The organism is Streptomyces sp. SAI-127 (genome assembly GCF_029894425.1).
Lineage (GTDB): Bacteria > Actinomycetota > Actinomycetes > Streptomycetales > Streptomycetaceae > Streptomyces.
The window spans coordinates 3255881-3371223 of record NZ_JARXYJ010000001.1 but is presented as its reverse complement, the minus strand read 5'-3'; the positions used below and the strand labels follow the sequence as shown (position 1 = coordinate 3371223).

Sequence of the window (115343 nt, the reverse complement as noted above, 5' to 3'; positions counted from 1 at the left end):
GTGCGCAGCATGTCCGTGTCGTGCCGCGCGAGCGACTTCACGCCCAGGTGGTGCACGGACAGGAAGGCCGCGAGCCGTTCCGGATCCCCGGCGGCGAGGCCCGTCAGCCAGGACCGGATCCTTTCCCCGAGCGCCTCCCGTACGGCGGCCAGCGTCTCGTCCTCGTACAGCGACTCGCGCGAGGCCGTAGGGCGCAGACTGTCGGTGTCCAGGACGCAGCGCACGAAGAACGCCCAGTCCGGCAGCAGCTGTTCGGCCCGCTCGGTCAGCAACATGCCCTTGAGATGGACGCGGTGAGTCGCCCGCTGGGCGGGGCTGACCGCCGACGGAAGGACGTAGGCCACGCCCCGGATCCCGGCGAGCGGCACGTTCAGCTCGATCGAGTCCAGTGGGGTGAAGCCGAACAGCTCGTGACAGTGCCGGGCCAGCGCCACCCTGCGGGTGGCGGGGGAGGGGTAGGGCCGGTCCCAGGGGGCGGGCAGGTCGGTGACCGCCTCGTCGCCGACCCGGACGTCGTACGGCAGCAGGGAACCGAAGTCCCGCGCGAGCCGGAGGACCCGCTCCGGCGTGAGCCACTCGCCGGCGCCCGCCCGCGCGACCAGGTGCACGGTGGTCCCCGGCTCCGGACGCGCGTCGGACGGCAGCGTCCGCACCCGGTACGAACCGTCGTCGCTCGCCGTCCACTCCACGGGCGGGGCGTCCGGCGTACGGGCGCTGCGGCTGACCACCCGGATCCGCTCGGCGACGACGAAACAGGCGAGCAGACCGATGCCGAACTGGCCGAGGAAGTCGGAGCGGACCTCCTGAAGTCCCTCGGCCCGCTTGGAACTGCGCCCGATCGTGGCCAGCAGGCTGTGCACGTCCGCCTCGGTGAGCCCGACCCCGGAGTCCTCGACCCTCAGGGCGCCGTTCTCGGCGTACAACCGCACTCGGGCCGGGGCGTCCGGCTGTTCGGCCCGCCGGGCCGTGATCGCGTCCACCGCGTTCTGGAGCAGTTCGCGGAGATAGACCTTGGGGCTGGAGTAGAGGTGATGGGAGAGGAGGTCCACCAGACCGCGCAGGTCGACCTGGAACGTATGAGGTTGCTGAGGTACCTGGGGTGTCTGTGAGGTCTGGGAATCCATCGTCGCGGCGCCGGTGGGAGGAACGTTCGCGCGGCGCGGGGTCGGGCGGTCCCGGGTGGGGCGGGGATCCGCGGGGATGGCCGGAGCGCGCCATCCTAAGTCCCCAACCAGCCGTCTGACCAGGGGTTTCCCAGTATGTATACGGCAATGTCAGTGGTGTGGTGTGCAATGGATCTCGTGCCCGCACTGGAAGAACCGTTGAAGAAGGTGCTCGGCCCCGCCACCGCGAAGGTGATGGCCGAGCATCTCGGCCTGCACTCCGTCGGCGACCTCCTGCACCACTACCCGCGCAGATACGAGGAGCGGGGGCAGCTGACCCACCTCGCCGACCTGCCGATGGACGAGCATGTCACCGTCGTCGCCCAGGTCGCCGACGCCCGCCTGCACACCTTCGCCTCCGCCAAGGCGCCGCGCGGCAAGGGACAGCGCCTGGAAGTCACCATCACGGACGGCAGCGGCCGCCTCCAACTGGTCTTCTTCGGCCACGGCGTTCACAAACCCCACAAGGAGCTCCTGCCGGGCACCCGCGCGATGTTCGCCGGCAAGGTCTCCCTCTTCAACCGCCGCCTCCAACTGGCACATCCGGCCTACGAGTTGCTGCGCGGGGCCGACGACGATGCAGTGGAGGCGGTGGAGACCTGGGCGGGCGCCCTGATCCCCATCTATCCCGCCACCGCCAAACTGGAGTCCTGGAAGATCGGCAAGGCGATCCAGACGGTGCTGCCGAGCGCCCAGGAGGCGGTCGACCCCCTTCCGGAGTCCCTCCGCGAGGGTCGCGGCCTGGTCCCCCTCCCCGAGGCACTCCTCAAGATCCACCGCCCGCACACCAAGGCCGACATCGCCGACGCCCACGCCCGCCTCAAGTGGGACGAGGCCTTCGTCCTCCAGGTGGCCCTGGCCCGCCGCCGCCACGCGGACGCCCAACTCCCTGCGGTACCGCGGAAACCCGCTCCGGACGGCCTCCTCTCGGCCTTTGACGACCGACTGCCCTTCACCCTCACGGACGGGCAGCAGAAGGTCTCCAAGGAGATCTTCGACGACTTGGCGACGGACCATCCGATGCACCGGCTGCTGCAGGGCGAGGTCGGATCGGGAAAGACGATGGTGGCCCTGCGCGCCATGCTCGCCGTGGTCGACGCCGGCGGGCAGGCGGCCATGCTGGCCCCCACCGAGGTGCTGGCCCAGCAGCACCACCGGTCGATCGTGGAGATGATGGGAGAGCTGGCCGAGGGCGGCATGCTGGGCGGGTCCGAGCACGGCACCAAGGTCGTGCTGCTCACGGGTTCGATGGGGACGGCCGCGCGCAGGCAGGCGATGCTCGATCTGGTCACCGGTGAAGCCGGGATCGTGATCGGGACCCATGCGCTGATCGAGGACAAGGTGCAGTTCCACGACCTGGGCCTGGTCGTGGTCGACGAACAGCACCGGTTCGGGGTCGAGCAGCGGGACGCCCTGCGCGGCAAGGGCAAGCAGCCGCCCCACCTCCTCGTCATGACGGCCACGCCCATCCCGCGCACGGTCGCGATGACGGTCTTCGGTGACCTGGAGACCTCCGTCCTGGACCAGCTCCCGGCCGGCCGCTCACCCATCGCCAGCCATGTCGTCCCCGCCGCCGACAAGCCGCACTTCCTCACCCGGGCCTGGGAGCGGGTCCGCGAGGAGGTGGAGAACGGCCACCAGGCCTACGTCGTCTGCCCCCGCATCGGCGACGAGGAGGAGGACCCGAAGAAGGCCAGGAAGTCCGCGGAGGACGAGGCCGAGAAGCGCCCGCCGCTCGCCGTCCTGGACATCGCCGACCAGCTGGCCAAGGGCCCCCTGAGCGGCCTGAGGGTCGAGGTGCTGCACGGCCGTATGCACCCCGACGACAAGGACGCGGTCATGCGCCGCTTCGCCGCGGGCGAGACGCACGTCCTGGTCGCCACCACGGTCATCGAGGTCGGCGTCAACGTCCCGAACGCCACGGCGATGGTCATCATGGACGCCGACCGCTTCGGCGTCTCCCAGCTCCACCAGCTGCGAGGCCGAGTGGGCCGGGGTTCGGCGGCGGGTCTCTGTCTCCTGGTCTCGGAGATGCCGGAGGCGAGCCCGGCCCGCCAGCGCCTGACCGCGGTGGCGTCGACTCTGGACGGCTTCGAGCTGTCCCGCATCGACCTGGAGCAGCGCAGGGAGGGCGACGTGCTGGGCCAGGCCCAGTCCGGTGCCCGGACCTCCTTGCGGGTCCTCGCCGTGATCGAGGACGAGGAGATCATCGCGGAGGCGAGGCAGGAGGCGACGGCGGTGGTGGAGGCAGATCCCGAGCTGAAGGGGCTTCCCGGCCTGCGCACAGCCTTGGACGCGCTCCTGGACGAGGAGAGGGAGCAGTACCTGGAAAAGGGCTGAGAAACTGGATCCGTAACCATTCCCCGAACAAGGACCGAAGATGACTCGCGTGATCGCGGGCAGAGCCGGCGGACGCCGCCTGGCCGTCCCGCCGGGCAACGGCACCCGTCCCACCTCGGACCGCGCGCGCGAAGGTCTCTTCTCCACCTGGCAGTCCCTCCTGGGCGGCCCCCTGGACGGCGAACGGGTCCTCGACCTGTACGCGGGCTCAGGGGCGGTAGGCCTGGAAGCCCTCTCCCGCGGCGCGAGCCACACCCTCCTGGTCGAGGCCGACGCGAGAGCCGCCCGCACGATCCGCGAGAACGTCAAGAACCTCGGCCTCCCCGGCGCCGAGGTACGGGCAGGCAAAGCGGAACAGATCATTCAACAACCGGCGCCGACAGAGCCGTACGACATCGTCTTCCTCGACCCGCCCTACCGAGTCACAGATCACGATCTTCGCGAGATTCTCCTCACACTCCGCACGGAACACTGGCTAGCGCCGCAGGCCCTGGTCACCGTGGAGCGCAGCACCAGAGGCGGAGAATTCCAGTGGCCGCCCGGTTTCGACGCGGTCAAGGCCCGTCGCTACGGCGAGGGAACGTTTTGGTACGGTCGCGCCGCCTCTACGTGCGAAGACGCACGATGACCGGACCGGAGAGCGAGGGATCTCAAGTGCGCCGCGCCGTCTGTCCCGGGTCGTTCGACCCGATCACCAACGGACATCTCGACATCATCTCCCGCGCCTCCAGACTGTACGACGAGGTCTACGTCGCGGTGATGATCAACAAGTCCAAGAAGGGCCTCTTCGAGATCGACGAGCGGATCGACCTGATCCGAGAGGTCACCGCCGAGTACGGCAACGTGATCGTGGAGGCCTTCCACGGCCTCCTCGTCGACTACTGCAAGGAGCGCGACATCCCGGCCATCGTCAAGGGCCTGCGCGCGGTCAGCGACTTCGACTACGAGCTCCAGATGGCCCAGATGAACAACGGCCTCTCGGGCGTCGAGACCCTCTTCGTCCCGACCAACCCCACCTACAGCTTCCTGTCCTCCTCGCTCGTCAAGGAGGTCGCGACCTGGGGCGGAGACGTCTCCCACCTGGTCCCGCCGCTGGTCCTGGAGGCACTCAACAAGCGCCTGCGCAAGGACTGATGGGACTACAGTCGTCCCGTCCGTCTCCAACACAGCTGTAGAGAGTGGCGAGCACAGGTGGACGTGCAGAAGAAGCTCGACGAGATCGTCTCCACGGTCTCCGGTGCCCGGTCGATGCCCATGTCGGCCTCGGTGATGGTCAACCGCGCCGAACTGCTCGCGATGCTCGAAGAGCTGCGCCAGGCCCTGCCCGGTTCCCTCGCGCAGGCCCAGGAACTGATCGGCGACCGCGAGCAGCTGGTCGAGCAGGCCCGCCAGGAGGCGGAGCGGATCATCGGGCAGGCGCACGCCGAGCGCGGCTCCCTGATCTCCGACACCGAGGTCGCCCGCCGCTCCCAGGCCGAGGCCGACCGGATCCTGAACGAGGCCCGGCAGGAGGCCGAGGAGGTCCGCGCGGAGGCCGACGACTACGTCGACTCCAAGCTCGCCAACTTCGAGGTCGTCCTCACCAAGACGCTCGGCTCGGTCGGCCGCGGCCGCGAGAAGCTGCTCGGCACCGGCCCGGGCCTCGACGAGAACGGCTACGAGGACGAGGACGCCCCCGAGCGCAGCCACGACCCCGAGACCCTGCGCAAGGACGCCGACTCCTACGTCGACGTCAAGCTCGGCGCCTTCGAGGCGGTCCTCGCCAAGACCCTGGAGGCCGTCGGCCGTGGCCGCCAGAAGCTGCACGGCCGTATCGCCACGGACGACCTCGGCGCCCTCGCCGACGACACGTCCACCGTCCAGCACTCCAGCGACGCCGACTACCTGGCCGACCTCACCGCCCTCGCGGAGCAGGACGCCCGGACCCAGGCCCGCGGCCACTCCGAGCAGCAGGCCCAGCAGCCCGACTACGCCCAGCAGCCGGCGTACGGCTACCAGCAGCAGAGCGACGCCTACGCGGCCTATCAGCAGCAGCCAGATTCCTACGCCCAGCAGGACCCGTACGGCTACCAGCAGGCCGACCCCTATGCCTACCAGGGCTACGACCAGCAGCAGTACGACGCGAACCAGGCCCAGCAGGCCCAGCAGCCCCACCAGTCGCAGCAGAGCTACGCCCTGGACGAGACCAGCCTCTTCGACACCGGCATGATCACGCCGGAGCAGTTGAGGGCGTACGAACAGGGTCGCGGCCAGTAAGGGACCACCGGATTGGGCCGTGAGCGAAAGGTCCAGTATCCTGGCTCTTCGGTCGCGCGTACGTCCGCGATCAACGCTGCCCGGGAGCACCGAAGGGCGGCGACCCTCTGAGCTCGAAGATCGAAAGCAGGAATGGCCCTGAACGCCCGCCTCGACCACCGCAACCCTCTCGTGTTCGACACACACGAGCTGGGGCGGCGTCCTGGCGCGCTGCAGCGCCTGACCCGTGAGATCGACGCTCCCAAGGACCTCGGTATCCAGGGAGTGATCGGAGTGCCGGAAGGCGCCCCGGTCGTGCTCGAGCTCCGCCTCGAGTCGGTCATGGAAGGGGTGCTTGTCACAGGCACCGCCCGTGCACAGGCCGAGGGGGAGTGCGTAAGGTGTCTGGAGCCGCTTGAGCTGGTGCTCGAAGCGGATTTCCAGGAGATGTTCTCGTACCCTGACGCCGACGACCGTGGCCGCGTGAAAGCGGAACCGGCCGACGACGCCGAGGAAGACGAGGACAGGCTCTTCATCGAGGACGGCCTGTTCGACCTCGAACCCGTGCTGCGCGATGCGGTGGTGCTCGCACTGCCGATGCAGCCGGTGTGCCAGGACGACTGTCTGGGCCTGTGCTCCGAGTGCGGGGCGCGGCTCACGGACGACCCGGACCACCACCACGACGCCGTCGACATCCGTTGGGCGGCACTGCAGGGACTCGCCGGTTCACTCGAAGACGGCGAGAAGGACGAGATGAGCGGCGCCGAACCTGGCGTCGACGAGAAGCAGGAGAAGTAGCCGTGGCTGTTCCGAAGCGGAAGATGTCGCGCAGCAACACGCGCCACCGCCGGTCGCAGTGGAAGGCTGCGGTCCCCACCCTGGTTGCGTGCGAGCGCTGCCACGAGCCCAAGCTGCAGCACATCGCGTGCCCTGCTTGTGGCACCTACAACAAGCGCCAGGTCCTCGAGGTCTGAGCGGCTGGTGAGAGGCACTGTGTCCACGCCGAAGAAGAACTCGGGCGACAACCAGGCCTCGTCCCACACGCTGTTGGAAGGGCGGCTCGGGTACAAACTCGAGTCCGCCCTTCTGGTGCGTGCGCTGACCCACCGTTCGTACGCGTACGAGAACGGCGGTCTGCCGACCAACGAGCGGCTGGAGTTCCTCGGGGACTCCGTGCTCGGCCTCGTGGTCACGGACACGCTGTACACCACCCACCCCGACCTGCCCGAAGGCCAACTGGCCAAGTTGCGGGCCGCGGTGGTCAACTCACGCGCACTGGCGGAGGTCAGCCGCGGGCTCGACCTGGGCTCCTTCATCCGGCTCGGCCGTGGTGAAGAGGGCACAGGCGGCCGGGACAAGGCGTCCATCCTCGCCGACACCCTGGAAGCGGTGATCGGCGCGGTCTATCTCGACCAGGGTCTCGAAGCGGCCTCCGAACTGGTGCACCGCCTGTTCGACCCCCTGATCGAGAAGTCCTCCAACCTCGGTGCCGGCCTGGACTGGAAGACCAGTCTCCAGGAGCTCACCGCGACCGAAGGGCTCGGCGTGCCCGAGTACCTGGTCACGGAGACCGGCCCCGATCACGAGAAGACCTTCACTGCTGCCGCCCGCGTCGGAGGCGTCTCGTACGGCACCGGCACCGGCCGCAGCAAGAAGGAGGCGGAGCAGCAGGCCGCGGAGTCCGCCTGGAGGTCCATCCGGGCCGCCGCGGACGAGCGCGCCAAGGCGGTGGCCGAGAAGGCCGTCGAGGCCGTCGAGGTCGTCGAAGCCGCCAAGGACGACGACGAAGGTCCGTCGTCCGTCTCCGCCTGACGCCTGGAAGCCCCAGCGCGTCTGGACGAACAGCGCAGCCGAGCGCCTGCCCCCGAACTCCGGGGCGGGCGCTCGGTCATACACCGGTCCGTGACGGGGGAGCCCCATGCCCGAGTTGCCCGAGGTCGAGGTCGTACGGCGGGGCCTCGCGCGGTGGGTCGCCCACCGTACGGTCGCCGAGGCCGAGGTGCTGCATCCGCGTGCGGTCCGCCGTCACCTCGCCGGTGCCGACGACTTCGCGCACCGTCTCAAGGGCCGCCGCGTCGGCACCCCGAGCCGCCGCGGGAAGTACCTCTGGCTGCCCCTGGAGGACACGGACCAGTCGATCCTGGCGCACCTCGGCATGAGCGGCCAGCTGCTAGTCCAGCCGCATGCCGCCCCCGACGAGAAGCACCTCAGGATCCGGGTGAGGTTCGCGGACGAGGTGGACACCGAGCTGCGCTTCGTCGACCAACGGACCTTCGGCGGGCTGTCGTTGCACGACAACACCCCCGACGGTCTGCCCGACGTGATCGCGCACATCGCGCGCGACCCTCTCGACCCGCTCTTCGACGACGAGGCCTTCCACCAGGCCCTGCGCCGCAAGCGCAGCACCATCAAACGGGCTCTGCTCGACCAGTCGTTGATCAGCGGAGTCGGCAACATCTACGCGGACGAGGCCCTTTGGCGCTCCCGCATCCACTACGAGCGCCCCACCGCGAACTTCACGCGCCCGCGCACGGCCGAACTCCTGGGCCACGTCCGGGACGTGATGAACGAGGCCCTCGCGGTCGGCGGCACCAGCTTCGACAGCCTGTACGTCAACGTCAACGGCGAGTCCGGTTACTTCGACCGGTCCCTCGACGCGTACGGCCGGGAGGGGCTGCCGTGCAAGCGGTGCGGTACGCCGATGCGCCGGCGGCCGTGGATGAACCGGTCCAGCTACTTCTGCCCGAGGTGTCAGCGGGCGCCGCGCGTCACGTCGTAACGCTCGCGGGCGGCCAGGACGTCGTCCATGCGGCCCTCGACGAAGTGGATGAGGCCCAGCAGCCGCTCGGCGACCTCGCGGCCCAGCGGGGTCAGTTCGTAGTCGACCCGGGGCGGGTTGGTGGGCTGGGCCTCGCGGTGCACCAGGCCGTCGCGCTCCAGCGCCTGGAGCGTCTGCGAGAGCATCTTCTCGCTCACGCCGTCGACCCGGCGGCGCAGCTCGTTGAAGCGCAGCGAGCCCTCGTACAGGGCGCCGAGCGTGAGTCCGCCCCAGCGGCCCGTCACATGCTCCAGCGTGCCGCGCGAGGGGCAGGCCTTGGCGAACACGTCGTACGGGAGGTCCCGTGCCTCCAGGGGCTGCTGCGTGGTGTCCATATCACGAGCGTACTGGAAAGCAGCACTAACCAACAGGTGGCACTAACTACAAGTTAGTGCGACGCGTCTCGGTGTCCTCTAGTAGCCGAAGTCCTGCGTCCACCAGGGGCCGCCCGAACCGAAGACCACACCCACGCCCAGCGTCTTGAAGTCACAGTTCAGTATGTTGGCCTTGTGGCCGGGGCTGTTCATCCAGGCCTCCATGACCGCCGCCGGGTCGGACTGGCCCCGGGCTATGTTCTCGCCGCCGAGGCTGGTTATCCCGGCCTGCGCGGCCCGGTCCCACGGCGTGGCGCCGCTCGGGTCGGTGTGGTCGAAGAAGCCCTGGTCGGCCATGGCCTTGCTGAAGGCCTCGGCGAGATCGGCCAGCGCGCTGTTGGCGGCGACGGGGCTGCAGCCCACGTTCGCCCGCTCGGCATTGACGAGCCTGAGTACCTCGGCCGCCGCGGCGGCCTCGGTCGAGACCTCCACGGGCGCGGCGGTCTCCTTCTTCGCCGGCTCCTTCTCCTTCTGGGGAGGCGTCGCCTTCGGCTTCTTGCTCGGCGGGGCCGCAGGCTTCTTCGTCGGCTTCTCGGTCGGAGTGGCCGTCGAGGCCGACGGGGACGGCGAGGACGAGGGCGAGGAGGCGCGGTCGCCATTCCGGCTCGTCGAGCTGCCGTCCTCACGGCTGTCGGCGCTGCCGGAGGTGCCGCCCTGCTCGGCCGGGGTGTTGGTGGGCGAGCCCGCCGCCTGCACATCGCCGCCGGTGGTGCTGCCGCCGCCGAGCTTGTAGTTGTCCAGGCCGGGCACCACACCGGTGGCGACCGCGACCGTGCCGATCGCGACGGCCGCCGAGACCCCGAGCAGACCGCTCTTGACCGGCGTCACGAGGTTCCGCTTGCGCCGGCGGTGCGACCCGCTGCGCCGGGAACCGTCGGCGGGCGTGTAGCCCTCGCCCCGGTAGAGCGCGTACTCCTCCTCCGACGCGAACAGGTAGGCGTCACTGCGCGCGTAGGGGTCGGGGTCCTCCTGGCCGGGGTAGGTCGCGGCGCCCGCCGAGGCGAAGTTGTACGAGTCCTGTGGGTCGTAACCGCTCCCGTAGGAGCCGTGTGTCGCTGTTACCCCCGTGGCGCGGCCCGTGGCGGCGCGGCCGGCGGCGGAGCGTCGGTGGCGTCCCATGTGCTTGCCTTCCTAGTCCTCGTTCGTGAGGTCGACGCGTCCCCCCGGTCAACCAAAGTCACAAAACCCACACGATCGAGTGAGTTTCGTATGAGATTCATTGGCAGCGGACAGTACCGCATGGCGCCTGGGGAGGGAGTGCCCAGAGAGACATTGGCCGGTTAGGTTGCACCCATGAGCGAGGATGTACGACTGGTCGCCTGGGTGCGCGGACGCGTCCAAGGTGTGGGTTTCCGCTGGTTCACGCGGGCCAAGGCCCTGGAGATCGGCGGCCTGAGTGGTTTTGCTCTCAATCTGGACGACGGACGCGTGCAAGTGGTCGCCGAGGGACCGCGAAAGGGATGCCAGGGACTTCTCGACTGGCTTCTGGGTGACGACACGCCCGGCCGCGTAGACGGCGTCACCGAGATCTGGGACACACCTCGTGGGGGTTACGACGGCTTCGCCATCCGATGAGCCGTTTCTGTAAAACGGCCCAGGCGGAAGCGGAGGGACATGCCACTGGCACCTGCCCGAAGCAGAAAGTCGCTGGTGGTTGCCAAGAAGGCCGTGCCGTGGCAAGCTCCGCGCCTAAGAGTGATCGTCACGTCCCGAGGGCCCCGAGGGAGCCGCAGCGCCGCCGTCTCAGGTCGCGCCGGACCGGGTTGTCCGCCAATACGGGGCGTGATCGTGTTGACCGTCAAACTTTTTGGTGAGACGCTGAAAGCACCCCGCGCACCTTAGCTGTTTGGCATGGATGAACAGCAGCATGAACTCAAGAGTGTCAAGCACCGCGGGTGCGAATCCCTCACGACCCACACCGCTTCGGTCGGTCACTCAGTGTGGAGGACCATCCATCATGGCAAAGGCGCTTCTCGGTTACGTCGGCGGCTCCGACCCTCGACTCCTCGCCGAGATGCGACGGCTCCAGCAGCGCGTACAGGATCTGGAATCCGAGCTCGTACGGATTCAGGCCGAGAACGACGCGCTCGCGGCTGCCGCTTCTCACGAAAGTCTCATGGAGAGCATCGACGCACACCAGGCGGAGCCTGCGCTCACCTGATCACTGCATCGCTCCACGACAGCTCACGCAGTGGTTGGGCGGCCTGTATCAACCGCTAAGTTGTCAGAGTTTGCAAGGGACGCTTCGGCGTCCCTTCTTTCTTGCCCCCGTGCACCCTTTCACTCTCTTAACGTTTGGTGTGCCCTGCACGTTCAACGGTGAAACCGCGGGCAACACCGCGTTCATGGAGTGAGACACCCCCGGAAGGTAGAGTCCAGCGGCGTGCACCTCAAGGCGCTGACCCTCCGAGGGTTCAAGTCGTTCGCCTCGGCGACCACGCTCCGGTTCGAGCCGGGGATCACCTGTGTCGTGGGGCCGAACGGCTCAGGCAAGTCCAACGTCGTGGACGCGCTCAGCTGGGTCATGGGCGAGCAGGGTGCCAAGTCGTTGCGCGGCGGCAAGATGGAGGACGTCATCTTCGCCGGCACCACCGGCCGCCCGCCGCTGGGCCGCGCCGAGGTGTCACTGACCATCGACAACTCCGACGGCGCCCTGCCCATCGAGTACGCCGAGGTCACCATCACGCGGATCATGTTCCGCAACGGCGGCAGCGAGTACCAGATCAACGGCGACACCTGCCGCCTCCTCGACATCCAGGATCTGCTCTCCGACTCCGGCATCGGCCGCGAGATGCACGTCATCGTCGGCCAGGGGCAGCTCGACTCCGTGCTGCACGCCGATCCGACGGGCCGCCGGGCCTTCATCGAGGAGGCCGCCGGAGTCCTCAAGCACCGCAAGCGCAAGGAGAAGGCCCTCCGCAAGCTGGACGCGATGCAGGCCAACCTCGCGCGCGTGCAGGACCTGACCGACGAACTCCGGCGCCAGCTCAAGCCGCTCGGCCGGCAGGCCGCGGTCGCCCGCCGGGCCGCCGTCATCCAGGCCGACCTGAGAGACGCCCGCCTCCGGCTGCTCGCCGACGATCTCGTACGACTGCGGCAGGCGCTGCAGACCGAGGTCGCGGACGAGGCCGCGCTGAAGGGACGCAAGGAAGCCGCCGAGCAGGAGCTGAAGAAGGCCCTCCAGCGCGAGGCTCTTCTGGAGGACGAGGTCCGGCAGCTCACACCCCGGCTCCAGCGGGCCCAGCAGACCTGGTACGAGCTGTCCCAGCTCGCCGAGCGGGTGCGCGGCACGGTCTCGCTGGCCGACGCACGCGTGAAGAGCGCGACCTCGGCGCCGCCCGAGGAACGGCGGGGGCGTGACCCCGAGGACATGGAGCGCGAGGCCGCCCGCATCCGCGAGCAGGAGGCCGAGCTGGAGGCGGCCCTGGAGGCGGCCGAGCACGCCCTGGAGGACACGGTCGCGCACCGCGCCGAACTGGAGCGGGACCTCACCCAGGAGGAACGGCGACTGAAGGACGTCGCCCGCGCCATCGCCGACCGCCGCGAGGGCCTCGCCCGGCTGGGTGGCCAGGTCAACGCGGCCCGTTCCCGCGCCGCCTCCGCCCAGGCCGAGATCGACCGCCTCGCCGCCGCCCGGGACGAGTCCCAGGAGCGCGCGGTCGCCGCGCAGGAGGAGTACGAGGCGCTGAAAGCCGAGGTGGACGGCCTGGACGCGGGCGACGCGGAACTGGCGGAGCGGCACGACGCGGCGAAGCGCCGGCTTGCCGAGGCGGAGGCAGCCCTGACGGTGGCCCGAGAGGCGGTCACGGCGGCGGAACGCAAACGCGCGGCGACGCAGGCCCGGCATGAGGCGCTGGCGATGGGACTGCGGAGGAAGGACGGGACGGGAGCGCTGCTGGGCGCGAAGGATCGTCTCACCGGACTGCTGGGTCCGGCGGCGGAGTTGCTGACGGTGAGACCGGGGCACGAGGTGGCACTGGCGGCGGCGTTCGGCGCGGCGGCGGACGCCCTGGCGGTGACCTCGCCTTCGGCGGCGGCCGACGCGATCAGGCTGCTGCGGAAGCAGGACGCAGGCCGAGCATCACTCCTCTTGGCAGGGGCCCCAGAAGACGCGCCCTTTGGGGGCGCGGCCGGCCACGACGCACCCGCGGACGCCGCACGGCACCACGCGGCAGATCTCGTCCGCGGCCCGTCCGACCTCATGCCGGCCGTCCGCCGCCTGCTCCACGGCATCGTCGTCGTCGGCACCCTCGAAGATGCCGAAGACCTCGTCTACGCCAACCCCCACCTCACCGCCGTCACCGCCGAAGGCGACCTGCTCGGCGCCCACTTCGCGCACGGCGGCTCCGCGGGCGCCCCCAGCCTCCTCGAAGTACAGGCATCCGTCGACCAGGCCGCCGCCGAACTCGAAGAGCTGGCCGTGCAGTGCGAGGAACTCGGCGAGGCCCAGCACGCGGCGGTGGCACACCGCAAGGAGTGCACGGCCCGAGTGGAGGAGCTCGGAGAGCGCCGCCGCGCCGCGGACCGGGAGAAGTCGGCCGTCGCCCAGCAGCTCGGCCGCCTCGCCGGCCAGGCGAAAGGTGCCGCCGGCGAGGCGGAGCGGTCCGCCGCGGCTGCCGCGCGAGCACAGGACGCCCTGGAGAAGGCGCTCGAAGAGGTCGAGGAACTCGCCGAACGGCTCGCCGTCGCCGAGGAGATGCCGGTGGAGGAGGAGCCCGACACCTCGGTACGGGACCGTCTCGCCGCCGACGGCGCCAACGCCCGCCAGACCGAGATGGAGGCCCGCCTCCAGGTCCGTACACATGAGGAGCGGGTCAAGGGGCTGGCCGGACGGGCCGACTCCCTCGACCGTGCCGCCCGTGCGGAGCGGGACGCACGCGCGCGTGCCGAACAGCGGCGGGCCCGGTTGCGGCACGAGGCCGCCGTGGCCGAGGCTGTCGCCTCCGGTGCGCGGCAGCTGCTCGCGCACGTCGAGGTGTCCCTCGCGCGCGCGGACGAGGAGCGGACCGCCGCCGACGCCGCCAAGGCGCTCAGGGAACGGGAGTTGACCGCCGCGCGGAACACCGGGCGCGATCTCAAGTCCGAGCTCGACAAGCTGACCGACTCCGTCCACCGCGGCGAGGTGCTCGGCGCAGAGAAGCGGATGCGGATCGAGCAGCTGGAGACCAAGGCGCTGGAGGAACTGGGTGTCGAACCGGCGGGGCTCATCGACGAGTACGGCCCCCACCAGCCGGTACCGCCCTCCCCGCCCGCCGAGGGCGAGGAACTGCCCGACGATCCGGAGCATCCGCGCAACCAGCCGAAGCAGTTCCACCGGGCCGAGCAGGAGAAGCGGCTCAAGGCGGCCGAGCGGGCGTATCAGCAGCTCGGCAAGGTCAATCCGCTCGCCCTGGAGGAGTTCGCGGCGCTGGAGGAGCGGCACAAGTTCCTCAGTGAGCAGCTGGAGGACCTGAAGAAGACCCGCACCGACCTGCTTCAGGTGGTGAAGGAGGTCGATGAACGCGTCGAACAGGTCTTCACCGAGGCCTACCGGGACACGGCCCGGGAATTCGAGGGTGTCTTCAGCCGGCTCTTCCCGGGCGGTGAGGGGCGGCTCATCCTGACCGACCCCGACAACATGCTCACCACCGGAGTGGACGTCGAGGCACGTCCGCCCGGCAAGAAGGTCAAGCGGCTGTCGTTGCTCTCCGGTGGCGAGCGCTCGCTCACCGCCGTGGCGCTGCTGGTGTCGATCTTCAAGGCCCGGCCCAGCCCCTTCTACGTCATGGACGAGGTCGAGGCCGCCCTCGACGACACCAACCTGCAGCGGCTGATCCGCATCATGCAGGAGCTGCAGGAGGCCTCGCAGCTCATCGTGATCACGCACCAGAAGCGGACCATGGAGGTCGCCGACGCGCTGTACGGCGTCTCCATGCAGGGCGACGGTGTGTCGAAGGTGATTTCACAGCGGCTTCGCTAGCCCTCCTTCAATGCTTCAAGACTTGAACGCGCATCGGTCACGCATGCCTCCTATCTCACACCGGTTGCCCTCTTGACTTCGAAACTTGAAGGCATAGTCTCGGCAATGTTGTTTTTACCTTCAGGTACCACCTATCTGGAAGGGTCGCCCCCAGCCGGCAGCGTTGCCGGTGGCCCGAGGAGTACACGTGACCAGCACAGAGCAGGCGTCCAAGTCAGGAGCCCAGGCGGCTCACCCCGATCATCTCGGGCACGTCATCTTCATCGCGGCGGCGGCCGCGATGGGCGGTTTCCTCTTCGGCTACGACAGCTCCGTGATCAACGGCGCCGTCGAGGCCATCCGGGGCCGCTACGACATCGGATCCGCGGCCCTGGCGCAGGTCATCGCCATCGCCCTGATCGGCTGTGCGATCGGCGCGGCGACCGCGGGACGTATCGCGGACCGCATCGGCCGTATCCGGTGCATGCAGATCTCGGCCGTTCTCTTCACGGTCAGCGCCGTCGGCTCGGCGCTGCCCTTCGCCCTGTACGACCTGGCGTTCTGGCGGATCGTCGGCGGCTTCGCCATCGGTATGGCCTCGGTCATCGGCCCCGCCTACATCGCCGAGGTCGCCCCACCGGCCTACCGCGGTCGTCTCGGGTCCTTCCAGCAGGCCGCGATCGTCATCGGCATCGCCATCTCGCAGCTGGTCAACTGGGGCCTGCTGAACGCGGCCGGCGGTGACCAGCGCGGCAAGCTGATGGGCCTCGAGGCCTGGCAGGTCATGCTCGGCGTCATGGTGATCCCGGCCGTCCTCTACGGCCTGCTCTCCTTCGCCATCCCCGAGTCCCCGCGCTTTCTGATCTCCGTCGGCAAGCACGAGCGTGCCCGGGAGATCCTCAAGGAGGTCGAGGGCGACAGGATCGACCTCGACACGCGCGTGGCCGAGATCGAGAACGCCATGAAGAGCGAGCACAAGTCGACCTTCAAGGACCTGCTCGGCGGGAGCTTCTTCTTCAAGCCGATCGTCTGGGTCGGTATCGGCCTCTCGGTCTTCCAGCAGTTCGTCGGCATCAACGTCGCGTTCTACTACTCCTCGACGCTGTGGCAGTCGGTCGGCGTCGACCCGACGGACTCGTTCTTCTACTCCTTCACGACGTCGATCATCAACATCGTCGGCACCGTGATCGCGATGATCTTCGTGGACCGCGTCGGCCGCCGGCCGCTCGCCCTGATCGGTTCGGTCGGCATGGTGATCGGTCTGGCGCTGGAGGCCTGGGCGTTCTCCTTCGACCTGGTCGGCGGCAAGCTGCCGGCCGCGCAGGGCTGGACCGCGCTGATCGCCGCGCACGTCTTCGTCCTCTTCTTCGCCCTGTCCTGGGGTGTGGTCGTCTGGGTCTTCCTCGGCGAGATGTTCCCGAACCGGATCCGCGCCGCCGCGCTCGGCGTGGCCGCGTCCGCGCAGTGGATCGCCAACTGGGCCATCACCGCGAGCTTCCCGTCGCTGGCCGACTGGAACCTCTCCGTGACCTACGTGATCTACACGGTCTTCGCCGCGCTCTCCATCCCGTTCGTCCTCAAGTACGTCAAGGAGACGAAGGGCAAGGCGCTGGAGGAGATGGGCTGACGGCCCCGCGAGCCCGGGGAGAAGGGCCAACACCCCGCTGCCCTTCTCCCCGTACCCTCCGCCGCCCCCGGTCCGGCAACCGCCTGGACCGGGGGCGGCGGTGTTGTGCGTGTGGGTCACCAGATGAGGACGCCTCCGCCGATCTCCAGGGCCTTGCGGGAGCTCTCCTCGATGATCCGCAGCCGGATCTCGATGTCGTCGCGGTGTTCCTCGACCGTCCGTGGCCGCTGCGTGCCGTGAGCGACCTCGTCGAGACGGGAGTGCAGCAGGGCGATCTCTCGCCGGAACTCCGGCACGTCCTCGGCCTCGACATAGAGGTCCTGGTCGGCCAGTACGGGCAGGAAGCGCGCACCGAGCGAGCGCACGAACTCCGAACCCCACACCGTCGTACGCCAGGACTCGAAGCCGCCGGACCGGTACACGCCGTCCGGCACGTCAAGTATCCGCCGCTTGCCGTCCGGCTCCCGGACGAACACGTCCACCAACAGACTCATGGGCTCAGTGGAGCATCGCCGAGTCCTCGTCGACCACCGGATATCGCCCGGCTCAGCCGTTCAGTGCCGGAAGCACCCGTTCCGCGAACAACCGCAGACTCCGCCACCCCTCCTCCACCGGCATCCCGCCCGCCAGCGGATGCAGGACGAGGTTGTCGAGGCCCTGCTCCACGCACTCGTCCGGCGTCAGGATCCGGTACACGCCCTCCGCGCGCAGCTCCTCCACGCTCGCCGCCGCCGACCGGACCGCCGAGCGGATGTCGCCGGACTGCCAGGAGGCGTAGGTCCGGGCCTCGTGGAGGAAGTGTTCTCCGTGACGCGCCCACGCCTCGTCCGGGTTCTCGGCGATGTGCAGCAACGGTGTCTCGGCCGTCGGCATCATGGTCCAGCCCTCGGTGCCGTACTCGACGAGCCGCTCCTTGTAGTACGCCTCCAGTTCCGGGAGGTGGGCGCTGGGGAAGAACGGCAGGCCCAGACGGGCGGCCCGGCGGGCGGCGGCCCGGGAGGAGCCGCCGACCAGGAGGAGGGGGTGCGGGTCGGTGAAGGGGCGCGGGGTGATCCGTACCGTACGACCCCGGTACTCGAACTCCTCGCCGGTCCAGGCCTTCAGCAGGGTCTCCAGCAGCTCGTCCTGCAGCCGGCCCCGCCGCTTCCACTCCACGTCGAACAGGGCGTACTCCTCGGGTCGGTACCCGATCCCGGCGACCGTCACCAGTCGTCCGCCGCTCAGCAGATCCAGTACGGCGATCTCCTCGGCCAGGCGGAGAGGGTCGTGCAGCGGGCCGATCACGGCGGAGACGGTGACCGCGATCCTCCGCGTGGCGCCGAACACCGCGCCGGCGAAGGCGAACGGCGACGGCAGCCAGTTGTTGTCGACACCGTGGTGCTCCTCGGTCTGCACGGTGGTGATCCCGTGCTCGTCGGCGTACGCGGCCATGTCCAGGGCGGCCCGGTAGCGGGCGCTGAGAGAGGCGGGCGTCGCGCCGGGCTCGACGAGGTTGAAACGGACGACCGTGACGGGCATGGGGGTCTCCCTTCACCGGGCGGGTGGTGCGGGGACGGTAGCTGACGAGGCGTCAGATTGCCATGGCGGCGGCACGCGCGGGCCGTAGGGCGGATCCCGGGCCGCCGATGTCACGGGCATCAAGGGGAACACGCGGCGCCGGCAGGCCCTGCTGTGGTGCGGCGCACTGGTCCGTCCCCAGTCGGGGCGGGCTGTCCTCCACGGCACGCGTGATCCACAGCCGGGAGGCGCCACCCGAACCCGTCGCAGAAGGCCGAGGACCGATGCGGTCGGGTGCGCTCCGGGGCCCGCGCCGCCCGGCACGAGAGCGGGCGCCGAGTCGCGGATCAGGTTGCGGCGTCGACTCGTTCAGTCGTCCGCCCGGCCGGTTCGACGACCGCCGGCTTCGGCATGACCGTGTACAGCAGCCCCGAGATCACGATCGTCGCCGCCCAGCCGAGGCCGTACTCGCCCATCGGGTTGTTCGAGGCGAGCGGGCCGGTGAACCAGTCGGAGGTGGTGAACAGCAGCCCGGCGCCGAGCCCGGCCGCCCACGCGGTGAGGGCCGCCGGGCTGAAGCCGCCCCGGTACCAGTAGGCGCTCGTCCGTGTCGTGTCGAGCAGCGCCTCGCCGTCGTACGACGTACGGCGCAGCAGGTCCGCGCCGAAGACCCCGGCCCAGGCCGAGAAGGCCACCGCGAGAAGGGAGAGGAAGGCCACGAACGTGCCCATGAAGCTTTCGCGGCCAGCATGAGGATGCCGCCGAGGACCAGCGAGATCACCGCGTTGGCCGAGACCGCCCAGTGCCGCGGGACACGGAAGCCGAGGGTCTGCGCGGTGAAGCCCGCGGAGTACATGGACATCGAGTTGATCAGCAGCGTGCCGGCCAGGGCGATCAGGGGGTAGGGGACGGCGAGCCAGAGCGGAAGGATCTCGCCCAGAAAGGAGACCGGGTCGGGGGCGGAGGCCAGGTCCGGGGTCGCGGACGCCATGACCATGCCCATGAGGAGCAGCGGCAGGACGACGACGCCGGCGCCGCCCACCGTGTTGCGTACGATCGCGGCCGAGGAGGCCGTACCCGGCAGATGGCGCGTGAAGTCGGGGGAGGAGGGCACCCAGCTGATCCCGCCCGCGGCGACCAGACCGACGGCCGTGATCATCGCCGACGCCGGTCCCGCGCCCCGCCCGAAGACCTCACCCCAGTCCGTGTCGACGACCAGACGGGCGAGCACGAGGACGGAGAAGGCGCCGAACAGCCAGGATGCCCACGTGGCGCACCTCTGCACGGCCTTGATAGAGCAGCAGCGTCACGACGATCAGCGCGTAGGCACCGGTCACCGCGTTGATCGTCTCCCAGCCCCAGCGGGCGACCCAGATCAGCGCCCCGGGCAGCAGATTGCCCCGCTGTCCGAACACCGCCCGGGACAGCGCCATGCCGGGCGCGCCGCCGCGCTTGCCGGCGATTGAGATCAGCCCGACCAGGCCGTACGACACGATCGGCGCGGTGACGCCGACGACCAGGGTCTGCCAGAAGTCGAGGGCGGCGACCCAGGTGGGGAAGAGCTCACGTGTCTTCGCGGTGCGCTCGGCCTCGGGGATCTGTTCGAGGCCGTGGGTTTCGAGACCGCTCATGGGCAGTCATCGCACATTAGTCCTACTAAAAGCCATTTTGTGGCTATTTTGCCCGTGTGAAAACACGAGCTGGGTTCGGCCGTGACCCATGGCTGATACTGGGTGCGTTATGGAAACCGTCATCCTTGCTGTAGTCATCGCCGTGGTCGTGCTCGGTGTGCTCGGCGGGCTCGTCGTCGGCAGTCGGCGCAAGAAGCCGCTGCCCCCGCCGCCTCCCGCCGCGCCCGACATCACCGCCCCTCCGGCCGAGCCGCACGTCGGCGACGAGGCCGAGACGCCGCGCGACGAACCGCGCCGGACCATAGAGGAGGTCGACCTTCCGGACGGCTCGGCGCCGCCCGTCGTAGAAGAGCTCCCCCCGACCGAGATCGAAGTCCCGGAGCCCACCGCCGGCCGCCTGGTCCGTCTGCGCTCCCGGCTCTCCCGCTCGCAGAACGCGCTCGGCAAGGGGCTGCTCACGCTCCTGTCGCGCGAGCACCTCGACGACGACACCTGGGAGGAGATCGAGGACACCCTCCTCACCGCCGACGTCGGAGTGGCCCCCACCCAGGAGCTGGTCGACGGGCTGCGCGAGCGGGTGAAGGTGCTCGGCACGCGCACCCCGGACGAACTGCGCGGGCTGCTGCGCGAGGAACTGCTCAAGCTGGTCGGCACCCAGGTCGACCGCACGGTGAAGACCGAGCCAGCGGAGCGCAAGCCGGGCATCGTGATGGTCGTCGGCGTCAACGGCACCGGCAAGACCACCACCACCGGCAAGCTCGCGCGCGTGCTCGTGGCCGACGGACGGAGCGTGGTCCTGGGTGCCGCGGACACCTTCCGTGCCGCGGCCGCCGACCAGCTCCAGACCTGGGGCGAGCGGGTGGGCGCCCACACCGTGCGCGGACCCGAGGGCGGCGACCCCGCCTCCGTCGCCTTCGACGCGGTGAAGGAGGGCAAGGAGATGGGGGTCGACGTGGTCCTCATCGACACCGCGGGGCGGCTGCACACCAAGACCGGTCTCATGGATGAGCTCGGCAAGGTCAAGCGGGTCGTCGAGAAGCACGCCCCGCTCGACGAGGTGCTGCTGGTCCTGGACGCCACCACCGGCCAGAACGGCCTGGTGCAGGCCCGCGTCTTCGCCGAGGTCGTCGACATCACCGGCATCGTCCTGACCAAGCTGGACGGCACGGCCAAGGGCGGCATCGTGGTCGCGGTCCAGCGTGAACTGGGCGTGCCGGTCAAGCTGATCGGCCTCGGAGAGGGCGCCGACGACCTGGCGCCGTTCGAGCCGGAGGCGTTCGTGGATGCGCTGATCGGCGACTGAGGCGCCATACGGCCGGCGCGTGAGACGCCGTACACGCGGCGAGTGAGAAGCGGTGGAACGCGAAGAAGCGCCCGCCCCCGGATGCAGTGGGGAGCGGGCGCTTCGCCGAGTTCGTCTATGCCCGTGACCGGTGTGCCACGTAGGCCAGCGTCCCCAGCAGCAGACGGGCCGCCGGCGGCTTGGTCGCCGTGTCCAGGGAAGGCGGGCGCAGCCACTGGACCGGACCCAGGCCGCCGCGGTCCGAGGGCGGAGCCGTGATGTGGCTGCCGGAGCCCAGGCCGCGCAGGTCGAGGGAGGCGGCGTCGTCCCAGCCCATGCGGTAGAGGAGCTCGCTCAGGTCGGACGCGGCGCCGGGGGCGACGAAGAACTGGGCGCGGCCCTCGGGGGTCGCGGTCACCGGGCCGAGGGGGAGGCCCATGCGCTCCAGGCGGACCAGGGCGCGGCGCCCGGCCGGCTCGGCGACCTCGATGACGTCGAAGGCACGGCCGACGGGCAGCATCACCGAGGCGCCGGGGAACTCGGACCACGCCTTGGTCACGTCGTCGAGGGTGGCCCCGGCCGGGACCGGGGGTGCGAAGTCGAGGGGGTGGGCGCCGGGGTAAAGGCAGTCCGCGCGGCCGCAGGAGCAGGCGCCGGCAGAAGCGCGCGCGCCCGGGACGACGTCCCAGCCCCAGAGTCCGGTGAACTCGGCCACGGTGGTGCACTCCGAGGAGCGGCCGCGCCTGCGGGTACCGGAACGGATCTCCCGAATGCCGCCGATCGTGAAGCCCATGCCCCCTCCAACGGGTCCAGCGCGCCGGTGGTTACGCGACGGACGCGGCCAGTCACTCTCCGTTGCTTCTTCCGGGCGATGTCGGCGCTCGGAGGTGCCCCGGGTGGTGCGCTGGGTCATGTGCGCCCCTGAGTGCACCGCTCCGCCTACCCCTGCTCGGTCTATGTCAAGTGAATCGTGTGGAGGCGACCGTAGGTTCATTCGAAGGGGTGGCGAATGGTGGCGTTTCCGGGATCGCCATGGCTGGACGCGTGATCGTAGGATTACTTTGAGTGCACGAGTCCTGGGGGCACATGCACTTGTGGGTATGCCGGTGGCAAGTCGGCTCCTCGTTCGAAGGCTGACAACTGCCGGACGAACGGCCGTATTTACCGGCATTCTGATAAGGCTTGGCGCACTCGGCGACAAGTGGTCTCAGGGATGGGGGCGTTCCAGTGGGCGGCAACAGCGGAAGCGGGACGGGCGCCGGGAGCGCCGCGCAAAGCTCCTCCCAGGCCGACAAACGCCCCAACGAGTTGCTCACCTCCTGGTTCGAGCGCAGCGGCTGGTCGAAGGGCGAGCTCGCCCGCCAGGTCAACCGCAGGGCCCGCCAGTTGGGGGCCAACCACATCTCCACCGACACCTCGCGGGTGCGCCGCTGGCTGGACGGCGAGAACCCCCGCGAACCCATCCCCAGGATCCTGTCCGAGCTGTTCTCCGAGCGGTTCGGATGCGTCGTCTCCGTCGAGGACCTCGGACTGCGCGCCGCCCGCCAGTCACCGTCCGCGACCGGGGTCGACCTGCCCTGGACGGGCCCGCAGACCGTGGCCCTGCTCAGCGAGTTCTCGCGCAGCGACCTCATGCTGGCGCGGCGCGGCTTCCTCGGGACCTCGCTGGTCCTGTCCGCGGGCCCGTCCCTCATCGAGCCCATGCAGCGCTGGCTCGTCCCCGGGCCCGCCGCCACCCCGCACCGGGAACCCGACCCCGCCGCGTCCCGGCGCGTCGGCCGTCTCTCCCGGCCCGAGCTCGACCTCCTCGAGTCGACGACCGAGATGTTCCGCCAGTGGGACGCCCAGTGCGGCGGCGGCCTGCGCCGCAAGGCGGTCGTCGGTCAGTTGCACGAGGTGACGGACCTCCTCCAGGAGCCCCAGCCCGAGACCACCACCCGCAGGCTGTTCAAGGTCGCCGCCGAACTGGCGGAACTCGCGGGCTGGATGTCGTACGACGTGGGACTGCAGCCCACCGCGCAGAAGTACTTCGTCCTCGCCCTGCACGCGGCCAAGGAGGCAGGCGACAAGCCGCTCGGCTCCTATGTCCTGTCCAGCATGAGCCGTCAGATGATCCACCTCGGGCGGCCCGAGGACGCCCTGGAGCTGATCCACCTCGCGCAGTACGGCAGCCGGGACTGTGCGAGCCCCCGCACCCAGTCGATGCTGTATGCGATGGAGGCACGCGCCTACGCCAACATGGGGCAGCCCGGCAAGTGCAAGAGGGCGGTCCGGATGGCCGAGGACGTTTTCGCCGACGCCGACGAGTGGGACGAGCCGGACCCCGACTGGATCCGGTTCTTCTCGGAGGCCGAGCTGTACGGCGAGAACTCCCACTCCTACCGGGACCTGGCCTACGTGGCCGGGCGCAGCCCCACCTACGCCTCCCTGGCCGAGCCCCTCATGCAGCGGGCGGTGGAGCTCTTCTCCAAGGACGGCGAGCACCAGCGGTCGTACGCACTCAATCTCGTCGGCATGGCCACGGTGCACCTGCTCCGGCGCGAGCCCGAGCAGAGCACCGTACTGGTGGAACAGGCCATGCACATCGCCAAGAAGGTCCGCTCCGAGCGCGTCAACACTCGTATTCGAAAGACGGTCGACACGGCTGTACGCGATTTCGGTGATCTCGCCGAGGTCGTGGATCTCACCGACAAGCTCGCCGTGGAACTCCCGGAGACCGCGGAAGCCGTCTGAATCCCCAGAACCCCGGCCGCGGCCGGCCCTCCCGAACTGCCCGACTCGGCTCCCCCATGCCAGGTCATCGGAAGGCCGACCGCGGCCGGTTTGACTCCTTGGGCGAAGGTTGCGCCACGATAACGATCGACGCGGCCCATATCTGCCAGTTCATCGACGCGTAACACACAAGGCGTCTTCGTCACGGCGGTGAAACAACGAGGGGCTTCCACCGAAACGGCGCTGCGCCAATCTCATGGCGCATAACCGGCCCACCCCTCATTCCGCTCTGGCTTCGCCCGCACGGGGCCGTACCTACGACGAGGAGACGCCGATGGCACCAACCGCCATCACGCTCGCCGCAGACAAACTGTCTGTGGCCAACACAGGCTTCATGTTGATCTGTTCCGCTCTGGTGCTGATCATGACGCCGGGTCTCGCCTTCTTCTACGGAGGCATGGTCCGCGTCAAGAGCACCCTCAACATGCTGATGATGAGCTTCATCAGCATGGGTATCGTCACGATCCTGTGGGTGCTGTACGGCTTCTCCATGGCGTTCGGAACGGACCACGGTTCGCTCATCGGCTGGGAATCCGACTTCTTCGGATGGACCGGCATTGACAAGGGCGACATCTGGTCCGGGTACACGATCCCGGTCCTCGCCTTCGCCGTCTTCCAGATGATGTTCGCCATCATCACGCCCGCCCTGATAAGCGGCGCGATCGCCGACCGCGTGAAGTTCTCCGCCTGGGCGCTCTTCGTGGCGCTGTGGGCGACGGTCGTGTACTTCCCGGTCGCGCACTGGGTCTGGGGCACCGGCGGCTGGGCCTTCGAGCTCGGTGTGATCGACTTCGCCGGTGGTACCGCGGTCCACATCAACGCGGGTGCCGCGGCACTCGGTGTGATCCTGGTCATCGGCAAGCGCGTCGGCTTCAAGCGTGACCCGATGCGCCCGCACAGCCTCCCGCTGGTCATGCTCGGCGCCGGCCTGCTGTGGTTCGGCTGGTTCGGCTTCAACGCCGGCTCGTGGCTCGGCAACGACGACGGCGTCGGCTCGCTGATGTTCGTCAACACGCAGATCGCCACCGCGGCCGCCATGCTCGCCTGGCTCGTCTACGAGAAGATCCGCCACGGCGCGTTCACCACGCTGGGCGCCGCCTCCGGCGCGGTCGCCGGTCTGGTCGCCATCACCCCGTCCGGTGGTGCGATCACCCCGATCGGCGCGATCTGCATCGGCGCCATCGCCGGTGTCGCCTGCGCCGCGGCCGTCGGCCTGAAGTACCGGTTCAACTACGACGACTCCCTGGACGTCGTCGGTGTCCACATGGTCGGCGGTGTCATCGGCTCCCTGCTGATCGGCTTCTTCGCCAGCGGCAAGGGCCAGTCCGACGTCAAGGGCCTCTTCTACGGCGGCAACGCGGACCAGCTCTGGAAGCAGTGTGCCGGTGTCTTCGCGGTCCTCGCCTACTCCCTGATCGCCTCCGCGATCCTGGCCTTCCTGCTCGACAAGACGATCGGCATGCGGGTCAGTGAGGACGAGGAGGTCTCGGGCATCGACCAGGCCGAGCACGCCGAGACCGCATACGACTTCAGCGGTGCCGGTGGCGGCGCCGCCCGGACCTCCGTCACGGCCCCGGCCGACGACGCGGGCAAGAAGGTGGACGCATGAAGCTCATCACCGCCGTCGTCAAGCCCCACCGGCTCGACGAGATCAAGGAAGCCCTCCAGGCCTTCGGGGTCCACGGCCTGACGGTCACCGAGGCGAGCGGCTACGGTCGTCAGCGGGGCCACACCGAGGTCTACCGCGGTGCCGAGTACACCGTCGACCTGGTCCCGAAGATCCGCATCGAGGTCCTCGCCGAGGACGACGACGCCGAGCAGCTGATCGACGTCATCGTCAAGGCGGCCCGCACTGGCAAGATCGGTGACGGCAAGGTCTGGTCCCTGCCGGTCGAGACCGCCGTACGGGTCCGGACGGGCGAGCGCGGCCCGGACGCGCTCTGACGGAAGAACAGAACAGGAGCTGCTGGGTGACGAGCACGGACGTGCACAAGGACGTAGAGGACTCGGGACCCAGCGGCTACGCGGCGGCCCGGCTGCGCCTCCTCCAAGAGGGGGCGCGGTCCGGGCCGCCGCGCCGTTCGGCCCTCGCCGACCTGACGGACGACTGGCTCTCCGGGCTGTTCACCGCGGGCGCCGAGGCACTGCGCGGGGTCTCCCTGATCGCCGTCGGCGGCTACGGCCGCGGCGAGCTGTCCCCGCGCAGCGACCTGGACCTGGTCCTGCTGCACGACGGCAGCGACTCCGGCGCGGTCGCCGCGCTGGCCGACCGCATCTGGTACCCCGTGTGGGACCTCGGTCTCGCCCTCGACCACTCCGTGCGCACACCCGCGGAGGCCCGCAAGACGGCCGCGGAGGATCTGAAAGTCCAGCTCGGCCTCCTGGACGCCCGCCACATCGCCGGCGATCTGGGGCTGACGGCGGGCCTGCGGACGGCGGTCCTCGCCGACTGGCGCAACCAGGCCCCCAAGCGCCTTCCCGAGCTCCAGGAACTGTGCGCCGAGCGTGCCGAGCGCCAGGGCGAACTGCAGTACCTGCTCGAACCCGATCTCAAAGAGGCCCGTGGCGGCCTGAGGGACGCCACCGCCCTGCGTGCCGTCGCCGCCTCATGGCTGGCCGACGCCCCGCGGGAGGGCCTCGACGACGCCCGGCGCCGACTGCTCGACGTCCGGGACGCCCTGCATCTGACGACGGGCCGCGCGACCGACCGGCTCGCGCTCCAGGAACAGGACCAGGTCGCCGCCGAGCTCGGCCTGCTCGACGCCGACACCCTGCTGCGCCAGGTCTACGAAGCCGCGCGGGTCATCTCGTACGCCAGTGACGTCACCTGGCGCGAGGTGGGACGCGTCCTCAGGTCGCGTGCCGTGCGGCCGCGGCTGCGCGCCATGCTCGGGGGCGGCAAGCCGGTGGCCGAGAGGTCACCGCTCGCGGAGGGGGTCGTCGAGCAGGACGGCGAGGTGGTGCTCGCCCGCGCCGCGCGCCCCGATCGCGACCCCGTGCTCCCGCTGCGTGCCGCGGCCGCCGCCGCACAGGCCGGACTCCCGCTCTCCCTGCACGCCGTACGGCGCATGGCGGTCGGCGTGCGCCCGCTGCCCACGCCCTGGCCGGCCGAGGCGCGCGAGCAGCTCGTGACTCTGCTCGGCTCGGGCCAGCCCACCATCGACGTCTGGGAGGCACTGGAGGCCGAGGGGCTGATCACCCGGATGCTGCCCGACTGGGAGCGGGTGCGGTGCCGTCCCCAGCGCAACGCCGTGCACATCTGGACCGTCGACCGGCACCTGATCGAGACGGCCGTCCGCGCCTCGGAGTTCACCCGGCGCGTCCACCGTCCCGACCTGCTGCTCGTCGCCGCACTGCTGCACGACATCGGCAAGGGCTGGCCCGGCGACCACTCGGTGGCCGGCGAGATCATCGCGAAGGACGTCGCCGCGCGCATCGGATTCGACCGCGACGACGTCGCCGTACTCGCGACGCTCGTACGGCATCACCTGCTGCTCGTGGACACCGCCACCCGGCGTGACCTGGAGGACCCGGCCACCGTGCGTTCGGTCGCCGAGGCGGTCGGATCGCAGGGCACGCTGGAGCTGCTGCACGCGCTGACCGAGGCGGACGCCCTGGCCACCGGGCCGGCCGCCTGGTCGTCCTGGCGGGGCTCGCTCGTCGCCGACCTGGTCAAGAGGGTGGCCGCCGTGCTCGCCGGGGACGACCTCGACGAGCCGGAGGCCGCCGCGCCCACCGCCGAGCAGGAACGGCTCGCCATCGAGGCGGTGGCGACCGGCAGCCCGGTGCTGTCCCTGCGCGCGCAGACCGAGTCGCCGGCTGTCGCGGAGGGCCAGCCCGCCGGGGACCCCGAGCCGCTCGGCGTGGAGCTCCTCATCGCCGTACCGGACCAGCCGCGCGTACTGCCCGCCGTCGCCGGAGTGCTGGCCGTGCACCGGCTGACCGTCCGCACGGCGGAGCTGCGGGCCCTGGACCTGCCCGACGGTGTCGAGGGCTCCGTGCTCCTGCTGAACTGGCGGGTCGCCGCCCAGTACGGCTCGCTGCCCCAGGCCGCCCGGCTGCGCGCCGATCTCGTACGGGCCCTGGACGGCTCGCTGGACGTCGCCGGGCGCCTGGCCGAGCGCGACGCCGCGTATCCGAGGCGCCGGGGCGTCATCGCGCCCGCCGCCCGCGTGACGGTCGCTCCGGCGGCCTCCCGGCACGCGACGGTGATCGAGGTGCGGGCCCAGGACGCCCCGGGACTGCTGTTCCGCATCGGACGCGCGCTGGAGGACGCCGGGGTGCGGATGCGCAGCGCGCACGTGTCGACGCTGGGCGCCAACGCGGTGGACGCCTTCTACGTCACCGACGCCAAGGGCGCCCCGCTCGGGGCCGGCGAAGCGGCTTCCGTGGCCCGGAAGCTGGAGGAGACCTTGCGGGGCTGACCGGGGGATCCCGGCTACGTGTGTCGCCGGGATACCCTGGAGGGCGATTCCCAGCTGCCACCGACCCCGAGGACCGCGAGCGCCGTGTTCGATACTCTTTCCGATCGCCTCTCAGCGACTTTCAAGAACCTGCGCGGCAAGGGACGGCTCTCCGAGGCGGACATCGACGCCACCGCGCGCGAGATCCGGATCGCCCTCCTGGAAGCGGACGTGGCCCTCCCGGTCGTCCGGACGTTCATCAAGAACGTCAAGGAGCGTGCCCTCGGTGCCGATGTCTCGCGGGCGCTGAACCCCGCGCAGCAGGTCCTGAAGATCGTGAACGAGGAGCTCGTCACGATCCTCGGCGGCGAGACCCGGCGGCTGCGGTTCGCCAAGAACCCGCCCACCGTGATCATGCTGGCGGGTCTCCAGGGTGCCGGTAAGACCACCCTCGCGGGCAAGCTCGGCCACTGGCTGAAGGAGCAGGGCCACTCGCCGCTGCTCGTCGCCGCCGACCTCCAGCGTCCCAACGCCGTCAACCAGCTCAGCGTCGTCGCCGAGCGCGCCGGTGTCGCGGTCTACGCGCCCGAGCCGGGCAACGGCGTCGGTGACCCGGTCAAGGTCGCCAAGGACTCCATCGAGTTCGCGAAGTCCAAGGTCCACGACATCGTGATCGTGGACACCGCCGGCCGCTTGGGTATCGACCAGGAACTGATGCAGCAGGCCGCGGACATCCGCGACGCCGTCTCGCCCGACGAGATCCTCTTCGTCGTCGACGCGATGATCGGCCAGGACGCGGTCAACACCGCCGAGTCCTTCCGCGACGGCGTCGGCTTCGACGGCGTGGTGCTCTCCAAGCTCGACGGTGACGCCCGCGGTGGTGCGGCCCTGTCGATCCGGCAGATCACCGGCAAGCCGATCATGTTCGCGTCGAACGGCGAGAAGCTCGAGGACTTCGACGCCTTCCACCCTGACCGGATGGCCTCCCGCATCCTCGACATGGGTGACCTGCTCACCCTGATCGAGCAGGCGGAGAAGACGTTCAGTCAGGAAGAGGCCGAGAAGATGGCCTCCAAGCTGGCGTCCAAGAAGGGCCAGGACTTCACCCTGGACGACTTCCTGGCCCAGATGGAGCAGGTCCGGAAGATGGGCAGCATCTCCAAGCTGCTCGGCATGCTCCCGGGCATGGGCCAGATCAAGGACCAGATCAACAACCTCGACGAGCGGGACGTCGACCGCACGGCCGCCATCATCAAGTCGATGACCCCGGCCGAGCGCGCCGACGCCACGATCATCAACGGCTCGCGCCGCGCCCGTATCGCCAAGGGTTCCGGCGTCGAGGTCAGCGCGGTCAAGAACCTCGTCGAGCGGTTCTTCGAGGCCCGCAAGATGATGTCGCGCATGGCCCAGGGCGGCGGGATGCCGGGCATGCCGGGTGTCCCGGGCATGGGCGGCGGCCCCGGCCGCGCCAAGAAGCAGCCGAAGAAGGCCAAGGGCAAGCAGCGCTCCGGCAACCCGATGAAGCGCAAGCAGCAGGAGCAGGAGGAGGCCGAGCGCAGGGCCGCCCAGGCGGGCAGCGCCTTCGGCGTGCCCGGCCAGCAGGCCCCGCAGGACTTCGAGCTGCCGGACGAGTTCAAGAAGTTCATGGGCTGAGTTCCGTACGACTTCGAGGGCGTCCTCCCTGCCGGAGGGCGCCCTCAGCGCGTGCCGAGGTCCGAGGTCTGCCGTAACGTCCAGATATGAGCAATGCCGCTCCGGCGCGCAAAGCCCCCGACCAGCCCTGGCGCACCGAGGGCACACCGGACGACGGACCACGGCCCCCCGGGGGCAGGCGGCCGCGCGGCCGCTGGTGGGGACTGGCCGTCACCGCCGTGATCGTCTTCCTGCTGGTGTACGTCGGGCTGAACTACCTCGGCGGGGGCGACGAGCCGACGATCTCCTACACGGAGTTCAGCAGACAGGTCGACGCGGGCAACGTCGACAAGATCTACTCCAAGGGCGACGCGATCCAGGGCCAGCTCAAGCAGTCCCGGGACGACCCCGACGGCGGCGGCGACTACACCAAGTTCAGGACCCAGCGCCCGGCCTTCGCCGACGACGCCCTCTGGAAGAACCTGAGCAGCCACGACGTCACGGTGACCGCGCGACCGGTCGTGCAGCAGCGCGGTCTGCTGGCCAACCTGCTGCTCTCGCTGGTGCCGATCGTGATCCTGGTCGCCGTGTGGATCTTCTTCGCCCGGCGGCTCGGCGGCGGCGGGGTGGGTGGTGCGGGCGGCATGCTCGGGCGCAAGGCGCCGCCCAAGCCGGTGGGCCTGCGGCCCGGCACCCAGCGCACCACCTTCGCCGACGTGGCCGGCATCGACGAGGTCAAGGGCGAGCTGGACGACGTCGTCGACTTCCTGGAGCACCCCGACGTCTACCGCAGGATGGGCGCGAAGATGCCCCGCGGTGTGCTGCTCGCCGGTTCGCCCGGCACCGGCAAGACCCTGCTGGCGCGCGCCGTGGCGGGCGAGGCGGGCGTGCCGTTCTTCTCCGCCTCCGCCTCCGAGTTCATCGAGATGATCGTCGGTGTCGGCGCGTCCCGGGTCCGTGAGCTGTTCGCCGAGGCCCGCAAGGTGGCGCCGTCGATCATCTTCATCGACGAGATCGACACCATCGGGCGGGTCCGCAGCGGCGGCGCCTCGGTGGGCGGTCACGACGAGCGGGAGCAGACGCTGAACCAGATCCTCACCGAGATGGACGGCTTCTCGGGGTCCGAGGGCGTCGTCGTCATCGCGGCGACCAACCGCGCCGACATCCTGGACCCGGCCCTGACCAGGCCCGGCCGCTTCGACCGGGTGGTCAACGTCTCCCCGCCGGACCGCGCCGGACGCGAGGCGATCCTCGCCATCCACACCCGCGAGATCCCGCTCGCGCCCGAGGTGGACCTGGCCCGGGTGGCCCGCACGACCCCGGGCATGACAGGAGCGGATCTGGCCAATCTCGCCAACGAGGCCGCGCTGCTCGCCGTCAAGCGCAAGCAGGAGCAGGTGACGCAGTCCGACCTGTCGGAGGCCCTGGAGAAGGTGCAGCTCGGGGCCGAGCGCACGCTGGTGATGCCGGAGGAGGACCGGCGCCGTACCGCGTACCACGAGAGCGGGCACGCCCTCCTCGGCATGCTGCAGCCCGGCGCCGACCCGGTCCGCAAGGTGACGATCGTGCCGCGCGGCCGGGCGCTCGGGGTGACCATGTCGACACCCGAGGTGGAGCGGTACGCCCTCTCCGAGGAGTACCTGCGCGGACGGATCATCGGCGCGCTCGGCGGCATGGCCGCGGAACAGGTCGTCTACGGCGTCGTCACGACCGGTGCCGAGAACGACCTCGAACAGGTCACGAACATCGCGCGCGGGATGGTCGCGCGGTGGGGGATGAGCGAGCGGGTGGGACGCCTGTCCGCCCTCCCCAGCGACGCCCAGCAGGCGTACGGCCTCGCCGCCGCGCCCCAGACCCTCGATGTGATCGACAGCGAGATGCGGCGGATCGTCGACGACTGCTACGCGGAGGCCCTCCGCAAGCTCACCGAGCACCGGGGGCAACTGGACGCGCTGGCCGAGGCCCTGCTGGCGAGCGAGACGCTGGAGGAGACCGACGCGTACCGGATCGCCGGGATCACGAGACTGAAGAAGGACGCGGAGGCCTAGGGAACCCTCGCGATCAGGTACCGGAAGACGTTCGGCATCCACACCGTGCCGTCCCGGCGCTGATACGGATGCAGGGCTTCCGTCACCTCCTTGTCCACCTGCGCCTGGTCGGTCGCCTCGATGGCCGCGTCGAAGATGCCGGTCGACAGCAGTCCCCTGAGCGCGCTGTCGAGGTCGGCGTACCCGAAGGGGCAGGCCACCCGCCCCGAGCCGTCGGGCCTCAGGCCCGCCCGCTGGGCGACCTCCTCCAGGTCGTCGCGCAGGGCCGGGCGCCAACTGCCCGTGCTGCGCAGCGGATCCGCCAGCTTGGTGGCCACGCGCAGCACGGACGACGTGGCGCACCGCTCCGGCGGACCCCAGCCGGCGAGCGCCACGGGCGCTCCCCGCTCGGCGAGCGGTGTCGCCGAGGCGAGAAGTTCACCGAGCCCCTCCGAGTCGCCCGCGAGACACCCGATCGGCTCGAAGGCGGTCACGAGGGTGTACGGGGGAGTGCCGGCGTCGGCGGTGTCCCCGGGGGCTCCCTCGACGAGCCGGGTGCCGGCACGCGCGCGCGTGCCCCACGTCTCCGCCAGCAGCCGCTGCCGCGCGAGCGCCAGCCGTTCCGGGCAGGAGGGCTCGACACCGGCGACCGCCGCGCCTCTGGAGGCCGCCATCAGCAGGGCCAGCCCGCTGCCGCAGCCGAGACCCAACACCCGCGTCGCGGGGCCCACTTCCAGTCGCTCGTAGACGGCCTCGTACAGCGGAACCAGCATCCGCTCCTGGATTTCGGACCAGTCACGCGCGCGTGCACCGAGGTCCGCACGGGATCGCTCTCCCGTATGAGACAGGTGCTGCCGCACGAGCGTAGGTGTCATGGATAAGCGCCCCAATCCGCCGAGAGTTGCCCTCTGTGCCCGATTCCGTAGCCCCCGTGACGTGCGCTCGCACTTCCCCCGTATGCCAGGTAACTCCGCACTCGACCGCTCGTCCAGAGGCAGAAGGGCCCTGCTTGCGGGTTGGCATGTGCCGGTGAAAAGAATTCACATCCCGGCAATGTGCGCCCGTAACATCGCGCCATGGCAAAGGCACCTGTTCTCACACCCCGGGCGGACGACTTCCCGCGCTGGTACCAGGATCTGATCACCAAGGCCGAACTGGCCGACAACGGTCCGGTGCGCGGCACCATGGTCATCCGACCGTACGGGTACGGACTGTGGGAGCGGATGCAGGCCGAGATGGACGCCCGCATCAAGGAGACGGGAACCCAGAACGCGTACTTCCCGCTGCTGATCCCGCAGTCGTACCTCACCCGGGAGGCCGACCATGTCGAGGGGTTCGCGCCCGAGCTCGCGGTGGTCACCCACGGCGGCGGCAAGGAACTCGAGGAGCCCGCGGTCGTCCGCCCCACCTCCGAGATGATCATCAACGACTACTTCTCGAAGTGGGTGCAGAGCTACCGCGACCTGCCGCTGCTGATCAACCAGTGGGCGAACGTGGTGCGTTGGGAACTTCGTCCCCGGCTCTTCCTGCGGACGACGGAGTTCCTGTGGCAGGAGGGCCACACCGCGCACGCGACCGAGGAGGACGCGCGTGCCTTCGCCTCGCACATCCACCGGCAGGTCTACGAGGACTTCATGACCAATGTCCTCGCCATGGACGTCGTCCCCGGCCGCAAGACGGTCAAGGAGCGCTTCGCCGGCGCCGTCAACACCCTCACGCTCGAAGGCATGATGGGCGACGGCAAGGCCCTCCAGATGGCCACCAGCCACGAGTTGGGCCAGAACTTCGCCAAGGCCTTCAACACCTCGTACCTGTCCAAGGACGGCACACAGGAACTCGTCTGGCAGACCTCCTGGGGCTCGACCACCCGCATGATCGGCGCCCTGGTGATGATGCACGGCGACGACAACGGCCTCCGCGTCCCGCCGCGGCTCGCGCAGACCCAGGTCGTCGTCCTCGCGATCAAGGGCGACGAGCCGGTTCTGGCCAAGGTCCGCGAGATCGGCGCCCGGTTGAAGGCGGCGGGCATCCGCGTCCACGTCGACGACCGCACCGACACCCCCTTCGGCCGCCGCGCGGTCGACTGGGAGCTCAAGGGCGTACCGGTCCGCGTCGAGATCGGGCCCCGTGACCTGGAGAACGGCACCGCGATGGTGGCCCGGCGGATTCCGGGAGGCAAGGAAGCGATCGCCGTCGAGGATCTCGTACGACTGCTCCCGGCCGTCCTCGAGGAGGACCAGGCGCTGCTGCTGGCCCAGTCCCGCGAGCGCCGCGAGTCCCGTACGACCGAGGTGTCGACGTTCGACGAAGCCGTCGAGGCCGCTGTCGCCGGCGGCTGGGCGCGGATCCCGTGGGCCACCCTCGGCGAAGACGGCGAGGCCAGGCTGGCCGAGCACGGGGTGACCGTACGGTGTCTGGTCGCGGAGGACGGGTCGGTGCCGAGTGCCGACGACGCGCCCGGTAACGTCGCGGTCGTCGCGCGCGCTTACTGAGGCAGAGCCCTTCCGGTGCGAGAGCGGCCGAAACGCCTCTTGCGCATCTGCGGATCACAACCGCACCGGCGCGTGGACACGATCTACGCGCCGGGGCGTACCTCACACTACGCACCAGCTTGGTATGAGCTGCGAGGCTTCTCCGCAGATCAGCGCACCCGCCCTCGTCTCCACGCATCAGCGGCAACTGACGGGTACGTGCAAAATATTTGGGATGCCCCGGAATAGGAACACAGGGGCACTCCGGCTCGTTGTCATTACGTGAGCACGACACAGACACCACCTGTTCTCGCCGCAGAGCTGGCAGAGGCGTGGGCCGACATTCAGCGGTACCACCCCGAACTGCCTGACCTTGCCGCGCCAGAGTCCCTGATCGGGGAGTCGTCGTCCGCGTGCGGTCACGAGCTCTCCTTCGAGCGACTGCTTCACGAGGCAGTCCACGGCATCGCCGCCGCGCGAGGCATCCGCGACACCTCCCGCGCCGGCCGCTACCACAACCGCAGATTCCTCGCGATCGCCGAGGAGATGGGCCTGGACCACCCCGAGGAGCCGCACCCGAGCAGCGGCTTCTCACTGGTCACGCTCACCCCCGAGGCAAAGCGTCGGTATCGCCCGACCATCGATCAGCTCCAGCGCGCCCTCAAGGCCCACACGGCGGCGACCTCCGCCGACACCGCCCGCTCCTTCCGGGGACCGGCGGCCCGTCACGGCTCCTCCGGAGGCGGGGTCCGGGTCAAAGCGGTCTGCGACTGCGGCCGCAATGTGAGGGTCGTCCCCTCCGTCCTGGCCCAGGCGCCGATCGTCTGCGGGGGGTGCGGCAAGCCGTTCCGCATCCCCGAGATCGTGGGCGCGGCAGCGAGCTGAGACCGCGGCTGCTCGTGGCAGCCGCGGTCTGCCCGAGGGCACCTGGAACGCCGGGTGCCCCTCGGGCGTGCACGTGCGCGGCCTCGGTCCGACGTGAGCCGCGGGGTGTGGCACAATGGCTAGCTGTACTCGACAGCCGCACAGGAACCCTCTCGCCTCCGGCTGACGCGTCCATCGGGCACTCGGGTACCGCAACCCCACGCGGCAGTCTCGCCGTGCCCAACCACGTCAAATCCAGGAGAACCCACTCCCGTGGCAGTCAAGATCAAGCTGAAGCGTCTGGGCAAGATCCGTTCGCCTCACTACCGCATCGTCGTCGCCGACTCCCGCACTCGCCGTGATGGCCGTGCGATCGAGGAGATCGGCCTGTACCACCCGGTGCAGAACCCCTCGCGCATCGAGGTCGACGCCGACCGTGTGGCGTACTGGCTCGGTGTCGGCGCCCAGCCGACCGAGCCCGTTCTCGCCATCCTGAAGAAGACCGGCGACTGGCAGAAGTTCAAGGGCGAGCCCGCCCCGGCTCCGCTGCTCCAGCCGGCCGAGAAGGCCGCGCGTCCCCTGTTCGAGGCCCTTGGTGGCGACGACGAGGGCAAGGGTGAGGCCATCACCCAGAAGAAGAAGACCGAGAAGAAGGACGAGGCCTCGGCCGAGTCCGGGTCGACCGAGGCCTGAGCATGCTCGAGGAGGCTCTCGAGCACCTCGTGAAGGGCATCGTCGACAACCCTGACGATGTGCAGGTCGCCTCTCGCAACCTGCGCCGCGGGCGCGTTCTCGAGGTCCGGGTCCACCCCGACGACCTCGGCAAGGTGATCGGCCGCAACGGCCGCACCGCGCGTGCCCTGCGCACCGTCGTGGGTGCCATCGGCGGCCGCGGTGTCCGCGTCGACCTCGTCGACGTCGACCACGTCCGCTGACGTCAAACGCAGCACCGGCTCGGGCCGGGGAGGGCCATCGGGCCGTCCCCGGCCCGTAGTCGTATGACAGGAGAGCAAGCACAGTGCAGCTGGTAGTCGCACGGATCGGCCGCGCCCACGGCATCAAGGGCGACGTCACCGTCGAGGTACGAACCGACGAGCCCGAACTCAGGCTCGCCCCCGGCGCCGTCCTGGCCACCGATCCGCCCTCCACGGGGCCGCTCACCATCGAGACCGGCCGCGTCCACAGCGGCCGTCTCCTCCTGCGCTTCGAGGGCGTGAAGGACCGCACCGCCGCCGAGGCCCTCCGCAACACCCTCCTGATCGCCGAGGTCGACCCGGAGGAGCTGCCGGAGGAGGAGGACGAGTACTACGACCACCAGCTGATGGACCTCGACGTGGTCACCGCGGACGGCGTCGAGGTCGGCCGGATCACCGAGATCTCGCACCTGCCCTCCCAGGACCTCTTCATCGTCGAGCGGCCCGACGGCAGCGAGGTGATGATCCCGTTCGTCGAGGAGATCGTCGCCGAGATCGACCTGGCGGAGCAGAAGGCGGTCATCACACCACCGCCCGGCCTGATCGACGACCGCGCCGAGATCGCGTCCTCCCGTGACTCCGAGGACGAGTCCTGATGCGGCTCGACGTCGTCACGATCTTCCCCGAGTACCTCGAACCCCTGAACGTCTCGCTGGTCGGCAAGGCACGCGCGCGTGGGCAGCTGGACGTGCACGTCCACGATCTGCGCGAGTGGACCTACGACCGGCACAACACCGTCGACGACACCCCGTACGGCGGCGGCCCGGGCATGGTCATGAAGACCGACCCCTGGGGGGACGCGCTGGACTGCGTGCTCGCGGACGGCTACGAGACGGGCTCCCGGGCGCCCGCGCTCATCGTCCCCACCCCGAGCGGCCGCCCCTTCACCCAGGAACTCGCCGTGGAGCTCTCCGAGCGTCCCTGGCTGATCTTCACTCCGGCGCGCTACGAGGGCATCGACCGCCGGGTGATCGACGAGTACGCCACCCGGATGCCCGTCCACGAGGTGTCCATCGGCGACTACGTCCTCGCCGGGGGCGAAGCCGCCGTACTGGTGATCACCGAGGCCGTGGCCCGGCTGCTGCCCGGTGTACTGGGCAACGCCGAGTCGCACCGGGACGACTCCTTCGCGCCCGGAGCCATGGCGAACCTGCTCGAAGGACCCGTCTACACCAAGCCGCCCGAGTGGCGCGGCCGCGGCATCCCGGACGTGCTGCTCAGCGGGCACCACGGCAAGATCGCCCGCTGGCGCCGCGACGAGGCACTCCGGCGTACGGCGGCCAACCGGCCCGACCTCATCGAGCGCTGTGACCCCGGGGCCTTCAACAAGAAGGACCGCGAGATGCTCTCCATCCTGGGCTGGGCGCCGGACCCGGCGGGGGAGCCGTACGGCCGATTTTGGCGCAGGCCGGAAGCCGTGGAAGAATAGGCCGCTGTTGTGCGTCGTCCGGCGTGCGCCCCTGCCACAGGGGGACACGACGCCCGCCCCGGCACGGACAGCCTCCTCACGAAACACTAACTACCGCCGATGACCTGTGGCATGGGCGAAGAAAGCAGACGAAATGTCTCAACTGCTCGACTCCGTCGACTCCGCGTCGCTGCGCACCGACATCCCGGCCTTCCGCCCGGGTGACACCGTCAACGTCCACGTCCGCGTCATCGAGGGCAACCGCTCCCGTGTGCAGCAGTTCAAGGGCGTGGTGATCCGTCGCCAGGGCGCCGGTGTCCGCGAGACCTTCACGGTCCGCAAGGTCTCGTTCTCCGTCGGCGTCGAGCGCACCTTCCCGGTGCACACCCCGATCGTCGAGAAGATCGAGCTGGTCACCCGCGGTGACGTGCGTCGCGCGAAGCTGTACTACCTGCGCGAGCTCCGCGGCAAGGCCGCGAAGATCAAGGAGAAGCGCGACAACTGAGCGCTTTTCGGAGGTCACAGCGGGGCCGGATAGCATCTGGCTCCGATGGACACCGAAGCACAGCCGACGGAGCGCGACCGCTCCTCCCGCCCCGAACCAGGGGCCGCGGAGGGACGGTCGCGTTTCGCGTTGGTGTCGAGGATCACCGAGGGACTGCCGGGGGGCCGGATCTCCCTGGCCCTGCTGCTCTGCCTGGTCTTTCTTCTGCTGATCAGTACGTTCGTGGTCAGACCATTCCAGATTCCCAGCGGATCCATGGAAAACGGATTGAGGATCGGGGACCGCGTTCTCGTAAATAGGTTGGCGTACCGTTTCGGTGCCGAGCCGCGGCGGGGAGATGTGGTCGTGTTCGACGGAACCGGGTATTTCGGGGACGGGGACTACATCAAGCGCGTTGTGGGTGTGGGGGGAGACCACGTGGTCTGCTGCGACAAGGTGGGGAGGATCGAGGTGAACGGCCGGTCGGTCGACGAGTCGGGCTTCCTGTACCCGGGCGACAGCCCGTCCTCGGTGTCCTTCGAGGTCGAGGTGCCCGACGGCGCGCTGTTCGTCCTCGGTGACCATCGCAGCGTCTCCAGCGACTCCCGGGACCATCTCGGCTCACCGGGCGGCGGCATGATCCCCGTCGAGGATGTTCTCGGACGGGCCGACTGGATCATCTGGCCCGCCGGCCACGCCACCCGTCTGCACCGTTCCGCCGCCTACGCGCGCGTGCCCGCAGCGGAGGGCGCGCATGGGTAACCGCGGCAAACCACGCGGTGTGTCGAGTTCCGCCGCCGACAATCTGCTGCCCACCGGCGTCCGGCGTTCCGCCGGCTCCACGGGCGGCCGTTCGCGCGCGGAGCGGCGCAAGCTCCAGCGCAAGGTCAAGCGGCGCAGGAGGCGCGGCGCGGTCAAGGAGATACCCCTCCTGGTCGGCGTGGCCGTCCTCATAGCCCTGGTCCTGAAGACCTTCCTCGTCCAGGCGTTCGTGATTCCGTCCGGCTCGATGGAACAGACGATCCGGATCGGCGACCGGGTCCTGGTCGACAAGTTCACCCCGTGGTTCGGCTCCGAGCCGCAGCGCGGGGACGTCGTCGTGTTCAAGGACCCCGGCGGCTGGCTCCAGGACGAGCAGACCACGACGAAGAAGGACGACCCCATCGTCGTCAAGCAGGTCAAGGAGGGCCTGACCTTCATCGGCCTGCTGCCGTCCGACAACGAGAAGGACCTCATCAAGCGGGTCGTCGGGGTCGGTGGCGACCGCGTCAAGTGCTGCGACACCCAGGGGCGGGTCACCGTCAACGGCGTCCCCCTGAGCGAGACCGACTACCTGTATCCCGGAAACGCTCCGTCCACCCAGCAGTTCGACATCACCGTCCCGCAGGGGCGGCTGTGGGTGATGGGGGACCACCGCGCCAACTCCGCGGACTCCCGCTCGCACCAGGACACCGACTACGGCGGCACCGTCTCCCTGGACTCGGTGGTCGGACGGGCCATGGTCATCGCCTGGCCCTTTGGGCACTGGACGACACTGAACGAACCGAAAACTTACTCTTCCGTGGCCGACTCGGCACCAGGGACGACCTCAGGCTCCCAGGCGTCGCTTAGGGTTGCTCCCGAGGATCCGAACGAAGCGATCCAACTCCCGAGCCCTGCGGAACTCCCGCTCGTTATGGGAGTGGTGGGCCTGCGCCGAATCTGGGGCAGGCGGCGGCACAGAGTAAGGAGTTGGCGTGGGGGATGTGGCGGTTGGCGCACGATCCGGGCACGACGGCGAGGAGCACCGCGGACGCCCCGTGGAAGCAGCCGACCCGGCCGCGGACAGCGCCGTGACCTCCGGGAATGACTCCGGGGCGACCGAGGACGGCATGACGACGGAGGTCAAGGGAGGGGGGCCGGGCGACTCCGCCCCCAAGGCCAAGAAGCAGCGCTCCTTCTGGAAGGAACTGCCCATCCTGATCGGCATCGCGCTCGTGCTGGCGCTGCTGATCAAGACGTTTCTGGTGCAGGCCTTCTCGATCCCGTCCGACTCGATGCAGAACACCCTCCAGGAGGGCGACCGCGTCCTGGTCGACAAGCTCACCCCGTGGTTCGGCTCCGAGCCCGAGCGCGGCGAGGTGGTCGTCTTCCACGACCCCGACAACTGGCTGGCGGGCGAGCCGACCGCGGACCCGAACGCCGTACAGACGTTCCTGTCCTGGATCGGCCTGATGCCCTCCGCCGAGGAGAAGGACCTCATCAAGCGCGTCGTCGGCGTGGGTGGTGACACGGTCTCCTGCGAGGGCACCGGCCCGCTGAAGGTCAACGGCAAGGCGCTGAGCGAGGCGTCGTACGTCTACCCCGGCAACACCCCGTGCAGCCAGGACGACCAGGGCGGCCAGTTCACGGTGAAGGTCCCCAAGGGCTACATCTGGGTGATGGGCGACCACCGGCAGAACTCCCGTGACTCCCGCTACAACCAGTCGGACAAGCACCACGGCATGGTCCCGGTCGACGATGTCGTCGGGCGCGCCGTCGTGAAGGCCTGGCCGCTCAACCGCTGGGGCACGCTGCCCAAGCCCGACACCTTCGACCAGGCCGGCATCAACAACGGGTCGTCGGCCTCCGCCGCCCTGACGTTCGCGCCGCAGGGGATCGCCCTCGTCGGTGTGGTGCCGGTGGCGTTGTGGCGGCGCAGGAAGATCACCGCGGAGCGGACCCGCTGATCACACCCTGGTCACCGGGGGTGCCGCGCGACCTGGCGAAAGCTTTGCGGAGCGGGTGACCCCGGCCGGGGAGGAGGGGCTGCCCCGGCCAGGTACCGCCGGGTAGGGTGCGGGTCCATGGGTGGCGAGAGCACTACACGTACGGCCCCGCAGCGCGGCGGCACCAGCACGGGCCCGGTGGGCGGCCGGACCGGACAGCGACTGTCCGGACTGGCCGTCGCACTGGGCCTGGTGCTGTTTCTCGGGGGATTCGCCTGGGGAGCGGTGGTGTACCGGCCGTACACCGTGCCCACCGGCTCGATGACGCCCACGATCGACGCGGGCGACCGGGTGCTGGCGCAGCGCGTCGACGGCGACGAGATACGCCGGGGCGATGTCGTCGTCTTCACCGACACGAGCTGGGTGACCGGCGCCTCGGTGGTCAAGCGGGTCGTCGCGGTCGGCGGGGACACCGTCTCCTGCTGCACCGACGGGAAGCTGACCGTCAACGGTAAGAAGATCGACGAGAGCTATCTCAAGGGAGGCGTGGTCGAGGACAAGTCCATCCCGACGGTGAAGGTGCCCGCAGACCGCCTGTTCCTGCTCGGCGACGAGCGTCAGGGCTCGCTGGACTCCTCCGCCCACCTCACCGACGCCGCCCAGGGCACCGTCGCACGCTCGGCCGTCACCGCTCGGGTGGACGCCGTCGTCTGGCCCATGAAGGGCATGCTGGAGCGCCCCACCGGCTTCGAACCGCTCGGCGCGCTCTCCACGCCCGGACCGCTGCGCACGATCTTCATCCTGATCGTCGCCGGCGCGGTGCTTGTGCTGGGCGGCGGGGCGTACGGGCCCGTCGCCAAGCTCTTCGGCGGGCGCTCCCGCGTCCGGACGGAGCCCGTCGGTGCCCGCTGAGGCGTCGGCCGGGCACGGCGACTCGCCCGAAGGCGGACTGCGCAAGGTGGCCCGGGTGGTCCTGCTCGATCCCGAGGACCGCATCCTGCTGCTGCACGGGCACGAACCGGACGATCCGGCCGACGACTGGTGGTTCACGCCCGGCGGCGGACTGGAGGGCGAGGAGACCCGTGAAGAGGCCGCGCTGAGGGAACTCGCCGAGGAGACCGGCATCACCGAGGTGGATCTCGGGCCGGTGCTCTGGCGGCGGACATGCTCGTTCCCGTTCGCGGGCCGTCGCTGGGACCAGGACGAGTGGTACTACCTGGCCCGTACGACGGTGACGGCCACCCGGGCCACGGCCCTGACCGAGCTCGAGCGGCGCAGTGTCGCCGGAGCGCGCTGGTGGACGTGTCAGGAACTGAGCCAGGCACATGAGACGGTGTATCCGACCAGACTCGCCGAGCTGCTGCGCAGGCTGCTCGACGAAGGTCCCCCGGCCGGGCCCGTGACCCTGGACACCGAAATCGTCTAGGGGCTGACGGGACTGGCGCACAATGGTGGGATCGCACGGCTGAAGGGGAACATGCCATGAGCGCCGAGGACCTCGAGAAGTACGAGACCGAGATGGAGCTCAAGCTCTACCGGGAGTACCGCGATGTCGTCGGTCTGTTCAAATACGTGATCGAGACCGAGCGGCGCTTCTACCTGACCAACGACTACGAGATGCAGGTGCACTCGGTCCAGGGTGAGGTGTTCTTCGAGGTGTCCATGGCGGATGCGTGGGTGTGGGACATGTATCGGCCGGCTCGCTTCGTGAAACAGGTCCGGGTATTGACGTTCAAGGACGTGAACATCGAGGAGCTGAACAAGAGCGATCTGGAGTTGCCGGGCGGGTGACACCTGTGGGTGACCCGGTTTTCCACAACCGGTGAGTAGTCCACCAAGATCAACTCGGTGGACGGGGCTGCGTGATCGTTGGCGCCGGAGGTGGTGCCGACATGAACGCACGCAGTGCACTCGGCAAGTACGGCGAGAGTCTGGCCGCGAGGCGGCTGACCGAGGCCGGGATGACGGTCCTGGAGCGCAACTGGCGCTGTGGCAGGACGGGTGAGATCGACATCGTGGCGCGGGACGGCGAGGTCCTGGTCGTCTGCGAGGTCAAGACACGGCGCACGGGCGCCTTCGAGCACCCCATGGCCGCGGTGACCCCCGAGAAGGCGGAGCGCCTGCGAGGCCTCGCCGCCTGCTGGATCCACGCCCACGGAGGCGCGCCACCGGGAGGCGTCCGCATCGACCTGGTGGGTGTGGTCCTGCCGCAGCGCGGCGCACCCGTGGTCGAGCATGCGCGGGGGGTGGCCTGAGATGGGTTTCGCTCGCACGTGCTCGGTGGCGCTGGTGGGCGTCGAGGGAGTCGTGGTCGAGGTCCAGGCGGACCTGGAGCCCGGGGTGGCGGCGTTCACGCTGGTGGGGTTGCCGGACAAGAGCTTGACGGAGAGCCGGGACCGGGTTCGGGCGGCCGTCGTGAACTCGGGTGGTGAATGGCCCCAGAAGAAGCTCACCGTGGGCCTCAGTCCGGCATCGGTGCCGAAGGCGGGGTCGGGATTCGACCTTGCCGTCGCGTGCGCCGTGCTGGGTGCCTCCGAGCGGATCGACCCGCGCGTGCTCGCCGACATCGTGATGATCGGAGAGCTGGGGCTGGACGGCCGGGTGCGGCCCGTGAGGGGCATCCTGCCCGCGGTACTGGCCGCCGCGGACGCCGGCTATGAGCAGGTCGTGGTGCCGGAGTGTGCCGCCGCCGAGGCTTCGCTGGTGCCCGGGGTCTCCGTGCTCGGCGTGCGCACTCTGCGGCAGCTGATCGCGGTCCTCGCGGACGAGCCGGTGCCCGACGAGGCGCCCGACGAGCCGGGCCGCCCCGATCCGCTGCTGGCCGGCCTGCGCGTGCCGGGGACGGGAGCCGCCACCGGCATGCACAGCTCCGGAGCCGCGCAGCAGGACCACGGTCACGACCTGGCCGATGTCGTCGGTCAGATCTCGGCGCGGACCGCGGTGGAGGTGGCGGCGGCCGGTGGCCATCACCTGTTCCTGGAGGGCCCGCCCGGCGCGGGCAAGACGATGCTCGCGGAGCGGCTGCCCGCGGTCCTGCCCCGGCTGGCCCGGGAGGAGTCGCTCGAGGTGACGGCGGTGCACTCGGTGGCGGGTCTGCTACCGCCGGGCAAGCCCCTGATCGATGCCGCGCCCTACTGCGCTCCGCACCACTCGGCCACCATGCAGGCCCTCGTCGGCGGCGGACCCGGTATCGCCCGTCCCGGGGCGGTGTCGCTGTCTCATCGAGGCGTCCTCTTTCTGGACGAGACACCCGAGTTCAACACCCAGGCCCTCGACGCGCTGCGGCAGCCGCTGGAGGCGGGGCACGTGGTGATCGCGCGCAGCGCGGGCGTGGTGCGGTTTCCGGCGAAATTCCTGATGGTGCTCGCGGCGAATCCGTGCCCCTGCGGTCGCTTCTCGCAGACCGACGACTTCTGCGAGTGTCCGCCCTCGGCGATCCGGCGCTACCAGGCCCGGCTCTCCGGTCCGCTGCTCGACCGGGTCGACCTGCGGGTGCAGGTGGACCGGGTCACACGTGACCAGCTTGCCGGACGCGGTGCCCGGGGCGAGTCGACCGCCGTGGTCGCCGACCGGGTACGGGCGGCCAGGGAACGGGCGGCGATGCGCTTCGCCGGCACGCCGTGGCGGACCAACAGCGAGGTGCCCGGGCGCGAGCTGCGAAGTCGCTGGCACGCCGTGTCCGGGGCGATGGACGAGGCCGAGCGCAATCTGGAGCGGGGCGTCCTGACCGCCCGAGGGCTCGACCGCGTACTGCGTGTCGCCTGGACGGTCGCGGACCTCGCCGGACACGACCGTCCGGACGCGACGGACGTCGCCCTGGCGCTGCAACTGCGCACCGGAGTGCCCCGGGGAGTGCCCATGGCCATCGGGGCGCCGGCATGACCGGCGAGGAACCCGACGGCGAGCTGCTCGACCGCGTCTTCCTCGCTCGGGTCGTCGAGCCCGGGGACGAGGTCGGCGGGCGGTGGATTCGGGAGTGGGGTGTGGGGGAGGTGGCCGCGCGGTTGCGGGGGGCCGGGGAGCCGTTGCCCGGGGTGAGCGAGAAGCGGTGGAGCGGGTTGCGGGCCCGGGCCCGGGTGGCCGAGCCCCGCCGTGATCTGGCCGTCGCGTACGAGGCCGGTGCGCGCTTCGTCGTTCCCGGGAGCGGCGAGTGGCCGGGGCAGCTCGACGATCTCGCGGACGCGCGACCGATCGGACTGTGGGTGCGGGGTCTGCCCAGCCTGCGGATGTGGGCGTTGAGGTCCGTCGCCCTAGTGGGGGCCCGTGCCTGTACCGAGTACGGGGCTCACATGGCGGCCACCCTCGGCACCGGGCTCGCCGAGCGCGGCTGGGTCGTCGTGTCCGGCGGGGCGTACGGCGTCGACGGCGCCGCCCACCGCGGTGCTCTCGGCGCAGGCGGCGCCACCGTGGCCGTCCTGGCCTGCGGAGTCGACCGTCCCTACCCACGCGGACACACCCAGTTGATCACCAGGATCGCGGAACAGGGTCTGGTGATCGGCGAGTTGCCGCCCGGCGATCATCCGACGCCCAGCAGATTCGTGCTGCGCAACAGGGTGATCGCCGCCCTCACCCGCGGCACCGTCGTCGTCGAGGCCGCCCACCGCAGCGGCTCGCTGGTCACCGCCCGTGCGGCACAGCGCTTGGGCCGTCACACGATAGGAGTGCCCGGGCCGGCCACCAGCAGCCTGTCGGCCGGAGTGCACGAGCTGCTGCGCGGGGACGCCACGCTGGTCACCGACGCGGCGGAAGTCGTGGAGCTGGTCGGCGACATGGGGGAGCTGGCCCCCGACCGGCGCGGGCCCGTGCTGCCGCGCGACCTGCTGGCCCCGGCGGCACGGAGGGTGCTGTCCGCGCTGCCCGGACGACGGGAGGCCGGAGTGGAGGAGATCGCGCGCGGTGCGCAGACGACGCCGGACGACGCCATCGCGAGACTGTACGAACTCCGTGCACTTGGTTACGTCGAACGACACGGCGACAGCTGGAAGTTGACACGCCAGGCGATGATCTCCGTCCGGGGCGGTCGCGGCCCGTGTTGACCGAGCGTGTTCGGCCGTCCGGGCGAAGCCCGAAGCCCTTGCGGTTTCCCGCAGTTGGAGTGTTCTGGTGATCACACAGGGTGATGCCCGTGCCCCGGGAGAGCGGTCGCCGGAACGCATCTGCGCATGCACCCGGCCACGTTGTTTGCGCACTGCGACTCCTCAGTCACGCTACGCTCACGGGGATTCCGACGCACTTCACGTACATCGCGTACTTCACGGCAGAACGGCACAAGGCGACGAATGCCCCAGCACACTTCCGGATCCGACCGGGCGGCGATCCCCCCAGCCGCCCGTGACGGTGGCAGCGTGCGGCCGCCCGCTCCCTCGACGCTCGACGAGCTGTGGCGGTCGTACAAAGCGACGGGAGACGAGCGGCTGCGCGAGCAGCTGATCCTGCACTACTCGCCGCTCGTGAAGTACGTGGCCGGGCGGGTGAGCGTCGGGCTGCCGCCCAATGTCGAGCAGGCGGACTTCGTGTCCTCGGGGGTCTTCGGACTCATCGACGCGATCGAGAAGTTCGACATCGACCGGGAGATCAAGTTCGAGACGTACGCGATCACCCGGATCCGGGGCGCGATGATCGACGAACTGCGGGCGCTGGACTGGATTCCGCGATCCGTGCGGCAGAAGGCGCGCAACGTCGAGCGGGCGTACGCGACGCTGGAGGCGCGGCTCAGGCGGACGCCCAGCGAGGGGGAGGTCGCCGGCGAGCTGGGGATCGCGGTGGACGATCTCCATGCGGTCTTCAGCCAGTTGTCGCTGGCCAACGTGGTGGCGCTGGAGGAGCTGCTGCATGTCGGGGGCGAGGGCGGCGACCGGCTGAGCCTCATGGACACCCTGGAGGACACCGCCGCGGACAATCCCGTGGAGGTCGCCGAGGACCGCGAGCTCAGACGGTTCCTGGCGCGGGCCATCAACACGCTGCCCGAGCGGGAGAAGACCGTCGTCACCCTGTACTACTACGAGGGGCTCACCCTCGCGGAGATCGGGAACGTGCTGGGGGTGACCGAGAGCCGGGTCAGCCAGATCCACACCAAGTCCGTGCTGCAACTGCGGGCGAAGCTGGCCAGTTTCGGTCGCTGACCTGGCCGGACGACCTCTCGGTCACGGCCGGTCGGGTGGAGTGACTCCCGTCCGCGGTGGCGCGTCCGTACAGTGGTTGACGTGCCAAGGATTCGAGCGGCCTCCGTGGCCGAGCACCGGTCGATGCAGCGAGCCGCCCTGCTGGACGCGGCTCGCTCTTTGCTGTCCGAGGGCGGGACGGAGGCGCTGACCTTCCCGGCCCTCGCCGAGCGGACGGGGCTCGCGCGGTCGTCCGTGTACGAGTACTTCCGGTCGCGGGCCGCCGTGGTCGAGGAACTGTGCGCGGTCGACTTCCCCGTCTGGGCCGCGGAGGTCTCGGCGGCGATGGCCGCGGCGGAGGACCCTGAGGCCAGGGTCGAGGCGTATGTGCGGCAGCAGCTGGCGCTGGTGGGGGACCGGCGGCACCGGGCTGTCGTGGCGATCTCCGCGAGCGAGCTGGACGCAGGGGCCCGGGAGAAGATCCGGGCGGCGCACGGGGGGCTGGTCGCGATGATCGTCGAGGCGCTCGGCGAGATGGGGCATGAACAGCCCCGGCTGGCGGCGATGCTGGTGCAGGGGGTCGTGGACGCGGCTGTGCGCAGGATCGAGCTGGGGGCCGCGGAGGAGCCGTCCGTGATCACCGAGGCCGCGGTGTCCATGGCGCTGCGGGGTGTGCGGGGCTGAGGCCGGGCGGGCGTGGGTTTCGCCTGCCCGCGTTTTGCGGCCTGCCGCCTCCGTGGGTCGGGAGCCGCCCCGAGCGGCTGCTGCCCGCGGTCAGGGCAGCGGGACGCCCAGTACCGGGAGCAGTCTCGAAGGACCTCTGTGCAGCAGCCATGGCGGGAGCAGGGACAGCGGATCCAGGTAGGCCTCGCCCCTCCGTAGGCCCCAGTGCACGCACGTGCTCGTGCAGTGGGAGCCCGTCGGTTCGACCGTGCCCACCACCTCGCCCGCCGCCAGCTCGGCGCCCTTCTCCACCGACGCCGTCACCGGCTCGTACGTTGTTCGAAGATCCGTCCCGGCCAGTTCCACCGAGACCACGCCCCTCCCCGCCACCCGCCCCGCGAAGGACACCCGGCCCGGCGCCACCGCTCGTACCGGGCTTCCGGGAGGGGCCGCCAGGTCCACGCCCCGGTGTCCGCGGCCGTACACCGTCGCCGGGGGCTCCCAGCCGCGCAGCACCGTCGGACGGGCGCCCACGGGCCAGGCGCGGCCGATCGCCGGGACCGAGGTGTCCGTGGCCGCCGGGGTGAGAAAGGGCGGCCGGGGTGGGGGCGCCGGCGCCGCCAGCAGCAGCAGAAACCCCAGCACCAGCCACGTACCGCATCGTCCGTATCGCTTCGCTCGCATGCGGAGACCGTCCCGCACCCGCCCCGGTCCTGGCCGGGACCTGTGGACTACTCCCGGGTTGTGGACAGCGGCGTCACCCGGTACCCCGCGGGTCCCGTACACTTCTTCTGGCGATCCGGGTCACCGGGTCGACTTCGCACGCCCCGACATCAGGCCCTCAAACAGCCGGTGTCAGCGCCTCTCGGTCCCTAGTGGCAAGGCGCATCGCGGGCGTCAGGCGCGAGTGCCATCCGGCGCGCGCGGCACAACCGAGAACACCAAGGAGAACGGCCATGGCCGTCGTCACGATGCGGGAGCTGCTGGAAAGCGGCGTCCACTTCGGTCACCAGACCCGTCGTTGGAACCCGAAGATGAAGCGGTTCATCTTCACGGAGCGCAACGGCATCTACATCATCGACCTGCTCCAGTCGCTGTCGTACATCGACCGCGCCTACGAGTTCGTCAAGGAGACCGTCGCCCACGGCGGCACGGTCATGTTCGTCGGCACGAAGAAGCAGGCGCAGGAGGCCATCGCCGAGCAGGCCACCCGCGTCGGCATGCCCTACGTCAACCAGCGCTGGCTGGGCGGCATGCTCACCAACTTCTCGACCGTCTACAAGCGTCTGCAGCGCCTCAAGGAGCTCGAGCAGATCGACTTCGAGGACGTCGCCGCGTCGGGTCTGACCAAGAAGGAGCTTCTCGTGCTCTCGCGCGAGAAGGCCAAGCTGGAGAAGACCCTCGGTGGTATCCGCGAGATGCAGAAGGTGCCCAGCGCCGTCTGGATCGTGGACACCAAGAAGGAGCACATCGCGGTCGGCGAGGCCCGGAAGCTCAACATCCCGGTCGTCGCCATCCTCGACACCAACTGCGACCCCGACGAGGTCGACTACAAGATCCCGGGCAACGACGACGCGATCCGCTCCGTCACCCTGCTCACCCGTGTGATCGCCGACGCCGTCGCCGAGGGGCTTATCTCCCGCTCGCGCGTCGCCACCGGTGACAAGGGCGAGAAGGCCGCGGGCGAGCCGCTCGCCGAGTGGGAGCGCGACCTGCTCGAGGGTGGCGAGAAGAAGGCCGAGGAGGCTCCCGCCGCCGAGGCCGCTCCGGCCGCGGAGGCCACCGAGGCTCTTGCTGAGGCCCCCGCTGCCGAGGCCGAGGCCCCGGCCGAGGCGCCCGCTGCCGAGGCCCCCGCCGCCGAGGCCGCTCCGGCCGCGGACGCCGAGCAGGTCTGATCCGTCAGCGTCAGGGGTGACGGCGGGAGCGGGGGCATGAACTCCGCTCCCGCCGTTCACCCGTAGGTCAGCGGAGAGTCGGCGGCCCCCGGCTGAATGGGGGCCGTAGACCCCGTAGATCTTCGATCTTCCAGACTTCGAGAAAGATTCACAGACTCATGGCGAACTACACCGCCGCCGACGTCAAGAAGCTCCGTGAGCTCACGGGCGCCGGCATGATGGACTGCAAGAAGGCGCTGGACGAGGCCGCGGGCGACGTCGAGAAAGCAGTCGAGGCGCTCCGGATCAAGGGCCAGAAGGGCGTCGCCAAGCGCGAGGGCCGCTCCGCCGAGAACGGCGCCGTGGTCTCGATCATCGCCGACGACAACTCCTCCGGCGTCCTCGTCGAGCTCAAGTGCGAGACGGACTTCGTCGCCAAGGGCGAGAAGTTCCAGGCCGTCGCCGAGAAGATCGCGCAGCACGTCGCCGCGACCTCCCCGGCCGACCTGGAGGCCCTGCTCGCCTCCGAGATCGAGGCCGGCAAGACCGTCCAGGCGTTCGTGGACGAGGCCAACGCCAACCTCGGCGAGAAGATCGTCCTGGACCGCTTCGCGCAGTTCGCCGACGGCTTCGTGACCGCGTACATGCACCGCACGATGCCCGACCTGCCCCCGCAGATCGGTGTCCTCGTCGAGCTGGACAAGCCCAACCCCGAGGTCGCCCGCGGTGTCGCCCAGCACATCGCCGCCTTCGCGCCGAAGTACCTCTCCAAGGAGGACGTGCCGGCCGAGGTCGTCGAGTCCGAGCGCCGCGTCGCCGAGGAGACCACCCGCGCCGAGGGCAAGCCCGAGGCCGCCCTGCCGAAGATCGTCGAGGGTCGCCTCAACGGCTTCTTCAAGGACGCCACGCTGCTCGGTCAGCCGTACGCGCTCGACAACAAGAAGTCGGTCCAGAAGGTTCTGGACGAGGCCGGTGTCACCCTGAAGCGCTTCACGCGCATCAAGGTCGGCATCTGAGTCCGTACCGCGAGCGACGCGCGGGCCCTATAGGGTCGTCAGCAGTCGTCCGGTACGCCGCCACGCACGCGCGTGGCGGACGACAGCAGATCTGACGAGGAGGCCATTGCCGCGCATGGGATGCGAACCAGTTCCCACCGGCAGTGGCCTTCTTCGTATGTGCAACAGGTGAAAGAGGCGGGATCCCCATGACCACCAAGGCCCAGAAGAGCGACGACGGCAAAGTGCGCGGCCGGTTTCTGCTGAAGCTGTCCGGAGAGGCGTTCGCCGGTGGCGGGGGCCTGGGTGTGGACCCCGACGTGGTGCACAAGATCGCCCGTGAGATCGCCGCCGTCGTCCGGGACGGTGCCGAGATCGCCGTCGTCATCGGTGGCGGCAACTTCTTCCGCGGTGCCGAACTCCAGCAGCGCGGCATGGACCGCGCCCGCTCGGACTACATGGGCATGCTCGGCACCGTGATGAACTGCCTCGCCCTCCAGGACTTCCTGGAGAAGGAGGGCATCGACAGCCGGGTGCAGACCGCCATCACCATGGGCCAGGTCGCCGAGCCGTACATCCCGCTGCGTGCCGTGCGCCACCTGGAGAAGGGCCGCGTGGTCATCTTCGGCGCCGGTATGGGCATGCCGTACTTCTCCACCGACACCACCGCCGCGCAGCGCGCCCTGGAGATCGACGCCGAGGCGCTGCTCATGGGCAAGAACGGCGTGGACGGGGTCTACGACTCCGACCCGAAGACCAACCCCGACGCGGTCAAGTTCGACGCCCTCGGATACGGCGAGGTCATCACCCGTGACCTGAAGGTCGCCGATGCCACCGCCGTCACGCTGTGCCGCGACAACAAGCTTCCGATCCTGGTGTTCGAGCTCCTGGCGGAGGGCAATATCGCCCGCGCTGTCAAGGGTGAGAAGATCGGCACGCTTGTGGGTGACCAGGACAGCCGGGACTGACCCGGGATACACCCGGTCCCTGACCGGGGGATGGACAATGTCCTGCCGGTCGGGAACCGTGCAGGAAGAAGACGCGACGCAGCCGGCCGCCGCCCCCACGCATATGGAACAGCAGCCGGGCCTACTCAAGACACGCAGGAGCAAGTGGTGATCGAAGAGACCCTCCTCGAGGCCGAGGAGAAGATGGAGAAGGCCGTCGTGGTCGCCAAGGAGGACTTCGCCGCGATCCGCACCGGGCGTGCGCACCCGGCGATGTTCAACAAGATCGTGGCCGACTACTACGGCGCGCCGACGCCGATCAACCAGCTGGCTTCGTTCTCCGTGCCGGAGCCGCGCATGGCCGTGGTGACCCCGTTCGACAAGACCGCCCTGCGCAACATCGAACAGGCGATCCGCGATTCCGACCTGGGCGTCAACCCGAGCAACGACGGCAACATCATCCGGGTGGTGTTCCCCGAGCTCACCGAGGAGCGCCGCCGCGACTACATCAAGGTCGCCAAGGCCAAGGCCGAGGACTCGCGCGTGTCCATTCGCTCGGTCCGCCGCAAGGCCAAGGACGCGATCGACAAGCTCGTCAAGGACGGCGAGGTCGGCGAGGACGAGGGCCGCCGTGCGGAGAAGGAGCTCGACGACGCGACGCACAAGTACGTCGCCCAGGTGGACGAGCTCCTCAAGCACAAGGAAGCAGAGCTTCTCGAGGTCTGATGAACGACTCTTCCTGGGGGACGCCGCCACACGCCGGGCACTGGGGGCCGTCCGACCAGGGGCCTGTCCAGGGGGCTGCCCCGGCGGGTCCCGCGTACGATGCGCATGACGCGCAGCACACTCGGCCCATGCCCATCGTGCCCGACGGACCCGCTGTACCTCCGTACGGCGGCGACCAGGATGACGACCGGGGGGCCGCTCGGCTGAGCGGTCCCTTGTTCCGGGACGAGCAGTTCCGGGACGAGGCGTTCCGGGACGAGAGGTTCCGCGACGAGACGACGTCGGCGCAGCCCTACGCGGCGGCGCCGCAGAAGCAGAATCCGGAGCCCATGCCCGACTCCTCGCAGCCGGCGCCCGCGCCGCAGAAGAAGAGCGCGGGGCGGGATCTGGGTGCCGCCATAGGCGTCGGGGTCGGACTCGGTGCGGTGATCATCGCGTCGCTGTTCTTCGTCAAGGCCGCGTTCGTCGGCGTGATAGCGGTCGCCGTCGTCGTGGGTCTGTGGGAGCTGACCAGCAGGCTTCAGGAGCGCAAGGGCATCAAGGCGCCGCTCGTGCCGCTGGCGCTCGGCGGGGCCGCGATGGTCGTCACGGGGTACGTCAGGGGCGCCGAGGGGGCCTGGGTCGCCATGGCGCTCACGGCACTCGCCGTCCTCGTCTGGCGGATGACGGAACCGCCGGAGGGCTACCTCAAGGACGTCACGGCGGGCGTCTTCGCGGCGTTCTACGTTCCGTTCCTGGCCACGTTCGTCGCGATGATGCTGACAGCCGAGGACGGGGCGGCCCGGGTACTGATGTTCCTGCTCCTGACCGTCGTCAGCGACACGGGCGCGTACGCCGTCGGCTGGCGCTTCGGCACGCACAAGCTCGCGCCGCGCATCAGCCCCGGCAAGACCCGTGAGGGTCTGGTCGGAGCGGTGCTGTTCGCGATGGTGGCGGGCGCGCTGTGCATGCAGTTCCTGATCGACGACGGCACCTGGTGGCAGGGCCTGCTCATCGGCCTCGCGGTCGCGGCCAGCGCGACGCTGGGTGACCTCGGTGAGTCGATGATCAAGCGGGACCTCGGCATCAAGGACATGGGCACTCTGCTGCCGGGCCACGGCGGCATCATGGACCGCCTGGACTCCCTCCTGCCGACGGCTCCGGTGGTGTGGCTGCTGCTGGTCCTGTTCGTGGGCTCCGGCTGACTTACCTCGCGTCTACGGCTTTCCCGGCCCCCGTCCTGTTCAGGGCGGGGGCTGCCGGCTGTGCGATCGCCCTCATCGGCCTGGAGGGGGCGGTCAGCACATGACGTGTTTCCCGTGCCCCTGACCGGGGGCTTCTTCATGGCGGGCGGCCCGGCGGTCGCCGCCGTGTCCGACGGATCTTTCCGGGTGTCGGGGAACATCAACCGGGCGGCAAGGATGATCACTCCCAGGGACGCCCACACCAGACCGTGGCGCAGCCACCGCACGCCGCCCTCCCAGTCCCGGGGAGGGCCGAAGGCCGGCCAGGACGCGAGAAAATGCGATCGAGGAGCGTCATGGAGCTGTCACCCTCGCCGTTGAACCGGATCGCGAACAGCGGCCTCGGAGCAGTCCCCGCAGTGGTGGGCGTTGCTTATGCGACTCAAGCCAGTGACGGGTCCGCGCGGCTCGTGGCGTGGGCCGCCGTGATCGGTTTGGTGTTCATCGCTGTCCGGGGCTATCGACTCGGTGTCACCTGCGACAACAGTAAGGCGACGATCCGTGGCTATGTGCGCACGCGAGTGATCATGAGAGAGCACATCACCGCGGTCTCGGACTTCCCTGCCATCAGGTGGACGACTGGCACGGGGCGCAAGCGATGGACACCGATCACGGCGTTCATGACGAGCCCGAGCGAGACCACAGGGACCCGACTCTCGAAGGAACGCATCACCGCGAAACTGCGGCGGTGGGCGAGACCCTAGATACTTGACCCACAGGTGACCACCCCCACCCCACTCCGGCCTGGGCCCCCCAGTTGATCTGCCACACTGGAAGGGTTATGCCTGCACCCGGAGAACTCACTTTCGTCGCCCCCCGCGGAGCCAAGAAGCCGCCGCGGCACCTTGCCGATCTCACGCCCGCCGAGCGCAAGGAGGTCGTGGCGGGGATCGGGGAGAAGCCGTTTCGTGCCAAGCAGCTCTCGCAGCACTACTTCGCGCGGTACGCGCACGACCCGGCGGAGTGGACCGACATCCCGGCCGGCGCGCGCGGCAAGCTCCAGGAGGCGTTGCTTCCCGAGCTCATGACCGTCGTACGGCATCTGTCGACCGACCAGGGGACCACGCGCAAGACGCTGTGGCGGCTGTTCGACGGGACGCTCGTGGAGTCGGTGCTGATGCGGTACCCGGACCGGGTGACCATGTGCATCAGCTCGCAGGCGGGCTGTGGCATGAACTGCCCCTTCTGTGCCACCGGGCAGGCGGGACTGGACCGCAATCTGTCCACCGCCGAGATCGTGCACCAGATCGTGGACGGGATGCGGGCGCTCCGGGACGGAGAGGTGCCCGGCGGGCCCGCGCGGCTCTCCAACATCGTCTTCATGGGGATGGGCGAACCGCTCGCCAACTACAAGCGGGTCGTCGGGTCCATTCGTGCGCTCACCGACCCCGCGCCCGACGGGCTCGGGCTCTCCCAGCGCGGCATCACCGTGTCGACCGTGGGGCTCGTGCCCGCCATTCACCGGTTCTCCGAAGAAGGCTTCAAGTGCCGGCTCGCGATCTCCCTGCACGCGCCCGACGACGAGCTGCGTGACACCCTCGTCCCCGTGAACACGCGGTGGAAGGTTCGCGAGGTGCTCGACGCCGGGTTCGAGTACGTCGAGAAGAGCGGGCGTCGGCTGTCCATCGAGTACGCGCTCATCCGGGACATCAACGACCAGGCGTGGCGGGGCGACCGGCTCGGCCGCCTGCTCAAGGGCAAGCCGGTGCACGTCAACCTCATCCCGCTGAACCCGACTCCCGGGTCCAAGTGGACCGCCTCCCGGCCCGAGGACGAGAAGGCCTTCGTCGAGGCCATCGCCGCCCATGGTGTGCCGGTGACGGTCCGGGACACCCGTGGACAGGAGATCGACGGGGCCTGTGGTCAGCTCGCGGCCACCGAGCGGTAGTCTGACGGACGTACGTACATCTTCATATCCGACAGGGGAGCGCCACAGCGCTGAGAGTGCGGCAATCGGGCCGCAGACCCTCTGAACCTCGCCCAGGTCATTCTGGGTAGGAAGTTCGGTCATCACCGTGAACAACAAGAAGTTCCTTGCTGCCGTCGTCGGCCTCGGCCTCGTCACGCTGTCCGCGTGCGGGTCGTCGTCCGACGACTCCGAAAGCTCCGGCTCCAAGACCGTCACCCTCGTCAGCCACGACTCGTGGGCCGTCTCCAAGAACGTCCTCGCCGACTTCGAGAAGAAGTCCGGCTACCAGGTCAAGGTCCTGGAGGACGGCGACGCCGGGCAGGCCGTCAACAAGGCCATTCTCACCAAGGACAACCCGCAGGGCGACGTCTTCTTCGGCGTCGACAACACCTTGCTGTCCCGCGCGCTCGACAACGGGCTCTTCCAGTCGTACGAGGCCAAGGGCGCCGATCGGATCAAGGCCGGGTACCGGGTCGACGGGGACAAGGTCACGCCCATCGACACCGGCGACATCTGCGTCAACTACGACAAGGCCTACTTCACCGAGCACAAGCTCCAGCCGCCGACGTCGTACGACGATCTGATCAAGCCCGCCTACAAGAACCTCCTCGTCACCGAGAACGCCTCCACCTCCTCGCCGGGCCTCGGCTTCCTCCTCGGGAGCGCGGCGAAGTACGGCGACGACGGATGGCAGGGCTACTGGAAGAAGCTCAAGGCCAACGGCGTCAAGGTCGTCGACGGCTGGGAGCAGGCCTACAACGAGGAGTTCTCCGGTTCCGCCGGGGGCAAGAAGGCGAAGGCCGACCGGCCGCTCGTCGTGTCGTACGCCTCCTCGCCGCCCGCCGAGGTGATCTACGCCGACCCGAAGCCGACGACCGCCCCGACCGGCGTGGCGCAGGGCACCTGCTTCCGGCAGATCGAGTACGCCGGACTGCTGAGCAACGCCGCGAACGCCAAGGGCGGCAAGGCGTTGCTGGACTTCCTGCTCACCAAGGAGTTCCAGCAGGACATGCCGCTCAACATGTTCGTCTACCCGGTCGTGGACGGCGCCCAGGTGCCGGCCGAGTTCACGCAGTACGGTCCGCAGGCCAAGGACCCCGAGACCATGGACCCGGCGAAGATCGCCGACAACCGTGACGACTGGGTCAAGTCGTGGACCTCGCTCGTACTGAAGTAAGGCCCCGCAAGGGCGTCAAGAACGCGGCGGCCCGGCTCGGGCTGATGGCCGTGCCCGTCGCGTTCTTCGCCGTCTTCTTCGCCTATCCCGTGTCGGCGATCGTTGCGCGCGGACTCGAGACCGACGGGACCTGGCAGTTCGGCAGGATCATCGACGTCCTCACCCAGCCGGACATCCGGCACGTCCTGTGGTTCACCACCTGGCAGGCGCTCGCCTCCACGGCGCTCACGCTCCTGGTCGCGCTCCCCGGCGCGTATGTCTTCGCGCGCTTCGACTTCCCCGGCAAACAGATCCTGCGGGCCGTGGTCACCGTCCCCTTCGTGCTGCCGACCGTCGTCGTCGGTACGGCCTTCCTGGCGCTCGTCGGCCGTGGTGGGTTGCTGGACGAGTTGTGGGGCGTACGGCTGGACACCACGGTGTGGGCGATCCTGCTCGCGCACGTCTTCTTCAACTACGCGGTCGTCGTACGGACGGTCGGCGGACTGTGGGCCCAGCTGGATCCGCGTCAGGAGGAGGCCGCGCGGATGCTCGGCGCGTCCCGGCTCAGGGCCTGGCGGACGGTCACGCTCCCCGCGCTCGCGCCCGCAGTGGCCGCCGCCGCCCTCATGGTCTTCCTCTTCACCTTCACCTCCTTCGGCGTAGTGCAGATCCTCGGCGGGCCGACCTTCTCGACACTCGAAGTGGAGATCTACCGGCAGACCTCCGAGATCTTCGACCTGTCCACGGCCGCCGTGCTGACGCTGATCCAGTTCGTCGCGGTGGGCGCTGTTCTCGCCCTGCACGCGTGGACCGTACGGCGCCGGGAGACCGCGCTGCGGCTCGTGGACGAGTCCGTCACCGCCCGGCGGCCGCGAGGGGCGGGGGAGTGGGGGCTGCTGGCCGGGGTCGTGGGCAGCGTCGCCGTACTCCTGGTGCTGCCGCTCGCGGTGCTGGTGCAACGGTCGCTCGACGCTCCCGACTTCGGCTACTACCGGGCGCTGACCCACAGCGACGGCGGGGTCTTCCTCGTCGCGCCGATCGAGGCGGTCGGGAACTCACTGGAGTACGCCCTCGCCGCCACCGCCATCGCGGTGGTGATCGGGGGCCTCGCGGCGGCCGCGCTGACGCGGCGGGACGCGGGCCGGTTCGTACGGGGCTTCGACGCGCTGCTGATGCTGCCGCTCGGGGTGTCCGCGGTGACCGTCGGCTTCGGGTTCCTGATCTCGCTCGACGAGCCGCCGCTGGACCTCAGGCAGTCCTGGATCCTGGTGCCGCTCGCGCAGGCGCTGGTCGGGGTGCCCTTCGTCGTGCGGACCATGCTGCCGGTGCTGCGGGCCGTGGACCACCGGCTGCGGGAGGCCGCGGCCGTGCTCGGGGCCTCGCCGTGGCGGGTGTGGCGGGAGGTCGATCTGCCCATGGTGCGGCGGGCGTTGCTGATCGCGGCGGGCTTCGCGTTCGCCGTGTCGCTGGGGGAGTTCGGGGCGACGGTGTTCATCGCACGGCCCGACAACCCGACGCTGCCGGTCGCCGTGGCACGGCTGCTCGGGCGGGCCGGTGATCTCAACTACGGCCAGGCGATGGCCCTTTCGACGATCCTGATGGTGGTGTGCGCGGTGGCGTTGCTGGTCCTTGAGCGGCTGCGGACCGACCGGACCGGGGAGTTCTGATGCTGCTGAGCCTTGAGGACGCGACGGTACGGTTCGGCGGGCGGGCCGTGCTCGACGAGGTCGGTCTCGATGTCGCCGAGCACGAGATCGTGTGTGTGCTCGGGCCCAGCGGCAGCGGCAAGTCGACACTGCTGCGGGCGGTGGCCGGCCTTCAACCGCTCGACCGGGGCCGGGTCCTGCTCGACGGGCGTGACCAGGGCGGGGTGCCCGCGCACAAGCGCGGGGTCGGTCTGATGTTCCAGGACCATCAGCTCTTCCCGCAGCGGGACGTGGGCGCGAATGTGGCCTTCGGATTGCGGATGCACGGAGCCGCGAGGGCACAACAGGACGAGCGGGTGCGGGAGTTGCTCGACCTCGTCGGGCTTCCGGGTGCCGCCCGCCGGGCTGTCGGCGCGCTCTCCGGAGGTGAGCAGCAGCGGGTCGCGCTGGCCCGCGCGCTCGCGCCCCGGCCCCGGCTGCTGATGCTCGACGAGCCGCTCGGACAGCTGGACCGCTCGCTGCGGGAGCGGCTGGTCGTCGAACTGCGGGAGCTGTTCGGGCGGTTGGGCACCACGGTGCTCGCGGTCACCCACGACCAGGGCGAGGCCTTCGCGCTGGCCGACCGGGTCGTGGTGATGCGGGACGGGCGGATCGCCCAGTCCGGTACGCCTCTTGAGGTGTGGCAGCGGCCGGCGGACGAGTTCGTGGCCCGCTTCCTCGGCTTTGAGAACGTCGTCGAGGGCACGGTGGCGGGGGAGTTCGCGGACACGGTGTGGGGGAAGGTTCCGGTGCCTTCGGGAGCCGCCCAGGGGGTCAGGAGCGTGCTGGTGCGACCGGCGGGAGTGCGGCTCATGGCGGCCGACGAGGGCCTGCGCTGCACGGTGGCCGCGCGGACCTTCAAGGGCACCCACGTGGCCGTACATCTGCACCCTGGGGAGGGCGGGCCGCGGTTGGAGGCCGCGTGCGCGCTTCGTGAGGCGCCGGAGGTCGGGGACACGGTCGGGGTGGAGTTCGACCCGGCCGAAATCCTCGTGCTGGACTGACCGGGCGGACATAGGGTGCGGGGCATGACCCTGCTCTCACACGACCGCTACTGCGACGAGATCGCTCACCAAGTAGGCCTGCTGAGGGACGTACTGACGTCCGGGGTCGACCTGTCCGTGACCGTGCCGACCTGCCCGGAGTGGTCGCTGGAGCAGCTGGTGCGGCACACCGGGGGCGCGCTGCGCTGGGTGGAGCTGATGGTGCGGACCCGGGCCCAGGAGGAAGTGCCCGAGGACCGGGTGCCGTTGGGGGAAGGGCCCGAGGACGCCGGGGCGCTGGACGCCTGGCTCGCGGAGACGGGGGAGATGCTCGGCGCCGCGCTTCGGGAGGCAGGGCCGGATGCCAAGGTGTGGTCCTGGGCCGGGATACCCACCTCGGGCTTCTGGGCCCGCAGGATGGCACACGAACTCACCGTCCACCGTGCCGACGCCACGCTCGCCGCCGGGCAGCCGTACGAGGTGGCCCCGGAGATCGCCGCCGACGCGATCGACGAGTGGTTGCAGATCGTGGAGTTCGCACAGCGGACCATGCCGGACGACGAGTCGAGGGAACTGCGCGGCTCCGGGCGCAGTATCCATCTGCATGCCACCGACGGGACGCCTCGGCTGAACGCCGAGTGGGTGATCGAGCTCACCGAGGACGTCATCGTGTGGCGGCGCGGGCACGAGAAGGCGACCGTTGCCCTGCGGGGCCCGCTGACCGCCGTCATGCTCGCTTTCTACCGTCGACTGCCCCTGGACAGCCCGGAGTTGGAGGTCCTGGGGGAGCGGGAGCTGCTGGAGTTCTGGCTGGAGCGCGCGACCTTCGGATGACATGGGTGTGGCCCGCCCCGAACCCGGGACGGGCCACGAACTGTCGTCAGCGGCTGCTGGCCCCACGACGGCGCAGGCCGAAGAACACGGCGCCGCCGCCGATGGCGACCAGGGCGATCGCGATCCCGGCGATCAGGCCGGTGTTGGAGTTCGCACCGGTCTCGGCGAGGTTGGAGTCGCCGGCCGCGGGCGACGGGGCGTTGCTCTCGACGGTGGCCGGAGCGGTGGTGCCCTCCGAGGCCGACGGGGTCGGGGTCGGGGATTCCTCGGCCGGAGTGCCGGCGGAGTCCGACGGGGTGGGCGTGGGCGTCGGGGTCGGCGTGTCCTCGGTCTTGCAGGCGGTCGCCGGGGTGGTCAGGTTCGGCTTGATGTCCGCGCCCTTGATGTAGGGCAGGGCCTCGACGTGGATGCGGTACTCCGCGTTGGGCGCCCAGTCCTCCTCGAAGGTGATGGTGGTGCCCTCCTTGGAGCCCTTCACCTTCTGCTCGCCGACCTTCTTCGCGTCGGCGCCGTTGCTCTGCAGGTACACGGAGACCGTCGCCTCGACGCCGGCCTTGTCCACGTCGGTGACGGTGATGACGCCCTTGGTGCCGTCGCACTTGGCTTCGGCGGAGAACTCATTGATGTTGCAGGCAAGAGCGTTGCCGGAGGCGCCGAGCACGATCGCGGTCGATGCGGCGGCGACGCCGAGGAAGCGCGAGACGCGGGCGGTGCGGCGGGATATGGGCGTAAATGCCACGTTCGTCCTTCACGGGATGCTCAAATGCGGGGGGCTGAAGGGAAGGTGATGTGACATCACCGTCCCCAGGAGTCTCACAGGTCTATAAGCGCAGCATAAGAAGTGTCAACGTGCAGGCACCCTACACGTGTTGACTTTGCCTGCTTATTAAGGTGTGAGACGTTTCAGCGCCTCCCCGGCGTCCTCGATCCGGTCAACTAGGGCGATTCGGGCCTCCATTGACCGCTCCCGCGCGAGGGCCTGGAGCAGCGGCCAGGTGGGCAGCTTCTCCGTCCAGTGGGCGCGGTTCACGAGCACCATCGGCGTGGGTTCGCCGCGCGACTCGTAGTAGTTGGGCGTCGCGTTGTCGAAGATCTCCTGCACGGTGCCGGCTGCGCCCGGCAGGAAGACCACGCCCGCGGTGCAGCGGGCGAGCAGGCCGTCCTCGCGGGTGGCGTTGGCGAAGTACTTGGCGATGTGCGAGGCGAAGGCGTTCGGCGGCTCGTGACCGTAGAACCAGGTCGGGATGCCGACGGAAGGACCGCCCCGGGGCCGGCGGGCCCGGACCTCGAAGGCGGCGCGCGCCCAGTCGGTGATCGACGGCGTGAACGACGGTGCCTCGGAGAGGATGTCGCACGCCTCGTCGAGCATGGCGTCCTCGAAGGGGGCGGCGTAGGCGCCGAGGTTGGCCGCCTCCATCGCACCAGGGCCGCCGCCGGTGGCCACGGTGAGCCCGGCGCGGGCCAGTTCGCGGCCGAGGCGCGCGGCGCCGGCGTATTCGCGGGTGCCGCGGGCCATCGCGTGCCCGCCCATCACCCCCACGACCCTTGTGCCGCGCAGGAGTTCGTCGAGGGCGTCGGAGACGGCGTCGTCGTGGACGGAGCGCAGCATCGACGCGTATATGTCGCCGTCGGCCTTGGTGCGCTGGAACCAGGCGTAGGCGAGCGCGTCGGGGGTCTGCTCGTATCCCTTCTCCAGCCCGTCGAACAACTCGTCGGGGGAGTAGAGCAGTCCGCGGTACGGGTCGAAGGGCAGGTTCGGGACGGGCGGGAAGACCAGGGCGCCGTCCGCGCGGATCTTCTCCGCGGCGTTCTCCCGCATCGGGCAGCCGAGGAAGACGGCGCCCGCGGTGTCGGTGGCCAGCAACTCCCTTGTCCGGTCCGTCAGATCGACTGCCTGGACCCGGAAACCGGCGAGAGTGCCGCGGGCCGGTACGACCGCGTCGAACTCCTCCAGCGTCTCGATCTCACGGTCGTCGTGGTGTGCCGCATGGGCGGGGCTCGTCTGCACCCGCCCATGCTCGCACGCGGAGTTGCGGCCCGTGGGTCAGCCCTCGATCGTCGCCGGGTCCATCCAGACGACCTCCCAGCCGTGGCCGTCGAGGTCGTTGAAGGAACGGCCGTACATGAAGCCCTGGTCCTGGACGTCGTCGTTGGCCGTGCCGCCCGCGGCGACCGCCTTCTCGACCAGCTCGTCCACCTTGGCGCGGCTCTCGGCGCTCAGACAGAGCAGCACCTGGCTGGTCTTCGTCGCGTCCGCGATCTCCTTCTTGGTGAAGGTCGCGTAGAACGGCTTCGTGAGCAGCATTGCGACGATGGTCTCGCTGATCACGACGGAGGCCGCTTTGTCGTCGCTGAACTGTTCGTTGAGCGTGTAGCCGAGCTCCGTGTAGAACTTCTTCGAGGCGTCGAGGTCGTTCACGGGCAGGTTGACGAAGATCATCTGCTGGTACGCCGGTGTGGTCATCGGAGTCTCTCCCATCGGGTGCGTGCTGTTCGGTGGGTAGACGGGTGGGTGCGGCGGAACTCATCGGCGGCCGTGACTTTTTTTCTCAGGAGGTCAGGGGCAGGGCCGCCAGCTCGGCCACGACCAGGGTGAGCGGGCCGAAGAGGGCCAGCAGGGCGCCGGCGCGGAGGGCCGCCGCGCTGCGGAGCATGGTCGCCGGGGCGCCCAGGCGGAGCAACGCGGCCGTGGTGTCCGACCTCGCCTGCTTGGCCTCCACGGCGGCGGTGAGGAGCGTCGCGATCGTGCAGCTCGCCACCAGGAGCAGGCCGAGGGTGGTCAGGGGGCCCACGTCGGGGCCTGCCGGGTCGTACAGCGTGGCCATGGCGTAGATGCCGGACGTCACCGCGCAGACGATGCCCAGGGGGCGGCCGATGCGGGCGGCCTCCGACATGAGGACCCTGCCGGCGAGGAGGCGCAGGGCGCCGGGGTGGGTGGACTGGAGGAGACGGCCGCAGAGGTGGGTGAGACCGGGACCGGCGACCGCCAGGCCTACGGCGGTCAGGAGCCAGCCGATGAGAACGGAGGGGGTGCCTGCCAGGCCGCCGGGGAGGGGAGCGGCGGGGGCGGTCCCCTGCCGGTTGGCGTAGGCCTCCACCGCCAGCCCTGCGGCGAGCACGGCGATGCCCCAGGGGAGGCCCTTGGGGGCCTCTCGGGGAGTGGGCAGGGCTTCCCGGCCGAGGTCCCCGGTCTGGTCGTCCGCGGCGGGAGGCGCTGTCGGGGTGCTTTCACCGGCCCGCGCATGCGGGGTGCGCCCTCGTGCGGGGTCGGGAGCCGCCCCGGCGGACCGAGCCTTGAAACGGCCGTAGGAGCCGAACGTCTCCCTGGCTGCCGTCCTGCCGTACGCGCCGAAGCGGCCGTACGACCGGGCCTCCCTCCTCGCCGAGGCCGGCCTGTCGTCCCGTGGCCGCAGGACGCATCCCACCGTGGCCGACGCGATCGCCGGGACCAGACCCAGCAGGGTCAGGGCGGCCGGCAGCGGGAGCGGGGCGTCCGCTGCCAGGAAGTCCGCCGCCGCTCCGTCGAAGGGCAGGCCTGTCAGGTCCCCCCGGAGGTGGAGGAAGAAGAGCAGGGCCAGCACGGAGCCGAGGGTGCAGGACAGGGCCGTTGTCGTGGCCGATACGGCCATCAGCCGGGTCGGGCCCAGGCCGATGGCCGCGAGGCCGGGGCGGGGGCGGGTGCCCGGGTCGGTGCGGGCGACCGCCAGGGCGAAGTGGACCGTCGCCGCCAGGGGCGTCAGGCACCAGGCCAGGCGCAGCAGGGCGCCGGACGGGTCCCCGGGGTGACTGATCGCGTGGCCGAGGGCGCACAGCAGGAGGAAGCCCGTGCCCGCCGAGGCGAGTGCCACCAGGAGGCGGCGCAGCTGTACGGCGGGACGGGCGCCGCGGGTCAGACGGAGAGCGAGCACGCGGTACGGCCTTCCGAGTCGGCCATCGGGGGCAGGTGCACGGTGTTCACCCGGCGTCCGTCCAGGAGGGTGACCGTTCGGTCCGCCAGGGCTGCGGTGTCGGTGTCATGCGTCGCGAGGACCACGGTGATGCCGTGGGAGCGGGCGGCCGTCGTGAGCGTCCGCAGGACGTGCGCGCGGTCCGCCCGGTACAGGGGAGCCGTCGGTTCGTCCGCGAACAGGACGGACGGGGCCGGGGCCAGGGCGCGGGCGATGCAGACGCGCTGGCGTTCGGACTGGGTCAGCTCGTGCGGGCGGCTGTGGGTCCGGTCGCCGACGTCGAGGCGCTCCAGCCACTCCAGGGCGGCCGTCCTGGCGCGCCTGCGGCCGGTGCCGCGCAGCATGAGGGGGAGGGCGACGTTCTCCCAGGCGTTGAGCTCCGGGACCAGCGTGGGGGCCGGGTCGATCCAGCCGAAGCGGTCGCGGCGCAGGCGCTCGCGGGTCATCGGGCCCATCGTGTGCACGGGCACGCTGTTGAACCAGACCTCGCCGCGCTGGGCCGGGGTGAGTCCCGCCAGACATCTGAGCAGTGCGGTCTTGCCGCTGCCGCGTGGGCCGCTCACGGCGAGGATCTCACCCACGCGCACGCCGAGGGAGACGCCCTGCAGCGCCGGTGAGCCGTCGCGGTGGGTGAAGTGCAGGGAGCGTGCCCAGAGCACGTCGTTGTCCGGCGGGGCCTCCATGGGCGTACACCTCGTTCTGGTCCGTTGTGCCTTGCAATCCCCCGAGCGGGGGAACGAAAGCAGGGCCGATCGGTTACCAGGCACGCTAAGGAGGCGGGGGCGGGACGCCGTACAGCACACGGCCCGGCGTGCACGCCTGTCACTCGGACGGGCGCACGCCGGGCCGTACGGGCCGCTGGATCGCCGGGGGCTAGAGCTTCGTCCAGGCCTCGGTGAGGGTCGCGCGCAGGATCTGCTCGATCTCGTCGAAGGTCCCCTGGTCGGAGATCAGCGGCGGGGCGAGCTGGACGACCGGGTCGCCACGGTCGTCGGCACGGCAGTACAGGCCGTTGTCGTAGAGGGCCTTGGAGAGGAAGCCGTACAGGACGCGCTCGGTCTCCTCGTCGTTGAAGGACTCCTTCGTCGCCTTGTCCTTGACCAGCTCGATGCCGTAGAAGAAGCCGTTGCCGCGGACGTCGCCGACGATCGGCAGGTCGTGCAGCTTCTCCAGGGTCGAGCGGAACGCGCTCTCGTTGTCGAGGACGTGCTGGTTGAGGTTCTCGCGCTCGAACAGGTCGAGGTTGGCGAGGCCGACGGCGGCGGAGACCGGGTGGCCGCCGAAGGTGTAGCCGTGCAGGAAGACGTTGTCCTCCTTGTAGAACGGCTCGGCGAGGCGGTCGGAGATGATGCAGGCACCGATCGGGGAGTAGCCCGAGGTCATGCCCTTGGCGCAGGTGATCATGTCCGGGACGTAGTCGAACTTGTCGCAGGCGAACATGGTGCCGAGGCGGCCGAAGGCGCAGATGACCTCGTCGGAGACGAGCAGTACGTCGTACTGGTCGCAGATCTCGCGGACGCGCTGGAAGTAGCCGGGCGGGGGCGGGAAGCAGCCGCCCGCGTTCTGCACGGGTTCCAGGAAGACCGCGGCGACCGTGTCCGGGCCCTCGAAGAGGATCTGCTGCTCGATCTGGTCGGCGGCCCAGCGGCCGAAGGCCTCGGGGTCGTCGGCGAAGAGCGGGGCGCGGTAGATGTTGGTGTTCGGGACCTTGTGGGCGCCCGGGACCAGCGGCTCGAAGGGGGCCTTCAGAGCCGGCAGACCGGTGATCGACAGGGCGCCCTGCGGGGTGCCGTGGTAGGCGACCGCACGGGAGATGACCTTGTACTTCGTGGGCTTGCCGGTGAGCTTGAAGTACTGCTTGGCGAGCTTCCAGGCGGTCTCGACCGCCTCGCCGCCGCCGGTGGTGAAGAAAACCTTGTTCAGGTCGCCGGGCGCGTGCTGCGCGAGGCGCTCCGCGAGCTCGACGGCCTTCGGGTGCGCGTAGGACCACACCGGGAAGAACGCCAGGTCCTGCGCCTGCTTGAAGGCGGCCTCGGCGAGTTCCGTGCGGCCGTGACCGGCCTGGACCACGAACAGGCCCGCGAGACCGTCGAGGTAGCGCTTGCCCTTGTCGTCGTAGATGTAGGTGCCCTCGCCCCGGACGATGGTCGGGACCGGGGAGTTCTCGTACGAGGACATGCGGGTGAAGTGCATCCACAGGTGGTCGTACGCGGTGCGGCTGAGGTCCTTGGAGCTCACGGTTATCGGGTCCTCACGGTTATCGGGTTCCCCACATGTAGGTCTGCTTCTTGAGCTTCAGATAGACGAAGCTCTCGGTGGAGCGCACTCCGGGGATGGCCCGGATGCGGCGGTTGATGACCTCCAGGAGGTGGTCGTCGTCCTCGCAGACGATCTCCACCATCAGGTCGAAGGAGCCGGCGGTCATCACCACGTACTCGCATTCGGACATGGCGCTCAGCGCGTCGGCCACGGACTCCACGTCGCCCTCGACATGAATGCCGACCATCGCCTGGCGCCGGAAGCCCACGGTGAGCGGGTCCGTGACGGCGACGATCTGCATCACGCCCTGGTCGAGCAGCTTCTGGACGCGCTGGCGCACGGCCGCCTCCGACAGGCCCACGGCCTTGCCGATCGCGGCGTACGGACGGCGGCCGTCCTCCTGGAGCTGCTCGATGATGGCGAGGGAGACGGCGTCCAGATTCGGGCCGGCGCCGTTCCTGGACTCGCTCCTGGACTCGCGGGAGTCCTTGGGGTCTGCGCTTCGACTGGCCACGACGTCACTGTGCACGAGGTCTCGTCACTTCCGCAAGGTCGGGGCGATGAAATTCGTTGTTTACGTGACTGAGACCTACGGATTTCGCAGCCTTGGCGCAATCGGGGGTGTTGAAAACGTGGGCCTGACGATTAGGGTGGGTGTCTCAGTGAGTGGACAGTTTCAACCCCCCAGGAGGCCGGCAGTGAGCACCGAGCTGCGTCGTCTGCGCAACTACATCGACGGTGAGTTCCGGGACGCCGCCGACGGGCGCACCACCGAGGTGGTCAACCCCGCGACCGGTGAGGCGTACGCGACCGCTCCGCTGTCCGGGCAGGCGGACGTGGACGCGGCGATGGCCGCCGCTGCCGCCGCCTTCCCGGGCTGGCGTGACGTCACCCCCGCCGAGCGGCAGAAGGCCCTCCTGAAGATCGCGGACGCGTTCGAGGAGCGGGCCGAGGAGCTCATCGCGGCCGAGGTGGAGAACACCGGCAAGCCGATCGGGCTCACGCGGTCCGAGGAGATCCCGCCGATGGTCGACCAGATCCGCTTCTTCGCCGGCGCGGCGCGGATGCTGGAGGGGCGGTCGGCCGGCGAGTACATGGAGGGGCTGACCTCCATCGTGCGGCGCGAGCCGGTCGGGGTCTGCGCGCAGGTGGCGCCGTGGAACTACCCGATGATGATGGCCGTGTGGAAGTTCGCGCCGGCGATCGCGGCGGGCAACACCGTGGTGCTGAAGCCGTCGGACACGACGCCTGCGTCGACCGTGCTGATCGCGGAGATCATCGGCGGGATCCTGCCGAAGGGCGTCTTCAACGTCATCACCGGTGACCGGGACACCGGGCGGCTGATGGTCGAGCACCCGACGCCTGCGATGGCGTCCATCACGGGGTCGGTGCGGGCGGGGATGTCCGTGGCCGAGTCCGCGTCCAGGGACCTGAAGCGGGTGCACCTGGAGCTGGGCGGCAAGGCCCCGGTCGTCGTCTTCGAGGACACGGACATCGCGAAGGCCGTCGAGGACATCTCGGTGGCGGGCTTCTTCAACGCCGGGCAGGACTGTACGGCGGCCACGCGGGTGCTGGTGCAGTCCTCGATCCACGACGAGTTCGTCGCGGCGCTGGCGAAGGCCGCGGCCGACACGAAGACCGGACAGCCGGACGACGAGGACGTGCTGTACGGGCCGCTCAACAACCCGAACCAGCTCAAGCAGGTCTCGGGCTTCATCGAGCGGCTGCCCGCGCACGCCAAGGTCGAGTCCGGCGGTCACCAGGTCGGCGAGAAGGGGTACTTCTACGCGCCGACCGTCGTGTCCGGGCTGAAGCAGGACGACGAGATCATCCAGAAGGAGGTCTTCGGACCGGTCATCACGGTCCAGTCCTTCTCGGACGAGGAGCAGGCCGTGTCGTGGGCCAACGGGGTCGAGTACGCGCTCGCCTCCTCGGTGTGGACCAAGGACCACGGCCGCGCGATGCGGATGTCGAAGAAGCTGGACTTCGGGTGCGTGTGGATCAACACGCACATTCCGCTGGTCGCCGAGATGCCTCATGGCGGCTTCAAGAAGTCCGGCTACGGCAAGGACCTCTCGGGCTACGGCTTCGACGACTACACGCGGATCAAGCACGTCATGACGTCGCTGGACGCGTAGTTCCGCTGGAGCAGGGGCGTGTGGTTTCACCCGCCCCTGAGGCGAGTTGGGGCCCCGGGGCTGATCCGGCTACGGGGTCTGCCTTTTCGTGCGCGGCCCGCGCCGGTGGTGGGGGCGGTGGCATCCGCTCGGCAGATGTCCGCTCGACGGGGTGTCCGCCGCACCGCGCGCCCTGCTCCGCTCGACGCCGCGTCGATTGTCGGCCCCTGTAGGACTCCGCTGCGCGCGGTCGGCGGCGGGCGGTGCTGGGCGGTCTCGCCGGGTGCGCCGCGAGCGACCGGGCCGTCACCGATGACTCCGCCACCGGCCCGCGGCTGACCTGGGCGAACTGAAGCGGCCGGCGCCGGGTGCCTTCCGGACGCGGACCGGCCTGTCCGACGACGACGAGTTCTTCGGCAAGATCGGTCCCGCGGTGCGTGCGGTTCGTGGACCGGGCGATCCCGCCGAACGTCCCGCAGTACCAGTCGGGGCGCCACCGCATCCGACCGCGGTCACAACCCCGCGTTCGTGTGCCACCGCTTCGCGTACTCCACCCGCTCCTTCGACGTGACGTCCCGCGCGATCCCCGTCCGCTCCGACGGGATTTCTGGCACGCCGGGCTACGGCTTGGCCCGGCCCCGGTGTCGTACGCCGTGATCACGGCCTGGACGCGGTCGCGGGCCCCGGTCTTGGCGAGGACGGGTGAATCGGGCCTCTGCGGGAGGAGGCGGACGGGGTGAGGCTCTGGGCCGGACCGTGTGTGCCGGCCCGGTGGGGGTATCCGCTTCGCACCGTAACCGTCGAGTCGGCCTCCGGCCGGTCGGAAGGAGAGGTACCGCATGTCCGCGTCCCTCGTGGAAACGGTCGATATCGAGGCTCCCGTCGCTGTCGCATGGGCCCTGTGGAGCGATGTGACCCGGTGGCCGACCTTTCTGAGCCACGTACGCCTGGTGGAGCGGCTGGACGAACGTCGTTTCGCCTGGCAGCTGCAACTGCCCGGCGCCGACAAGAACTTCGTCGCCGAGCTCACCGAGGTCATTGCCGAGGACCGCATCGCCTGGCACACGGTGGAGGGGGTTCACCACGCGGGCGTGGTCACCTTCCACCGGCTCAGTGACACCACGAGCCGGGTGACGCTGCAGATCGAGTACGACCCGAAGGGGTTCGTCGAGCACCTCGGCGCGCTGACGAACCTCGACTCCGCACTCGCCAACTACGACCTCGGCGAGTTCCAGAAGCTGGCGGAGACCGCCGCGCCCTGACCAGCCTTTTGAACATGTTCAATTCCAGGCGTACGCTTCTGCCATGAGCGACAGAGCCGCCCAACTCAGGGGCATCCGCGCATGGCTGGTCTTCTTCGTCGTCTGCCTGGTGCTCAGCGGTGCCACCGCCTTCCCGCTGGTCCACGAACTGCGCTGGACCGAGGAAGTGCTGCGGCACCTTCCCGCGCCGGACGCCCTGACGGACTGGATCACTCGCGTCCGGCGCGGGCTCGACACCGCCGACTCCGACTACCCCTTCCTCCTCTACGGCACGGACTGGCTGGCCTTCGCCCACCTGGTGATCGCCGTCGCCTTCTACGGCCCCTACCGCGACCCGGTCCGCAACATCTGGGTCGTCGAGTTCGGCATGATCGCCTGCGCCGGCATCGTCCCGCTCGCCCTGATCTGCGGACCGATCCGGGGGATCCCGTTCTGGTGGAGCGTGATTGACATGGCGTTCGGGGTGTTCGGGGTGCTCCCGCTGTACGTCGTACGGAAGAGGATCAAGCGGCTGGAGGCGCTCACTCCGTACGACCCCACGCACAACGCCTCTGCTCTGCCCGCTACTTGAGTGCGGCCGTGATGATCCGGACGATGACGGGGTTCGCGTCCTCGCTCTTCGCGTCGGTGGAGTTGACCGAGTAGACGACGGTGCGGCTCAGGTCGCGGGTGGCGGCGATCGCCGAGTTGTAGCCGTACCGGCCGCCGGACTTGACCCAGTAGACCTTCCCGTCGGACTCGAAGCGCTGGAGGCCGCCCGCGCTGTAACTCGCGCCGGTGATGCCCGACGGGACCGAGAACACCTCCTTCAGCTGCGGCCGCTCGACGATCCGGCCCCGGAAGAGGCAGGTGAGCAGCCGCTCCAGGTCCGCGGTCGTGGAGATCATGTCCCCGGCCGCGAACCGGTCCGCCTGGTTCCACTCCGTGACGTCCACGAACTCCGTCGTCCCGTCGGCCCTCCGCACCGCCTGGTAGCCCCGGTTGTGCGGGCCGATGATGCGCGGGTCGGTGCCCGGGAAGTACGTGTCCCGCATCCCGGCCGGCGCCAGCACCAGCCGGGCGGCCTCGGCGGCGTACGGCCGCCCGGTCACCCTCTCGATCAGCAGGCCGAGGAACGTGTAGTTGATGTTGAGGTAGTGCTGCTGCTTCCCCGGGCAGAACTCCGGCTGCTTCGCGCCCGCGGACGCGGCGACCCGCTGAGGGGTGAGCGTGTCGAAGCGGTGGGCGTACACCTCCTCGAAGGTGGTGCCGAGACCGTCGCCCGCCGGGATGCCGCTGGTGTGGTTGAGCAGGTGCCGTACGGTGACCGGCCGGAACCGCGAGCCGAGGAGGCCGGGCAGGTAGCGCTGGACCGGTGTGTTCAGGTCGATCCGTCCCTCGGCCACCAGGCGCAGTACGGCCGCCGCCGTGACCACCTTCGTCGTGGAACCGGCCCGGAACCGCGCGCCCGGATCGGCGGGCCGCCCGCTGACCAGGTCGTGCACGCCCGAGCTGCCGCGCCAGTCCCCGCCGGTGCCACCGACCCGGACCAGGGCCGCGGTGGCGTCCGCGTCGGGGAGGCCCGCGAGCGCCGCGCGCAGCGCCTTGCCGTCCGGTGCGCAGGCGCTGTGCGCGGTCGCCGACGAGGTCGGCAGTCCGGCGGTCAGGGGCACGGCGAGAGCGCCGGCGAGGATGCTTCTGCGACGAAGGTCACGCACGAGTCGGCTCCTGGGGGTGTGGGATGTGTGTGATCATCCTGCGGTGCTGTCGAGGTGACGGGATCGTCGGTGAGGAGGGCTCGTCCCCTGGTGGAACTCTGAGTAACTCCCGCCCTTTTTAGGGGAGTTGTTGGGGAGGCCCCTTAGGGGGCGGAAAAGTGTTATCGCGGAGTCCTTCACTCCGTCTCCACGCACGAAGGGGCACCGGCCGGAAAGGGCGACGTGGACACGCGGCAGTGGCGCGACATCATCGCGGCGGCGCAGGACGGCGACCGGCGGGCGCTGGACGAGCTCGTCGAAGGCTGGCTGCCGCTGGTGTACAACATCGTCGGCCGCGCCCTGAACGGCCACGCCGATGTCGACGACGTCGTCCAGGAGACCATGCTGCGGGCCGTCGACAACCTCGGCAGCCTCCGCGATCCGGACAGCTTCCGGTCCTGGCTGGTCGCCATCGCCATGCGGCAGATACGGGACCGGGCCCGCCGCAGGACCCCCGCGCCGCTGGACGAGTCGGCCACGGGCGGAGCCGCCGACTTCGCCGAACTGACCGTCCTGCGGCTCCAGTTGGAGGGGCAGCGGCGCGAGGTCGCGGAGGCGGTGCGCTGGCTCGACGACGAGGACCGGCAACTGCTCTCGCTGTGGTGGCTGGAGGTCGCCGGCGAGCTCACCCGACGGGAACTGGCCGCCGCCGTCGGCATCAGCAGGCAGCACGCCGCCGTACGCGTCCAGCGGATGAAGGAGCGCCTGGAGACCTCCCGGGGCATCGTCCGCGCCCTCGACGGAGCCTGCCCCGACCTGCGCGAACTGACCGCCCGCTGGAACGGCCGCCCCGACTCGGTCTGGCGCAAGCGGCTGGCCCGGCACATCCGCGGCTGCGGCTACTGCGGAGACACCCGCGAGTCCGTCGCCGTCGTACCGCCGGAACGGCTGCTCGTCGGGATCGCGCTGGTGCCGCTCCCGGTCGGATTCACCCTCTCGCTGGCCCTCGGCGGCAAGACGGCCGCGGCCGCCACCGTCACGGTCGCGTCCGCCAGCTGGTCCGCCAAGGTGCTGAGCGCCCTCACTCAGCCCGTCATCGCGGCCACCGCGGGGGCGACGATCGTCGCGGGCGGGGCGTACGTCGTCACACAGACCCCGGACGCCCCGCCGCCGAAAGTGGCGGTCTCGCCCACGGCGGCGAGCACACATCGGCCGCCACCCGTGGCGGACACCCCGCCGGTCTCCCCTTCGCCTTCCCCGTCGGCGACACCCGCGAAGACCGTCCTCTACGGCAGCGTCGTCGACGCCGTCGACCGGGCTCCGGACCCCGACACCCCTCCCGCCGCCCTGCCGCACCGGCCCGAGACCGGCGTCACCAGCACCGGCGGCGCGCACGCCGTCATGAACCACCGCGGGGACAGCGTCACGCTCACCGGCAAGGGCTATGTCCTCGTCCGCTGGCAGATCTCCCCGCAGTACCGGGCCGGCGGCCTGGTCATGCCGTCCTGGACCGGCCTGAGGGGCGAGCTCTTCCACGTCGCCTCGGGCGGCGGCCGCCGTATGGACGACCCCGTCAGCGCGACCGACAGCACCGCCACCGGCATGGGCAACTCCACCGTCGGCTACGCCGTCCTGCCCGCCGGCACCCAGCAGATGTGGCAGAACGAGTACTTCTACCTCGACGGCAGCGTCACCCTCACGGTCAACGAACGCGGCGCCGACTACGGTCTCAGCGTCTTCCCGTCCAGCTGGGACGCGGCGGAGAAGGACATCACCACCGGCCCCGACCAGGGCGTCAAGCGCTACGGCCTGGTCCGCGACACCGGCAAGGACGACACCCCCGTGCCGCAGTACGTCACCCGCTCGACTCCCGCCGACGCGGCGACCGTCCCTCAGGAGTCCCGGGTGTCGGAGCCGTAGGTGTCCGCCTGACTCCCGTTCGCCCGTGCTCTCAGTGCGCAGAGCACGTCCACCCGGTTCGTCGTGATCGAGTCGACGCCGACGTCGGCCAGGCGGCGCATCGAGCGGCGGGTGTCGGGGGTCCAGACGGAGATCAGATAGCCGTCGGCGTGGATACGGTCGGCGAGGCCGCGGTCGATCAGGCCGAAACGGTAGTTGAGCCAGCGGGGCCGCACCGCGTCCAGGAGGGTGGGACGCGGGGGCGCGAGGGTCGTCCAGGTGAGCGCGATCTCCGCGGACGGGTCGGCCGCGCGTACGGCGAGCATGGCGGTGGCGTCGGCGCAGTAGTAGACGCGGTCCTGGGCTCCGCACTCGCGGACCACGTCGACGACGCGGCGGGCGACCCGTACCTCTCTCGTGCCGGGCAGGTCGAGCATCAGGCGGTGGCCCTCCGTGGCCCGGAGGGCCTCCGCGAGCGTCGGCACCCTGCCGTCCGTCAGCCCTCGTACCTCGTCCGCCGACAGGGCGAGGAGGGGGCGGTCGTGCTCCCACAGTCGCTTCAGCGTCTCGTCGTGCAGCAGCACCGGTACGCCGTCCCTGGTGAGCCGTACGTCGATCTCCACCGCGTCCGCGCCCCGGTCGAGCGCGGCACGCAGGGAGTCGATCGTGTTCTCACGGACGTGGTAGGGGTCGCCGCGGTGTGCCACGGCCGTCAGCTTCTGCATACGCCCATTGTGGTGGGGTCAGCGGGCCGGCGGTCGCGGGGTCACGGCGCGAGCCAGGTGGCGGTGTAGCTGTCGATCTCGTCCTTGATCCTCGCCTTGCCGGGCTCGTCGAGGAACGACACGTCCACCGCGTTCTTCGCGAGCCCGGCGAGACCCTGCTCGTCGAGGTTCAGGAGCCTTGCCGCCACCGCGTACTCGCCGTTCAGGTCGGTGCCGAACATCGGGGGGTCGTCGGAGTTGATCGTGACGACGATGCCCGCCTTCACGAACTCCTTTATGGGGTGCTCGTCGAGGGTGCGGACGGCTCGGGTCGCGATGTTGGAGGTGGGGCACACCTCCAGCGGGATGCGGTGTTCGGCGAGGTGGGTGAGGAGCGCCGGGTCCTGGAAGGAGCTCGTGCCGTGGCCGATGCGTTCGGCGCGGAGGTGGGTGAGGGCGTCCCACACCGTCTCCGGGCCGGTGGTCTCGCCGGCGTGCGGGACCGAGTGGAGGCCCGCGGCGATCGCGCGGTCGAAGTACGGCTTGAACTGGGGGCGGGGTACGCCGATCTCGGGACCGCCGAGGCCGAAGCTCACGAGGCCCTCCGGGCGGAGGCGGTCGTCGGTGGCGAGGCGGGTCGTCTCCTCGGCGGCCTCCAGGCCGGCCTCGCCGGGGATGTCGAAGCACCAGCGCAGAACCGTGCCGAACTCGGACTCCGCCGCCTTGCGGGCGTCCTCTATGGCCTCCATGAACGCGCGCTCGTCGATGCCGCGGCGGGTCGAGGAGAACGGCGTGATCGTGAGCTCGGCGTAGCGGACCTGCTGGCGGGCGAGGTCCCGGGCGACCTCGTAGGTGAGGAGTCGTACGTCCTCGGGGGTGCGGATCAGGTCGACGACGCTCAGGTACACGTCGATGAAGTGGGCGAAGTCCGTGAAGGTGAAGTAGTCGACGAGCGCCTCGGGGTCCGTGGGGACCTTGGAGTCGGGGTGGCGGGCGGCCAGTGCGGAGACGATGCGGGGGGAGGCTGATCCGACGTGGTGCACATGGAGTTCGGCCTTGGGCAGGTCGGCGATGAAGGCGTGCAGGTGGTCGGTCGTCGTCATGGGGGCCTCCCCTTGCTGGGCGCCGCCTGGCACGGTGGGGTGGTGCGGCGGGCGCGGTGATCGGCTGATCGATGCGGAACATGTTAGGCGGGGTGCGGGTGCCTCCGGCGGTTGGGCGGGTTTGCTGCGGGTTCGGTGGGGGCGGGCGTTGTGCGCAGTTCCCCGCGCCCCTGATGCCTGCGGCGGCCCGTTTCGGCTTCGGTGGGGGCGGGTGTAGCGCGTGCGGTTCGGTGGGTGGGTCGGGGCCGGGGTGGGGGGTATCCGTCCTCGGTCCGGCGGTTGCTGTCGATTGCGCAGTACTGGGCAACGGACGCCGGCCGCTGCGGGCGGACACCCCCCACCCCGTCCCCTTCGCGCCGTACGCGGCGAACGGCCCGTCGGGGTGCGCGGTGCGGCGAACGGTCCGTCGGGGTGCGCGGTGCGGCGAACGGTCCGTCGTGGCGGGCCAGGCAGCGAACGGTCCGTTGTGGCGCGTGAGGTGGGGATCGGTCCGTCGTGGTGCGGGTGACTGCAACTCCCCAGGGGCGCGGGGAACTGCGCGACCAGCCCCCACCGGCCCGCACCCGCCCGACAACCGAGCCGGCACCCCCCTAGGCGCCCCGCCCAAGCCCAGCGCAGCTGCCCGCGGGGAACTGCGCGACCAGCCCCCACTCACCCGCACCCGCCCGACAACCCGACCCGGCACCCCCCTAGGCGCCCCGCCCAAGCCCAGCGCAGCTGCCCGCGGGGAACTGCGCGACCAGCCCCCACCGGCCCGCAGACGCGCAACAACCTGACCCGGCACCCCCGTAGGCGCCCGGTCCAGCCCCGCACAGCGCACCCACCAAGACCCCGCACCGCCTGCCGTAACATGGCCGCACGAACGATCTAGGGGGACGTGAGCATGACGGACGGAACGCAGTCGAGCGGGGACAGTCGGGACCCGTGGGCGCCGCCGGAGAGTGGGCCTTCGCTGGAGAAGAGTCCGTCGCCCGGTGCTGGTCAGCCGCCGTCGCCGCCCGTGCATGATCAGCCCACCGTGACGTCCGTGCCGAACGACGGCTACGGCTTTCCGCCTCCCGGAGCCGCGGGACCCGCCCCCACTCCCGGTTACGGCTACCCCGGCCAGGAACAGGGCGTGCCCGGACCCGGTATACCCGGCGGGCCCGCCTCCGTGCCGCCGCCGCCCATCGGGCCCGAGGGCCCCGGCGCCCCCGTCGGCTACGGCTACCCCAACTACCCGCAGGGGTACGGCGGTTGGCCCGCCCCGCCGATGCCCCCGCAGAACGGTATGGGGGTCGCGGCGATGGTGCTGGGCATCCTGTCCTGCGCGCTGTTCTGCATGTACGGCATCCTCTCGCTGGTGCTCGGCGTCCTCGCCATCGTCTTCGGGATCAAGGGACGGAAGAGGGCCGAGCGGGGCGAGGCCACCAACCACGGTCAGGCACAGGCCGGATTCATCATGGGGATCATCGGGACGATCCTCGGCGTCGCCGTGATCGTGCTGCTCGCCATCGGCATCACCGCCGCCATCAACTCGGAGGACGACTCCGACTACTACGACGGCTCCCTCGCCGTCGTGGCGGCCTCCGCCTCGGTGGCGTAGCGACCCGAAAAGGGACAGGGAGGGGATCACCGGATTCGGTGGTCCCCTTCAGGCGTTTCTGAGGCGGTGTCGCGCCTCCATCAGCGCGAAGCCCAGGAGGTTCGGGCCTCGCCAGCGCTCCGGGTCGCCCGCCGCCTCGTCGTCCGCCGCGAGGCCGATGCCCCAGACCCGGTCCATCGGGCTGGCCTCCACCAGAACCCGGTCGCCGGTGTTCAGGAGGAACTCCCGAAGGTCCGCGTGCGCCGCGAACTTGTGGACGCTGCCCTCGACGACGATCCCGAAGCGCTCGCGCAGCCAGGTCTGCTCGTCGAAACGACGGACCAGCCGGCCCACGTTCTTGGCCTGAGCCGGGGATCCGGCCGCCAGGATGCGGCGCTCGGCCTCCTGATCTTCGAAAAGGCGCGCCTTGCCCGCCATCATCCAGTGCTCGGCGGTCGCATAGGTCACTCCGTCCACCACGAACGGTGACGGCCACCACTGGCTCAGACAGCTCGCGCCGGCCCGGCCGTCCGGACGCGGGCGGTGTCCCCAGAAGTGCAGGTACTTGATCTTCGCTCCGGCCCGGACCAGCTTGACCAGGGCATCCTGCGAATCGATCGTCCCCGTGATCTTCCCCATACACCCGAGTCTGGCAGCTGCCACTGACACTCCGTCCTTTCTTTTCGAGGACCACTCGACACCTGGTCGACAGATTCCGTCGCGTAACCGAAAGGCAACAACGGAATCCCTTGTAGGAGTGGCATTGCTCTGTCAGGATCGGCACTCAAATCGAGCTGGAGCTACGCCACCCACCCGCGGAAGTCGTGGGGTGACGGCGGAGGAGAGCGACATGCACAAGCCGGGCAGTGCCACCCCGGACCGGTTCGCGGCCCAGGAGCGGTTCGCCGAAGGCGCGCAGTTCATCGGGGGGCGCCTCACCACGGGGACCTCCGGTCGTACGCACGCGGTCGTGGATCCCGCGAGTGGGGAAGAGGTCTTCACCTACGAGCTTGCAGGCGTCGAGGATGTGGACGCCGCCGTCGCCGCGGCTCGCGCTGCCTTCCCTGGCTGGGCGGCCCTCACCCCCGGTGAGCGGTCCGACGCCCTGCACCGGTTCGCCGCCGTGCTCGCCGAGTGCGCCGAGGACTTCGCCCGGGCGGAGTCGCTCCAGTGCGGGAAGCCGCTGAAGCTGACCCGGGAGTTCGACGTCCCGGGCACGATCGACAACACCGCCTTCTTCGCCGGTGCCGCCCGGCATCTGCAGGGACAGTCCGCCGGGGAGTACTCCGGTGACCACACGTCGTACGTCAGGCGCGAGCCCATCGGTGTCGTGGGGTCCATCGCGCCCTGGAACTATCCCCTTCAGATGGCCGCCTGGAAGATCCTTCCGGCGATCGCCGCGGGCAACACGATCGTGCTCAAGCCCGCCGAGATCACCCCGCTCACCTCGCTGCTCTTCGCCCAGGCCGCCACCCGGGCGGGCATTCCCGACGGTGTCATCAACATCGTCACGGGGACCGGGAAAGAGGCCGGGGAGCGTCTGGTCGGCCATCCCGACGTGGCCATGACCTCGTTCACCGGGTCGACGGCCGTGGGCAGGCGCGTGGCCGAGATCGCCACCGCCACCGTCAAGCGGCTGCACCTGGAGCTCGGCGGCAAGGCTCCCTTCGTCGTCTTCGACGACGCCGACCTGGAAGCCGCCGTCAACGGAGCCGTCGCGGGCGCGCTCATCAACACCGGGCAGGACTGTACGGCCGCCACGCGCGCGTACGTGCAGCGGCCGCTGTACGACGCCTTCGTCGAGAAGACCGCCGCGCTCATGGAGACCGTCCGGCTCGGGGACCCGTTCGCCGCCGGCACCGATCTCGGGCCGCTCATCTCGCACGTCCAGCGGGACCGGGTCGCCGGGTTCGTCGACCGTGCGCGTGCCTACGCGCGCGTGGTGACCGGTGGCGAGGTGCCCGAGGGGGAGCTCGCCAAGGGGGCGTACTACAGGCCCACACTCGTCGCCGACGCCGCCCAGGACAGCGAGATCGTCCAGTCCGAGATCTTCGGACCCGTTCTTGTCGTCCTGCCGTTCGACAGCGACGACGAAGGCATCCGGCTCGCCAACGACACCCCCTACGGGCTCGCCGCCTCCGCCTGGAGCCGGGACGTCTACCGGGCGAACCGGGCCACCCGTGAGATCAAGGCCGGGTGTGTGTGGGTCAACGACCACATCCCGATCATCAGCGAGATGCCGCACGGCGGGTACAAGGCGTCCGGCTTCGGCAAGGACATGTCCTCGTACTCGTTCGAGGAGTACACCCAGATCAAACACGTCATGTTCGACAACACGGCGGTGGCGGCGAAGGACTGGCACCGCACGATCTTCGGGGACCGATAGCCGAACTCAGGCCGCCTGACCCGCGGCCGCCCACTTTCCCGAAAGGGCACCAGCGCATGGAGCAGTACGAGCCCGACCGCCTGTCCCCGGCCCAAGTGGCCGCCATGCGGCGCAGCTTCCGAAGCGGCCGGGCCGCCATGACCCGGCGGTCCCTGTTGCGTGCCTCCGCGGGCGGCGCGCTCACGGTCGGCGGCCTCGGGGCGCTGAGCGCCTGCGGCATCCCCGCGGCCGGCAACACCAAGGGCGGTGTCTCCGCGGAGGACCACTCCGCCAAGGAGAAGGTCGTCAACTTCTCCAACTGGACCGAGTACATCGACGTGGACGAGAGCGAGAAGCACCACCCCACGCTCGACCAGTTCAGGAAACGGACCGGCATCTCGGTGAAGTACACCGAGGACATCAACGACAACGTCGAGTTCTTCGGGAAGATCAAGCCGCAGCTGGCCGCCGGTCAGGACACCGGGCGCGACATCATCGTCCTCACGGACTGGCTTGCCGCCCGGCTCATCCGGCTCGGGTGGGTCCAGAAACTGGACGCCTCCAACCTCCCGCACGCGTACGCCAATCTGTCCGCGCAGTTCCGTGACCCGGACTGGGACCCCGGTCGGGCCTACAGCTATGTGTGGCAGGGCATCTCGACCGTCATCGCCTACAACAAGAAGGCCCTGGACGGCGTGGAGGTGAAGTCGGTCTCCGACCTGCTCGACAACGCCAAGCTCAAGGGGCGCGTCGGCTTCCTGTCGGAGATGCGCGACAGCATCGGCATGACCCTGCTCGACATGGGCAAGGACCCGGCGCACTTCACCGCCGACGACTACGACGCGGCGATCGCACGGCTCCAGAAGGCCGTCGACAAGGGGCAGATCCGCCGCTTCACCGGCAACGACTACACCTCCGACCTGACCAGCGGCGACTTCGCGGCCTGTATCGCCTGGGCCGGTGACGTCGTACAGCTGAAGGCGGACAGTCCGGACATCGACTTCATCATCCCCGACAGCGGATACATGACGTCGACCGACAACATGCTGATCCCCAACAAGGCGCGTCACAAGACGAACGCCGAGCGGCTCATCGACTTCTACTACGAGCCGAAGCCGGCCGCCGAGCTCGCCGCCTACATCAACTACGTGTCTCCGGTCGACGGTGTGAAGCCCGAGCTGGAGAAGCTCGACCCGGATGCGGCGAACAACCCGCTGATCATCCCCGACAAGGCCATGGCCGCGAAGTCCCACGCCTTCCGCTCCCTGAGCTCGAAGGAAGAGACGGCCTTTGAAGAGAAGTTCGCGAAGCTGACTGGGGCGTGATCACCATGACGAACAAGAACACCGAAAGCAGCGGCGACGTCCGTCTCTCCGGCATCAGCAAGACGTACGACAACGGCTTCACCGCCGTACAGCCGCTCGACCTGACCGTCCCCCAGGGCTCCTTCTTCGCTCTGCTCGGCGCCTCCGGCTGCGGCAAGACGACCACCCTGCGCATGATCGCCGGTCTCGAGGAGCCCACGACGGGCACCGTGCACCTCGGCGACCAGGAGGTCACCCGGCTGCCGCCCTACAAGCGGCCGGTGAACACCGTCTTCCAGTCGTACGCCCTCTTCCCGCACCTCGACATCTTCGAGAACGTCGCCTTCGGTCTGCGCCGACGCGGCATCAAGTCGGTGAAGAAGCAGGTCGAGGACATGCTGGAACTCGTACAGCTGGGGGAGCAGGCCCGCAAGAAGCCGCACCAGCTGTCCGGTGGCCAGCAGCAGCGGGTCGCCGTGGCGCGGGCGCTGATCAACACGCCCAAGGTGCTTCTGCTGGACGAGCCGCTCGGCGCCCTCGACCTCAAGCTGCGCCGCCAGATGCAGCTGGAGCTCAAGCGCATCCAGACCGAGGTCGGCATCACCTTCGTGCACGTCACGCACGACCAGGAGGAGGCCATGACCATGGCCGACACGGTCGCCGTGATGAACGCCGGGCGTGTGGAGCAGCTCGGCTCGCCGACCGACCTGTACGAGAACCCGAACACCACCTTCGTCGCCAACTTCCTCGGCACCTCCAACCTCATCGAGGCCGAGGTCGACTCCAGGAGCGGCGGCGAGATCGTGCTGAAGGCGGGCGGCGGGAAGCTGGTGCTGCCCGAGGCGCGCTATGCCGGGCCCACGACCACCGGCGGCAAGGTGCTGGTCGGCGTCCGGCCGGAGAAGATCTCCCTCACCCACGCCGACGAGGCCGGGGAGATTCCGGAGGGCCGCAACCGGATCACCGGGAAGATCGCCGACTCGTCCTTCATCGGCGTCTCCACGCAGTACGTCATCGACAGCCCCGTCTGCCCCGAGTTCGAGGTCTACGCCCAGAACATCGACCGCGACGACCGGCTCGTCCCCGGCGCCGAGGTCGTCCTGCACTGGAACCCGGCCCACACCTTCGGTCTTGACGCCGACCAGGACATCGACGCCGGTATCCAGGAAGAGGCGACGGTCTGATGGCGACGCTCACCGAGGCGCCGCCGCCTCTCTCCCCGACCGCGCCCGAGAAGAAGCCCCCGCGCAAGAGGGGCCGCTTCACCCCGTACTGGCTGCTGCTGCCCGGCATCCTGTGGCTGCTGGTCTTCTTCGCGCTGCCGATGATCTACCAGGCCTCCACGTCCGTGCAGACGGGCTCCCTGGAGGAGGGCTACAAGGTCACCTGGCACTTCGCGACCTACTGGGACGCCCTGTCCGAGTACTGGCCGCAGTTCCTGCGCTCGATCCTGTACGCCGGTGCCGCGACGGTCCTCTGCCTGGTGCTGGGGTATCCGCTCGCGTATCTCATCGCCTTCCGCGCCGGGCGCTGGCGGAACCTGATCATGATCCTGGTGATCGCGCCGTTCTTCACCAGCTTCCTGATCCGCACCCTCGCCTGGAAGACGATCCTCGCGGACAGCGGCCCGGTGGTGAGCGCGCTCAACACGCTGCACGTCCTGGACGTCACCAACTGGCTGGGCTGGACCGCCGGCGACCGTGTGCTCGCCACACCGCTCGCGGTGGTGTGCGGTCTGACCTACAACTTCCTTCCGTTCATGATCCTGCCGCTGTACACCTCGCTGGAACGCATCGACGGGCGGCTGCACGAGGCGGCGGGCGACCTGTACGCCAAGCCGATCACCACCTTCCGCAAGGTCACCTTCCCGCTGTCGATGCCGGGCGTGGTCTCCGGGACGCTGCTGACCTTCATCCCGGCGGCCGGTGACTACGTCAACGCGGATCTGCTCGGCTCCACGGACACCCGCATGGTCGGAAACGTCATCCAGACGCAGTTCCTGAGGATTCTGGACTATCCGACGGCCGCGGCTCTCTCCTTCATCTTGATGGCCGCGATTCTCTTCATGGTCACGCTCTACATCCGTAGGTCCGGCACGGAGGATCTGGTTTAAATGACCTTCGTCAACTGGCTCAAGCGCCATCTCGTCGTCATCGCCGGACTGATCACGCTCGGATATCTGCTGCTGCCGAACGTCGTCGTCACGGTGTTCTCCTTCAACAAACCGAAGGGCCGCTTCAACTACCAGTGGCAGCAGTTCTCCCTGGACGCCTGGAAGGACCCCTGCGGGGTCGCCGACATGTGCGGCTCGCTCTCCATCAGCCTCCAGATCGCGTTCTGGGCGACCATCGGCGCGACCGTCCTCGGCACGATGATCGCCTTCGCGCTGGTCCGCTACCGCTTCCGCGCCCGCGGCGCCGTGAACTCGCTGATCTTCCTGCCGATGGCGATGCCCGAGGTCGTCATGGCGGCCTCGCTGCTCACCCTGTTCCTCAACATGGGCGCACCGCTGGGCTTCTGGACGATCCTCATCGCCCACATCATGTTCTGCCTCAGCTTCGTCGTGACGGCGGTCAAGGCGCGCGTGATGTCGATGGACCCGAGGCTGGAGCAGGCGGCGCAGGATCTCTACGCGGGACCGGTCCAGACTTTCCTCCGCGTCACGCTCCCCATCGCGGCCCCCGGAATCGCCGCGGGCGCGCTGCTCGCCTTCGCGCTCTCCTTCGACGATTTCATCATCACCAACTTCAACGCGGGCTCGACCGTCACCTTCCCCATGTTCGTCTGGGGTTCGGCACAGCGCGGAACGCCCGTTCAGATCAATGTCATCGGTACGACGATGTTCCTCGTCGCCGTGCTGCTCGTGCTGGTCTCGATGGTCATCGGGAATCGTCGTAACAGGCAAAAGGCGTAAGCATGAGCCGTTGGACAAAGGCACTTTCCGAAGCCCAGCCGGTCCCGTACTGGCTGGACGACCCCGGCAGGCCCCACCCCGAGCCCGCCCTCACCGGCGCCGAGACCTGCGACCTGCTGGTCGTCGGCGGTGGCTACAGCGGGCTGTGGACCGCGCTCAACGCGAAAGAGCGTGACCCGCAGCGGGACGTGGTCCTGCTGGAAGGCCGTGAGGTGGGCTGGGCCGCCTCCGGTCGCAACGGCGGCTTCTGTGCCGCCTCCCTCACCCACGGTCTGCCCAACGGGCTGACCCGCTGGCCGGACGAGATCCACCAGCTCCAGGAGCTGGGCGCCCGCAACCTCGACGAGATCGAGAAGGCGGTCGCCCGGCACGACCTCGACTGCGAGTTCGAGCGCACCGGCGAGATCGACGTGGCGACCGAGACCTACCAGGCCCGGGAACTCCGCGACTGGTACGAGGAGCTCCAGGCGAAGGGCCTCGCCGACGGTGTCGAGTTCCTGGACGCCGACGCGGTGCGGGAGCAGGTGGACTCGCCGACCTTCGAGGCGGGGCTGTGGGACCGCCGTGGCGTGGCCATGCTCAATCCGGCCAAGCTCGTCTGGGGCCTGAAGCGGGCGTGTCTGCGACTCGGTGTCCGGATCCACGAGAACACGCCCGCACTGGACCTGACGTCGTACGGCGCCGGCATGGCCGTACGCACGCCGTACGGTTCGGTCCGGGCCCGGAAGGTCGCACTCGGCACGAACATCTTCCCGAGCCTGGTCAAGCGGGTGCGGGCGTACACCGTGCCGGTCTACGACTACGCGCTGATGACCGAGCCGCTGAGCGACGAGCAGATCGAGGCGATCGGCTGGAAGAACCGGCAGGGCCTGGGCGACAGCGCCAACCAGTTCCACTACTTCCGGCTCTCCGCCGACAACCGCATCCTGTGGGGTGGTTACGACGCGGTCTACCAGTACGGCGGCCGGGTGCGCGCCGAGTACGACGACCGGCCGGAGACGTACGCCAAGCTCGCCGGGCACTTCTTCACCTGCTTCCCGCAGCTGGAGGGCGTCCGCTTCACGCACGCGTGGGGCGGCGCGATCGACACCTGCTCACGGTTCTCCGCGTTCTACGGCACCGCGCACCAGGGCAGGGTGGCGTACGCGGCCGGCTACACGGGTCTCGGTGTCGGTGCGACCCGGTTCGGGGCGGACGTGATGCTGGACCTGCTCGCCGGACAGACCACCGAGCGGACCTCGCTGGAGATGGTCCGCAAGAAGCCGCTGCCCTTCCCGCCGGAGCCCTTCGCCTGGACGGGTATCGCCCTCACCAAGTGGTCGCTGGCCCGTGCCGACGCGCACGGCGGGCGGCGCAACCTGTGGCTGCGGACCATGGACAAGCTCGGTCTGGGATTCGACAGCTGAACGGTCGTATGTGATCTGATTCACTCCAACGGGTGGTCAGAACCCGCGTAATGCTCGGCAGGAGACCTTCCTCTCTCTCGTGGCGTGATCAACGTCGATGAGAGAAAGGGAGGTCCTGTCATGACTGGGGCGAAGACGGCGGTCGAGTGGCTGGCATCCGTCGCACCGGATCCCGAGGCCTGCCGCTGGGAGTGGGAGCGCAACCCCCTCGGGGTCGCGCTGCTTCCGGCCGGCAAGGCCTGGGACGTACTGATTCTGCCGGGCGAACTCGGCTACCCGACGCTCGACGTCCTCACCCGTATCCTCGACCGGCTCGGCCCGGTGCTCGTCGACTTCGGCGACGCCCGGATGGGCTTCTTCGTGCCGCCGGGCACCGCGGCCCGCTGGCTCGGCACCGGTATCCGTACGGCCGGTGCCGGCACCTGGATCGTCGTGCCGTACCCGGGGCGGGTGGCCGGGGGAGGGGTGCGCTGGCTGGTCCCGCCGGACGGCTCGGGCATTCTCGTCGATCCGGCGCTGCTCGAACTGGCGATGCACGAGGCGGCGGCGGGCCTGGCGACGGAGGGCGACGGCTGAACCGACGCACCACCGCGCCGTCGTCGGCCGCCCGTGCGGCCGGCGTGGAGGGAGTCCTGTGCACAGTGGGAGTTCGGCGCTGCGGGCGTCCCCCGCCGGCAGCGGCAACGCCCAGTGTGCCCAGGAGTTCAGCGACGGCCGAGCCGTGCCAGGAAAAGCCAGAACCCGAGCAGCAGGACCGTGCAGAGGCACCAACTGCCCACCACGTCCAGGGGCCAGTGCCAGCCGCGGCGGACCAGGCCGAAGGAGACGCCGAGAACGACAAGGCCGTAGAGGATGACGAGAGCGCGGCGGGCGCGGACGGTGCGGAGCCAGGGGAGGACGAGCAGGGTGGCGGCGCCGTAGGCGATGGCGGCCGTGGCGGTGTGCCCCGAGGGGTAGTAGCCGGTACCGGGCGGGACGACCGGGGTGCCCGAGCGGTCGGTGAGCTCCTTGAGAGGGACCACCAGGGCCGGGACCAGTGCCATCAGGACGGCCGCCGCGGTGGACGGCAGCCACCAGCGGTCTGTACCGATGCGACGGGCCCGCCACGCCGACCAGACAAGGGCCGCGAACAGGACCGGAACCGCGATCTCGACATTGCCCAGGTCCGCGAGGCCCGCCGAGGCGAGGTCCGGGTGGACCAGCGCGCGGCTGACCCGCTCGTCGACGCGCAGAAGCGGCCCGTCCTCGACGACCTGCCAGGTGATCAGGGCGAAGAGGAGGACCGCGCTTCCGAGAAGGAAGATGAGGAAGGCCGGCCGCCCCGGAACAGGGGGGGTGGTTCCGGGGCGGCCGATCGGATCGGATGGTCGGCCGCCCCGGGGGGTTTGGGGCGGGCGACTGTCCGATCGGTGAGGAGATCCGGAGCCGGAGGCTCCAGTTGTGTGCGCGAGGGCACGACCAGGTCGAAGCTGGGGAGGCCCCGGCCTGATGTCGCCCACAGTCCCCTGTGGGCGGGGTGTATCTCTCATCTGGGTAGAACCTACGTCAGGGTGGCGGCGTACGACAGGCAGAATCGCATCCTCACAACCACCTCGCACACCTTCTTCACACGCTCTGCCGTTCGCCACCGCAGCACCGGAATCCCGGGGGATGTCAGGCCTGGGACGCCTGGTGTCGGAAGGTGCGAGTCCGCTTCCGACCTGCTGTGTTTCTCCTCAGATGCGGGTGAAGGCCTGCTCGATGATGTCGAGGCCCTCGTCGAGCAGGTCCTCGCCGATGACGAGCGGGGGCAGGAAACGCAGGACGTTGCCGTAGGTGCCACAGGTCAGGACCAGCAGGCCCTCCTGGTGGCAGGCCTTGGCGAGCGCGGCGGTCGCCTCCGGGTTCGGCTCCTTGGTCGTACGGTCCTTGACGAGCTCGATGGCGATCATGGCGCCGCGGCCGCGGATGTCGCCGATGACGTCGAACTTGTCCGCCATGGCGGTGAGGCGGGCCTTCATGACCGTCTCGATCTTCCTCGCCCTGGCGTTGAGGTCGAGCTCCTTCATCGTCTCGATCGAGCCGAGCGCGCCCGCGCAGGCCACCGGGTTGCCGCCGTAGGTGCCGCCGAGGCCGCCGGCGTGGGCGGCGTCCATGATCTCGGCGCGGCCGGTGACGGCGGCGAGCGGGAGGCCGCCGGCGATGCCCTTGGCGGTGGTGATCAGGTCCGGGACGATGCCCTCGTCCTCGCAGGCGAACCACTGGCCGGTGCGGCAGAAGCCGGACTGGATCTCGTCGGCGACGAAGACGATGCCGTTGTCCGTGGCGAACCGGCTGATCGCCGGCAGGAAACCCTTGGCGGGCTCGATGAAGCCGCCCTCGCCCAGGACGGGCTCGATGATGATCGCGGCGACGTTCTCCGGGCCGACCTGCTTGGTGATCTGGTCGATGGCCTGGGCGGCGGCCTCGGGGCCGGCGTTCTCGGGGCCGGTGGGCCAGCGGTAGCCGTAGGCGACGGGGACGCGGTAGACCTCGGGCGCGAACGGTCCGAAGCCGTGCTTGTACGGCATGTTCTTCGAGGTCAGCGCCATGGTGAGGTTGGTGCGGCCGTGGTAGCCGTGGTCGAAGACGACGACCGCCTGCCGCTTGGTGTGGGCGCGGGCGATCTTGACGGCGTTCTCCACCGCCTCGGCGCCGCTGTTGAACAGGGCCGACTTCTTGGCGTGGTCACCCGGGGTGAGCTCGGCGAGGGCCTCGGCGACCTCCACATAGCCCTCGTAGGGGGTGACCATGAAACAGGTGTGGGTGAAATCGGCCAACTGGGCGGAGGCCCGGCGTACGACGGCCTCGGCGGAGGCGCCGACGGACGTCACGGCGATGCCCGAACCGAAGTCGATCAGCCGGTTCCCGTCGACGTCCTCGATGATCCCGCCGCCCGCGCGCGCCGTGAAGACGGGCAGCACGGACCCCACACCCTGCGCGACCGCGGCGACCCGGCGGGCCTGCAGCTCCTGCGACTTGGGTCCGGGGATGGCGGTGACGAGGCGGCGCTCCTGCGGAAGTGCGGTCATGAGGGGCTCCTGGGGTGGTGCTGACGCTTACGTTCTTTTCTCGCAGGCTAGGCCGGGGACCGGGGGGTGGGCATGCTCCATGTGGGCGTTGTCAGGAGAACGGGTTGTCCGCGGTGGACATGGCGCCGACCGCGACGCCCGGCCACGTAAGCAGTGAACTCCCTTGGCGGGGGCGTTAGATTGACCGCTGATGGTGGACGGAACGGCTGGTCAGGGAGCAGGGGCGATGGACGGCGACGGGACGCGGGACGCGCGGGGTACACATGCGAATCCTGTGCCACGGGCACGGTCCGATATGCCGCCGATGCCCACGGACGCCCCCCTGGTACCCCCGCGGCAGGACGGGTCGGCGTTCCTGGCCTGGCTGCGCGCACCCCGGCCGGAGGCGGCCCCTGGTATCTGGCGCTTCGCTCACCGGCCCCGGCCTGCCGAGGAGCCCGAGGAGATCTCCACCAGGCAGCTGCTGAGCGGCGCCCTGATCGCGTTCCTGGTCGGCTGGCTCGTGTGGTCGCTCCTGCAGAACGGCTATCTGGGTGACTGGTGGGCGCTGCCGTTCAAGCTGCTCGTCCCGGATTCCTGGCGTTACAGCAGCAGCGAGATCGGCAACCTCATCCTGTACAAGGGGTACGAACTGCTGATCGCCCTGGTCATCATGGTGACGGTCGGCAAGCTGGGCCGCTGGGGCGAGGTCTGGCGGCGCTTCGTGGTGCCCCTGGTGAAGCGTCCCGAGCCCCGGCAGGCGCCCGCGCCGACAGCGGAGGAGGACCCCGCGCAGTGGAACGACCTCCGTGCTGCCGGCGCCCACGACGCCGCTGACCGGCTCACCGCGGCGGCGCAGTCCGGGCAGATGCGCGACGTCGACCACGCTCGCATCGCCCGCGCCTGGCAGGGCGTGCGCAGTGGGCGGTTCGGGCTTGCCACGTTCACCGGTGCCGTGCTCCAGGACGGTGCGGCCGCCTGTCTGCACCCCTCCGGGGAGCGCGATCTGCCCACTCGCATCGCTCGGCACGATCTCCTCACCGGGCAGGTGCGGCTGGGGACGACCGCCGACGACGCCCGTAATCCGTACGCCTACCGGGGGACCGGCCTCGGGCTCGGGCCCGAGCTGCTCGGTACCTCGCTGCTCGCCGTGGGGCCGGCCGGGTCCGGGAAGACCGGGACCGTCATCCGGCCGCTCGCCGAGTCGTTGTGTCTGCACGCCCTCGCCGGGCGCGCCGCCGTCGTGGTGGTCGGAGCCGCCGGCGCGGGGCTCGGACCGGCCGACGCCTACGACGTCGTCGTACAGATCGGGAATCCGGAGTCGGTGTACGACCTCGACCTGTACGGCGGTACGGCCGATCCGGACGAAGCCGCGGCCGTGCTCGCCGAGGCGCTCGTCGGAGACCTCGCCGAGCCTCACCAGGGCGGCGACACCCGGCGGTCCACCACCGTGCTCGCCCAGCTCCTCGGACCGTTCCGGTCGGTCCACGGCCGCTTCCCCTCCGTACCGGAACTGCGTCAGCTGCTCGACGGGGCGCCGGGGCCGATGGCCGCGCTGCGCAAGGGGCTCGAGGACTCCCGGCAGGAGTCGCTGCTGCGGGAACTCGACGCGCGGGAGCGGCAGATGGGGAATCCGGGGGATGTGGGGGGCATCCTCGCGGATCGGGTCGCGCTGCTCGACCGGCCCGCATTCGCCGGGTTCTTCGACACGTCCGGACAGTCGCGGCCGTTCTCGCTGAAGGCCCTCGACCACCCCGTCCGGGTCCGGATCGACCTGCCCCAGCGCGGGCACGCCGACGCCTCGCGGATGCTGGCGCGGCTGGTGCTCGCACAGTTCACGGCGAGCGTCGCGGTGCGGGAGGACCGTTCGCTGTTCGCCTGTCTGGTCATCGACGACGCCACGGGGGTCGTGACCCCCGAAGCCGTACGGGGCGTCCAGCGGCTGCGGTCCGGCAACGCGGGAGTGGTGCTGACGCTGCGGACCCTGGACGACGTACCGCGGCCGCTGCGCGGGCCCCTGCTCGGGGCCACCGGGTGCCGGATGGCGCTGTCCGGGCTCACCCCGTGGGACGGGCAGGACTTCGCCGAGGTGTGGGGCAAGGAGTGGATCGAGGCGCGGGACGTCACCGACCGGCAGATCATCGCCGAGACCCCGGCCGGCAAGGTGCTGCACGCGGTGCGCCGGGTCATCACCGGCAAGGCGCCGACCGCGCGGGCGGTGACCGTGCGGCAGGTCGAGCGGGAGCGGTGGTCCGCGTCCGAGCTCGCGCACGGGGTGCCGCCGGGGCACGCGGTGCTGTCACTGACCACGGTGCAGGGCGAGCACGCGCCGCCGCTGCTGGTGGATCTGCGGGGATGACGTGAGCTGAGGACCGTACAGTGAGGCAGAATCGTCACAGGTCGTTCATACACGGCGGCCAAAAGATCACACCTCTGCGCACTCCTCTCCGAAGGTCCCGGGCCTCATGCCACCCACGCTCGCCTCGCTCGTCCATCACTCCGCGCTCAAGCTGACCGTGCGCGCGGGCGAGGACCGGCTGGACGTCCCCGTCCGCTGGGCGCACGTCAGCGAGCTGGCCGATCCCGTCCCCTACATGGAGGGCGGGGAGCTGCTGCTGATCACCGCGCTGAAACTGGACGCGGAGGACCCGGAGGCGATGCGGCGGTATGTGAAGCGGCTGGCCGGGGCGGGGGTGGTGGGGCTCGGGTTCGCCGTCGGGGTCAACTACGACGAGATCCCCGGGGCCCTCGTCGAGGCGGCCCGCGACGAGGGACTCCCGCTGCTCGAGGTGCCGCGCCGCACCCCGTTCCTCGCGATCAGCAAGGCCGTGTCCGCGGAGATCGCCGCCGATCAGTACCGGTCGGTCACCGCGGGCTTCGCCGCCCAGCGCGAACTGACCAAGCAGGCTCTGACCGGCGGCCCGGAAGGGCTGCTCGCCGCGCTCGCCTCCCAGGTGGACGGCTGGGCGGCGCTCTACGACGCCTCGGGTGCCGTCGTCGCCACCGCGCCGGAGTGGGCCGGCCGCCGGGCCGCGCGCCTCACCGCCGACGTGGAGCGGCTGCGGGAACGGCCCGCGCCCGCCTCTTCCGTGGTCGGGGGGACCGGCACTTCCGACAACGACGACCGCGTGGAACTGCACTCCCTGGGCACCGGGCGACGGCCGCGGTCCGCGCTGGCGGTGGGGACGGCCGCGGCGCTCGGTACGGCGGAGCGGTACGCCGTGCACTCGGCGATCGCGCTGCTGACGCTCACGACCGAGCGGTCGCGCTCGCTGCAGGCGGCCGAGCAGCGGATCGGGGCGGCGGTGCTGCGGATGCTGCTCGCGGGCGAGCCGGAGCACGGGCGCACGGTCGCGGGAGATCTGTACGGCGGGCTCCTGGACGCGCCCTTCCGGCTGATCGTGGCGGAGACGGTCGCCGTGTCGTCCGTGCGGATCGCCGCCGACGCGCCCACCCGGGTCCCGTCCGCCGCCGCGCTCGCCGCGGCCGCCGACACGGACGGCGATCCGCTCGAGGCGCTCACCGAGATCGTGGAGTCCGCGGCGGCCCGCTCCGGCGAGGCCGTGCTCGTGGTCCCCGAGCGGGAGCGGCTGGTGGTGCTGGCCGCGGACGGCGGGGCCGCCGTCACCGCGTGCGGCGAGTACGCGGTGGCGCTGGAGGCGGCGCGCACACGCGAACAGGTGAACGCCGGGGACGAGGACGAACTGGTCGTCGGCGTGTCAGCCCCCGTGGGACCGATCGCCGCCGCGGCCGCCTACAAGCAGGCCGAACAGGCTCTGTCGGTCGCCCGGCGGCGGGGCCGGGTGTACGTCGAGCACGAACAGCTGGCCTCCGGGTCGGTGCTGCCGCTGCTCGCCGACGACGCGGTACGGGCCTTCGCGGACGGGCTGCTGCGGCCGCTGTACGAGCACGACGCGACCGGCCGGGGCGACCTGGTCGCCTCGCTGCGGGCCTGGCTGTCCGGGCACGGGCCAGTGGGACGCGGCGGCCGCGGACCTCGGCGTTCACCGGCACACCCTGCGGTACCGGATGCGGCGGGTCGAGGAGATCCTCGGCCGGTCGCTGGACGATCCCGATGTGCGGATGGAGCTGTGGCTGGCGTTGAAGGCGACGACGTCGGCGGAGTAGACACCGCCGGTAGCGCCGAACCGGAGTGTCCGGGTCCTCCACTGCTACACCCCGGACAAATTCGATCCCGCCCTCGCGGCCCTACCGTGGGGACATGACTTCCACCCACGCCTTCTGGCTCGCCGGCCGCCGGGTCACCGGCGAGGACACCTTCGACGTCACCTCCCCGTGGGACGGCCGGCTCGTGGGCAAGGTCGCCGTGCCGGACGACGAGCAGATCGAGGAGGCCGTGGCCGCCGCGTACGCCGTACGGGACGAGTTCGCCGCCACTCCCGCCCACGTCCGCGCCGCCGCCCTCGACCACGTCAGCCGCAGGCTCGTCGAACGCACCGAGGAGATCGCGCAGCTGATCTCCGCCGAGAACGGCAAGCCGATCAAGTGGGCCCGCGGGGAGGTCGGCCGTGCCGTCTCCGTGTTCCGGTTCGCCGCGGAGGAGGCCCGGCGGTTCAACGGCGGTGAGGCCCAGCGCCTCGACACCGACCTGGGTGGTCAGGGTCGCCTCGCGCTGACCCGGCGCTTCCCCAAGGGTGTCGTGCTCGGTATCGCGCCCTTCAACTTCCCGCTCAACCTCTGCGCCCACAAGATCGCCCCGGCGATCGCGGCCGGTGCCCCGATCATCCTGAAGCCGGCCCCGGCCACTCCGCTCTCCGGGCTGATCATCGGCGACCTCCTCGCCGAGACCGAGCTGCCCGCCGGCGCGTGGAGCATCCTGCCCGTCCCGAACGACCGGATGCCCGCCCTCGTCCAGGACGAGCGCCTGCCCGTGATCTCCTTCACCGGTTCCGAGAAGGTCGGTTACGCGATCATGGACTCGGTGCCGCGCAAGCACTGCACCCTGGAGCTCGGCGGCAACGGCGCGGCGGTCGTCCTCGGCGACTACGCGAGCGACGAGGACCTCGACTGGGCCGCGACCCGCATCGCGACCTTCTCCAACTACCAGGGCGGCCAGTCCTGCATCTCGGTGCAGCGGGTGATCGCCGACGCGTCGGTGTACGACCGGCTGCTCCCGCGGATCGTCGCCGCCGTCGAGGCCCAGGTCACCGGCGACCCGGGCGACGACAGGACCGACGTGGGCCCGCTGGTCAGCGAGGACGCGGCGGTACGCGTCGAGGCGTGGGTGAAGGAGGCCGTCGAGGCGGGCGCCACGCTGCTCACCGGCGGCGACCGCGACGGCGCCTCCTACGCGCCGACCGTCCTCGCCGACGTCCCGGCCGACACGACGATCTCCTGCGAGGAGGTCTTCGGCCCCGTTCTCACCGTGCAGAAGGTGAACGGCGAGGCCGCGGCGTTCGCCGCCGTCAACGCCTCCAAGTACGGGCTCCAGGCAGGCGTGTTCACCCACGACCTGCAGGCTGCCTTCCGCGCCCACCGCGCGCTCGAGGTCGGCGGCGTGGTCGTCGGCGACGTGCCCTCCTACCGCGCCGACCAGATGCCGTACGGCGGCGTCAAGCAGTCCGGTGTGGGCCGCGAGGGCGTGAAGTTCGCGATGGACGACTACACGTACGAGCGGGTGCTGGTGCTGACGGGGCTCGCCCTCTAGCCGAAGCTCTCTGGCGGAAGCCCTCTAGCTAATGGGAACCATTTCCATATAGGGTTCTCGAAGAGGCCCGGCACCGATGCCTTCCGGTGCCGGGCCTCTTCTTGTCGTCAGCCGCTCCGGACCCTCAGCCGGAGAAGCCGACATGCGCGAGCCGCAGTGGGCCGCGCAGCCTGAGGTGCACGTCGTGCACGCCCTCGGCGACGATTCCGGCGCCGAGCGTGGTGTAGTCGTACGGTCCGGAGTCGGATTCCTCCACCTGCACCACGGCGAGCACCGTGCCCCCGTCCAGCGACAGTTCGACCGCGCCCTCGCCGGAGACCGTCATGGTGACCTCGGCGACGCCGTCCCCGAAGTCGCAGTCCCGGTAGACCAGTTCGCCGGTACGGCCCTCGGCCGCCGTCACCGCGTCGCCCGCCGTCCTCGTCCGGTCGACGATCTCGACACCGCTCTGCTCGTCGAAGTCCGCGCCCTCCAGGCCCCGTCGGAGCACGGGGCGCGGCGTGCCGGGCTCGCCGTCGAGCAGGACCGTCGTCCGCAGCCGGATGTCCTCGCTGGAGGCACCGGCCAGCAGCTCGTACGGGCCCGCCTCCAGGCGCGAGCGGCCCTGCGCCACGTCCCAGAACTCGAAGGCACGCAAGGGGACTTCGAAGGACAGCTCCTCCCGCGCGCCCGGGGTGAGCGTCACGCGCCGGTGCGCCACGAGTTCGCGGCGCGGGCGGGGGAGTGCCGGGTCCACCGCGCGGGTGTAGAGCTGGGCGACCTCGTCGGCGGTCACGTCACCGGTGTTCGTGATCGCGAACGAGACATGCAGCGTCCCGTCCGTCACACGGGACGTGAGATCGCCGTACGAGAAGGACGTGTACGACAGCCCGTGGCCGAACGGGAACAGGGGCGTGCCCTCGAAGTACAGGTATGTCTGGCGGCTCCCGATGACGTCGTAGTCGAGGAGGCCGGGGAGGTCGGCGTCGTTCTCGTACCAGGTCTGCGGGAGGCGGCCCGCGGGAGAGACGTCCCCGGCCAGGACGCGGGCCAGGGCGGTGCCGGCCGCCTGGCCGCCGTGGGCCGTCCAGAGCGCCGCGGCCAGGTCGGACGTGTCGACCGCGTAGGGGTAGGCCGAGACCAGGGCCAGGACCGTGCGGGGGTTGGCGGCGCGCGCCGCCCGCAGCAGGCGCTCTTGGTGGACGGGGAGCCGCAGGGACGCCCGGTCCTCGGTCTCGCGGCCGTTGATGTGCGGGTCGTTGCCCGCGACGACCAGGACCACGTCGGCCTCGGAGGAGAGGCGGGTCACTGCGTCCTCACCGCGTTCGGCGATGATCAGCTCGAAAGTTTCCGCGTTCTCGTCGGCAACCTTCACTCCGTCCGCGGCGACAGTGACGTGGCGGCCCGTGCCGATGTGCCTGAGGAGGTGACCGTTCGCGTGCGGTTCCAGGCGGAAGGTCTCCTGGACGACCCAGCCCCCCGGCTGGTCGGCGGAGGCGCGCAGGTAACCGTCCTCGGCGACGGAGAGATAGCGGCCGTCGGGGGCGCGGAGCGTGAGGACGCCCTCGTCCCAGTCGATCAGTGCGAACTCGGTGCCGGTCGCGTCGGTCGTCAGCGCAGGCAGGTCCGTGCGGCCCGCGAGCAGTGCCGGGTCCAGGGCGCCGTCGGCGCCGCGCACCTCGTCCTCGCCGTCTTCGGAGGCCAGGACATGCAGAAACGTCCCGGCGGAGGTCTTCAGCCGGACCCGGTCCACACCCTCCGCGAACGCCACCCGCTCGGCGCCGAACCGCTCGTACAGCCCCTCCAGCGGGGTGGAGCGGTGGATGAGCGTGCCGCTGTACCAGTCGAGCTTGCACTCGTCGGCGAGCAGGCCGACCACGGCGAGCCGGGTGCCGGGGGCGAGCGGGAGCACGCCGTCGTTCCTGAGCAGCACGATCGCCTGCTCGGCGGCCTCCTGGGCGAGCGCGCGGTGTGCCGGGGTGTCGAAGTCCCTGACGCCGGCGTGCGGGTCGTCGTGCGGGTCGAACTCACCGAGCCGGAAGCGGACCGAGAGCTGCCGGCGGACCGCGGTGTCGATGTCGGCCTCGGTCAACAGGCCCTGCTCGTAGGCCTTCCGGATCCGCCCGACCATCTGCGCGCTGTCCGTGCCGTGGTCGGTGAAGCTGTCGACGCCGGCCCGCAGGGAGGCCGCGGTGGCCTCCTCGTGGGTGCCGAAGTAGTGCTCGTGGTCGACCAGGTTGGAGGGCGCGCCCGCGTCCGAGCAGACCAGCAGCTCCTCGTCGGTCCAGGCGCGCAGGTGCTCGCGCAGATACGGCGAGACGTGGTTGGGCCGACCGTTGACCAGGTTGTACGCCGGCATCACTCCGGCCACCGCGCCCGCCTCGACCGTCTCGCGGAAGGCCCGCAGGTCGTACTCGTGCAGCACGCGCGGACGCACCGAGCTCGACGACGTGGCCCGGTCCGTCTCGTTGTTGTGGGCGAGCCAGTGCTTGAGCACCGGGGCGGTGCGCCAGTACGTGGGGTGGTCGCCGCGCAGTCCGTGGGTGTAGGCGGTGGCGATGGCCGAGGTGAGCTTCGGGTCCTCCGAGTAGCCCTCCTCGTTACGGCCCCACAGCGGGTGCCGGAGCAGATTGACCGTCGGTGCCCAGATGTTGAGGCCGACCCTGTCGTCGCGGGCGCGCATCGCCCGGACCTCCTTGGACACCGCCTCGCCGACCCGGCGTACGAGATCGGTGTTCCAGGTCGCGCCGAGGCCCACCGCCTGCGGGAAGACCGTCGCGGGTCCCATCCACGCGACGCCGTGCAGCGCCTCCTGGCCGGTGCGGAACGCGGAGATGCCGAGCCGTTCCACGGCCGGGGCGAACTGGTGCAGGAATCCGGTCTTCTCGTCGAGGGTCAGCCGCGACAGCAGATCGTCGATGCGCTTCGCGAACGGCAGGTGCGGATCGCGAAACGGTGGTGTGTGCGGCGGGTGTGCGGTCACGTGGGGATCCCCTTGCGATGGATCGGTTCGATGCTTTCGAAGCGCTTCGATGCTCATTCGACATCGGGGTGGGTGTCAAGAGATCAACACCGTCACTTCAAGCGGTGCATAAGAAAAGGTCACCCCTTATGCCTCGGAGGAATCTTGGGATCGACCCTTGTGCACCCCTGGGTGTTCACTTAACCTCACAGCAACATCGAAGCGCTTCGACTACGGATTCCGTCGCAACGGTCGAAACATCGCTTCAGCTCAGCCAGTTCCACTCAAGACACCGCAGCCGACGGCTCCACCGCCGGGTGTCCTGGTGCGCCATGAAGGGTTGACGCAATGACGCCGAACGCCGCTTCCGCCTCGTCCGGGCCGAGCCGGAGAAGCTTCCTCGCCTCCACCGCGGTCGCCACCGCAGCGGTGGCGGGCGGGATGCCGCTGCTTGCCGCCTGTGGCGGCTCGGACAGCGGCGAGCGCGAAGGGACCACGTCGGGCAAGGCCGCGGACAAGCTGCTGCCGGCATTCGTCGCCAGCACGGTCGCGAACCCGGACCTGCCGTCCAAGAACGGCTCGGCAGCCGGCTACACCGGCAAGGTCGACCTCGCCGCCCTCAAGACCTCGGTCCCGGAGAAGCTCGGCACCGGCGCCCCCATCAAGATCATGTCCCCGTTCTGGGGCTCCCCGCCGAAGGCCGGCTGCGCCTACTACACGGCACTCGACGCCGCGGCGGGCACCAAGGTCACCTGGCAGAACCAGGACGGCAACACCTACGGCCAGAAGCTCGGCGCCGTCCTCGCCTCCAGCTCCATACCCGACATGGTGGTCGTGCCGAGCTGGGAACTGGTCGGCAAGATCTCGAACGCCGTCACCGCGAAGTTCATGGACCTCGGCCCCTACCTGGCGGGCGACAAGGTCAAGAAGTACCCGAACCTGGCCGCGATCCCCTCCGACGCCTGGCGCATGGGCATCTTCGGCGGTGCGCTGCGCGGCATCCCGATGCCCGCCGCCACCGCGAACTGGATCGCGCCCCTGTACCGCAAGGACGTCTTCGACAAGAAGGGCTACTCGGTACCCAAGTCGGCCGATGAGTTCATGAGCTGGGCCAAGGAGGCCACCAGCTCCAAGGCCAAGGTGTGGGCCTGCGGTGACATGACCTGGTCCGCGTGGAGCTTCTTCGGCGTCCGTGGTTCCGGGCCGATCGGCTGGGACATCGGGTCCGACGGCAAGCTGACGTACCGCATCGAGCAGCCCGAGTACCTCGAAGCCCTGGAGTGGGTCCGCAAGTTGTTCGACGCGGGTGTGGTCCACCCCGACGACAAGGCGCGCTCGGGTGACGCGGGCCAGCGCTTCACGGCCGGACAGATCCTCGTCTGGAACACCAACATCGCCGACTGGTACGGGAAGGTCTCCGAACAGGCCTCGTCCAACCCGGACCTCGTCATCGACGCCATGGACCTCTTCGGTGCGGACGGTGGCAACCCGAAGCTGTACGCCTCCTCGCCCGCCACTATCTGGTCGCTGATCCGCAAGGGCGCCTCGAAGGCGACGATCGAGAACGCGCTGGCCGCCGCCGACTTCTCGGCCGCGCCCTACGGCACCAAGGAGCGGATGCTCGTCGACTACGGCGTCGAGGGCACCCACTACACGGTCAAGGACGGCGTCCCGGTCAAGAACGACCTGGGCAACTCCGAGGTGCTCAACGCCTGGGTCATGCTGGCCGCACCGGCCGCCTACTTCGCCCACCCCGACTTCCCCGAGGTCGCCCGCAAGCAGGTCGAGTGGCAGCAGCGGATGGGGGCGTTCATGAAGAAGACGTCCACCTTCGGCATGAACATCGTCGAGCCGACCCGCTACGCCAACCTCTCCAGCCAGTTCGAGCAGCTGGAGATCGACTACGTGCGCGGCAACCGCAAGCTGTCCGACGTGCAGGCCGCCATCTCCACGTGGAAGTCCTCCGGCGGCGACAAGCTGCGCGACTGGTACAAGCAGCTCATCGACAAGAACGGCAGCGCCAACTGATGTCTCTCACGGCCGGGAGCAGGCCCGACGGGACTCGTCCTCCCGCGGCCGTCGAGGAACCGACGGCCGCGGTCGGCGCGGCGGTGGCGAAGGTGCGGGTGCCGCGAAAGGCGAGCAAGGCGGGCAAGGTCCCCTTCCGGGTCCGGCTGCGCCGCGACCGCGCGCTCATCCTGATGACGCTGCCCGTCATCCTCCTGCTCCTGCTCTTCAACTACGTCCCGCTGCTGGGCAACGTCGTCGCCTTCCAGGAGTACGACCCGTACGTCTCCAGCAACGGCGTCACCGCGATCTTCCACAGCCCCTGGGTCGGCGTCGAGCAGTTCTCGCGGATGATCGACGACCCGCTGTTCTGGGACGCCGCGAAGAACACCATCGTCCTCTTCGTGCTCCAGCTGGTGCTGTTCTTCCCGATCCCCATCGCCCTCGCGCTGCTCATCAACAGCGTGATCCGGCCCCGGGTCCGGGCCGTGGCGCAGGCGATCATGTACCTGCCGCACTTCTTCTCGTGGGTCCTCGTCGTCACCGTCTTCCAGCAGATCTTCGGCGGCGCGGGCATCATCGCCCAGACCCTGGAGGACCACGGCTGGAGCGGCTTCGACCTGATGACCAACGCGGACCTGTTCAAGTACCTGGTCACCGCGCAGGCCGTGTGGAAGGACGCCGGCTGGGGGATCATCGTCTTCCTCGCCGCGCTCGCCGCGGTCAGCACCGACCTGTACGAGGCCGCCGCGATGGACGGCGCCGGGCGCTGGCGGCGCATGTGGCACGTCACGCTGCCCGCACTGCGCCCGGTGATCGCGCTGCTGCTGGTGCTGCGGGTGGGTGACGCGCTCAGCGTCGGCTTCGAGCAGTTCCTGCTCCAGCGGGACGCGGTCGGCGTGGGGGCCAGCGAGGTCCTCGACACCTATGTGTGGAACATGGGTATCCAGAACGGCGACTTCAGCTACGCGGCCGCGGTCGGCCTCGTCAAGGGAGTCATAGGAATCTGCCTCGTGCTGGGTGCGAACAAGTTCGCGCACCTGCTCGGCGAGCAGGGGGTGTACCAGAAGTGAGCCTCAACACGCAGCTCGTCCGCAGTCTCAAGGCCCCCGCCCGCCCGGTGTGGGAGGAGCCGCCCAGCAAGGCCGGCATCACCGCGAAGAGCGGCTTCCTCGCGCTGTGCTGCCTGGGGGTGCTCGGCCCGCTGTGGATCGTGATCGTCACCAGCCTGTCCCCGAAGCCGGTGATCGACCGGGTCGGCGGCCTGGTCGTGATCCCCCAGGGCATCACCTTCGTCAACTACACCGAACTGCTCAGCGGCGGCCAGGTCAGCCGGGCCATCATGGTCTCGGTCGGCGTCACGCTCACCGGCACGGTGTTCTCCATGGCGGTGTCGGTGCTGGCGGCCTACGGTCTGTCGCGGCCGGGGAGCCTGGGGCACCGGCTCTTCCTGGTCGTCATGATGGCGACGATGTTCTTCGGCGCCGGGCTCATCCCGACGTATCTGCTGGTGCAGTCGCTGGGACTGACCGACACCTATCTGTCGCTCATCCTGCCGAGCGCGGTCAGCGTCTTCAACATCCTGGTGCTGCGGGCCTTCTTCATGGGCATCTCGCCCGAGCTCACCGAGTCCGCGCGCATCGACGGGGCCGGTGACCTGCGGATCCTGCTGACCATCATCATGCCGCTGTCGCGGGCCGTGCTGGCCGTGATCTCGCTGTTCTACGCGGTCGGGTACTGGAGTGCCTGGTTCAACGCGTCCATCTATCTCAGCGACCAGGACATGATGCCTTTGCAGAACGTGCTCATTCAGCTGGTCCAGAAGAACACGGCGAACCCTACGGGGTTGCAGCAGGCGGTGCGTACGGGGCAGTTGTCGGCGCTGGGGTTGCAGATGGCCGTGATGGTGCTCGCGTTGATTCCGGTGGCTGTTGCTTCTCCGTTCGTCCAGCGGCATTTCAAGAAGGGCATGTTGACGGGTGCGGTGAAGGGCTGACCGGGCGCCTATTGAGCGGGGGCTTCTGAACGTCGGCGGCTTCGGGTTCGTTGTGGCCGGTCGCGCCCCGCGGCGGAGCCGCAAATCGATACAGTCCCGCGCCCCTGAGTGGGCTTACTTCCCCTTAGTTCAGAGCGAGGTTTGTCATGCTTACGTCCAGGCTGAGCCGGCGTGCTGTTCTGGCCGGGACCGCGGCTGCCGCCGCGCTCACCACCGTTCCTTCCCTGCAAGGGCGTGCGGAAGCCGCCTCGGTCACCCCCTCCTACCGCTGGCGCACCGCCGTCATCGGTGGCACCGGGTTCGTCACCGGTGTGCTTTTCCATCCCTCCGTGCGGGGGCTCGCCTACGCCCGTACCGACATCGGCGGGGCCTATCGCTGGGACGACCGGAGCGGGCGCTGGATTCCGCTCAACGACGATCTCGGCTGGGACGACTGGAATCTCCTCGGGGTCGAGGCGATCGCCGTCGATCCCGCTCACCCGAACCGGGTGTATCTGTCCCTCGGCACCTACGCCCAGTCCTGGGCCGGCAACGGGGCGGTTCTGCGGTCCGAGGACCGTGGGGCCACCTGGGCCCGTACCGATCTCGCCGTGAAGCTCGGTGGGAACGAGGACGGGCGGGGGGCGGGCGAGCGGCTGCTCGTCGATCCGCGGGACAGTGACACGCTGTGGCTGGGGAGCAGACACGACGGGCTGCTCAAGTCGACGGACCGGGGCGCGACCTGGAAGGCCGTGAGCTTCCCGGCCACCCCGAGTGCCACCGGCCAGGGCATCACCCTCCTCGTCGCCGCGGGCCGCAGCGTCTACGCCGGCTGGGGCGACTCGGACGGCACCGCCGCCAACCTGTACCGCACCGCCGACGGCACCACCTGGGAAGCCGTCCCCGCGCAACCCTCCGGTGCCGCCGCCAAGGTGCCGATCCGGGCCGCCTACGACTGCCACACCCGCGAGCTGTACGTGACCTACGCCAACGCGCCCGGCCCCAACGGACAGTCCGACGGCAGTGTGCACAAGCTGGCCACGGCGAGCGGCACGTGGACCGACGTCACGCCCGTGAAGCCCGGCGGGACGACGGCTGGGGGCACCTCCCGCTCGAGCGAAGCCGAGAGTGGGGGAGGCTCCTCCGACAGCTTCGGATACGGCGGAGTCGCCGTCGACGCCCGCCGGCCCGGCACGGTCGTCGTCTCCACCAACAACCGCTGGGCGGCCGTCGACACCCTGTACCGGACCACGAACGGCGGCCGCACCTGGACCTCCCTCAAGGAGTCCGCGGTCCTCGACGTGTCCGAGACCCCGTTCCTCACCTTCGGGGCCGAGGAGCCCAAGTTCGGCTGGTGGATCCAGGCCCTCGCCGTCGATCCGTACGACTCGAAGCACATCGTCTACGGCACCGGCGCCACCCTCTACGGCACCCGGGACCTGAAGCACTGGGCCCCGCAGATCCGCGGCCTGGAGGAGACCTCCGTCCGGCAGCTGATCTCGCCCCCGACCGGGGAGGCGCACCTGCTCAGCGGTCTCGGGGACATCGGGGTGATGTACCACGAGCGGCTCACGGCGTCGCCGTCGCGGGGCATGGCGAGCAACCCCGTGTTCGGGTCGGCGACGGGCCTCGCGCAGGCCGCGGCGCGACCGGCGTACGTCGTCCGCACGGGCTTCGGCGACCACGGCAACGGCGCCTACTCGAACGACGGCGGCAAGTCCTGGGCACCCTTCGCGACCCAGCCCGCCCTCGCCAAGGACGCGCCGGGTCCGATCGCCACCAACAGCGACGGCAGTGTGCTGCTGTGGACCTTCGTGCACTGGGACGGCACCAAGTACCCCGCCCAGCGCTCCACGGACAACGGGGCGACCTGGTCCGAGGTTCCCACCTACCCCAAGGGCGCCACCCCGCTCGCCGATCCGGCCGACCCGACGCGCTTCTACGCCTACGACACCGACACCGGCACCCTGTTCGCCAGCACGGACGGCGGCCTCACCTTCACCGGGCGCGCGGGCGGACTGCCCTCCGGCGACAGCCAGTTCCAGCTGACCGCGGCCCCGGGGCGCTCCGGCGACCTGTGGCTGAGCACCAAGACGAACGGCCTGTACCGGTCCACCGACGGCGGAGCGGCCTTCACCAAGGTCACCAGCTGCTGGGCCTCGCACACCCTCGCCTTCGGCAAGGCGGCCAAGGGCGCCGATTACCCGGCGATCTACCAGGTCGGCGCCACGGAGGCGATCACCGGCGTGTACCGCTCCGACGACGGCGCGAAGACCTGGGTGCGCGTCAACGACGACCGGCACCAGTGGGGCTGGATCGGCGCGACCATCGCCGCCGACCCGCGGCTGTACGGCCGCGTCTACATCGCCACCAACGGCCGGGGCATCCAGTACGGGGAGCCCGTCTGATGGCCGTGGAGAAGAGGCCGGACCTGGGCGACGCCACCCGCGGCCGCATCCTCTACGGCGGCGACTACAACCCCGAGCAGTGGCCCGAGGAGACCTGGCTCGAGGACGTCCGGCTGATGAGGGCCGCCGGCGTCAACTCCGTCACCCTCGGGGTCTTCTCCTGGGCCAGGCTCGAACCCCGGCCGGGGGACCGGGACTTCGGCTGGCTGGACCGGCTGATGGACCTCATGCACGCCAACGGCATCGGGGTCGTCCTCGCCACCCCCACCTCCTCACCACCGCCGTGGATGGGCCATCTGCACCCCGACACCCTGCCCGTCACCGAGGACGGCCGCACCGAGTACTGGGGCGGGCGCCAGCACTTCTCGCACTCCAGCGCCACCTACCGCCGTCACGCCGCCGCCATCACCGAGGACCTCGCCGCCCGCTACGGCGGCCACCCGGCCCTCACGATGTGGCACATCAACAACGAGTACTGCACGTACGACTGGAGCGACCAGGCCGCCGCCCGCTTCCGGACCTGGCTGCAGGACCGCTACGGCTCCCTCGACGCCCTCAACTCCGCCTGGGGAACCGCCTTCTGGAGCCAGGGTTACGGCGACTGGGCCGAGATCCACACTCCTCGCCACGCCCACTACATGAAGAACCCCAGCCAGGTGCTGGACTTCAAGCGGTTCACCTCCGACATGCTCCTGGAGTGCTACCTCGCCGAGCGGGACATCGTCCGCGTGGCCACCCCGCACATCCCTGTGACCAGCAACTTCATGCCGCTGTGGGTGGGCCAGGACGCCTGGCGGTGGGCCGAGGAGGAGGACGTCGTCTCCGTCGACCTCTATCCCGACCCGCGCGATCCCCTCGGGGCCCAACAGGGCGCTCTCGTGCAGGACATGACCCGCTCGCAGGCGCGTGGGCCGTGGATGCTCATGGAGCAGGCCGCCGGACCGGTCAACTGGCGGGGCGTGAACCACCCCAAACCCCGTGGCCTGAACCGCCTATGGTCCCTGCAGGCCGTCGCCCGCGGCGCGGACGCCGTCTGCTACTTCCAGTGGCGCCAGTCCCGGCAGGGCGCGGAGAAGTTCCACTCCGGAATGGTCAGCCACGCGGGGGAGGAGGGACGCACCTATCAGGAGATCAAGCAGCTGGGAGCGGAACTGACAGCGATCTCCGCTCAGGTGACGGGGCGTCACTCCGCCAACGACATCGCCGTCGTGCACGACTGGCATGCCTGGTGGGCCGGCTCCCAGGAAGGCCGCCTCTCCAGTGAGGTCGACCACGCCGACGTCCTCAAGGCCTGGCACCGCGCGCTCTGGGAAGCCCACCTCACCACCGACTTCGCCCACCCGGAACACGACCTCACCGCCTACAAGGTGGTCGTCGTCCCCCAGCTGTACGCCCTCACCGACGCGGCGATCGACAACCTCCTCGCCTACGTCCGCCAGGGCGGCACCCTCGTCTCCGGATTCCTCACCGGCGTCGCCGACGAGGACGACCGGGTGCGCCCCGGCGGCATGGACGCCAGGCTGCGCGAACTGTTCGGCATCCGCACCCTGCACGAGTGGTGGCCGCTGGACGCAGGGGAGTACGCGGAATGCGACGACTTCCGCGGCACCCTGTGGTCGGAGGAGATCGACAAGGCGGAGGACGCCACCACCGAGGCCTCGTACAAGGGCGGTGAGCTCGACGGGCTGCCCGCCGTGCTGCGCAGGGGCCGAGCCTGGTACCTCTCGACGCTTCCCGAGCCGGGCGCCCTGCGCGAGCTCCTCGCCGGGATCGCTGCGGGTGCGGGCGCGCGACCGGTCCTAGACGCGCTGCCCGACCAGGTCGAGGCCGTCCGCCGCGGTGACCTGCTCTTCCTGCTCAACCACGGCCGCGAGCCCGTGACGGTCGACGTGGCCGGCACCCACCAGGACCTGCTGACGGGGCAGTCCCGCACGGACCGGGTCACCCTGGGCCGCTACGGAGTGGCGGTGCTCCAGCCATGACCGACGGACCCGTCCACGGCACCTGGGAACCCGAACCGGCCGCGCGCTGGGAGGACGGCTTCCTCAGCGGCAACGGCCACCACGGCGCCCTCCTCTTCGGCGAACCCGACGACGAGCGGGTCGTCGTCACCCACCACACCCTCGTCCACCCCAACGGCGCCGAACACGCCCGCCCGCCCCGCCTCGCCGCCGAACTCCCCGCGCTCCAGGACCGGTTGCTCGCCGGCGAGCGCGACGCCGCCGAGCGCTTCACGGACGGACGCCCGCTGCAGTGGGTGCAGCCCTTCCACCCCGCCTTCCAGATCCGGCTGCGCCGTCCGCGCGCGGCCACTCCCGACCACCGTCGGTCCGTCGACTTCACCACCGGAGTCCTGCGCACGGAGTCCCAGGGGTCGCGCAGCGAGGTCTTCGTCTCGCGCGCGGACGACGTCATCGTCCAGCAGGTCGAGGCGGCGGGCCTGGTCGTCTCGCTGGATCACCGGCTGCCGGGCGCACCCGACACCCTGATGGTCGGCCAGAGCGTCGTCCGCGCCGCCGACGGGGCCCTGCTCACCCTCTGCGTCCGCTACCCCGACAGCGACCGCCGTTACACCGGCATCACGCTGGTCGTCCCCACGGGCGGCCGCACCGCGCTCATCCCGCCGGGCGCGCACGTCACCGGTGCCGAGTCCGTTCTCCTGCTGACCCGCGTCGTACGCCACACCGGCGAACTGGACACGGCACCCCACATCGAGGCACTGCGGGACCTGGTCCCCGAATCCGGTTCCGAGCCGGGGTCCGTCACCTACGCCCGACTCCTCGACCGGCACACCCCCCTCCACCGCACCGCCTACGAACGCGTCACCCTCGACCTCGCCGCCGACCCCGCCGAACGCGCCCTGCCGGGCTCGCAGTTGCTGGAACGGCCGGACAGCCCCGCCCTCCTGGAACGACTCTTCGCCGCCGGCCGCTACCACCTGCTCTCCTCCAGCGGCCTCTTCCCGCCCCGCCTGACCGGCCTGTGGACCGGCGACTGGGCCACGGCATGGTCGGGAGCGTTCACCAACGACGCCAACGTCAACCTCCAGACCGCTTCAGCCGCGTGCGCCGCCCTTCCCGAAGTCACCGAAGCTCTCGCCTCCCTGATCCAGCGTCAGTTGCCCGACTGGCAGGACAACGCCCGCGAGATCTTCGGCACGCGCGGTGTCGTGGCCCCGCCGCACTCCGACGGCGAGTCCGGGCTGACGTACCACTTCAACCGTGAGTACCCGCTGCACCTGTGGACCGCGGGCGCCGACTGGCTGCTCAAGCCCCTCGTCGACCACGACGAGACCCGCGGCGAACAGGACCCGCGCACCGCCCGTGCGCTCGCCGAAGTCGCCCTCTTCTACGAGGACTTCCTCACCCGCACCGACGCCGACGGCCATCTCGTCGTCGTCCCCTCCTACTCGCCCGAGAACCGCCCCGCGAACGGCAGTTGGGGCGCGATCAACGCGGCGATGGACCTCTCGGCCGCCCGGCACGCCCTGCGAACGGCCGCCGCCTACCACCCCGAGAGGGCACAAGCCTGGCGCGCCCTCGCCGACCGGCTCCCTCCCCACCGGATCAACGCCGACGGCGCCCTCGCCGAATGGGCCTGGCCCGGCCTCGACGACACCTACGACCACCGCCACCTCAGCCACCTCTACGGCGTCTGGCCACTCGACGAGATCACCCCCTACGACACCCCCGACCTCGCCGCGGCCGCCCACCGCGCCCTCGAACTCCGTGGCTCCGAGAACGACTCCGCACACGGCCATCTCCACCACGCCCTCGTCGCGGCCCGGCTGCGCGACGGCGAACGGGTCGCGCACGCCCTCGGCCAGGTCCTCAAGGGCGACTTCTTCCACGCCTCGCTGATGAGCGCGCACTACCCGAACCGGAACGTCTACAACGCGGACGCCGCCCACACCCTGCCCGCCGTCCTCGTCGAGATGCTCGTGCAGTCGACACCGGACCGGCTGGTGCTGCTCCCGGCGGTTCCCAGCACCTGCCCCCGAGGTGAACTACGGGGCATCCGCACCAGGTTCGGGGCCGCCCTCGACCTCACCTGGAGCCCCACCGAAGCGACCGCGGTGCTGCGCCCCACCCGCACCCACCGCGTCGAACTCCGGACTTCCTCCGGCACCGAGCCGCTCTGCCTCGTCGCCGGAGAAGACCACGTCCTCCGTCTGGAGGCGTGGTAACTCCCCCCGCATTTCCCCCCACCCATGGAAAGGGACACCATGGCAAGCACTCTGCGCAAGATCACCATGGCGGTGCTGGCCCCGGCGATGGCCATCGGCGCCACCGTCGGACTCGCCTCGGCCCCGGCCTCCGCCGCCGTCTGGAGCTCCTGCGACCAGTGGGCCAACACGAGCCTGAACGGCTACACGCTCTACAACAACATCTGGGGCTCCGGCGCCGGCAGCCAGTGCATCTGGGCCAACTCCGGCACTAACTGGGGCGTCAACGCCAACCACCCCAACACCGGCGGCATCAAGTCCTACCCCAACTCCAAGAAGGTGATCAACAAGTCGATCACCTCGCTGGGTTCGCTCTCCAGCAGCTACAACGTCTCGGTCCCGTCGTCCGGCGCCTACAACACGTCGTACGACATCTGGGACACCGACTACGACTACGAGATCATGCTCTGGGTCAACAAGACCGGAGCCGTCGGTCCGCTCGGCAGCTCGCAGGGCAACGTGACGCTCGGCGGCCACACCTGGACCGTCTACAAGGGCACCAACGGCGCGAACGAGGTCTTCTCCTTCGTCCGCACCTCCAACTCCAGCTCCGGCACGGTCAACATCCTCCCGATCCTGAAGTGGATCAAGGACACCAAGGGCTGGTTCGGCAACGAGACCATCGGTGACGTGCAGTTCGGCTTCGAGATCACCAGCTCGTCCGGTGGTCTCAACTTCACCACCAACAACCTGACCGTAAGCAGCAGTTGACCTGATCGTGGGGCACGGTCGGGTTTGATGGGGACATGCGTACCACCACCCCCCTCCGACGTGCCCTGATCACCGTGACCGCGACCGCGGCCGTCGTTCTCACCGCGACGGGTTCCGCGGTCGCGGTTCCCGTCCCCGGGACGGCCGCGGCACCCCACGCCACCGCCCGCTCCCTCTCCGCCCTGCATCCCGTCGTCGAACTCGCCGCCGAACGCCTGGCCACCGCCGACCTGGTCGCCGCCGCCAAGTGGGGCACCGACAGCCCCATCGACGACCCCGCCCGCGAACAGCAGGTCCTCGACAACGTCGCCGCCCAGGCCCAGCAGCTCGGCGCCGACCCGGACGAGATCCGGGTGATCTTCCGCGACCAGATCGAGGCGAACAAGATCGTCCAGCGCGGACTGTTCCAGCGGTGGACCGACCACCCCGACGAGGCGCCGACGACCAAGCCGGACCTGAGCGTCGTACGGCAGGAGATCAACCGAGTGACCAGCGCGCTGGTCGAGGCCCTCGCCGCCACCGCCGACGACCGCGGCGCGGTCACCTGCCGTCCCGAACTCATTCTCGCCGCCCTCCAGGTCCATCACGAGGACCACCTCGACGCCCTGCACACCAGGGCCCTGGCCCGCGCCCTGCGCTCCCTCTGCGGAAGCTGACCCCCCACACGACGAAGCGGCCGGCCCACCCCCGTGGGACCGGCCGCTTCGGTACGGCTACTCCGCCACCGGAAGCCGCGCCCCGTCCCGCAGGAACAGCGGGATGCGGTCCAGCGGGGCGTCGACGGTCACCGTCCTGCCGCCCTCGTACGTCTCACCGGTCCACGCGTCCGTCCAGGCCGCGCCTGCCGGGAGATAGGTCGTACGGGCCGTCGCGCCCGCCGTGAGCACCGGGGCGACCAGAAGATCCGCGCCGAAGAGATACGCGTCGTCGACCGTCCACGTCGCCTGGTCGTCCGGGAACTCCAGGAACAGCGGGCGCATCGGCGTCAGGCCCTCCTCATGGGCCTCGCGCATGACCTTCAGGACGTACGGCTTCAGCCGCTCGCGCAGCCGCAGGTACTTCTCCATGATCGCGCCGGCCTCCTCGCCGTACGACCACACCTCGTTGGGGCCGCCGGTCATCTCCGGTCCCAGCGGCATGCCCGGGTCGCGGAAGCCGTGCAGGCGCATGAGCGGGGACAGGGCGCCGAACTGGAACCAGCGGATCATGACCTCGCGGTACGCCGGGTCGTCCGGGTCACCGCCGTGGAAGCCGCCGATGTCCGTGTTCCACCACGGGATGCCGGACATCGCGGTGTTGAGACCCGCCGCGATCTGCTCGCGCAGGGTCGGGAAGTCGGTGCCGATGTCACCGGACCACAGGGCGGCGCCGTAGCGCTGGCTGCCCGCCCAGGCCGAGCGGTTGAGGGTGATGACCTCCTCGCCGGCGGCCGTCAGGCCCTCGTGGAAGGTGCGGGAGTTCTCGGCCGGGTACATGTTGCCGACCTCGAGGCCGGGCCCCGCCCAGTAGCGCAGGTTCTCCTGGAAGCCGGGCTTGAGCTCCGGCTCGCAGGCGTCCAGCCAGAAGGCCGTGATGCCGTACGGCGCAAGGTAGTTGTCGCGGACCTTCGACCACATGAACTCCCGGGCCTCCGGGTTCGTGGCGTCGTAGAAGGCGACCTGGACGGTGGAGGCGACTCCCTTGTCGGGCCAGTCGGCGTGCGCCATCGGGCCGTACTGGGTGCCGATGAAGTAGCCGCGCTGCTCCATGACCGGGTGGTTCTCGCTGAGCGGCGACACCGACGGCCAGACGCTGACCACCAACTTGATGCCCAGCTCCTCCAGTTCACGGACCATCGCCGCCGGGTCGGGCCATTCGGCCGGGTCGAACTTCCACTCGCCGAGGTGCGTCCAGTGGAAGAAGTCGCAGACGATCGCCGAGATGGGAAGCCCGCGCCGCTTGTACTCCCGTGCCACGGACAGGAGTTCGTCCTGGGTGCGGTAGCGCAGCTTGCACTGCCAGAAGCCCGCCGCCCACTCCGGCAGCATCGGCGTCCGGCCGGTGACCCCGCTGTAGCGGCGCTGTCCGTCGGCCGGGGTGCCCGCGGTGATCCAGTAGTCGATCTGGCGGGCCGAGTCGGCCACCCAGCGCGTGCCGTTGCGGGCGAGTTCCACGCGGCCGATCGCCGGGTTGTTCCAGAGGAGGGTGTAGCCGCGGCTGGAGGCCAGAACCGGGATGCCCACCTCGGCGTTGCGCTGGATCAGGTCGAGGACCAGGCCCTTCTGATCCAGCTTGCCGTGCTGGTGCTGGCCGAGGCCGTACAGCTTCTCGTCGGCGTAGGCGGCGAAGCGCTGCTCGAGACGGTGGTGGCCGTTGCCGACCGCCGTGTACAGACGCGAGCCGGGCCACCAGAAGTGGGCGCGGGCCTCCGCGAGGAGTTCGGCGGAGTCCGCGGTGCGCAGAAAGCGGATCTGTCCCTCGGCGTCGACGTGGACGGTCAGCGCGCCCACCGTCAACTGGCCTTCCCCGTCCCCGATCTTGACCATGCTCTCGGTGGCCGGCGGCTCGTCCAGCAGGGCGCCCGGCAGCCCCTCGAGGATCGGCCCGCCGAGCCGGGCACGCACCCGGACCGCGTCCGGGCCCCAGGGCTCGACACGGACGGTCTCCTGGCGCCCGCTCCACTCCAGCGCGCCGTCCCGCTCACGGAACGTGCCGACGGTGGGGGACGACTGCGCGAGAGTGACCTTGGGCTGGATTTCGGCAGGCTGATTCACGAGGAGTGCTCCTGAAGGAATGCAGACAGGGGCGTGCCGCACAGGCACGGGATGCGTGGTGTGGGGTCTGGTGGGTGAGGTGTCAGGACGCCGAAGGCGCCGGGCCGGTGCTCGCCCGGACCGTCAACTCGGGTTCGATCAGGACGACTTCGTCCTCACCGCGGCCCTCCAGCTTGGCGACGAGCCGCTCCAGGGCGTGCCGGCCCATCTCCTGGGCGGGAATGGCGACCGACGTCAGCCGCACCGAGGCCTGGACGGCGACCTGTTCGGGGCAGATCGCGACCACCGAGACGTCCTCGGGAATGGCCCGGCCCTGCTGGCGCAGCAGCGCGAGCAGCGGTTCGACCGCCTGCTCGTTCTGCACGACGAAGCCTGTGGTGGACGGACGCTCGTCGAGGACGCGGGCGAGCGTCACGGCCATCGCGTCGTACCCGCCGTCGCACGGCCGGTGCAGCAGTCGTACGCCCAACTCCTGGGCCCGCGACCGGAGTCCGTCCAGAGTGCGCTCGGCGAAACCGGTGTGCCGTTCGTAGACGGCGGGGGCCTCGCCGATGACAGCGATGTCGCGGTGGCCGAGCTTCGCGAGGTGCTCGACGCACAGCGCGCCGGTGGCCCGGAAGTCGAGGTCGACGCAGGTGAGCCCGGACGTGTCGGCGGGGAGGCCGATGAGTACGGAGGGCTGGTCGGTGCCGCGCAGGAACGGCAGCCGCTCGTCGTCGAGTTCGACGTCCATCAGGATCATCGCGTCGGCGAGCCCGCTGCCGGTGACGCGTCGTACGGCGTCGGGGCCCTCCTCGCCGGTGAGCAGCAGGACGTCGTAACCGTGCGTCCGTGCGGTGGTGGCCACCGCGATGGCGATCTCCATCATCACCGGCACGTACATGTCGGTGCGGAGCGGGATCATCAGCGCGATGATGTTCGACCTGCTGCTGGCGAGGGCGCGGGCGCCGGCGTTCGGGTGGTAGCCGAGCTCGCGGATGCTCTCCTCGACTCGCTGCCGGGTGGTCGTCGAGATGGACCGCTTGCCACTGAGGACATAGCTCACCGTGCTCGCCGAGACTCCGGCGTGCTGGGCGACCTCGGCGAGGGTGACCATCCAGCTCTCCAAGCTTTGTGAAGCGCTTCGACAGTGCGCAGTGCGAACAGGTGCGGGTGAGGGTGGTTCGACAGTAGCTCCCCCGGGAGTGGGTGTCCATAGGTTGTCGAAGCGCTTCGACAGGGACTCTTGGACGGGCGGCGCACGAAGAGGGCCCCGCCCCCGGCGAACCCACTCCGGCCTGCCCGTTCACGGCCTCGACGGGGTGCGGCTTCCTGCCTACCACGACCGGCGGCGGGGGGCCATGGAACGGGGACGCGAGAACCTGCCCGGCGAACCGGCGGCCGAGGAGGGAGGGGCGGTGCACGTGGGGCGGAGGGCCTGCGTGGGTGGGGGTGCTGCCGTGCGGGCAGCACTGGTCCGCCCGACCTCGAGCCGTCCGACGTCACCCCGACGCACGGCGGGACCGGGCCGTCCACTGCGACGAGGAGGCGGAGGCCGCCGCCCCGAGCGCCTGGGGGTACCTGTGCCGTCCGGGCCTACCCGGAGCTCCGGACCCCCTGCGGCGGCGGGGCCGTGCGGGTTCTCGGCGCTGTCCAGACTCCCGGCCCCCTGCGCACCGCAGGGCCGTCCGGACCCACGGGCCCTTGCAGTCGTAGGCCACCCGGACCGCCGAGGCGCGCCGGACCTTCCTTCAGAGCTCCTGATGCCGTCGACGGTGCGCTGTCAGACGTCCAGCTCCTCACCGACCCCCGCAGCCTGCACGCCCCGCGCGGCGACCGTCTCCGGGCCCGCTTGGGCCTCCCGGGCCCGCCCGGAGGCCCCTGAGGCCGTCGACAGTGAGCCGGGCGACGTCCGGTTCCACACTCCCGCGGCCTGCACGCCCCGCGCGGCGATCGCCTCAGGGCCGTCCGGACCCTCGGACCCGTGCACCTGCGGGGCCGCCTGGGCCACCGGGGCTCGCCCGGACCCTCGGACCCCCAGGGGCCCTGAGGTCGTCGACAGTGAGCCGGGTCGACGTCCAGTTCCTCACCCACCCCCGCAGCCCGCACGTCCTGCGCGGCGACCGTCTCTGGGCCCGCCTGGGCCTTCCAGGCCTGCCCGGACCCCCAGGGTCCCTGCGGTCTCCGCCGAAGGGCCGTCCTTGACCCCGACGGCTTCACCCAGTCACTCGTCCGGCGGAAGAGACCGGCGACGAGGTCTTCAAGGGCACCGGCCGACTGGACACTCAGTCGTTTTCCGTCGACATCGGCCGAACGGCCGCACGAAGGGTGGTGGCCTCGCCCCGGATCGGGTACATACGATCGGGTAGCACCCGTCGGTAACCATACGGCCCCCAAGATCCCGATTCACGACGAGGTGAGCCTGATGTCCGCACCGTCCACCAAGCCCGTCGTCACCGAGCGCGAGGCCCGCGAGGTGGCGGAGGCCGCCCGGGAGCAGGACTGGCGCAAGCCCAGCTTCGCCAAGGAACTGTTCCTCGGGCGTTTCCGGCTCGACCTCATCCACCCCCACCCGATGCCCCCCGACGAGGACGCCCAGCGCGGCGAGGACTTCCTGGCCAAGCTCCGCGACTTCTGCGAGACCAAGGTGGACGGCGCCCTCATCGAACGCGAGGCCCGGATCCCCGACGACGTCGTGGACGGGCTCAAAAAACTCGGCGCCTTCGGCATGAAGATCGACACCAAGTACGGCGGCCTCGGCCTCACCCAGGTGTACTACAACAAGGCGCTGGCCCTCGTGGGCTCCGCGAGCCCCGCGATCGGCGTGCTGCTGTCGGCCCACCAGTCGATCGGCGTGCCCCAGCCGCTGAAGCTCTTCGGCACGCAGGAGCAGAAGGAGCGGTTCCTGCCCCGGTGCGCCCGCACCGACATCAGCGCCTTCCTCCTCACCGAACCGGACGTCGGCTCCGACCCGGCACGCCTCGCGACCACCGCGGTACCCGACGGGGACGACTACATCCTCGACGGAGTGAAACTGTGGACCACCAACGGCGTGGTCGCCGACCTGCTCGTCGTGATGGCCCGCGTCCCGAAGTCCGAGGGCCACAAGGGCGGCATCACCGCCTTCGTCGTGGAGACCGACTCACCCGGCGTCACCGTCGAGAACCGCAACGCCTTCATGGGCCTGCGCGGCATCGAGAACGGCGTCACCCGCTTCCACCAGGTCCGGGTGCCCGCGGCCAACCGCATCGGCCCCGAGGGCACCGGCCTGAAGATCGCCCTGACCACCCTGAACACCGGGCGCCTCTCGCTGCCCGCCTCCTGCGTGGCCGCCGGCAAGTGGTGTCTGAAGATCGCCCGCGAGTGGTCCGCGGCCCGCGAACAGTGGGGCAAGCCGATCGCCCACCACGAGGCCGTCGGCTCCAAGATCTCCTTCATCGCGGCGACGACCTTCGCCCTGGAGGCCGTACTCGATCTCTCGAGTCAGATGGCCGACGAGAACCGCAACGACATCCGCATCGAGGGCGCCCTCGCCAAGCTCTACGCCTCCGAGATGGCCTGGCTCGTCGCCGACGAACTGGTCCAGATCCGCGGCGGCCGGGGCTTCGAGACCGCCGAATCCCTCAGGGCCCGCGGCGAGAAGGCGGTCCCCGCCGAACAGGTCCTGCGCGACCTGCGCATCAACCGCATCTTCGAGGGCTCCACGGAGATCATGCACCTGCTGATCGCCCGCGAGGCCGTCGACGCCCACCTCTCGGTCGCGGGCGACCTCATCGACCCGGAGAAGTCCCTCGGCGACAAGGCGAAGGCGGGCGCGAACGCGGGCGTCTTCTACGCCAAGTGGCTCCCGAAGCTGGTGGCCGGACCGGGCCAACTCCCCACCTCATACGCCGAGTTCAAGCGCGAAGTAGACCTGTCGGTACACCTGCGCTACGTCGAACGAACGGCCCGCAAACTCGCCCGCTCCACCTTCTACGCCATGTCCCGCTGGCAGGGCCGGATGGAGAGCAAGCAGGGCTTCCTCGGCCGGATCGTCGACATCGGCGCCGAACTCTTCGCCATGAGCGCGGCCTGCGTACGCGCCGAACTCCTCTACACCACCGAACCCCACGGCCGTGAGGCCTACCAACTCGCCGACGCCTTCTGCCACCAGTCCCGCCTGCGCGTCGAGGAGCTCTTCGGCCGGCTGTGGAACAACACCGACGACCAGGACCGCAAGGTCGTCAAGGGAGTCATGTCCGGCACCTACGCCTGGCTGGAGGACGGCATCGTCGACCCCTCCGGCGAGGGCGTCTGGATCGCGGACGCGACCCCCGGCCCTTCGGAGAAGGAGAACGTGCACCGGCCCATCCGGTGACAGGGCGGTCCCCCTCCCGCACCCCGGGAGGGGGACGCGCTGTCCCCACACACCGTCCTTACGGCAACAATGGAGGCATGAGCGACAGTCCAGCCCCCCGAGGGCACGGGCCGGAAGCCCCGTCTGCCCCGCGACGCCACGCACGCACTCTCGCCGCACCGGGCGCCGACCCAAGTACATCCAGTACGAGGGCCGACGCCCGGCACGGCGAGAGCACGCACCTGCTGGCCACATCTGCCGCTCCGCAGCGGGCGCAGGGCCCGCCCTCCGGGCGGACGACGGGGCTTCCGGCCCCCGCCCTCGCCGACCCGCACCTGGTCTACGACCCCCTCGCGGGCGACGGTCCCAAGGACGTGGTGATCCTCGGCTCCACGGGATCCATCGGCACCCAGGCCATCGACCTCGTGCTGCGCAACCCCGACCGGTTCCGGGTGACCGGGCTCTCCGCCAACGGCGGCCGGGTCGCGCTCCTCGCCGAGCAGGCGCACCGGCTGAAGGCGCGGACCGTCGCGGTCGCCCGCGAGGACGTCGTACCGCAGCTGCGCGAGGCGCTCCGCGGTCTCTACGGCACGGGCGAGCCGCTCCCCGAGATCCTCGCCGGCCCGGACGCGGCCACGCAGGTCGCCGCCTCCGACGCGCACACCGTCCTCAACGGCATCACCGGCTCCATCGGCCTCGCCCCGACCCTCGCCGCCCTGGAAGCGGGCCGCACCCTCGCGCTCGCCAACAAGGAGTCGCTCATCGTGGGCGGCCCGCTGGTGAAGGCCCTCGCCAAGCCCGGGCAGATCATCCCGGTCGACTCCGAGCACGCGGCCCTCTTCCAGGCCCTGGCCTCCGGGACGAGGGCCGACGTCCGCAAGCTCGTCGTCACCGCGTCCGGCGGCCCCTTCCGAGGCCGTACGAAAGCCGACCTCGCTCAGGTGACCGTCGAGGACGCCCTCGCCCACCCCACCTGGGCCATGGGCCCGGTCATCACGATCAACTCCGCGACCCTCGTCAACAAGGGGCTGGAGGTCATCGAGGCGCACCTCCTCTACGACATTCCCT

96 protein-coding genes, 3 pseudogenes and 1 riboswitch (2 of these 100 running past the window's edge) are annotated in these 115343 nt (G+C 70.2%); of the genes and pseudogenes, 73 read left to right on the top strand and 26 right to left on the bottom strand.

From position 1 onward, the window contains the following. On the bottom strand, positions 1-1124 hold the 5' portion of the coding sequence (locus M2157_RS15205) for an HSP90 family protein (RefSeq protein ID WP_280865489.1). Its footprint begins 703 nt before the window's first position; 1124 of the gene's 1827 nt are visible here — the first part of the coding sequence; the start codon lies at positions 1122-1124; the stop codon falls past the left edge of the window. A gap of 168 nt (positions 1125-1292) precedes the next feature. On the opposite strand from M2157_RS15205, the gene recG reads away from it, so the two are divergent. The 8 genes from recG (at position 1293) to mutM (ending at position 8517) form a co-directional block, all read left to right on the top strand. Beyond that, on the top strand, positions 1293-3503 hold the full coding sequence (recG, locus tag M2157_RS15200) for an ATP-dependent DNA helicase RecG (RefSeq protein WP_280865487.1): 2211 nt from the start codon (positions 1293-1295) through the stop codon (positions 3501-3503). 40 nt (positions 3504-3543) lie between these two features. Beyond that, positions 3544-4131 (top strand): 16S rRNA (guanine(966)-N(2))-methyltransferase RsmD, encoded by a 588-nt coding sequence (rsmD, locus tag M2157_RS15195; RefSeq protein ID WP_280865486.1) that lies wholly within the window; start codon positions 3544-3546, stop codon positions 4129-4131. Positions 4132-4157: 26 nt separating this feature from the next. Next, positions 4158-4637, top strand: coding sequence for a pantetheine-phosphate adenylyltransferase (gene coaD / locus M2157_RS15190; RefSeq protein WP_057616492.1), 480 nt, complete (start codon positions 4158-4160; stop codon positions 4635-4637). Between the two features lie 57 nt (positions 4638-4694). Continuing rightward, a complete protein-coding gene (locus M2157_RS15185) occupies positions 4695-5759 on the top strand; it encodes an ATP synthase F0 subunit B (protein WP_280865484.1) in 1065 nt (354 codons plus the stop codon). A 132-nt stretch (positions 5760-5891) separates the two neighbouring features. Next, positions 5892-6536 (top strand): YceD family protein, encoded by a 645-nt coding sequence (locus tag M2157_RS15180; RefSeq protein WP_057616496.1) that lies wholly within the window; start codon positions 5892-5894, stop codon positions 6534-6536. Positions 6537-6538: 2 nt separating this feature from the next. Then, positions 6539-6712 (top strand): 50S ribosomal protein L32, encoded by a 174-nt coding sequence (rpmF, locus tag M2157_RS15175; protein ID WP_006139588.1) that lies wholly within the window; start codon positions 6539-6541, stop codon positions 6710-6712. A 19-nt stretch (positions 6713-6731) separates the two neighbouring features. Further along, complete coding sequence (rnc, locus tag M2157_RS15170) at positions 6732-7550, top strand: ribonuclease III (RefSeq protein ID WP_266527820.1); 819 nt, start codon at positions 6732-6734, stop codon at positions 7548-7550. A 106-nt stretch (positions 7551-7656) separates the two neighbouring features. Next, positions 7657-8517, top strand: a complete 861-nt coding sequence (gene mutM / locus M2157_RS15165) for a bifunctional DNA-formamidopyrimidine glycosylase/DNA-(apurinic or apyrimidinic site) lyase (protein ID WP_280862382.1) — start codon at positions 7657-7659, stop codon at positions 8515-8517. On the opposite strand, the gene M2157_RS15160 is transcribed toward mutM, so the two are convergent. After that, entirely contained in the window at positions 8490-8891 is a 402-nt protein-coding gene (locus tag M2157_RS15160) for a helix-turn-helix domain-containing protein (RefSeq protein WP_280862381.1), read from the bottom strand. The two genes, mutM and M2157_RS15160, sit on opposite strands and share 28 nt — an antisense overlap. 78 nt (positions 8892-8969) lie before the next feature. After that, the gene (locus tag M2157_RS15155; RefSeq protein ID WP_280862380.1) at positions 8970-10049 is read right to left on the bottom strand and encodes a CAP domain-containing protein; all 1080 of its coding nucleotides are present in this window, start codon (positions 10047-10049) and stop codon (positions 8970-8972) included. Between the two features lie 174 nt (positions 10050-10223). On the opposite strand from M2157_RS15155, the gene M2157_RS15150 reads away from it, so the two are divergent. The 4 genes from M2157_RS15150 to M2157_RS15135 all read left to right on the top strand — a co-directional run bounded on the left by M2157_RS15150 (position 10224) and on the right by M2157_RS15135 (position 16495). Then, positions 10224-10505: an acylphosphatase gene (locus M2157_RS15150; RefSeq protein WP_057616505.1), complete on the top strand. Its 282-nt coding sequence runs from the start codon at positions 10224-10226 to the stop codon at positions 10503-10505. 382 nt (positions 10506-10887) lie between these two features. After that, on the top strand, positions 10888-11091 hold the full coding sequence (locus tag M2157_RS15145; protein WP_123991849.1) for a hypothetical protein: 204 nt from the start codon (positions 10888-10890) through the stop codon (positions 11089-11091). A gap of 222 nt (positions 11092-11313) precedes the next feature. Continuing rightward, positions 11314-14889, top strand: coding sequence for a chromosome segregation protein SMC (gene smc, locus M2157_RS15140; RefSeq protein ID WP_280865483.1), 3576 nt, complete (start codon positions 11314-11316; stop codon positions 14887-14889). Positions 14890-15076: 187 nt separating this feature from the next. Beyond that, complete coding sequence (locus M2157_RS15135) at positions 15077-16495, top strand: sugar porter family MFS transporter (RefSeq protein ID WP_280862378.1); 1419 nt, start codon at positions 15077-15079, stop codon at positions 16493-16495. Between the two features lie 116 nt (positions 16496-16611). Here M2157_RS15135 and M2157_RS15130 read toward each other — a convergent pair whose 3' ends face one another. The 3 genes and pseudogenes from M2157_RS15130 to M2157_RS15120 form a co-directional block, all read right to left on the bottom strand. Continuing rightward, complete coding sequence (locus tag M2157_RS15130) at positions 16612-16989, bottom strand: hypothetical protein (RefSeq protein ID WP_280862377.1); 378 nt, start codon at positions 16987-16989, stop codon at positions 16612-16614. 52 nt (positions 16990-17041) lie between these two features. Next, the gene (locus tag M2157_RS15125; protein ID WP_266527530.1) at positions 17042-18013 is read right to left on the bottom strand and encodes an LLM class flavin-dependent oxidoreductase; all 972 of its coding nucleotides are present in this window, start codon (positions 18011-18013) and stop codon (positions 17042-17044) included. A 326-nt stretch (positions 18014-18339) separates the two neighbouring features. Continuing rightward, positions 18340-19623: pseudogene (locus M2157_RS15120) on the bottom strand (cytosine permease). Positions 19624-19732: 109 nt separating this feature from the next. On the opposite strand from M2157_RS15120, the gene ftsY reads away from it, so the two are divergent. After that, complete coding sequence (gene ftsY / locus M2157_RS15115) at positions 19733-20926, top strand: signal recognition particle-docking protein FtsY (RefSeq protein ID WP_280862375.1); 1194 nt, start codon at positions 19733-19735, stop codon at positions 20924-20926. Positions 20927-21041: 115 nt separating this feature from the next. On the opposite strand, the gene M2157_RS15110 is transcribed toward ftsY, so the two are convergent. Further along, positions 21042-21698, bottom strand: a complete 657-nt coding sequence (locus M2157_RS15110) for a bifunctional DNA primase/polymerase (protein ID WP_280865482.1) — start codon at positions 21696-21698, stop codon at positions 21042-21044. A 434-nt stretch (positions 21699-22132) separates the two neighbouring features. Here M2157_RS15110 and M2157_RS15105 point away from each other — a divergent pair, with 434 nt between their 5' ends. The 6 genes from M2157_RS15105 to ftsH all read left to right on the top strand — a co-directional run bounded on the left by M2157_RS15105 (position 22133) and on the right by ftsH (position 31760). Next, complete coding sequence (locus tag M2157_RS15105; protein ID WP_280865481.1) at positions 22133-23638, top strand: hypothetical protein; 1506 nt, start codon at positions 22133-22135, stop codon at positions 23636-23638. A gap of 313 nt (positions 23639-23951) precedes the next feature. Then, the gene (locus M2157_RS15100) at positions 23952-25286 is read left to right on the top strand and encodes an ammonium transporter (RefSeq protein ID WP_266527546.1); all 1335 of its coding nucleotides are present in this window, start codon (positions 23952-23954) and stop codon (positions 25284-25286) included. After that, positions 25283-25621: a P-II family nitrogen regulator gene (locus M2157_RS15095; protein ID WP_003997576.1), complete on the top strand. Its 339-nt coding sequence runs from the start codon at positions 25283-25285 to the stop codon at positions 25619-25621. Before M2157_RS15100 ends, M2157_RS15095 begins: the two co-directional genes overlap by 4 nt. Before the next feature lie 26 nt (positions 25622-25647). Further along, on the top strand, positions 25648-28101 hold the full coding sequence (locus tag M2157_RS15090; protein WP_280862373.1) for a [protein-PII] uridylyltransferase: 2454 nt from the start codon (positions 25648-25650) through the stop codon (positions 28099-28101). A gap of 84 nt (positions 28102-28185) precedes the next feature. Then, complete coding sequence (gene ffh / locus M2157_RS15085) at positions 28186-29733, top strand: signal recognition particle protein (RefSeq protein ID WP_280862372.1); 1548 nt, start codon at positions 28186-28188, stop codon at positions 29731-29733. Between the two features lie 86 nt (positions 29734-29819). Continuing rightward, on the top strand, positions 29820-31760 hold the full coding sequence (gene ftsH, locus M2157_RS15080) for an ATP-dependent zinc metalloprotease FtsH (RefSeq protein WP_280862371.1): 1941 nt from the start codon (positions 29820-29822) through the stop codon (positions 31758-31760). Here the strand turns inward: ftsH and M2157_RS15075 are convergent. After that, on the bottom strand, positions 31757-32614 hold the full coding sequence (locus tag M2157_RS15075) for an SAM-dependent methyltransferase (protein ID WP_280862370.1): 858 nt from the start codon (positions 32612-32614) through the stop codon (positions 31757-31759). The two genes, ftsH and M2157_RS15075, sit on opposite strands and share 4 nt — an antisense overlap. Positions 32615-32815: 201 nt before the next feature. Here M2157_RS15075 and proS point away from each other — a divergent pair, with 201 nt between their 5' ends. From proS to M2157_RS14985, 18 genes are all read left to right on the top strand, one after another. Further along, positions 32816-34231, top strand: a complete 1416-nt coding sequence (gene proS / locus M2157_RS15070) for a proline--tRNA ligase (RefSeq protein WP_280862369.1) — start codon at positions 32816-32818, stop codon at positions 34229-34231. 261 nt (positions 34232-34492) lie between these two features. Beyond that, positions 34493-35095 (top strand): hypothetical protein, encoded by a 603-nt coding sequence (locus tag M2157_RS15065; RefSeq protein WP_266559152.1) that lies wholly within the window; start codon positions 34493-34495, stop codon positions 35093-35095. A gap of 252 nt (positions 35096-35347) precedes the next feature. Further along, complete coding sequence (gene rpsP / locus M2157_RS15060; protein WP_280862368.1) at positions 35348-35767, top strand: 30S ribosomal protein S16; 420 nt, start codon at positions 35348-35350, stop codon at positions 35765-35767. A gap of 2 nt (positions 35768-35769) precedes the next feature. Beyond that, on the top strand, positions 35770-36009 hold the full coding sequence (locus M2157_RS15055; protein WP_003973401.1) for an RNA-binding protein: 240 nt from the start codon (positions 35770-35772) through the stop codon (positions 36007-36009). Positions 36010-36092: 83 nt separating this feature from the next. Continuing rightward, positions 36093-36644 carry a ribosome maturation factor RimM gene (gene rimM / locus M2157_RS15050; protein WP_266527566.1) on the top strand — a complete coding sequence of 184 codons (552 nt, stop codon included), beginning with the start codon at positions 36093-36095 and terminating at the stop codon, positions 36642-36644. Beyond that, the gene (gene trmD, locus M2157_RS15045) at positions 36644-37477 is read left to right on the top strand and encodes a tRNA (guanosine(37)-N1)-methyltransferase TrmD (protein WP_280862367.1); all 834 of its coding nucleotides are present in this window, start codon (positions 36644-36646) and stop codon (positions 37475-37477) included. Before rimM ends, trmD begins: the two co-directional genes overlap by 1 nt. Before the next feature lie 133 nt (positions 37478-37610). Further along, complete coding sequence (rplS, locus tag M2157_RS15040) at positions 37611-37961, top strand: 50S ribosomal protein L19 (protein ID WP_280862366.1); 351 nt, start codon at positions 37611-37613, stop codon at positions 37959-37961. A 45-nt stretch (positions 37962-38006) separates the two neighbouring features. Beyond that, the gene (gene lepB / locus M2157_RS15035; protein WP_280862365.1) at positions 38007-38702 is read left to right on the top strand and encodes a signal peptidase I; all 696 of its coding nucleotides are present in this window, start codon (positions 38007-38009) and stop codon (positions 38700-38702) included. Then, positions 38695-39789, top strand: a complete 1095-nt coding sequence (lepB, locus tag M2157_RS15030) for a signal peptidase I (RefSeq protein ID WP_280862364.1) — start codon at positions 38695-38697, stop codon at positions 39787-39789. The genes lepB (M2157_RS15035) and lepB (M2157_RS15030) overlap by 8 nt, the downstream gene beginning before the upstream one ends. Further along, positions 39677-40648, top strand: coding sequence for a signal peptidase I (gene lepB, locus M2157_RS15025; protein WP_280862363.1), 972 nt, complete (start codon positions 39677-39679; stop codon positions 40646-40648). Before lepB (M2157_RS15030) ends, lepB (M2157_RS15025) begins: the two co-directional genes overlap by 113 nt. A gap of 117 nt (positions 40649-40765) precedes the next feature. After that, positions 40766-41539 (top strand): signal peptidase I, encoded by a 774-nt coding sequence (gene lepB, locus M2157_RS15020; RefSeq protein ID WP_280865480.1) that lies wholly within the window; start codon positions 40766-40768, stop codon positions 41537-41539. Further along, positions 41529-42053, top strand: coding sequence for an NUDIX hydrolase (locus M2157_RS15015; protein ID WP_280862361.1), 525 nt, complete (start codon positions 41529-41531; stop codon positions 42051-42053). Before lepB (M2157_RS15020) ends, M2157_RS15015 begins: the two co-directional genes overlap by 11 nt. Positions 42054-42109: 56 nt before the next feature. Beyond that, complete coding sequence (locus M2157_RS15010) at positions 42110-42418, top strand: DUF2469 domain-containing protein (protein WP_003965949.1); 309 nt, start codon at positions 42110-42112, stop codon at positions 42416-42418. Positions 42419-42519: 101 nt separating this feature from the next. Next, the gene (locus tag M2157_RS15005) at positions 42520-42882 is read left to right on the top strand and encodes a YraN family protein (RefSeq protein ID WP_069765491.1); all 363 of its coding nucleotides are present in this window, start codon (positions 42520-42522) and stop codon (positions 42880-42882) included. 1 nt (position 42883) lies between these two features. Beyond that, the gene (locus M2157_RS15000) at positions 42884-44509 is read left to right on the top strand and encodes a YifB family Mg chelatase-like AAA ATPase (RefSeq protein ID WP_280862360.1); all 1626 of its coding nucleotides are present in this window, start codon (positions 42884-42886) and stop codon (positions 44507-44509) included. Then, positions 44506-45663, top strand: a complete 1158-nt coding sequence (dprA, locus tag M2157_RS14995; protein WP_280865479.1) for a DNA-processing protein DprA — start codon at positions 44506-44508, stop codon at positions 45661-45663. The genes M2157_RS15000 and dprA overlap by 4 nt, the downstream gene beginning before the upstream one ends. 243 nt (positions 45664-45906) lie before the next feature. Next, positions 45907-46749, top strand: coding sequence for an RNA polymerase sigma factor WhiG (gene whiG, locus M2157_RS14990; protein WP_280862358.1), 843 nt, complete (start codon positions 45907-45909; stop codon positions 46747-46749). A 105-nt stretch (positions 46750-46854) separates the two neighbouring features. Next, positions 46855-47412, top strand: coding sequence for a TetR/AcrR family transcriptional regulator (locus M2157_RS14985; protein ID WP_266527823.1), 558 nt, complete (start codon positions 46855-46857; stop codon positions 47410-47412). A 90-nt stretch (positions 47413-47502) separates the two neighbouring features. Here M2157_RS14985 and M2157_RS14980 read toward each other — a convergent pair whose 3' ends face one another. Beyond that, positions 47503-48075, bottom strand: coding sequence for a M23 family metallopeptidase (locus tag M2157_RS14980; protein ID WP_280865478.1), 573 nt, complete (start codon positions 48073-48075; stop codon positions 47503-47505). 272 nt (positions 48076-48347) lie between these two features. On the opposite strand from M2157_RS14980, the gene rpsB reads away from it, so the two are divergent. From rpsB to M2157_RS14925, 11 genes are all read left to right on the top strand, one after another. Further along, positions 48348-49286: a 30S ribosomal protein S2 gene (rpsB, locus tag M2157_RS14975; protein ID WP_280865477.1), complete on the top strand. Its 939-nt coding sequence runs from the start codon at positions 48348-48350 to the stop codon at positions 49284-49286. 158 nt (positions 49287-49444) lie between these two features. Next, complete coding sequence (gene tsf, locus M2157_RS14970; RefSeq protein ID WP_280862355.1) at positions 49445-50281, top strand: translation elongation factor Ts; 837 nt, start codon at positions 49445-49447, stop codon at positions 50279-50281. 188 nt (positions 50282-50469) lie between these two features. Further along, positions 50470-51228: a UMP kinase gene (gene pyrH, locus M2157_RS14965; RefSeq protein ID WP_020138770.1), complete on the top strand. Its 759-nt coding sequence runs from the start codon at positions 50470-50472 to the stop codon at positions 51226-51228. Between the two features lie 147 nt (positions 51229-51375). Further along, positions 51376-51933 (top strand): ribosome recycling factor, encoded by a 558-nt coding sequence (gene frr, locus M2157_RS14960; RefSeq protein ID WP_057616820.1) that lies wholly within the window; start codon positions 51376-51378, stop codon positions 51931-51933. Beyond that, positions 51933-53117 (top strand): phosphatidate cytidylyltransferase, encoded by a 1185-nt coding sequence (locus M2157_RS14955; protein ID WP_280865476.1) that lies wholly within the window; start codon positions 51933-51935, stop codon positions 53115-53117. The genes frr and M2157_RS14955 overlap by 1 nt, the downstream gene beginning before the upstream one ends. Positions 53118-53452: 335 nt before the next feature. Then, on the top strand, positions 53453-53860 hold the full coding sequence (locus M2157_RS14950; RefSeq protein ID WP_280865475.1) for a hypothetical protein: 408 nt from the start codon (positions 53453-53455) through the stop codon (positions 53858-53860). Positions 53861-53937: 77 nt separating this feature from the next. Next, positions 53938-55044: a 23S rRNA (adenine(2503)-C(2))-methyltransferase RlmN gene (gene rlmN / locus M2157_RS14945; RefSeq protein ID WP_280862352.1), complete on the top strand. Its 1107-nt coding sequence runs from the start codon at positions 53938-53940 to the stop codon at positions 55042-55044. Between the two features lie 23 nt (positions 55045-55067). Continuing rightward, positions 55068-55175, top strand: a riboswitch (TPP riboswitch). Then, on the top strand, positions 55172-56242 hold the full coding sequence (locus tag M2157_RS14940; protein ID WP_280862351.1) for a thiamine ABC transporter substrate-binding protein: 1071 nt from the start codon (positions 55172-55174) through the stop codon (positions 56240-56242). (Overlaps the previous riboswitch by 4 nt.) A 44-nt stretch (positions 56243-56286) precedes the next feature. Beyond that, positions 56287-57888: an iron ABC transporter permease gene (locus tag M2157_RS14935; RefSeq protein WP_280868206.1), complete on the top strand. Its 1602-nt coding sequence runs from the start codon at positions 56287-56289 to the stop codon at positions 57886-57888. Next, positions 57888-58910 carry an ABC transporter ATP-binding protein gene (locus M2157_RS14930; RefSeq protein WP_280862350.1) on the top strand — a complete coding sequence of 341 codons (1023 nt, stop codon included), beginning with the start codon at positions 57888-57890 and terminating at the stop codon, positions 58908-58910. Before M2157_RS14935 ends, M2157_RS14930 begins: the two co-directional genes overlap by 1 nt. Positions 58911-58934: 24 nt before the next feature. Further along, a complete protein-coding gene (locus tag M2157_RS14925) occupies positions 58935-59723 on the top strand; it encodes a maleylpyruvate isomerase family mycothiol-dependent enzyme (RefSeq protein ID WP_280862349.1) in 789 nt (262 codons plus the stop codon). 46 nt (positions 59724-59769) lie between these two features. Here the strand turns inward: M2157_RS14925 and M2157_RS14920 are convergent, their stop codons facing one another. The 7 genes from M2157_RS14920 to M2157_RS14890 form a co-directional block, all read right to left on the bottom strand. Beyond that, positions 59770-60462 (bottom strand): LAETG motif-containing sortase-dependent surface protein, encoded by a 693-nt coding sequence (locus M2157_RS14920; protein ID WP_280862348.1) that lies wholly within the window; start codon positions 60460-60462, stop codon positions 59770-59772. 147 nt (positions 60463-60609) lie between these two features. Continuing rightward, on the bottom strand, positions 60610-61731 hold the full coding sequence (locus M2157_RS14915) for an LOG family protein (protein WP_280862347.1): 1122 nt from the start codon (positions 61729-61731) through the stop codon (positions 60610-60612). A 36-nt stretch (positions 61732-61767) separates the two neighbouring features. Beyond that, complete coding sequence (locus M2157_RS14910; RefSeq protein WP_280862346.1) at positions 61768-62187, bottom strand: VOC family protein; 420 nt, start codon at positions 62185-62187, stop codon at positions 61768-61770. A gap of 85 nt (positions 62188-62272) precedes the next feature. Further along, positions 62273-63631, bottom strand: a complete 1359-nt coding sequence (locus M2157_RS14905) for a hypothetical protein (RefSeq protein ID WP_280865474.1) — start codon at positions 63629-63631, stop codon at positions 62273-62275. Beyond that, positions 63613-64353 (bottom strand): ATP-binding cassette domain-containing protein, encoded by a 741-nt coding sequence (locus M2157_RS14900; protein WP_280865473.1) that lies wholly within the window; start codon positions 64351-64353, stop codon positions 63613-63615. Before M2157_RS14900 ends, M2157_RS14905 begins: the two co-directional genes overlap by 19 nt. Positions 64354-64543: 190 nt before the next feature. After that, positions 64544-65908 (bottom strand): aspartate aminotransferase family protein, encoded by a 1365-nt coding sequence (locus M2157_RS14895; protein WP_280865472.1) that lies wholly within the window; start codon positions 65906-65908, stop codon positions 64544-64546. A gap of 19 nt (positions 65909-65927) precedes the next feature. Next, on the bottom strand, positions 65928-66458 hold the full coding sequence (locus tag M2157_RS14890) for an Lrp/AsnC family transcriptional regulator (protein WP_280862342.1): 531 nt from the start codon (positions 66456-66458) through the stop codon (positions 65928-65930). Between the two features lie 169 nt (positions 66459-66627). Between M2157_RS14890 and M2157_RS14885 the strand changes: the two genes are divergently transcribed. The 3 genes from M2157_RS14885 (at position 66628) to M2157_RS14875 (ending at position 69879) form a co-directional block, all read left to right on the top strand. Further along, positions 66628-68067, top strand: coding sequence for a gamma-aminobutyraldehyde dehydrogenase (locus M2157_RS14885; RefSeq protein ID WP_280865471.1), 1440 nt, complete (start codon positions 66628-66630; stop codon positions 68065-68067). Positions 68068-68885: 818 nt separating this feature from the next. Further along, complete coding sequence (locus M2157_RS14880) at positions 68886-69308, top strand: SRPBCC family protein (protein ID WP_280862339.1); 423 nt, start codon at positions 68886-68888, stop codon at positions 69306-69308. A 43-nt stretch (positions 69309-69351) separates the two neighbouring features. Next, a complete protein-coding gene (locus tag M2157_RS14875) occupies positions 69352-69879 on the top strand; it encodes a hypothetical protein (RefSeq protein ID WP_280862338.1) in 528 nt (175 codons plus the stop codon). Here the strand turns inward: M2157_RS14875 and M2157_RS14870 are convergent. After that, on the bottom strand, positions 69872-71005 hold the full coding sequence (locus tag M2157_RS14870) for a serine hydrolase domain-containing protein (RefSeq protein ID WP_280862337.1): 1134 nt from the start codon (positions 71003-71005) through the stop codon (positions 69872-69874). The two genes, M2157_RS14875 and M2157_RS14870, sit on opposite strands and share 8 nt — an antisense overlap. A 222-nt stretch (positions 71006-71227) precedes the next feature. Between M2157_RS14870 and M2157_RS14865 the strand changes: the two genes are divergently transcribed. Beyond that, positions 71228-72904, top strand: coding sequence for a sigma-70 family RNA polymerase sigma factor (locus tag M2157_RS14865; protein ID WP_280865470.1), 1677 nt, complete (start codon positions 71228-71230; stop codon positions 72902-72904). On the opposite strand, the gene M2157_RS14860 is transcribed toward M2157_RS14865, so the two are convergent. Continuing rightward, entirely contained in the window at positions 72877-73608 is a 732-nt protein-coding gene (locus M2157_RS14860) for a glycerophosphodiester phosphodiesterase (RefSeq protein ID WP_280865469.1), read from the bottom strand. The two genes, M2157_RS14865 and M2157_RS14860, sit on opposite strands and share 28 nt — an antisense overlap. A gap of 41 nt (positions 73609-73649) precedes the next feature. Next, positions 73650-74772: pseudogene (locus M2157_RS14855) on the bottom strand (adenosine deaminase). 801 nt (positions 74773-75573) lie between these two features. On the opposite strand from M2157_RS14855, the gene M2157_RS14850 reads away from it, so the two are divergent. Beyond that, positions 75574-76275 (top strand): DUF4190 domain-containing protein, encoded by a 702-nt coding sequence (locus M2157_RS14850; protein ID WP_280862333.1) that lies wholly within the window; start codon positions 75574-75576, stop codon positions 76273-76275. A 48-nt stretch (positions 76276-76323) separates the two neighbouring features. Here the strand turns inward: M2157_RS14850 and M2157_RS14845 are convergent, their stop codons facing one another. Further along, positions 76324-76893, bottom strand: a complete 570-nt coding sequence (locus M2157_RS14845; protein WP_280862332.1) for an NADAR family protein — start codon at positions 76891-76893, stop codon at positions 76324-76326. Between the two features lie 211 nt (positions 76894-77104). Between M2157_RS14845 and M2157_RS14840 the strand changes: the two genes are divergently transcribed. The 7 genes from M2157_RS14840 (at position 77105) to M2157_RS14810 (ending at position 84819) form a co-directional block, all read left to right on the top strand. Continuing rightward, on the top strand, positions 77105-78640 hold the full coding sequence (locus tag M2157_RS14840; protein WP_280865468.1) for a gamma-aminobutyraldehyde dehydrogenase: 1536 nt from the start codon (positions 77105-77107) through the stop codon (positions 78638-78640). Positions 78641-78696: 56 nt separating this feature from the next. After that, a complete protein-coding gene (locus M2157_RS14835; RefSeq protein WP_280865467.1) occupies positions 78697-79944 on the top strand; it encodes a spermidine/putrescine ABC transporter substrate-binding protein in 1248 nt (415 codons plus the stop codon). A gap of 5 nt (positions 79945-79949) precedes the next feature. Further along, a complete protein-coding gene (locus tag M2157_RS14830; protein WP_280862330.1) occupies positions 79950-81107 on the top strand; it encodes an ABC transporter ATP-binding protein in 1158 nt (385 codons plus the stop codon). After that, on the top strand, positions 81107-82036 hold the full coding sequence (locus tag M2157_RS14825) for an ABC transporter permease (RefSeq protein ID WP_280862329.1): 930 nt from the start codon (positions 81107-81109) through the stop codon (positions 82034-82036). Before M2157_RS14830 ends, M2157_RS14825 begins: the two co-directional genes overlap by 1 nt. After that, positions 82037-82837, top strand: coding sequence for an ABC transporter permease (locus tag M2157_RS14820; protein ID WP_280865466.1), 801 nt, complete (start codon positions 82037-82039; stop codon positions 82835-82837). A gap of 2 nt (positions 82838-82839) precedes the next feature. After that, positions 82840-84243 (top strand): FAD-dependent oxidoreductase, encoded by a 1404-nt coding sequence (locus tag M2157_RS14815; protein WP_280865465.1) that lies wholly within the window; start codon positions 82840-82842, stop codon positions 84241-84243. 120 nt (positions 84244-84363) lie between these two features. After that, positions 84364-84819 carry a hypothetical protein gene (locus M2157_RS14810; protein WP_007385017.1) on the top strand — a complete coding sequence of 152 codons (456 nt, stop codon included), beginning with the start codon at positions 84364-84366 and terminating at the stop codon, positions 84817-84819. A gap of 128 nt (positions 84820-84947) precedes the next feature. Here M2157_RS14810 and M2157_RS14805 read toward each other — a convergent pair whose 3' ends face one another. Further along, positions 84948-85742 carry a phosphatase PAP2 family protein gene (locus M2157_RS14805; protein WP_280868205.1) on the bottom strand — a complete coding sequence of 265 codons (795 nt, stop codon included), beginning with the start codon at positions 85740-85742 and terminating at the stop codon, positions 84948-84950. 216 nt (positions 85743-85958) lie between these two features. Further along, positions 85959-87293: a 4-aminobutyrate--2-oxoglutarate transaminase gene (gene gabT / locus M2157_RS14800; protein ID WP_280862327.1), complete on the bottom strand. Its 1335-nt coding sequence runs from the start codon at positions 87291-87293 to the stop codon at positions 85959-85961. Between the two features lie 226 nt (positions 87294-87519). Here gabT and M2157_RS14795 point away from each other — a divergent pair, with 226 nt between their 5' ends. The 3 genes and pseudogenes from M2157_RS14795 (at position 87520) to M2157_RS14785 (ending at position 92940) form a co-directional block, all read left to right on the top strand. Next, positions 87520-89631, top strand: a complete 2112-nt coding sequence (locus M2157_RS14795; RefSeq protein ID WP_280865464.1) for an ATP-binding protein — start codon at positions 87520-87522, stop codon at positions 89629-89631. A 106-nt stretch (positions 89632-89737) separates the two neighbouring features. Next, a pseudogene (locus M2157_RS14790) lies at positions 89738-91400 on the top strand (PucR family transcriptional regulator). A 94-nt stretch (positions 91401-91494) separates the two neighbouring features. Next, positions 91495-92940: an aldehyde dehydrogenase family protein gene (locus tag M2157_RS14785; protein ID WP_280865463.1), complete on the top strand. Its 1446-nt coding sequence runs from the start codon at positions 91495-91497 to the stop codon at positions 92938-92940. Positions 92941-93064: 124 nt separating this feature from the next. Here the strand turns inward: M2157_RS14785 and M2157_RS14780 are convergent, their stop codons facing one another. Then, complete coding sequence (locus M2157_RS14780; protein ID WP_280865462.1) at positions 93065-95902, bottom strand: glycoside hydrolase family 3 C-terminal domain-containing protein; 2838 nt, start codon at positions 95900-95902, stop codon at positions 93065-93067. 327 nt (positions 95903-96229) lie between these two features. On the opposite strand from M2157_RS14780, the gene M2157_RS14775 reads away from it, so the two are divergent. The 8 genes from M2157_RS14775 to M2157_RS14740 all read left to right on the top strand — a co-directional run bounded on the left by M2157_RS14775 (position 96230) and on the right by M2157_RS14740 (position 107863). After that, positions 96230-97909, top strand: coding sequence for an extracellular solute-binding protein (locus M2157_RS14775; RefSeq protein ID WP_280862323.1), 1680 nt, complete (start codon positions 96230-96232; stop codon positions 97907-97909). Then, positions 97909-98961 carry an ABC transporter permease subunit gene (locus tag M2157_RS14770; RefSeq protein WP_280862322.1) on the top strand — a complete coding sequence of 351 codons (1053 nt, stop codon included), beginning with the start codon at positions 97909-97911 and terminating at the stop codon, positions 98959-98961. Before M2157_RS14775 ends, M2157_RS14770 begins: the two co-directional genes overlap by 1 nt. Beyond that, positions 98958-99884: a carbohydrate ABC transporter permease gene (locus M2157_RS14765; RefSeq protein ID WP_280862321.1), complete on the top strand. Its 927-nt coding sequence runs from the start codon at positions 98958-98960 to the stop codon at positions 99882-99884. Before M2157_RS14770 ends, M2157_RS14765 begins: the two co-directional genes overlap by 4 nt. A 146-nt stretch (positions 99885-100030) precedes the next feature. Then, the gene (locus M2157_RS14760) at positions 100031-102271 is read left to right on the top strand and encodes an exo-alpha-sialidase (RefSeq protein ID WP_280862320.1); all 2241 of its coding nucleotides are present in this window, start codon (positions 100031-100033) and stop codon (positions 102269-102271) included. Next, positions 102271-104253: a beta-galactosidase gene (locus M2157_RS14755; protein ID WP_280862319.1), complete on the top strand. Its 1983-nt coding sequence runs from the start codon at positions 102271-102273 to the stop codon at positions 104251-104253. The genes M2157_RS14760 and M2157_RS14755 overlap by 1 nt, the downstream gene beginning before the upstream one ends. Beyond that, positions 104250-106457: a glycoside hydrolase N-terminal domain-containing protein gene (locus tag M2157_RS14750; RefSeq protein ID WP_280862318.1), complete on the top strand. Its 2208-nt coding sequence runs from the start codon at positions 104250-104252 to the stop codon at positions 106455-106457. The genes M2157_RS14755 and M2157_RS14750 overlap by 4 nt, the downstream gene beginning before the upstream one ends. 39 nt (positions 106458-106496) lie before the next feature. Next, complete coding sequence (locus M2157_RS14745; RefSeq protein WP_280862317.1) at positions 106497-107207, top strand: hypothetical protein; 711 nt, start codon at positions 106497-106499, stop codon at positions 107205-107207. Between the two features lie 35 nt (positions 107208-107242). After that, positions 107243-107863, top strand: a complete 621-nt coding sequence (locus M2157_RS14740) for a chorismate mutase (protein ID WP_280862316.1) — start codon at positions 107243-107245, stop codon at positions 107861-107863. Between the two features lie 57 nt (positions 107864-107920). On the opposite strand, the gene M2157_RS14735 is transcribed toward M2157_RS14740, so the two are convergent. The 3 genes from M2157_RS14735 to M2157_RS14725 form a co-directional block, all read right to left on the bottom strand. Beyond that, a complete protein-coding gene (locus M2157_RS14735) occupies positions 107921-109960 on the bottom strand; it encodes a glycoside hydrolase family 31 protein (protein WP_280865461.1) in 2040 nt (679 codons plus the stop codon). Positions 109961-110042: 82 nt separating this feature from the next. Next, the gene (locus tag M2157_RS14730) at positions 110043-111056 is read right to left on the bottom strand and encodes a LacI family DNA-binding transcriptional regulator (protein WP_280862314.1); all 1014 of its coding nucleotides are present in this window, start codon (positions 111054-111056) and stop codon (positions 110043-110045) included. 666 nt (positions 111057-111722) lie between these two features. Next, positions 111723-111950 carry a hypothetical protein gene (locus M2157_RS14725; RefSeq protein WP_280865460.1) on the bottom strand — a complete coding sequence of 76 codons (228 nt, stop codon included), beginning with the start codon at positions 111948-111950 and terminating at the stop codon, positions 111723-111725. A gap of 414 nt (positions 111951-112364) precedes the next feature. On the opposite strand from M2157_RS14725, the gene M2157_RS14720 reads away from it, so the two are divergent. Both M2157_RS14720 and dxr read left to right on the top strand, forming a co-directional pair. Continuing rightward, positions 112365-114296, top strand: a complete 1932-nt coding sequence (locus tag M2157_RS14720) for an acyl-CoA dehydrogenase family protein (RefSeq protein ID WP_280862313.1) — start codon at positions 112365-112367, stop codon at positions 114294-114296. Positions 114297-114373: 77 nt separating this feature from the next. Continuing rightward, positions 114374-115343, top strand: the 5' portion of a protein-coding gene (gene dxr / locus M2157_RS14715; protein ID WP_280865459.1) for a 1-deoxy-D-xylulose-5-phosphate reductoisomerase. The gene runs 488 nt beyond the window's last position; the window shows 970 of its 1458 coding nt (coding positions 1-970); its start codon is at positions 114374-114376; its stop codon lies off the right edge, out of view.

Excerpts from the sequence above, each read along its gene's own strand:
- recG (WP_280865487.1), top strand. The coding sequence starts at position 1,293 with ATGGATCTCGTGCCCGCACTGGAAGAACCGTTGAAGAAGGTGCTCGGC.
- rsmD (WP_280865486.1), top strand. The coding sequence starts at position 3,544 with ATGACTCGCGTGATCGCGGGCAGAGCCGGCGGACGCCGCCTGGCCGTC.
- M2157_RS15180 (WP_057616496.1), top strand. The coding sequence starts at position 5,892 with ATGGCCCTGAACGCCCGCCTCGACCACCGCAACCCTCTCGTGTTCGAC.
- mutM (WP_280862382.1), top strand. The coding sequence starts at position 7,657 with ATGCCCGAGTTGCCCGAGGTCGAGGTCGTACGGCGGGGCCTCGCGCGG.
- M2157_RS15160 (WP_280862381.1), bottom strand. The coding sequence starts at position 8,891 with ATGGACACCACGCAGCAGCCCCTGGAGGCACGGGACCTCCCGTACGAC.
- M2157_RS15155 (WP_280862380.1), bottom strand. The coding sequence starts at position 10,049 with ATGGGACGCCACCGACGCTCCGCCGCCGGCCGCGCCGCCACGGGCCGC.
- M2157_RS15150 (WP_057616505.1), top strand. The coding sequence starts at position 10,224 with ATGAGCGAGGATGTACGACTGGTCGCCTGGGTGCGCGGACGCGTCCAA.
- M2157_RS15145 (WP_123991849.1), top strand. The coding sequence starts at position 10,888 with ATGGCAAAGGCGCTTCTCGGTTACGTCGGCGGCTCCGACCCTCGACTC.
- M2157_RS15130 (WP_280862377.1), bottom strand. The coding sequence starts at position 16,989 with ATGAGTCTGTTGGTGGACGTGTTCGTCCGGGAGCCGGACGGCAAGCGG.
- M2157_RS15125 (WP_266527530.1), bottom strand. The coding sequence starts at position 18,013 with ATGCCCGTCACGGTCGTCCGTTTCAACCTCGTCGAGCCCGGCGCGACG.
- ftsY (WP_280862375.1), top strand. The coding sequence starts at position 19,733 with ATGGAAACCGTCATCCTTGCTGTAGTCATCGCCGTGGTCGTGCTCGGT.
- M2157_RS15110 (WP_280865482.1), bottom strand. The coding sequence starts at position 21,698 with ATGGGCTTCACGATCGGCGGCATTCGGGAGATCCGTTCCGGTACCCGC.
- M2157_RS15100 (WP_266527546.1), top strand. The coding sequence starts at position 23,952 with ATGGCACCAACCGCCATCACGCTCGCCGCAGACAAACTGTCTGTGGCC.
- M2157_RS15095 (WP_003997576.1), top strand. The coding sequence starts at position 25,283 with ATGAAGCTCATCACCGCCGTCGTCAAGCCCCACCGGCTCGACGAGATC.
- ftsH (WP_280862371.1), top strand. The coding sequence starts at position 29,820 with ATGAGCAATGCCGCTCCGGCGCGCAAAGCCCCCGACCAGCCCTGGCGC.
- M2157_RS15075 (WP_280862370.1), bottom strand. The coding sequence starts at position 32,614 with ATGACACCTACGCTCGTGCGGCAGCACCTGTCTCATACGGGAGAGCGA.
- proS (WP_280862369.1), top strand. The coding sequence starts at position 32,816 with ATGGCAAAGGCACCTGTTCTCACACCCCGGGCGGACGACTTCCCGCGC.
- M2157_RS15055 (WP_003973401.1), top strand. The coding sequence starts at position 35,770 with ATGCTCGAGGAGGCTCTCGAGCACCTCGTGAAGGGCATCGTCGACAAC.
- trmD (WP_280862367.1), top strand. The coding sequence starts at position 36,644 with ATGCGGCTCGACGTCGTCACGATCTTCCCCGAGTACCTCGAACCCCTG.
- rplS (WP_280862366.1), top strand. The coding sequence starts at position 37,611 with ATGTCTCAACTGCTCGACTCCGTCGACTCCGCGTCGCTGCGCACCGAC.
- lepB (WP_280862365.1), top strand. The coding sequence starts at position 38,007 with ATGGACACCGAAGCACAGCCGACGGAGCGCGACCGCTCCTCCCGCCCC.
- lepB (WP_280862364.1), top strand. The coding sequence starts at position 38,695 with ATGGGTAACCGCGGCAAACCACGCGGTGTGTCGAGTTCCGCCGCCGAC.
- lepB (WP_280865480.1), top strand. The coding sequence starts at position 40,766 with ATGGGTGGCGAGAGCACTACACGTACGGCCCCGCAGCGCGGCGGCACC.
- M2157_RS15010 (WP_003965949.1), top strand. The coding sequence starts at position 42,110 with ATGAGCGCCGAGGACCTCGAGAAGTACGAGACCGAGATGGAGCTCAAG.
- M2157_RS15005 (WP_069765491.1), top strand. The coding sequence starts at position 42,520 with ATGAACGCACGCAGTGCACTCGGCAAGTACGGCGAGAGTCTGGCCGCG.
- M2157_RS15000 (WP_280862360.1), top strand. The coding sequence starts at position 42,884 with ATGGGTTTCGCTCGCACGTGCTCGGTGGCGCTGGTGGGCGTCGAGGGA.
- dprA (WP_280865479.1), top strand. The coding sequence starts at position 44,506 with ATGACCGGCGAGGAACCCGACGGCGAGCTGCTCGACCGCGTCTTCCTC.
- whiG (WP_280862358.1), top strand. The coding sequence starts at position 45,907 with ATGCCCCAGCACACTTCCGGATCCGACCGGGCGGCGATCCCCCCAGCC.
- M2157_RS14980 (WP_280865478.1), bottom strand. The coding sequence starts at position 48,075 with ATGCGAGCGAAGCGATACGGACGATGCGGTACGTGGCTGGTGCTGGGG.
- rpsB (WP_280865477.1), top strand. The coding sequence starts at position 48,348 with ATGGCCGTCGTCACGATGCGGGAGCTGCTGGAAAGCGGCGTCCACTTC.
- tsf (WP_280862355.1), top strand. The coding sequence starts at position 49,445 with ATGGCGAACTACACCGCCGCCGACGTCAAGAAGCTCCGTGAGCTCACG.
- pyrH (WP_020138770.1), top strand. The coding sequence starts at position 50,470 with ATGACCACCAAGGCCCAGAAGAGCGACGACGGCAAAGTGCGCGGCCGG.
- M2157_RS14955 (WP_280865476.1), top strand. The coding sequence starts at position 51,933 with ATGAACGACTCTTCCTGGGGGACGCCGCCACACGCCGGGCACTGGGGG.
- M2157_RS14950 (WP_280865475.1), top strand. The coding sequence starts at position 53,453 with ATGGAGCTGTCACCCTCGCCGTTGAACCGGATCGCGAACAGCGGCCTC.
- rlmN (WP_280862352.1), top strand. The coding sequence starts at position 53,938 with ATGCCTGCACCCGGAGAACTCACTTTCGTCGCCCCCCGCGGAGCCAAG.
- M2157_RS14935 (WP_280868206.1), top strand. The coding sequence starts at position 56,287 with ATGGCCGTGCCCGTCGCGTTCTTCGCCGTCTTCTTCGCCTATCCCGTG.
- M2157_RS14930 (WP_280862350.1), top strand. The coding sequence starts at position 57,888 with ATGCTGCTGAGCCTTGAGGACGCGACGGTACGGTTCGGCGGGCGGGCC.
- M2157_RS14925 (WP_280862349.1), top strand. The coding sequence starts at position 58,935 with ATGACCCTGCTCTCACACGACCGCTACTGCGACGAGATCGCTCACCAA.
- M2157_RS14910 (WP_280862346.1), bottom strand. The coding sequence starts at position 62,187 with ATGACCACACCGGCGTACCAGCAGATGATCTTCGTCAACCTGCCCGTG.
- M2157_RS14900 (WP_280865473.1), bottom strand. The coding sequence starts at position 64,353 with ATGGAGGCCCCGCCGGACAACGACGTGCTCTGGGCACGCTCCCTGCAC.
- M2157_RS14880 (WP_280862339.1), top strand. The coding sequence starts at position 68,886 with ATGTCCGCGTCCCTCGTGGAAACGGTCGATATCGAGGCTCCCGTCGCT.
- M2157_RS14875 (WP_280862338.1), top strand. The coding sequence starts at position 69,352 with ATGAGCGACAGAGCCGCCCAACTCAGGGGCATCCGCGCATGGCTGGTC.
- M2157_RS14860 (WP_280865469.1), bottom strand. The coding sequence starts at position 73,608 with ATGCAGAAGCTGACGGCCGTGGCACACCGCGGCGACCCCTACCACGTC.
- M2157_RS14850 (WP_280862333.1), top strand. The coding sequence starts at position 75,574 with ATGACGGACGGAACGCAGTCGAGCGGGGACAGTCGGGACCCGTGGGCG.
- M2157_RS14845 (WP_280862332.1), bottom strand. The coding sequence starts at position 76,893 with ATGGGGAAGATCACGGGGACGATCGATTCGCAGGATGCCCTGGTCAAG.
- M2157_RS14840 (WP_280865468.1), top strand. The coding sequence starts at position 77,105 with ATGCACAAGCCGGGCAGTGCCACCCCGGACCGGTTCGCGGCCCAGGAG.
- M2157_RS14835 (WP_280865467.1), top strand. The coding sequence starts at position 78,697 with ATGGAGCAGTACGAGCCCGACCGCCTGTCCCCGGCCCAAGTGGCCGCC.
- M2157_RS14830 (WP_280862330.1), top strand. The coding sequence starts at position 79,950 with ATGACGAACAAGAACACCGAAAGCAGCGGCGACGTCCGTCTCTCCGGC.
- M2157_RS14825 (WP_280862329.1), top strand. The coding sequence starts at position 81,107 with ATGGCGACGCTCACCGAGGCGCCGCCGCCTCTCTCCCCGACCGCGCCC.
- M2157_RS14820 (WP_280865466.1), top strand. The coding sequence starts at position 82,037 with ATGACCTTCGTCAACTGGCTCAAGCGCCATCTCGTCGTCATCGCCGGA.
- M2157_RS14815 (WP_280865465.1), top strand. The coding sequence starts at position 82,840 with ATGAGCCGTTGGACAAAGGCACTTTCCGAAGCCCAGCCGGTCCCGTAC.
- M2157_RS14810 (WP_007385017.1), top strand. The coding sequence starts at position 84,364 with ATGACTGGGGCGAAGACGGCGGTCGAGTGGCTGGCATCCGTCGCACCG.
- gabT (WP_280862327.1), bottom strand. The coding sequence starts at position 87,293 with ATGACCGCACTTCCGCAGGAGCGCCGCCTCGTCACCGCCATCCCCGGA.
- M2157_RS14795 (WP_280865464.1), top strand. The coding sequence starts at position 87,520 with ATGGACGGCGACGGGACGCGGGACGCGCGGGGTACACATGCGAATCCT.
- M2157_RS14785 (WP_280865463.1), top strand. The coding sequence starts at position 91,495 with ATGACTTCCACCCACGCCTTCTGGCTCGCCGGCCGCCGGGTCACCGGC.
- M2157_RS14775 (WP_280862323.1), top strand. The coding sequence starts at position 96,230 with ATGACGCCGAACGCCGCTTCCGCCTCGTCCGGGCCGAGCCGGAGAAGC.
- M2157_RS14770 (WP_280862322.1), top strand. The coding sequence starts at position 97,909 with ATGTCTCTCACGGCCGGGAGCAGGCCCGACGGGACTCGTCCTCCCGCG.
- M2157_RS14760 (WP_280862320.1), top strand. The coding sequence starts at position 100,031 with ATGCTTACGTCCAGGCTGAGCCGGCGTGCTGTTCTGGCCGGGACCGCG.
- M2157_RS14755 (WP_280862319.1), top strand. The coding sequence starts at position 102,271 with ATGGCCGTGGAGAAGAGGCCGGACCTGGGCGACGCCACCCGCGGCCGC.
- M2157_RS14750 (WP_280862318.1), top strand. The coding sequence starts at position 104,250 with ATGACCGACGGACCCGTCCACGGCACCTGGGAACCCGAACCGGCCGCG.
- M2157_RS14745 (WP_280862317.1), top strand. The coding sequence starts at position 106,497 with ATGGCAAGCACTCTGCGCAAGATCACCATGGCGGTGCTGGCCCCGGCG.
- M2157_RS14740 (WP_280862316.1), top strand. The coding sequence starts at position 107,243 with ATGCGTACCACCACCCCCCTCCGACGTGCCCTGATCACCGTGACCGCG.
- M2157_RS14730 (WP_280862314.1), bottom strand. The coding sequence starts at position 111,056 with ATGGTCACCCTCGCCGAGGTCGCCCAGCACGCCGGAGTCTCGGCGAGC.
- M2157_RS14720 (WP_280862313.1), top strand. The coding sequence starts at position 112,365 with ATGTCCGCACCGTCCACCAAGCCCGTCGTCACCGAGCGCGAGGCCCGC.